Raw genomic sequence first — 115,343 nt, forward strand, 5'->3', positions numbered from 1 at the left:
GCGTGGGCGAAGCGGAGCCAGTGCCTGGCCGAGGGGAAGCCCAGCAGTACTTGGGCGACCGCCAGGCACAGCAGTTCGGCATCTGTCAGTTTCGGGGGCCGCCCGATCCGGCGACGAGAGGTCACATGGTCGTCGATGAACACGTACAGTGCCGCCAGAAGGGCGTCCAGGTTTGTCGTCACACACGAGCCAACGGGCGCCCTTCGCCATGGTCGCGGCCAGCACAAACATCGGACTCATTCATCTAGGGGCCATCAGGGGCGCATCAGGGCCCCACCAGGGGGGTCTTTCGGGCCATCGTCGGGGCGGCAGCGCACGGGCCCCGGCGGTCGCCCGCCGGGGCCCGTGGTGGTGCGTGATGCCGCCAGGTGACTACAGCTTGCCGATCACGTGGTCGATGCAGGTCGTCAGGGCCTCGACATCCGCGGGGTCGATCGCCGGGAACATCGCGATCCGCAGCTGGTTGCGGCCGAGCTTGCGGTACGGCTCGGTGTCGACGATGCCGTTGGCGCGCAGGGCCTTGGCGACGGCCGCGGCGTCGATGTCGTCATCGAAGTCGATGGTGCCGATGACCTGCGAGCGCTTGGCCGGGTCGGTGACGAACGGGGTGGCGTACTTGGAGTCCTCGGCCCAGCCGTAGAGGGCGCTCGAGGAGGCGGCGGTGCGGCGGACCGCCCAGTCCAGGCCGCCCTGGCCGTTGATCCACTCCAGCTGCTCGTTGAGCAGGAAGAGGGTGGACAGCGCCGGGGTGTTGTACGTCTGGTTCTTGAGGGAGTTGTCGATCGCCGTGGGCAGCGAGAAGAACTCGGGGATGTGGCGGCCGGACGCGTGGATGGCGCGGGCGCGCTCCAGGGCGGCGGGGGAGAAGGCCGCCAGCCACAGGCCGCCGTCGGAGGCGAACGACTTCTGCGGGGCGAAGTAGTAGACGTCGGTCTCGGCGATGTCCACGGCCAGGCCGCCGGCGCCGGAGGTGGCGTCGACCAGGACCAGCGAGCCCTCGTCGGCGCCCGCGACCCGCTTGATGGGGGCGGCGACACCGGTCGAGGTCTCGTTGTGGGTGAAGCCGTAGACGTCCACGCCCGCCTCCGCGGCCGGGTCCGGGTGGTCGCCCGGGTCGGCGGAGAGGACGGTGGGCTCGTCCAGCCACGGCGCCAGCTTGGCGGCCTTGGCGAACTTCGAGGAGAACTCGCCGAAGCTGAGGTGCTGGGACTTGCGCTCGATCAGGCCGTGCGTCGCGATGTCCCAGAACGCGGTGGAGCCGCCGTTGCCGAGCACGACCTCGTAGCCCTCGGGGAGCTGGAAGAGGTCGCGTACGCCGTCGCGCACCTTGCCGACCAGGTTCTTGACCGGAGCCTGGCGGTGGGACGTGCCGAGAAGGGAGCTACCGGTGGCGGCCAGGGCGCCGAGCGCCTCCGTACGCACCTTGGAGGGGCCCGCGCCGAAGCGTCCGTCGGCGGGCTTGATGTCAGCGGGGATCTGGATATCAGCCACGGGGGAAGCCTAATCCGTCGTGCTGCGGGGTTCGGCGGCACGTCCAGCGGATGAGATGCCCGGTGCTCGTACGGTGGACGGTTCCGGAGCGCTATACGGACGGGGCGTCTGCCGCGTAGACGGCGGTGAGGGCGGCAGCGGCCTCGGCCATCACCCGGCGGGCCTCGGGCGGGCCGAGCACTTCGAGGGAGTCGCCGAACTGGAGCAGTTGACGGACGGCGCCGAGGACGGGGTAGGCCAGCTCGATGACGGCCCAGCCGGTCCCGGTGTCGTCCGTTTCCTTTTCCTTGCTCTTCCCGGAGTTCTCGCCGGTCCCGGAGTTCTCGACGCTCCTGGAGTTCTCGCCATCACCCGTACGGGGTGGTCCGGTCAGCGCCGGGCCCAGGATCCGTACGGCCAGGTCGAGGCGGTCGCGGCGGATCCGGGCGGTCACCCTGACGTCCGCGGGCCGGTCCTCGACCTGGCGCCGCAGGTGTTGCCAGACCCCGGCGAGGCCGACCCCCGCGCGGCGCCGTACGGGGGCGTCGGTGAGGGTCGCCGAGGCCACCCGGTCGGCGCGGAAGAGCTGTGGCCGGCCGCGCCGGTCCGCGACGAGGTACCAGGTGCCGGCCTTGGCGACCAGCCCGTACGGGTCGACGGTGTACGTCCGCGGCCGGGTCTGGCCACTGTGGCGGTAGCGGATGCGCAGTCGTCGGTCGGTGAAGACGGCGGTGTGGAGTTCGTCCAGGTCGACGGCGGGGCGCGGGCCGCTCATCCACTTGTCGGGGTCGACCAGGATGCGGCTGCCGGCCAGCTCCGCGGCCGGCCGGTGCGGGGCGGGCAGCGCCGCCATCACCTTGCGCAGCGCCGAGCCCAGCGCCTCGTCCAGCCCGAGGGCCGTGTGCGCGCCCTGCGCGGCCAGGATGAACAGGGCGCGCGTCTCGTCGGTGGTCATCCCCGTGACATCCGTACGGAAGCCGAGCAGCAGCGCGATCCCGCCGTGCCGGCCGCGTTCGGCATACACCGGCACCCCGGCCGCCGACAGCGACTCGATATCGCGGTAGACGGTCCGGGTGGAGACCTCCAGCCGCTCGGCGAGCTCAGCGGCCGCCACCCGGCCACGGGTCTGGAGGAGCAGGACGATCGAGAGCAGACGGGACGACTTCACGGCCGCAGTTATATATGACGCCAGGTGTCAAGTTATGGCGGCAGAGTGCCGGACATGGAGATCAACGACCTCGCCCGACCGTCCGCCCCCGCCCTCGACCTCGCCGCCCTCGTGGCGCAGGTCCGGGGCCCCGTCCTCGTCCCCGGCGACGACGGCTACGACGGCTACGACGCCGAGCGGTCCGCTTCCACCCGGGCGGTGCCGTCACGGCCGACGCCGTCACGGCCGACGCCGTTACGCCCGGCCGGACACCCGAGGCCGCTCCCGTCTCCGGCTGACCGCCTGCCGGCCCCCTCTCCGCCTGACGGCCCCTCCCCGCCTGCCGGGCGCGACTCGCCCGACGATCGGGCCCGTCGACCGCCCATGAACCCGCCCCAGTGGGCAGGCTGGAGACATGGCTGATCGTACGGAGACGGAGAAGCGGAACCTGGAGAAGGAGTTGGCGGCCGCGGTGCGGGGGGAGGTCTCGTTCGCCGCGGCCGACCGGGCGCTGATGACGATGGACGCGTCCAATTACCGGCGGGTGCCCAGGGCGGTGGTCGCGCCCCGGGACGCCGAGGATGTCGCGGCGGCGCTGCGGGTCTGCCGGGAGCACGGGGTGCCGGTGGTGCCGCGCGGCGGCGGGACCAGTATCGCCGGGCAGGCGACCGGCGTCGGGGTGGTGCTGGACTTCACCCGGCACATGCGGCGCATCGTCTCGCTCGACCCCGCCGCCCGCACCGCCGTCGTCCAGCCCGGCGTCATCCTGGACGACCTGCGGGCGGCGGCCGGCGCGCACGGACTGACCTTCGGCCCCGACCCCTCCACCCACAGCCGCTGCACCCTCGGCGGCATGATCGGCAACAACTCCTGCGGCTCGCACTCGGTGGCCTGGGGCACCACCGCCGACAGCGTCCGCGAACTGGAGCTGCTGACGTACGGCGGCGAGCAGGTGCGGGCCGGCCGCGGCACGGGTCCCACCGGCGCCCCGACCGGACTGCCGCCGCGTCTGCGGGACGGCGTCAAGGCCCTGGTCGACCGGGAGTTGGCGCTGTTGCGCACCGGCTACCCCGACCTCCCGCGCCGGATCTCCGGCTATGCCCTGGACGCGCTGCTGCCGGAAGCGGGCACCGACCTCGCCCGCGCCCTCACCGGCAGCGAGGGCACCCTCGGCGTGCTGACCGAGGCGACCGTACGGCTGGTGGAGACCCCGGCCGCGCGGGCCCTGGCCGTCCTCGGCTACCCCGACGAGAGCGCCGCCGCCGAGGCCGCCCACACCCTGCTCCCGCACAAGCCGATGACCGTCGAGGGGATGGCCGCCGACCTCGTGGGCAACGCGGCCGGCCTGCCCAAGGGCGGCGCCTGGCTGTTCGTGGAGATGGGCGGCGCGAGTCCCGGCGAGGCGGCGGCACGGGCCGAGGCGCTGTGCCGGGCGGCGGCCGCGGACGGCGTCACCGACCACACCCTCGTCACCGACCCGGCCGGCCAGCGTGCCCTGTGGCGGATCCGCGAGGACGCCTCCGGCACCGCCACCCGGCTCACCGATGGCAGTGAGGCCTGGCCCGGCTGGGAGGACTGCGCCGTCCCGCCCGCCCGGCTCGGCCCGTATCTGCGCGACTTCCGCGCCCTGTTGGCCCAGCACGGCCTGCGCGGCACCCCCTACGGCCACTTCGGCGACGGCTGCATCCACATCCGTATCGACTTCGACCTGCTGACCGCCCCGGGCATCCGTCGCTTCCGGGAGTTCTCCTACGACCTGGGCGAACTGGTGGTGGCGCACGGCGGCTCGCTCTCCGGCGAACACGGCGACGGCCAGGCCCGCGCCGAACTGCTCCCGAAGATGTACGGCCCGGAACTCGTCGGCCTCTTCGAACGCTTCAAGTCGCTGTGGGACCCGGCCGCGGGACTCAACCCGGGCATGCTCGTACGCCCCGCCCGGCTCGACGAGAACCTTCGCTTCGAGCTGCTGCCCAAGCGCCCGGTCCCGGTCGAGTTCGGCTACCCGCACGACAACGGGGACTTCTCCGCGGCCGTACGGCGCTGCGTCGGCGTCGCCAAGTGCCGTAACGCCGCCACCGGTCCCGGCTCGACGGACGTGATGTGCCCGTCCTTCCGGGCCACCGGGGAGGAGCAGCACTCCACCCGCGGCCGGGCCCGGCTGCTGCACGAGATGCTGGCGGGCGAAGTGATCACGGACGGCTGGCAGTCGCCGGAGGTACGCGACGCCCTCGACCTGTGCCTGTCCTGCAAGGGCTGCCGCAGCGACTGCCCCGTAGGGGTCGACATGGCCACCTACAAGGCGGAGTTCCTGCACCACCACTACGAGGGCCGGCTGCGCCCCGCCGCCCACTACTCCATGGGCCGCCTCCCCCGGTGGCTGCGCGCCGCGGCCCCCGCCGCCCCCGCCCTCAACGCTCTCGCCCGTACACCGCTGGCCGCCGTCGCCAAACGCCTCGGCGGAATCGCCCCCGAGCGCCCGATCCCCCCACTGGCCACCGAGACCTTCACCCGCTGGTGGTGGCGCCGGCGCGGGACGGTAGGTGGCGGGGCGCCTTCCGGGGCGGGCCACGGGGCAGGGGCGGGGGCGGGGGCGCCTCCCGGCCGTACGGTCATCCTCTGGCCCGACACCTTCACCAACCACCTCTCCCCGGAGGTCGGCCGCTCCGCCGTACGCGTCCTGGAGGCCGCCGGACTGCGTCCCCTCCTGCCACCGACCGCGCCCCTGCGCCCGGCCGGAGCCCTTCCGCTGCCGCGCCGCCACCGCCCCCTGTGCTGCGGCCTGACCTACGTCTCCACCGGCCAGCTCGACCAGGCCCGTGCGGAGATGCGCCGCACGGTCGAGATCCTGAGCCCCCTCCTGCGTGACGGCCGCCCCCTGGTCGTCCTCGAACCCAGCTGCGCCGCCGCCCTCCGCACGGACCTCCCGGAACTGCTGCCCGACGACCCCCGGGCCGCCCGACTGGCCCGCTCCGTACGGACCTTCGCGCAGGCCCTGGAGGAGCTGGCCCCCGACTGGCAGCCCCCGCGCATCGACCGCCCCGTAGCCGGCCAGACCCACTGCCACCAGCACGCCGTCCTGGGCGACGCCGCCGACCGCCGCCTGCGGGAGCGCGTGGGCCTCACCGGCCAGTTGACCGGCGGCTGCTGCGGCCTGGCCGGCAACTTCGGTTTCGAGAGCGGCCATTACGACGTCTCGGTGGCCTGCGCCGAGGACCAACTCCTGCCCGCGGTAAGGGAAGCCCCCGAAGGGACGGAAGTCCTTGCGGACGGGTTCTCCTGCCGCACCCAGCTCGACCAGCTGGGCGACCGCCCGGGCCGGCATCTGGCGGAGGTGCTGGCGGAGGCTTTGGAGGAGGCGACGGCGGGGGAAGCGACGTTGGGGGAGGAGGGCACCTGAGGTGACGGTGAGATGACGGGGCCGGGGGCGCCGTCCGGCAAGCAGCGAAACGGAGCGGCCGGCCGCCGGACGGCCCGGGGCACGGGGCGGCTGCTCGGCGACGCCGCCGGGGGGCGACACGAAGCGGCTGCTCGGCGACGCCGCGGGGGGCGACACGGAGCGGCCGCTCGACGACGTCGCGGAGGACGACACGGAGCGGCTGCTCGACGACGTCGCGCGGGGCACGGAGCGGAACGGTTCTCCCCTGTTGAGCCGTTCCGCTCCGTCCCCCGGCGAGGCGGGCGGTCCGCCGCAACGGGTGGCCGGTTTCGTCAAACGGCGCCGTGATGGCGGGTGTTCCCGGTGCCCCGACGGCCGCGTCAGCTCAGCGCCGGTCCCTCGATTCGCAACTTCTCGATCCTGCGGCACCACGGCCGTCCGGCGGAACCCTGATCCTGATGAGGGTTCACGGCCGATTGATAACGTCCTTGCATGACGGAGCACGGTCAGGGCGCGGACGACCCGGGGGCCCCCGGGCGCGCCGGCACTCCGTGGACGGCCTCCCGGCAGGCCCCGAGTGTCCAGCAGCTGGAGTCGTTCCTGATCCTGGCGGAGGAGCTGCACTTCGGCCGGGCAGCGGCCCGGCTGCTTGTCACGCAACCCGCCCTGAGCCGCCAACTTCGGTCGCTCGAAGAGCGGTTGGACGTCGTCCTGCTGCAGCGATCCCGGCGCCGCGTCGAGATCACCCCGGCGGGAGAGGCACTGCTGCCGAAGGCACGCGCCGTGGTGGAGGCGATGGCCGGGCTCTGCCGGGCCGCCGGCTCCCACGCCCGGCAGATCGAGGGCCGGCTGGTGATCGGTTCGATCGGCGCCGAGGCCGCGATGCCCTATACCCGGGCCATCCTCGACGAGCTGCACACCTGTCATCCCCGGCTGCGTACCAGCGTCCGCGGCCTCGATCTCGCGACCCACTTCGACGCACTGGAGCGCGGCGAGGTCGATGTGCTGTTTCTGCGCCCGCCGGTGCCGCCCGGTATCGAGACGCTGCTCCTGGCCACCGAACCCCGGGTGGCGTGCCTCCCGGCCGACGACCCCCTGGCCGGCCGGGACGAGGTGACGCTGGCCGAACTGTCCGGGCGTCCCGTCGTGGACGTTCCGCCCCAATGCCCGCGGGTGTGGTGGCGGTTCTGGGCGGTCGACCCACGCCCGGACGGCTCTCCGGTGCGGTACGGGCCGGTGGTTCCCGATATGGAGGCGCTGCTGCTCGCCGTCTCCCAGGGCCAGGCCATGGCCTTCCTCCCCGCCGCCGCCCGCCGCTTCTTCCCCCGGCCCGGCATCAGTTACGTCGCGGTGCCGGACCTGCCCCCGGGCACCGCGGCCCTGGCCTGGGCGGCAAGGAACCGCACCCTGCCCACGGTGGCCGCCATCCGCCGGGCCGCCGCCACGGGACTGCGGAACGCGCCGGCGGTCCGGTGATCGGCCCCACGCGCCGGTGGTCCGGTGACCAGCCCCGAACCGGGGAGCGGCAGGTGCCCGCGCTACCGGGCAGCGAACGCCGACCGCATCCGCCGGCCGTTCACGATCACGACCACACCGAGCAAGAGCACTCCGCACACGCTCTGTTCGGCCTTCAGCCACACCGGGAAGGCGCCGGGCAGCGCGACGATGACCGCGATGGCCACCAGCATGATGCCGGACGCCAGCCGCAGCCGTAGATAGGACCGGCCGTGGCCACGGCTCGTCCGTACCGCGAACGAGAGCATGAGCAGGGAAGTCGCGACGACGATGGACACGCGCACCCACACGGCGTCGGTCACCAGGTCGGGGCGGTGGCGCAACAGGATGACGGTGAGCAGTGTGAGTCCGCTGAGCACGGCGTAGCCGCCGACGAGCAGCTTGGCGCCGCGCAACGCCCGCCGGAGATGCGGAGGGCGCGCGTCTGTGCCGGTCGGTTCGACGGCGTGCGGGTTGCTCGGGGTATTCATGCTGATCCCTTTCTGACCCTTCTGGTCCATGCCGAGCGGTGCCGCTCGTGCCGTGCGGACGGCCGGTTCCATGGTGGTCCCCGCCCGCCGCCGCTCCCTCGTTCCCGCGGACGAGACGCGGCCCCGGCCGTTGTCAGGGGTCTCCCGGGGCCGCCCCGTAGTGGCAATCCCCGACGAGGGGCTGGGGAGTAAGCGCGTCGCACGGCGAGGTGAACCCCGATGACGCTTGCGCAGTCCGGACGCGATCTCGATGAGGCCCTGGTCATCGGTCGATTCACCAAGCCCACGGTGCGGCGCAGGCGGCGGTTGCTGCCCGCGGCAGCGAACTCCGAGGGTGAATGCGGGAACCGTCGCTCGGCGAAACGATTATGGGAGAATCGGATATATGGCGCAAATGTTAAAAGCCTTTGAGGGAAGGGTACTTCGCACTGTGTAGATCGCCGGTCCGGTCTCGGCCGGCCGCCTGCCCGCTGCCGGCCCATGCGGTGGAGCAGACACCTCCGCTGCGGGACAAGAGCGTCCCGCCTACCTCAGGGAGTGTCATGTTCACCCTCGAACCGCGTTCGCCCATGTCAGTTCCGACAGGTGGCTCCGGGCTGATGGCAGCGTTCGTGCCAGGGGCCGTCATTCCGGTGGGCGACACGCCCCAGGGAATCGCCCTCACGCCCGACGGTGCCCGTGCCTACGTGGCCAACCGTGACTCGAACACAGTGAGTGTGATCGACACGGTCACCAACACCGTCACCGACACCATCCCCACGAACGCCGGGCCGACGTTCGTGGCGATCACTCCGGACGGAACGCGCGCTTACGTGACCTTCGGCGGTGCCGCTCTCGTCAGCGTCATCGACACCGCGACCAACTCCGTCACCACAGACATCGCGGTAAGCGATCCCACGACTGTCGCGGCGATCACCCCCGACGGCACCCGCGTCTATGTGACCGTTGGCGCCTCCACCGTGAATGTGATCGCCACCGCCACCAACACCGTCACCGACACCATCACCGTGGGTGACGCGCCAACCGGCGTGGTCATCACCCCGGACGGAACCCGCGCCTACGTGGCCAACCAGATCCCGGGCACCGTCAGCGTGATCGACACCGCCACCAACACCGTCACCGACACCATCAGCGTGGGCAGCTTCCCCATCCTGCTGGGCGTCACCCCGGACGGAACCCGGGTCTACGTCACGGTCGTCAGCAACTCCACTCTCAGCGTGATCGACACCGCCACCGATACCGTCACGGCCACGATCGGTGTCAGCGCCCAGCCGCGCGTGCCGACGGTCAGCCCGGACGGCTCCCACGTGTACGTGGCGAACTCCGAACCGGACACGGTGAGCGTGATCGACACCGCCACCAACACCGTCGTGGAGAACATCGGCGTGGGAGACGGCCCCACCGACGTCGCGTTCTTTCCCGACGGGACGCACGCGTACGTGACCAACACGCTCGCCGGAACCGTCGAGGTTCTGGCAACGACCGTGATTCCCGACCACGGATCCACGGGCGGCGGGACCTCCGTGACCCTCACCGGCCACAACCTGGCCAACGCCACCGCCGTGCACTTCGGCACCGCCCTGGCCGCCATCACCGCCAACACCGCGACCTCGATGACTGTCACGGCCCCGGCCGGATCCGGCGCCGTTCCCGTGACGGTCACCACCGCCGGCGGCACCGGAACACTGGGAACCTTCTACTACACGCCACCCCCCACCCTCACCGGCATCAGCCCCGCCGCGGGCCCGGTTGCAGGAAGCGACCAGGAGATCGTCATCACCGGCCGCAACCTCGCCGGAGCCATCGACGTGTTCTTCGGCGCATCCCGAGCCGTCATCCAGTCCGTCTCCGACACCCAGGTCACCGTCAGGGCGACCGCCGCTCCGGCGCCGGGCGGCGTCGCCGTCACGGTGATCACCCCCGGCGGGACCGCCGACGGCCTTTCCTACACCTACCTCGACCCGTCCACCGTCACCAGCGTCAGCCCCAACACCGGGCCCACTACAGGTGGCACCGAAGTGACCATCACCGGCACCGGCCTGGCCGGCACCGAGCAGGTCACCTTCAACGGAACCCCGGTCGCCTTCGCGGTCATCTCCGACACCACCCTGACCGCCACCAGCCCGCCCAGCGGCACCGAGGGCACCGTCGACGTCACCGTCACAGGTCCCGGCGGCACCCCCGCCGGAACGTTCACCTACGTCGCGGGGCCCGGCATCTGACCTCACCCGTCCCTACGCTCCCCGGCCGCCTCTCCACCGCCCGCGGCGCGGGGCCGGGAGCTGTGGCCGTCGGAGGACTCCCACACGTTCAGGCCGTCCTCGATCTCCCGCTGGAGGTCCCGCAGCCGCAGGTAGCGGGCCACGAAGATGGCCTTCTTCGCGCGGCCGACCTCCCGCATCGCCACGTAGGTGGGCGCAAGGCGTTGCGGGGAAACGGCGCAGGAGCGCCTCGGCGGACGCCCTCCGCGACGGGATCGCCGTCCGCGCGAACGGCCCCGACGCGCCACCCTGATGCAGCCGAGGGGCGGTCCCGCTTCTCTTACGGAAGGCCGTCGCCCGGCGTCAGGCTGCCCCGAAACCCATCGGCTGTTTCGGGTCGGCGTGCACGGGGCGCCCCCGGAGCACCGTCAACGAGTGCCAGAAGGAGGACCGGCCTGGCCGACCACTCCACCCACGCCCCGGCGCGGTTGAGCGCAAGCCCGCACGGCTCGCCCCGCTGGAGTGCGGCCATGGCCCCCACCTGCCCGGGCGTCCCAACTCTCCCAGCACCCGCCGCCGTTCCTCCTCGGGAAGGCCGGCAGCGACGCTCCTGGCATCCCCGCCCATCATCCGGACCGGGCTCAGGGGGCTGTGCGCGACGCGAGCCGTCCAGGATTCCAGGCGATCCGCCTGCACGGAGCGATACACCCACCGCTCACACCAGAAGCCGGGCGTGAGGAGGGCCGATCCGGCCTTGCGCGTCATGCCGCCTCCCGAACGTGAGGGCGACGGACCGAGGGCCGCGATGCGAGCGGGGGCGGGGCGGCCGGACGCGCCGTCAGTGCATAGGCGCAGCACCCTTCCGCATCAACCGCCCTGACGACGACGGGGATTCCGGCAGCGAGCCGCCTTGTGCCGGTTCACAGCGCGATCACGATCTTGCCGTGTACGTGCCTCTCCGCCTGCAGCGTCACGGCTTCGCGGATCTGCTCGGCCGGGAAGGCCGCCGCGATCGGCACCGTGATCTCGCCGGATCGGATCGCGTCGGTGATCCGTTGAAGGGCGCCCGGGGTCGCATCGAGGGCGCCCGCCGTGCGCACGCCGGGCGGCGGGGCGGGGCCGTCGGCGACGACGGTGATCCGCTCGGGTGCCACGCCGAGTTCGAGTGCGGTCTCGGCCGCCTCCCTTCCGAACAGGTCGGTTGCGGCGGTGATCCCCTCGGGCGCCAGGGCCCGCACCCGGTCGGCCAGGCCAGGGCCGTACGCCACGGGTTCGGCGCCGAGCCCGCGCAGGAATCCGAAGGTGCCCTCGGAGGCGGTGCCGAGCACCCGGGCGCCCGCAAGCTTCGCCAGTTGGGTGGCGAAGACGCCCACGCCGCCCGCCGCCCCGCCGATCAGGACGGTGTCCCCGGCGTGGAGCCCGATCGCGGCGAGCGCGGCGGAGGCCGTCAGGCCGGCCACCGGAAGCGTGCCCGCCACCTCGTCGGCGATGCCCTCAGGTGTGTGCCACAGCGCTGCCGTGGGTGTCTTGACCAGCACGAAATCGGCGACGGACCGGCCGATCGCAGCCCCGTACACCCGGTCGCCGGCCGCGAATCCGGTGGCGTTGGCGCCCACCTCGTCCACCACTCCGGCGAAGTCGCTGCCGAACCCGGCCGGCAACGTGATGCCGAACCGCGCCGCCATGTCGGGCTTCGTGGTGATTTGCCAGTCCATCGGATTCAGTCCAGCGGCCGTGACCCGGACGCGGACCTCGTCCGGTGCGGCGTGCGGCTCGGGTATCTCCTGCAGTTCGAGCACTTCGGGACCGCCGAATCGCCGGTAAAGGACGGCTCTGCTCATCGTGGTTTCTCCTGGCCAGTGATGGGACTTGGTCTCATGGACCGTACACCAGTGATGGGACGAAGTCCCGTAGACTGCTCCCATGGCTCGCTGGCAACCCGACGCACCAGGACGACTCGCGACCGCTGCCCTCGACCTCTTCGAGGAGCGCGGCTACGAGAACACGACCGTGATCGACATCGCGGAGCGCGCGGGGCTCACCAAGAGCACGTTCTTCCGGCACTTCCCGGACAAGCGCGAGGTGCTCTTCGGCGGGGGCACGGTGGCCGGCCTGCTCGTCGAAGGGATCGCCGCTGCACCGCCGGCGGCCGGGCCGCTCGACACGGTGGCGCACGCCCTGGATGCGCTCGGCCGGACGTTCTTCACCGTCGACCGCCGCGAGTTCAGCAGCCGGCGCCAGGCCGTGCTGAAGGCCCATACGGAACTGCGTGAACGCGAAGCCCTGAAGAGGATCGACCTCACCGCCTCGATGATCGACGCCCTCAACCGCCGCGGCGTCCCGAGCCTGACCGCGCGCGTGGCCGCCGAACTGGGCACGCTCATCTGGGAGATCGCCTACGACCAGTGGATCGACACCCGCAACAGCGAGGACTTCGGCCAGCTGGCACGGCAAGCGCTCGCCGAAGTACGTGCGGCCGGAGGCGTGTGCTGACGGCGCTTCGGGCGGTGCCGCGGGAGCTTGATGAATCGCGTGCAGTCCGCATCGGGTGCGCGCGGATTACGCCTGCCGGGGGCGGTAGTCGGGGCGGTAGTCGGCGGTAGCCGACGGGAGTGGGGAGTCGGGGTTGGTTCGGGAGACGGCAGAGGGCGGCGCCGTCGGCCGCGTCAGCCGCCCGGGCCTCGCCAGATATTGCTGAAGGCCTCGTCGTCGATGGCTCGTCGTTGGCGCTCGAATTCCAGCTCGTTCACGGCGTCGGCGACGGTGGCGAGGACTGTCTCCACCGCTTCGTCGGCCACGTCCGCAGGCTCTTCCGGCCGCTCGTCGCGGAGCCTGAGGGCCGTCGCAAGGGCCGCGAGGACGGGTTCGCCCGCGGTCCAGCGGGCCGCCGCCGCGCGGCGAGCGGGCGAGTCGGCCAGCGTCAGTTCGCCGCCGGACCGGAAGGGGATCCAGCGGTTGCGGGGCTGCCGGGTGAGCTGTCCTTCCGTCTCGAAGGCGGTCAGGTAGGCCGTGGACAGACCGCGGCCTCTGCGCCACAGCCAGTCGTCGACGGACTCGTACGGCGGTTGTTGGTCGAGTGACGACGCGGCCTCGTCCATGAGGCGGTCGGCCACGGCCGGCCGGTAGCCCGGCACGATGCGGTCGCCGTCCAGGCTGACGGCCTGCGCCTCCAGGAGGTCGATCAGCTCGGCGCCTGCGAGCGCGAGCGACAGATTGCCGCGCTCCACCGTGCGACTGGATTCCACGTCCATGGTGACGAACAACAGGTCCCGCGGTGTGGTCATGAAGGGCTCCACGTCAGGGCATCAGGAGCATGGTGGGGCTTCCGCCCGCCGGTGAGCGTTCCTCCTGCTCCTACGAGCTTATGGAGCGAAGGCGGTGGTTGCATCCCACGAGGATCCGGGATGCGGGCCGCAGCGGCCAGGTGTCATCTCAGCCCGTGCGCGGCGCGGCTTTGTCCGCCGCCCTCCCGATGACCTCGTGGGCCAGTCTGACCAGGTCGGGAATGCGCGGGTGCCCGGGGCCGTCGCGCCAGGCGATGACCACCGGGACGGGCGGGGCGTCGGTCAGGGGGACGTAGGCCATGGACGGGTGGGGGTGCATGTCGGCGGTGGCGGAGGTGGTGACGCCCACGGCGCGGCCGCCGGTGATGGCGGCCAGCCAGTCGTCGGTGTTGCCGATGGTGATCGTGGAGGCGGGGCGGGCCGATGCGGGCCACAGGTCGAGGGTGGTGGTGCCGGAGACGGTGTTGAGGGCGATGGTGCGGTCCGTCAGCTCGGTGAGGGAGAGGGCGGTGCGGTGGGCCAGCGGGTCGTCTGCGGGGAGGCCGGCGACCCTGGGCTCGGTGGTGAGCTGGTCGGTGATCAGGCCCGGGGCGCGGACCTCGCCGCGCAGCAGGGCCGCGTCCACGTCGCCGCGGGCGAGACCGGCCGTGCGGTCGTCGATCCGGAGGAGTTCGAGCGGGGTCTGCGGATGTTCCTCGTGCCAGCGGCGCAGCAGTGCGGTGGTGTCCGTACCGGCGGCCGACCAGGCGTGGCCCAGGCGCAGCGGCCAGGCGGTGTGGGGCGCGTGGCCCAGTGCCCGGTCGAAGGCGGTCACCGCGATCGCGGCCTGGTCGCGGAAGGAGAGGCCGTCGGGGGTGAGCGCGAGGTGGTGGGTGGTGCGGTCGACGAGGCGGAGGCCCACCTCCTGCTCCAGCTGGCGCAGGGTGCGGGAGACGGCCGGCTGGGTCAGGTGCAGGCGCTCGGCGGCGCGGGTGATGCTCAGGGTGTCGGCAATGGCGAGAAAGCAGCGGAAATGACGCAGCTCGATGCTCATGCGTGGGGAGCATAACAACAGGGGAAACGGCATTTCACGGACCGGAAGAGGGCCCCGTAGCGTGGTGGCGTGAATGCATCGCCCGAGAGCCCCGATGGCCGTATCCCCGCCGCTCCCGTCCACACCGTCTCCACCGGTGACGACGGGGGGATTCCGCACCCCGTGCCGCCCTCGCCCGAGGTGCTGACGGCGGAGGCCCAGGCCGGGGCCGCCGGGGCGTCGGGTGCGCGCGGGCGGCTCGTGTCGGTGGCGCTGGTCATGGGCGGGATCGTCTCGCTGCAGTTCGGCTCGTCGGTGGCGGTGCTGCTCTTCCCGCGGGCCGGTGCGCTGGGCGTGGTCACCCTGCGGCTGGTCGTCGCCTCGCTGGTGCTGCTGGTCGTCTGCCGTCCCAAGGTGCGCGGCCACTCACGGGGCGACTGGGCCACGGTGCTCGCCTTCGGCGTCGCACTGGCCGGTATGAACTCGCTCTTCTACCAGGCGATCGACCGCATCCCGCTGGGGGCCGCGGTCACCCTGGAGTTCCTGGGGCCGCTGATCCTTTCGGTGGCGACCTCGCGCAGGCTGCTCAGCCTGGTGTGGGCGGCGCTGGCTCTCGGTGGTGTGGTGCTGCTGGGGCGCGAGGGTTTCGACGGGCTCAACCTCACCGGCGCGGCGTTCGCGCTCGCGGCCGGTGGCCTGTGGGCCGCCTACATCCTGCTGTCCGCCAATACGGGACAGCGCTTCCCGCAGGCGGACGGGCTGGCGCTGGCGATGACCGTCGCGGCGCTGCTCAGCCTGCCGTTCGGCATCGTCAGCGCGGGCGCCGCCCTGCTCAATCCGGTCACGGTGGGGCTGGGCGCCGCCGTCGCCCTCATGTCCTCCGTCATGCCCTACACCCTTGAACTGCTCGCCCTGCGCAAGCTCCCGGCCTCCGGGTTCGCCGTGATGATGAGCCTGGAGCCGGCCGCCGCGGCCACCGCCGGGTTCCTCGTCCTGCACCAGGCACTGGGCTGGGCCGAGGTGCTGGCGATCGGGCTGGTCGTGGTCGCGAGTGTGGGGGCGGTGCGGAGCGCGGGGGCGGGTGCGCACTGAGGGCGGGGCGGTTCCGCACTGGGCGCGGGGGGGACCGCCGTCGAACGTCCCTTCCCGATCGACATCGACCCCGGTGTCCTCGCCCACCGTCGCTCCTGAGCCGTAGTCGGCGCTCGCCGACGGTGGGAGGGCGGACCACTGGAATGCCCGCCGCCTGAGGGTGACCGGGCTCGTGGACGTCCGCCGTTCGCTGTCAGCCCGGCTGACCCCGGGCTGACAGCGAACGGCTGGGGCGCCTGCACACGAGCGCCCGGCGAACGCTGCCCCGAGGCGGCGCAATCGGCTTCTCGCCCCCTACGTGTCTCAGGCCATGGCCCGAAGCATCGGCGGTCATGTCTCGAAGGCATCGACGGTCATGTCTCGAAGGCATCGGCGGAAGAGAAAATCATGCAGGCGTGCTTGATTGTTTCTGGCGGCGCTGCCACGCTCGGAGCGCACCGCACCCGCACCACACCGCACCCGCACCACACCGACGGGCCGTCGCCCTGTGCCGCGGCCGTCGTCGCATGCCAACACGCCCTGCTGTTACGGCAGTCGCGTCGATGAGGGGAGTGCCGCGTGTCCGATCCCGGCGCCGTACTGGCCGATCTCAGGGCGGAGAGCGAGGAGTTGGACGCGCTGGTCGCCGGGCTGCCGGCGGAGCGCTGGGCGGCCCCGACGCCCGCCGCGGGGTGGAGCGTCGCCCATCAGATCGCCCATCTCGCCTGGACCGACCGGCAGGCCCTGCTGTCGGCCACCGACCCGGAGGGGTTCGCACGGGCCGCGCAGGACGCGCTGGCCTCGCCGCTGACCTTCGTCGACGAGGCTGCCGAGGCGGGGGCGAAGGTGCCGCCCGCGGAGTTGCTGGCCGGCTGGCGCGACGGCCGCGAAGAGCTGCTGCGGGCGCTCGCCGCCCGCCCGACGGGCGAGAAGCTGCCCTGGTACGGCCCGCCGATGAGCGTCGCCTCGATGGCCACCGCCCGGCTGATGGAGACCTGGGCGCACGGTCAGGACGTGGCCGATGCGCTGGGTGCCACCCGCCGGCCCACCGCCCGGCTGCGGCATATCGCCCGGATCGGGGTGCGCACCCGGAACTTCGCCTATGCGACACATCAACTCACTCCGCCCGAAGAGGAGTTCCGGGTCGAGCTGCGGGCTCCGGACGGCACGGTGTGGGAGTACGGCCCTGCGGATGCCGGGCAGCGGGTGACCGGGGACGCACTGGAGTTCTGTCGGCTGGTGACCCAGCGGGCCCACCGTGCCGACCTGCCGTCCCTGCGGGCCGAAGGGGCGGACGCGGAACGATGGCTGGGGATCGCCCAGGCCTTCGCGGGACCGCCGGGGAAGGGCCGGGAGCCGTCCGTAAAGGGCGGCCAACAGCCGCCCGGGAAGGGCGAGCAACACCCGTCCGGGAAGGGCGGCGCCGCATGAGCGACGGCCGTCCCGTGCCCCACGCGGACCCCGCGCAGCACGCGTCGCAGCACCCGGGGCAGCATCCGGGGCAGCATCCGGGGCAGCACCCCGCGCCCCTACGCCCGATCGGCGCCGACCCCGCCACCCTCCGCATCGGCAACGCCTCCGGTTTCTACGGCGACCGCTTCGATGCGCTGCGCGAGATGCTGACCGGCGGCCCCCTGGACGTCCTGACCGGCGACTATCTCGCCGAGCTGACCATGCTGATCCTCGGCCGGGACCGCTTGAGGGACCCCACGCGCGGCTACGCCAAGACCTTCCTGCGGCAGTTGGAGGACGGGCTCGGGCTGGCCGTCGAGCGCGGGGTGCGGATCGTCGCCAACGCGGGCGGGCTGAATCCGGCCGGACTCGCCGATGCCGTACGGGAGTTGGCGGGCAAGGTGGGGGTGTCCGTCAGCGTGGCGCATGTGGAGGGCGATGATCTGCTGGCGCGCGGGGGGTGGGGCGAAGGCGTGCTGACCGCCAACGCCTACCTGGGCGGCGGGGGGATCGCGGCGTGCCTGCGGGCCGGTGCGGATGTGGTGGTGACCGGGCGGGTCACCGATGCCGCGCTGGTCAGCGGCGCGGCCCAGGCGCACTTCGGCTGGCGGCCCGGGGATCTGGACCAGCTGGCCGGGGCGGTGGTCGCCGGGCACGTCCTCGAATGCGGGGCCCAGGCCACCGGCGGCAACTACTCCTTCTTCGGCGCCCATGACCTGCTGCGCCCCGGCTTCCCGCTGGCCGAGATCGCCGCCGACGGCAGCTCGGTGATCACCAAGCACCCGGGGACCGGCGGCGCGGTCACCACCGGCACGGTCACCGCCCAACTGCTGTACGAGACGGCCGGTGCCCGCTATGCCGGGCCCGATGTGACGGCGCGGCTGGACACCGTGCGGCTGGCGGAGGAGGGGCCGGACCGGGTCCGGATCAGCGGGGTGCGCGGCGAGGCGCCGCCGCCGACCCTCAAGACCGGGCTGACCCGCCTCGGCGGCTGGCGCAACGAGGTCACCTTCGTCCTGACCGGGCTGGACGTCACGGCCAAGGCCGTGCTGGTCCGCCGGCAGATGGAGGCGGCCTTCGACGCGGCGGGCAACCGGCCGGCCGAGGTGCGCTGGACGCTGGCCCGCACCGACCACGAGGACGCGGAGGTCCAGGAGGAGGCGAGCGCACTGCTGCGGCTGGTGGTGCGGGACACCGACCAGGACGCGGTGGGACGGGTGGTCAGCGGCGCCGCGGTCGAGCTGGCGCTGGCCAGCTACCCCGGCTTCCACGTCACCGCGCCGCCCGGTAAGGGCACCCCGTACGGGGTCTTCGAGGCGGTGGCGGTGGACGCGGCCGGGGTGGGGCACGTGGCCGTACTGGCGGACGGCACCCGGGTCGACATCCCACCGGCCTCCGCAACGCGGGAGGTGGAGAGACCGCCCGACGCCCGGCTCCCCGAGCCGCTGCCCGCCGGGGCCACCCGGCGTGCGCCCCTCGGCCTGGTCGCCGGTGCCCGCAGCGGCGACAAGGGCGGCTCGGCGAACGTCGGGGTGTGGGCCCGCACCGACCGGGCCTGGCGGTGGCTGGCCCATGAGCTGACCGTCGAGCAGTTCCGGCACCTGCTGCCGGAGACCGCCGAGCTGCCGGTCGACCGGCACGTACTGCCGAATCTGCGCGCGCTCAACTTCGTCGTCGACGGGCTGCTCGGCGAGGGCGTCGCGGCCCAGGCCCGGTTCGACCCGCAGGCCAAGGCCGTGGGGGAGTGGCTGCGCGCGCGGCACATGGACATACCGGAGGTGTTGTGGTGACCGTGCTCGCAACCGGGCTCGACACGGCGGGTGCCGAGTACGCGGAGCGCCGGGAGGCGATGCTCGCGAAGCTCGCCGAAGTCGAGGCCGAACACGTCAGGGCGACCGCGGGCGGCGGGGAGAAGTACGTCGCCCGGCACCGGAAGCGCGGCAAGCTGCTCGCCCGGGAGCGGATCGAGCTGCTGCTCGACCCCGATACGCCGTTCCTGGAGCTGTCGCCGCTCGCGGCCTGGGGCAGCGACTACCCCGTCGGTGCCTCGGTGGTCACCGGCATCGGCACCGTCGAGGGCGTGGAGTGCCTGATCACCGCCAACGACCCGACGGTGCGCGGCGGCGCCAGCAACCCCTGGTCGCTGAAGAAGGCGCTGCGGGCCAATGAGATCGCCTTCGCCAACCGGCTGCCGGTGATCTCGCTGGTCGAATCCGGCGGCGCCGACCTGCCCAGCCAGAAGGAGATCTTCATCCCGGGCGGGGCGCTGTTCCGTGACCTCACCCGGCTGTCGGCGGCCGGCATCCCGACCGTCGCCGTCGTCTTCGGCAACTCGACCGCCGGCGGCGCCTACGTCCCCGGCATGTCCGACCACGTCATCATGGTCAAGGAACGCGCCAAGGTGTTCCTGGGCGGCCCGCCGCTGGTGAAGATGGCGACCGGCGAGGAGAGCGACGACGAGTCGCTGGGCGGCGCCGAGATGCACGCCCGCACCTCCGGGCTCGCGGACTACTTCGCGGTGGACGAGCCGGACGCGCTGCGCCAGGCCCGGCGGGTGGTTGCCCGCCTCAACTGGCGCAAACCGCAGCCCGATCCGGGACCCGTGGCGGCACCCGCGTACGACGAGGAAGAGCTGCTGGGCATCGTCCCCGACGACCTGAAGGCGCCCTTCGACCCCCGCGAGGTCATCGCCCGGATCGTGGACGGCTCGGACTTCGACGAGTTCAAACCGCTCTACGGGCCGAGCCTGGCGACCGGCTGGGCCGAGCTGCACGGCTACCCGGTCGGCATCCTCGCCAACGCCCAGGGCGTGCTCTTCAGCGCGGAGTCCCAGAAGGCCGCCCAGTTCATCCAACTGGCCAACCAGCGCGACATCCCCCTCCTCTTCCTCCACAACACCACCGGCTACATGGTCGGCAAGGAGTACGAGCAGGGCGGCATCATCAAACACGGCGCGATGATGATCAACGCGGTGTCGAACTCCAAGGTCCCGCACCTCTCCGTCCTCATGGGTGCCTCGTACGGCGCCGGGCACTACGGCATGTGCGGCCGCGCCTTCGACCCCCGGTTCCTGTTCGCCTGGCCGAGCGCCAAGTCCGCCGTCATGGGGCCGCAGCAGCTGGCCGGGGTGCTCTCGATCGTCGCCCGCGCCTCGGCCGCGGCCAAGGGGCAGCCCTACGACGACGAGGCGGACGCCGGGCTGCGCGCCATGGTCGAGCAGCAGATCGAGTCGGAGTCGCTGCCGATGTTCCTGTCGGGGCGGCTCTACGACGACGGTGTCATCGACCCGCGCGACACCCGGACCGTCCTCGGCCTGTGTCTGTCCGCCCTCCACAACGCGCCGGTCGAGGGCGCGCGGGGCGGCTTCGGCGTCTTCCGGATGTGAGGCAGAAGTGATCCGTTCCCTCCTTGTCGCCAACCGCGGCGAAATAGCCCGGCGGGTCTTTCGCACCTGCCGTGAGCTGGGCGTCTCCACCGTCGCCGTGCACTCGGACGCGGATGCGGACGCCCCGCACGTCCGCGAGGCGGACACCGCCGTACGGCTGCCGGGCGACGCTCCGGCCGACACCTATCTGCGGGGCGATCTGCTCGTGCGGGCCGCGCGGTCCGCGGGCGCCGACGCGGTCCACCCCGGCTACGGCTTCCTCTCCGAGAACCCCGCCTTCGCCGCCGCGGTGGCCGATGCGGGCCTGGCCTGGATCGGGCCGCCACCTGCCGCCATCGAGGCCATGGCGTCCAAGACGCGGGCCAAGGAGCTGATGGCCGGGGCCGGGGTGCCCCTGCTCGCCCCCGTCGACCCCGCGGCGGCCACCGCGGCCGATCTGCCGCTGCTGGTGAAGGCGGCGGCGGGCGGCGGCGGCCGCGGTATGCGCGTGGTCACCGAACTGTCCGCCCTGGAAGGTGAGTTGGAGGCGGCCGCGGCCGAAGCGGCATCCGCGTTCGGCGACGGGGAGGTGTTCGTCGAGCCGTATGTGGTCGGCGGGCGCCACGTCGAGGTGCAGATCCTCGCGGACGCGCACGGGACGGTCTGGACGCTCGGCACCCGCGACTGCTCCCTCCAGCGCCGCCACCAGAAGGTCATCGAGGAGGCCCCGGCCCCCGCACTCTCCGACGAACTGCGCACCACGCTCCATCAAGCGGCGGAACAGGCCGCCCGCGCCATCGGCTACCGGGGCGCGGGCACCGTGGAGTTCCTGGTCTCCGCGGACGGACGCGCGTACTTCCTGGAGATGAACACCCGCCTCCAGGTCGAACACCCGGTCACCGAGGCGGTCCACGGCCTCGACCTCGTCGCCCTCCAGCTGCGCATCGCCGAGGGCCGCCCCCTGGACGCCGCACCGCCGCGCCCGCACGGACACGCCGTGGAGGCGCGGCTGTACGCGGAGGACCCGGCGGCCGGCTGGCAGCCGCAGACCGGCACCCTGCACCGCCTGGAGCTGCCCGACGGCGTCCGCCTGGACTCCGGGGTGACCGGCGGCGACACCATCGGCGTCCACTACGACCCGATGCTCGCCAAGGTCATCGCCTGGGCGCCCAGCCGGGACGAGGCCGTGCGGAAACTCGCGGGCGCCCTGGAGCGGGCCCGTATCCACGGCCCGGTCACCAACCGCGACCTGCTCGTACGCTCCCTGCGCCACCCGGAGTTCACCGACCCCGCGGCGCTCGACACCGGCTTCTACGACCGCAACCTGCCCGAGCTGACCAAGGCCGCCGATGCCGGGGCGGGCCTCTTCGCGCTCGCCGCGGCCCTCGCCGACGCCCACGGCCGCTCCCGCTTCGGGGGCTTCCGCAACGTCCCCTCCGGACCGCAGACCAAGACCTACGCCTGCGCGGGCAGCGGCAGCGGCAGCGGCAGCGGCTCTGGCACAGGCACCGGCACCGGCCCTCGCACAGGCACCGGCACCGGCACCGCGTACGAGATCCGCTACCGGCTCGGCCGCAACGGGCTGTCGGCCGAGGACTTCCCCGGCGTCCGGCTGCTCGCCCTGGGGCCGGACGAGGTGGTGCTCGAAGTCGACGGTCTGCGACGGCCGTTCACGGTCGCCCGCTACGGCGACCGGGTCCACGTCGACGCGCCTCCCGCTCCCGGCGGGGGCGCCACCGCGCCCGCCTCCTACGCCTTCACCGCGCTGCCCCGCTTCCCCGACCCCACGGCCCGTACGGAGCCCGGCTCGCTGCTGGCGCCGATGCCCGGCACGGTCGTACGGATCGCGGAAGGCCTCACCGAGGGCGACCGGGTCGAGGCGGGCCGGCCCCTTCTCTGGCTGGAGGCGATGAAGATGGAACACAAGATCACCGCCCCGGCCGCCGGCACCCTCACCGCCCTGCCCGTCCGCACCGGACAACAGGTCGAGGTGGGGGCACTGCTGGCCGTCGTGGCCGAGACGGCCGAGACGAAGGAGGGGGCTGAGGCGGCCGAGACTCACCCACCGCACCTCATCTCACCCACCGCACACAAGGAGCCGTCATGAGCAGTGCCATGAGCAACCCTGTGATCGAGACCGAGGAACACCGCGCCCTGCGCGACGCCGTCGCCGCGCTCGGCAAGCGCTACGGCCGCGACTACGTCACCCGGGTCGTGGCCGAGGGCACGCACACCGACGAACTGTGGGCGGAGGCCGCCAAGCTGGGCTACCTCGGCGTCAACCTCCCCGAGGAGTACGGCGGGGGAGGCGGCGGCATCGTCGAACTCTCCCTCGTCCTGGAGGAACTGGGCGCGGCCGGCTGCCCGCTCCTGATGATGGTCGTCTCGCCCGCCATCTGCGGCACGGTCCTCGCCCGGTTCGGCACCGATGAACAGAAGCGGGCCTGGCTGCCGGGCCTCGCCGACGGCTCCCGCAAGATGGCCTTCGGCATCACCGAGCCGGACGCCGGGTCCAACTCGCACCGCATCACGACCACCGCCCGCAAGGACGGCAGCGACTGGGTCCTCAACGGCCGCAAGGTCTTCATCTCGGGCGTCGACATCGCCGATGCGACCCTGATCGTCGGCCGCACCGAGGACGCCCGCACCGGCCGCCTCAAGCCCTGCCTGTTCATCGTCCCGCGCGAGACCCCCGGCTTCGACCGCAGCCCGATCGCCATGGAACTCGCCGCCCCGGAGAAGCAGTTCGAACTGACCCTGGACGAGGTCCGGCTGCCCGCCGAGGCACTGGTCGGCGACGAGGACGCCGGGCTCCTCCAGCTCTTCGCGGGGCTCAACCCGGAGCGGATCATGACCGCCGCGTTCGCCCTGGGAATGGGCGGCTACGCCCTCGGCCGGGCCCTCGATTACGCCCGCACCCGCCAGGTGTGGAAGGAGCCCATCGGCGCCCACCAGGCCGTGGCCCATCCCCTCGCCCAGGCCCATATCGAGCTGGAACTCGCCCGGTTGATGATGCAGAAGGCGGCGCACCTCTACGACGCGGGCGACGACATGGGCGCGGGCGAGGCGGCCAACATGGCCAAGTACGCGGCAGCCGAGGCCGCGGTCCACGCCGTCGACCAGGCCGTCCACACCCTCGGCGGCAACGGCCTCACCCAGGAGTACGGCCTCGCCTCCCTGATCACCGCCGCCCGCGTGGCGCGGATCGCCCCGGTCAGCCGCGAAATGATCCTCAACTTCGTCTCGCACCAGTCACTGGGACTGCCCAAGTCGTACTGAACGGGCCATGCCCGTGCCCGTGCCGGTGCGTCCGGGCCGGCGTCCTCAGGCGCCGCGCTCGGCCCCGCCCGGCCATACGACATCGACGGGCAGCCCGGCATCGCGAGCCTGCTCAACGGTGTCGGCCGTGCCGCCCTTCCCCGTGGAGGGCACGCCGTCCCACACCGCCACAAGCCGGTCGGCCCGCTTGATCAGCTCGCCGTTGGCCGCCTCGTACGCTTCCCGGTTCGCCGCGTCGTACGGCATGGTCACCACCTCAGCAGCGGCGGCCAACCGGTCAAAGGCCGGGGCGTGATCGGGCTTGACCTTCGCCTGCCGGTAGTCCTGCGACGGCAGGACGACGATCAGACGCCCGCCGGCCTCGACGACCGCCTCGGCAAACAGGGTGTCGGAGCCCCGTGCCAGGCAGGTGACCCCCGTCAACGCGCCCGCCCGGTGCTCGCGCAGCAGGTTCCGCAGTGCCTCCTGCACCAGCGGCACGGTGCTCTCCGTAAGGTCCATGTGGCCGGTAACGGCGATGGTGGTCATTCTCTCCGTGTCTCCCTACGTTGCCAGCAGCCCGCGGATGAGGTCCCGGGCCTCGCGGAGCGGTCCGGGGGTGTCCCTGCCGACCGTATACGGGGAATCGGGCACGGGGGCCGTCTCCGTTTCGAGCACGGGAAGGCCCCGGCCGGCCCGAGGGTGGGGCGACCGGGGTCGGTCTAGGGTCGTCTACCGGCGCGCGGATGCGGCACCCACGAGGGCCCGCCCATTAGCGATCGAACGCGAGAGGAACACCTCGACGGCATCCCGGCTGGCGCCAGGTGGGATCGGGTCGAGGCAGAGTGTCACGCACGCGTGCCCGCCGCGGGCGACCAGCTCGCGCCACCGTGCCGATGGCTTGGGCACTGCGAGTACGAACATCGGGTGGCCGTAATCAAGGGCCGTGATGCGTCCGCCGATCAGCAGGCGATCACCGATGTCCGGTACGAGTTCGGTCAGGGGTGACAGCTCCATCGCATCGGCCATGCCCAAGAGGCTGTCCTCAATGGTCTCGCGCGTCTCCAACAGAGGCCGCGGGGGCGGGTGGCCAATCAGCAGCCACGGAATGGCGTCCTCGACTTTTCGCACGCGCTCGATCCACGTCGACACGACAACGCGGGTGATGAACCCAGGCCCCGGTATGGCACGAAGGGGGCGCGGGGCGGTGGTCAACTTGCCACCTCCGCCCCGCCCACACGATTTTGCCGAAGGGCCGGTCGTCGACATCCCACCGCTTTGCAAGGGCGTCCAGGATGAACAGGCCACGGCCGCGGGCCCGAATGGCGGACTCGGGCTTGTACTGCGGGCGCTTGCGACGCGGGTCGTGCACCTCGATCCGCACCAGATCGGCCGCGGGCACGATGACGACGAGTACGGAGTCGCCCGGTTCGGTCCCGTAGCGGTATGCGTTTGTCACCATCTCGGAGGTGACGAGCCGCACGTCCTCGACTGTCGACTCAGCGATGGTCGGGGCGTATTGCGCCAGGGCCTCGGAGACAAAGCGGCGGGCCGCCGCGGGTGCTTCGGGGCTACTGGGGATCATCGCCTGTCGCGGCACCCCGGACGGCGGGTGACAGCACGCTTCCTGTAATGCATAAGGCCGCATGGTCGCCATGCAAACTCCCTACAGGCAGTGCCAAGCAGCGCAGCGTTTCGTGACGCCAGCGGTTGGCACGGTCACTTTTCGTTGCACCAGCGTGCTCTCTCTTGCATTGGATTTGCAACCCTCTCAAGAGTGAAATGAGAATTTGCACATCGCCGTGAGATAGCCCTTCATGCAGGGGGTTTGCCAGGTGACATGGTTGGAGCCCAGGCGGCAGACTGTCGGCCGTGACTCAGGAACGGAGGGGTACGTGAGCGCACCAACGGTCCGCCGGCGCAGGCTCGGCACCAAGCTGCGCGCGTTGCGGGATGCCCTCGACCTCAAGCTCGAAGAGGTGGCGGAGAAGTCAGCCGGCCGCATCAACGTTCCCAAGCTGTCTCGTATCGAGACTGCCCGGAGTGCGGCCAAGCCGGCCGACGTTGAGATGCTGCTCAATCTGTACGGCGCGGACGATGAGGAGTTGCGTGCCGCTCTGCTCGCCCTCACGCGCGAGGGCGCGCGGCGCGGGTGGTGGCACAGCTATCGCGGCGTACTGTCGCCGGTCTATGAGGACTTGATCAGCCTTGAGGCTGAGGCGACGAACATCCATACATGGCAGATGGGCGCCATTCCGGGGCTGTTGCAGACGGGCGAATACGCTCGGGAGATCATTACGGCAACGGCGATGTCGGCTGCTGTCGAGAGCAGAATCGATGCTCTGGTCGAGGTGCGTCTCGCACGTCAAAGTGTGCTGACTCGTGAACAGCCGCTTGACCTGTGGGCAATCATCGCTGAGGGCGCACTACGTACGCGGTGCGTCGGCGAGGGCGTGATGCGTGATCAGCTATCCCGGCTGTGCGCCCTGAGCAGGCGACCCAACATCAACATCCAGATTCTGCCGACGGACGCCCCACTCCACGTTGGGCAATTGGGGTCGTTCACGGTTCTCGGGTTCGAGGGACATCCAGACCTCGATGTCGTCCACACGGAAAGTCTGACCTCTGCCCTCTACGTGGAGCAACGGGAACAGGTGGGCGCCTATCAGGACGCGGTCGAGCGACTGCGCGCAGCAGCGTTGCCGGTCGAGGCGTCCGTCGATCGCATCGCAGAGATAAGGGATCAAGTATGAGCCACATTGACGACGCCTCGACGCTTGCTGGCGACTGGTGGAAGTCGTCGCGGTCCGACACCGGTGCACAGTGCGTCGAGTTCGGCATCATCGACGGTGAGTCGGTCGCGGTGCGGGACAGCAAGATCCCGAACGGGCCGGCGCTGCTGCTGAGCCGCGCTCAGGTGGCCGGCTTTGTCGAGGCGGTCAGTGAGGGCCGGTTCGACCAGTAGCCGAACAGCAGTGAGGGAACGGCCCGCCCCGGGGCATTCGGGGTGGGCCGTTCGCCGTACTGGTGCCGTTGAGCCTACGGGGGAAGGCGTGGCCGTCGGGAACGTGACTGGGCGGGCGCTTGGTGCACGCCGCGAATTATGCAAGCACGCTTGATTGTTCTTGGTGTCGCTGTCACTCTCTGAAGGCCGCTAGTCCAGCGTTGCGAGGGGCAGAACTCATGGTCATAGCAGTCCCTTTGGCGAGACTCACCCACCATTACGGGGTGGCCGTCCTGGTGAATCCCGCCCGGGTAGCGCGGAGCGCCCCCGTCAGCCGCGAGATGACCTTCAACTTCGTCTCGCACCAGTCACTGGGACTGCCCAAGTTGTACTGAGCGCGCCATGCTGCTGTCCGTGCCCGTGCGGCACTCGCAGACCGACTGACCGGCGACCGGTACCCGTACCGCCGGTGCCGCCCCGCACCGCCCCGCCACGCCCGCACCGCCCCGCCGTACCCACCTCGAAGGGAAAGGCCCCGGCATGGTGTCCCACGCATCCCGCGCGTTCCACGCAGCCCATGTGTTCCGCAGTGAGTACGCCGACGTCGCCCCCGTAGAACTGCCGATCCACGAGGCGGTCCTCGGGCGGGTGGCGGAGTACGGCGACCGGCCCGCCCTGATCGACGGCCTCGACGGCACCACCCTCGGCTATGACCGGCTGGACCACCTCACCCGCCGGCTCGCGGCCGCCCTCGCCGCGGCCGGGGTCCGCAAGGGCGAGGTGCTGGCCCTGCACAGCCCGAACAGCGTGCTCTTCCCCGTCGTCTTCTACGCCGCCTCGCGCTGCGGGGCGGCGGTCACCACCGTCCATCCACTCGCCACCGAGGGCGAGTTCGCCAAGCAGCTCGGCGACTCCGGGGCCCGCTGGATCGTGACCGTAGCGGCGCTGCTGGACACCGCCCGCGCCGCGGCGCAGCAGGCCGGCGGCATCGCCGAGATCCTCGTCTGCGACCGGGCCGAGGGCCACCGCTCCGTACAGGACCTCGTCGCCGGTACCGACCCGGAACCGTCCGTCGCCCTCGACCCGGCCGACGACCTGGCCGTCCTGCCCTACTCCTCCGGCACCACCGGCACCCCCAAGGGCGTGATGCTCACCCACCGCAGCATCGCCACCAACCTCGCCCAGCTCACCCCGCTGGTCTCCAGCGGCCCGGACGACCGGGTGCTGGCGGTGCTGCCCTTCTTCCATATTTACGGGTTGACCGCCCTGATGAACGCACCCCTGCGCAACGGCGCCACCGTCGTGGTGCTGCCCCGCTTCGACCTGCGGCAGTTCCTCTCCGCGATCGAGAAGCACCGCATCACCGCCGTCTATGTCGCGCCCCCGATCGTCCTCGCCCTCGCCAAACACCCGCTGGTCGCCGACTACGACCTCTCCTCCCTGCGCTACCTCGTCTCCGCCGCCGCGCCCCTGGACGCCGAGCTGGCGGCGGCCTGCTCCCGGCGGCTCGGCCTGCCGCCGGTCCTGCAGGCGTACGGCATGACCGAGTTGTCCCCGGGCACGCACTGCGTCCCCCTCGACGCGACGGACCCGCCGCCCGGCGCCGTCGGCAAGCTGATCCCCAACACCGAGATGCGCCTGGTGTCCCTGGCGACCGGCGAGGACGTGCCGCCGGGGGAGAGCGGCGAGATCCTGATCCGCGGCCCGCAGGTCATGAAGGGCTATCTGGGCCGGCCCGCCGAGACCGACGCGATGATCGACCCCGACGGCTGGCTGCACACCGGCGACGTCGGGCGGACGGACGACGACGGCTGGCTGTATGTCGTCGACCGCGTCAAGGAGTTGATCAAATACAAGGGCTACCAGGTCGCCCCCGCCGATCTCGAAGCGCTCCTGCTCGGGCATGACGCCATCGCCGACGCGGCGGTCATCGGTGTCGTGGACGCGAACGGCAACGAGGTGCCCAAGGCGTTCGTGGTCCGGCAGCGGGGGGCCAGCCTGAGCGAGGACGAGGTCATCGCGTACGTTGCCGACCAGGTCGCCCCGTACAAGAAAGTGCGCCGCGTGGAATTCCTGGAGAGCGTGCCGCGCGCCACCACCGGAAAGATCCTGCGGCGCGAACTGCGCGCCAGGGAAAGGAGCTCGACCCCCCGATGACCGACGCACCCGCCACGACCCTGGTCCCGCGCTCCCACGAGCACGGCATCACCACTCTCACCCTGGACTCACCGCACAACCGCAACGCCCTCTCCACCCGCCTGGTCGCCGAACTCGGCCAGGCCCTCGCCGACGCCGCCGCCGACGACGCCACCCGCGCCGTCGTGCTCACGCACACCGGCGGCACCTTCTGCGCCGGTGCGGACCTCTCCGAGGCCACCGCGGGCTCGGCGAAGGACGGGCCGCTCGGCCTGGCCCGGCTGCTGCGCAGCATCGTGGCGCTGCCCAAGCCGGTCGTCGCCCGGGTCACCGGACACGTCCGGGCCGGCGGCCTCGGCCTGCTCGGTGCCTGCGACATCTCCGTGGCAGGACCGGACACCACCTTCGCGTTCACCGAGGCCCGCCTCGGCCTCGCCCCCGCCGTCATCTCCCTGCCGCTGCTGCCGCGGCTGGACCCGCGCGCCGCGGCCCGCTACTACCTGACCGGCGAGAAGTTCGGCGCGGCGGAGGCGGCCAGGATCGGCCTGGTCACCCTCGCGGCCGACGATGCCGACACCGGCCTCGCCCCCGTTCTGGACGGGCTGCGCAAGGGCTCACCACAGGGCCTGGCCGAGTCGAAGAAGCTGGTCACCGCGGAGGTGCTGGCCGCCTTCGACCGCGACACCGAAGCGCTCGCCGAACAGTCCGCGCGGCTCTTCGGCTCCGCCGAGGCCCGCGAGGGCATGACCGCCTTCCTGGAACGACGGGCCCCCGCATGGGCGCGGTGACCCCCGCCCGCGGCCCCAAACAGCCCCAGCAGGAACGCAGCCGCGCCACCCGCCTCAAACTGCTGGAGGCCGCCGTCTCCTGCCTGGCCGAGCGTGGCTGGAGCGGCAGCACGGTCTCCGTGGTCGCCGAGCGCGCAGGCGTCTCACGGGGCGCCGCCCAGCACCACTTCCGCACTCGCGAAGACCTGTTCACGGCGGCTGTGGAACACGTCGCCGAGAAGCGGCAGGGCGCGGTCAAGGCCGTCGCCCGCAATCTGCCGCCGGCCGGCTCCGTGGCCCGCACCTGGATCATCGTCGAGGAGCTGGTCGGCCTCTACACGGGCCCGCTGTTCCGCGCCGCGCTGCACCTGTGGGTGGCCGCCTCCGACGAGGAGCCGCTCCGTGACCGGGTCACCGCCCTGGAGGCCAAGGTCGGCCGGGAGGCGCACCGCACGGCCGTGGCCCTGCTGGACGCCGACGAGGCCGTGCCCGGCGTACGGGAAACCGTCCAGGGCCTGCTCGACATGGCCCGCGGCCTGGGACTCGCGAATCTCCTGACGGATGACACGGTTCGCCGGGACCGGGTGGTCGAGCAATGGGCCAAGATCATCGATGGCCTCTTGGCCGGGTAGACGGCTTCCCACGTCTTCGGCCGGCCCGCCGTGGCGGTTGCCCGCCGTGAGTCGCCCGCTGTGCGGTGCGCCCACCGTTGCGCCCCCACTGCCTGAAGGGCGTGGGAGGTACCCCCGGCGGCGAACGGGGCCGCTGAGCTCAGCGGCCCCGCCCGCCGCAACCAAGAGAAACCTCACGGCGGGAGAGCCGAAAACGTGCCGGGGCAAAGCGCAGCGAAACGCGTCACCGAGGGGCGATGTCCCCAAACCCCGCGATCTCCTGCGGCCCCCGCGCCGGCGGGCCCACATACCGGGCCGACGGCCGGACCAGTCGGCCCGTGCGCTTCTGCTCCAGGATGTGCGCGCTCCAGCCGGCCGTACGGGCACAGGTGAACATCGAGGTGAACATGTGCGCCGGGACCTCGGCGAAGTCCAGGACGATGGCCGCCCAGAACTCGACGTTGGTGGCCAGCACCCGGTCGGGACGGCGGTTGCGCAGCTCTTCCAGCGCGGCCTTCTCCAGCGCCTCGGCGACCTCGAAGCGCGGGGCGTTCAGGTCCCGGGCGGTCCGCCGCAGCACCCGCGCCCGCGGGTCCTCGGCACGGTAGACGCGGTGGCCGAAGCCCATCAGCCGCTCGCCCGCGTCCAGCGCCCGCCGGACGTAGGCGGAGGCGTCGCCGGACCGCTCGATCTCCTCGATCATGCCGAGGACGCGGGACGGCGCGCCGCCGTGCAGCGGGCCGGACATCGCGCCGACCGCGCCGGACAGCGCGGCCGCCACATCCGCGCCCGTGGAGGCGATGGACCGGGCGGTGAAGGTGGAGGAGTTCATGCCGTGCTCGGCGGCCGAGGTCCAGTAGGCGTCGACGGCCTTGACGTGCTGGGGGTCGGGCTCCCCGCGCCAGCGCTTCATGAAGCGCTCCACGATGGTCTCCGCCGTGTCGATCTCCTTCTGCGGCACCATCGGCAGGCCGGCCCCGCGCGCCGACTGGGCCACGTACGACAGGGCCATCACCGCGGCGCGGGCAAGGTTGTCACGGGCCGTCGCCTCGTCGATGTCCAGCAGCGGCTTCAGGCCCCACACGGGCGCGAGCATGGTGAGCGCCGACTGCACATCGACCCGGATGTCACCGGAGTGCACGGGGATCGGAAACGGCTCGGCGGGCGGCAGCCCCGGGTTGAAGGCCCCGTCGACCAGCAGCCCCCAGACGTTTCCGAAGGACACCTTCCCGACGAGATCTTCGATGTCGACCCCGCGATAGCGGAGCGAGCCGCCTTCCTTATCCGGTTCGGCGATCTCCGTCTCGAACGCGATGATTCCCTCGAGTCCGGGTACGAAGTCGGACATCAGGCAGCTCCTCAAAATGGGGACGGCAAGCGGTCCGTGACCGGCTGCCGTGCGGTCGAGTCCTCGGTGTGCGGTGCGCGACCGGTGCGGTTACGCGGCTGCGCCGGGCAGCTCGCGGTCCGTACCGGTCACGCAGGTGATGCCCCGCCAGGGCGTCGGTCACGCGGCGGTCTTGCCCGCGGTGGGTCGGACCGCGGGCGGGCAGGTGCGGTGTGGTGCGTCCCTTCAGGCCGGACGGACACGATAGCTCTCCCCGTCCGGCGGCCACAGTGGGGCGCCCCCTCATTCTGGGGGTCTCTCAGCTGCCGGGAGGGGTGAGACTCGGCACAACGGTCGATCCGCCGACGGGAGGGTTACGCCAGGTCGACGAGGGGCAGACTTCCGCCCCTTCCGGCTGACCGCGCCGGATCCGATGTTGCAAGATGAGGCCGTGCACCCAGCCGAAGCGCCTCATGCCGAGACCCCCGATCCCTCCTCCATGCGTGCGCACTACCGCGCCGAGGGACTCGTCGAGTCCGACCTCGCCGCCAGCCCCTACAACCAGTTCGCACGCTGGTTCAAGGACGCGACGGTGGCCGGTCTGCACGAGCCGAACGCGATGGTCGTCTCCACGGCGGACGCCGGCGGCCGGCCGAGTTCGCGGACCGTGCTCCTCAAGGCATTCGACGACCGCGGCTTTGTGTTCTTCACGAACTACAACAGCCGGAAGGGGCGCGAACTGGCCGGAAATCCAGCCATTTCGCTGCTGTTCCCGTGGCACCCGCTCGCCCGCCAGGTCGTGGTGACCGGCACCGCGGAACGCATCGGCCGGGACGAGACCGCCGCCTACTTCCGCACCCGCCCGCACGGCTCCCAGCTCGGCGCCTGGGCCAGCGACCAGTCCGCGCCCGTCGCCTCGCGCGCGGAACTGGAGCAGGCCTACGAGGAATTGGCGGCCCGCTACCCGGAGGGCGAGCAGGTGCCGGCGCCCCCGCACTGGGGCGGCTACCGGATCGCCGCAGAGACGGTCGAATTCTGGCAGGGCCGGCTCAACCGGCTGCACGACCGGCTGCGGTACGTGCGCGAGCACGAGTCCTGGCGGGTGGAGCGCCTGGCCCCCTGACGGCGGGGTCCGGGGGACAGAGCGCGGAGAGCGTGGGAACGCAGACGACCCGCGGGCTGTTTCCTCCGCGCTCGGTGGCGCAGAGGGCCGGTCGGACGAACCGGCAGCCCGCGGGTCGGGTGACTGCTTGGGATTGGCCGGCTGCGCATCTGCAGTATGCGCTGGTCCGGCGCTGCACTTCGGGTGAAGCGACGGGCCGCTAGCCCGCAGCCACCTCACGCGTCCGGTGCGAAATCATCTGCCGAACCACCTCCCTTCTCGTGTGCTCCACACATTAGGAAGCCGGCCGGCCGCACACAAGGGAATTTCCCGTTAGCAACGATTTCCGCAAACCGGCTGTGGGGTGTGTCACGTTCCAGTTGAATGTTCCCAGGTGGAGCACGTGCGGCCGGGTTTCGTGAGGGGTGCCAGTGACTGCTTCGTCAGCTTCTTCTGCGTCGTCGGCGGCGCGCTGGTCCGCCGACGAGGCCGATGACTCGGGTCTGCTCGCCGCGCTGCTGGACGGGATGGACGCCGCCCTGGTCGCCTTCGCCGCGGACGGCACGGTCACCCACTGGAACCACGAAGCCGAACGCATCCTGGGGTGGACCACCACCGAAGCCGTCGGGCGTAACGGGCTGGCCGGCTGGGCGGTCCGCAAGGAGGACGCCGACGGGATCGACGCCGCACTCACGGCCGCCATGCGCTCCCCGGGCCGCCAGGTGCAGGAATTCGCCCTGCTGACCAAGGACGGCCACCGCGTGCTCGTCCGTACCCAGGCCTCCGCGGTCCGCGGGCCCGACGGCCGGGTCGCGGGGGTGTACTGCGCCTTCAGCGAGGTGCACACCCAGATGGACCTGGAGCGGTCCATCGCGCTCAGCGAGGCGCTGTTCGAGGACGCGTCATGGGGCGTGGTGCTGATCGACGCCGATCTGCGGCCCGCCGTCGTCAACGCACACGCCGCCCGTGCCCTGGGGGTGGGGCGCACCGCCCTGCTGGGGCGCCCCCTGGGCGAGCTGCTGGCACAGGGCGTCGAGGAGCTGGAGTGCGCCCTGCAGCACGTCCTCGCCGAGGGCGCGCCGCCGGCCGTCGCCGAGCAGTGGGTGACGCTGCGCTCCGAGGAGGCCGAGCTGCCGCGCCGGTGCTGGCGCAGCGGCTTCGTCCGGCTGGCCTCCCCGCTGGCGGAGGAGCCGGTGCCGCTGGGGGTGGCCTGGCTCTTCCAGGACGTCACGGCCGCCAAGCGCGCCGAGCAGGACAGTTCCCTGCTGCGCTTCCGCGCCCATCAGCTCCACCGGGCCGGCCGGGCGGCAGCGGAGTGCCCAGACCCGGCCGAGGCCGCCGCGGTCCACCTCGACTTCGCCCTGGCGGGCTTCGCCGACCACGGCCTGGTCGACCTCGCCGCGACGCCCGCGCCCCAGCCGTACGGGGCGGTCACCGAAGGCGGTCCGTACGAGGACGCCTCCCCATACGAGGACCCCTCCCCGTACGAGGACGCCTCCGCCTCCGCGCCCGATGCCGCGCCCGAGGAGGAGTCCGACGAGGAGTCCGCAGCCGCGTCCGCAGCGGAGGCAGAGGCGTCCGGTGCGGACGGCGCCGGGCTGACGGCAGATTCCCTGGCGGCCACCGGCAGTCCGAACACCGGCAGTCCGGTAGCCGGCCGTGCGGTGGTCGGCAGTGCCGTGGCCGCCCGCGCGGACGCCGGCCGGCGTCCGCGGTGGTCCGCGCCCCGGCTGGTGCGGACGCTGGCTTCCCCGGCGGGCTCGCCCGGTCCCTCGGAGCGGCTGCCGGCGACCGGGATCCCCACGCCGTACGTGCCGGGGCATCCGGCGCTCCAGGCGTACGAGCGGGGCGGCTCGGTGCGTACCAGCGCCGGTCCCGCCTCGGCCGAGGGCTGGGCGGCCGCCCGCAACTGGCCGGACGGCACCGTGCACGGGCTGTGTGTGGTGCTGCGCAGCCGGGGCCGCACGCTCGGTGTCGCGACCTTTCTGCGGGCACCCGCGCGCCGCCCCTTCGACCGGGCGGACGCGGACTACGCGGAGGAGGTCGCGGCCCGGATCGCCGCGGCCCTCGACCTCGCGGGCGCGGCCTCGCTCTGAGGCGGGCCACTGTTCCGGGCCGGGCCGGGCGGGTCGGACCGGCCAGTGGTTGCTCCGGGCTCGGCATTCGCTCCGGGCCCCGCGGTTGTTCCGGGGCGGGCTGCCGCTACTGCCGGTAGAAGGGCCGGCCCCCTACTGCCGGTAGAAGATCCGGTCCGCGTACTCGCTCATCACCCGGGCGTTCCAGTCGTGCCCGCCGTCGACGTTCCCCGAGCGCAGCAGCGGAGGGTCGATGCCGCGCTCGGCGAGGGTGCCCGCGGCCGTCGCCACCATGGCCTGCATGATCGCGCTGGTGACGACGGTGGAGGCGGGGGCGAACGGCGCGTCGATGCCCGGCAGTGCCAACTCCGCGTCGCCGACCGGGATCCGGCTGTCCAGTACCAGGTCGCAGTGGTCCTTGAGGAAGCTGCCGGAGGCGTGCCGGGACGTGGTCGTCTCCGCGTACGCCACCGACGTCACGCCGATGACCTTGATGCCGAGAGCGCGGGCGTTCCTCGCCATCTCGACGGGCAGCGCGTTGCGGCCGGAGAGCGAGATGATCACCAGCACGTCGCCCGCCTCCAGCGGACTGGTGTCCAGGACGGCCCCGGCCAGCCCGTCGACCCGCTCCAGGGCGCTGCCGAGCGTCGCGGGCCGTACGTCCACGCCGACGACACCCGGAACGGACAGCAGATTCATGATCGCCAGGCCGCCCGCGCGGTAGACCGTGTCCTGCGCGGGGAGCGAGGAGTGCCCGGCGCCGAAGGAGAAGACCCGGCCGCCCGCCGCGACGGCGTCCGCGATCAGCTGCCCGGCCGCGGTGATCCGGTCGCCCTCGCCGTCGCGGACCTGCCGCAGCAGGTCGATCGCGGCGTCGAAGTACTTTCCGGCCAGCCGGTCGCTCCGGTCGCTCTCAGCCATGGACGCGGGCCCCTCTCGTCGGGCCGCGCCGTATGGCGCGGCGCACGGCGCATCTCGTCGTATCTGATCAGTGGCGCGGATCACGTTGCGGTCCGGACCGGTGCCCTGTCAATACGGCCGTGGGGGGCCGGTCCGGAGACGAGGAGGCACCGTTGTCGGCGGGATGCGTCAGAATTGAGTTCAGGGCCACCGCACCACACATCGAGGGGCACGCATGTCCGGACTGATCGACACCACGGAGATGTATCTCCGCACCATCCTCGAACTCGAAGAGGAGGGTGTGGTCCCCATGCGCGCCCGCATCGCGGAGCGGCTTGAGCAGAGCGGCCCGACGGTGAGCCAGACGGTCGCGCGCATGGAGCGGGACGGGCTGCTGACGGTCGCGGGCGACCGGCATCTGGAGCTGACGGAGGAGGGCCGCAGGCTGGCGACGCGGGTGATGCGCAAGCACCGCCTCGCCGAGTGCCTGCTCGTCGACGTCATCGGGCTCGAATGGGAGCAGGTGCACGCCGAGGCGTGCCGCTGGGAGCACGTGATGAGCGAGGCGGTCGAGCGCCGCGTCGTGGAGTTGCTGCGGCATCCGACGGAGTCGCCGTACGGCAACCCCATCCCGGGGCTGGAAGAGCTCGGCGAGAAGGCCGGGGGCGACCCGTTCCTGGACGCCGGGATGGTGAGCCTGATGGATCTGGACGCCGGGGCCGACGGCAAGACGGCCGTGGTGCGCCGGATCGGCGAGCCGATCCAGGCCGACGCCCAGCTGATGTACACCCTCCGGCGGGCCGGTGTGCAGCCGGGCGCGGTGGTGAGCGTGACGGAGTCGTCGGGCGGGGTGCTGGTCGGGAGCAGCGGCGAGGCCGCCGAGCTGGACTCCGAGATCGCCGCCCATGTGTTTGTCGCCAAGCGCTGAAAGCAGTTTCAGCCTCTTTCTTTTCGGCGCCTGCGGCCGAAGCCTTCCCGCGAGCCCGCTGAACTGCGCCGATGCGCCGCTCAGCGGGCTCGGCAAGTTCTTTCCGGTTGAACGGACTTGTGCGAATCCGTGCGATACGGCCGGTCTCGTGTCACGCTGACGCATGGCCATGCATCGGCCTGTCCTGGCCGGGGAGGGGGCTCGGATGCATCCACGTATGACGGAGACAGTCAGGGCCCCGGCGCTGCGAGCAGCCGGGGCCCTGCCTCCCCATGTCCCCCACCCAAGACCCGGAGCCCCGAGCTCCCAGGGTCTTCCCCCACGGGCCCCCTTCCCGGTAGGGCCCGCCTCCCGGCAGATGTCTCCCCGTGGCGGGCGCGGCCAATCCTTGAGTGAGGTCACTCGAACGAGGGGTATTGCGCGCCGAAACGGCGCGTTCGAATAGGGGTTCGATAGTGTGGAGCTGCTCAAGGGACGATTGGGGGTGCCAAGGCACATGGTGCAGCGCATCGATGTCACAGGGGCCGGCGGTGTAGGCCTCGCCGCCTGGGAATTCACCGACCCGCCCAAGATCGGCGGCGGGCTGGAGGAGAGCGAGCAACGGCCTGCCGTACTCCTGCTCCATGGCCTGATGGGCCGCGCCTCGCACTGGGCGGCCACCGCGCGGCGTCTGAGCGCGCGCCACCGTCCCGTTGCGCTGGATCAGCGGGGTCACGGCCGCAGCGAGAAGCCCGCCGAGGGGCCGTACGACCGCGAGGCGTACGTCGATGACGCCCTCGCGGCCATCGAACAGCTCGGCCTCGCCCCGGTCGCCCTTGTCGGACACGCCATGGGGGCCCTGACGGCGTGGCAGTTAGCGGCCCGAAGACCGGATCTGGTCAGTGCGCTGGTCATCTGCGATATGCGGGCCTCGGCGCTCGGGGCGGCCTCGCAGCACGAGTGGACCGAATGGTTCCGGTCCTGGCCGTTGCCGTTCGCCACCCTCGCGGATGTCCGCAGGTGGTTCGGCGAGGACGACCCGACCCTGGAGCGGCCCAGACCTGCCCGCGGCGAGTTCTTCGCCGAGGTGATGGCCGAGCGCGCCGACGGCTGGCGCCCGGTCTTCTCCCGCCGCCAGATGCTCACCGCCCGTGAGACCTGGGTGCATGACGCTCATTGGGAAGAGCTCGCCCAGGTCCCGTGCCCGACCCTCGTCGTCCGCGGCCTCGATGCCGAACTGGGCCGTGCCGAGGCCATGGAGATGGTCCGGGTGCTGCCGCGCGGCGCCTACGCCGAAATCCCCGACGCCGGCCATCTGCTCCCCTGGGAACAACCCGACGCCTGGTGCGCCGCCATCGAGCCCTTTCTCCGTACGGCCACGATGCCCGGCTGAGAAGGCAGACGGCCCGCGCGGCAAGGCACTGCAGCATCGCGGCGCGGGCCATGCGCTCGGCGCGGGCCATGCGCTCGGCGTGGGGGCGTGGAGGTGGGGGCGCGCCGGACCGGGCCGCCCCCGTCCGGCGCGCCCCCGTCCGGCGCGTGTTCTCAGGCCTTGCTGACCGCCACCAGAATCTCCGGCAGCCGCCGCGCCACCCGGGGCGCCGCCACCCGGAGTCCCAGCTCCGCGATGCCCACGCCGTAGACCGCGCCGACCGGCAGCAGCACCCACAGCAGCGTGTGCAGACCGGCGACGTGCAGCCAGATGGTCAGGCCCAGCAGCGGCGCGCACAGCACGGCACCCACCAGCACCCCGCCGAAGAGGCTGAACCAGGCGATCGCGCCCTGTCCCGGCGCGACGTTCTTGTTGCCCTCCGAGGGGATCGAGTACGGGAAGACCGCCGACGACAGCGCCCCGGTCGCCATGAGCGCGCCCAGCACGGCCAGCGAGAGCCCGTACACCTCCACGAAGTCCGACCACGGCCCGATGACGGCGGCGGTGCCGGCGACGACCAGCGTGACGTACGGGACGGCGACCAGCGCCAGCGCGCAGGCACGCGCCCGCAGTTCCCGGTAGGCGTCCCGCGGGGTGGCGATCGTCGAGGCGACCATCCAGAACGCCGAGGTGTCCTGCCCGAACTGGTTGTACATCTGCGACCCGAGCAGCGCCGACGCCGAGAACGACGTATAGATGCTGCCGTTGCCCTGCGCGGCCGAGACGGCCGGCAACAGCAGGCCGACGCCGAGCGCGGTCGCCCACGCCATCTTCGACTTGGGGTCGCGCCAGGCGTAGCGCAGCGTACGGAGCATGACCGCGCCGGTCCGCCCGTCCGGCAGCAGCCGCCCGAGCCCTCGCTCCCTCGTGCCGGCCCGGCGTGCGCTGTCCTTCTCCACTGCCTGGAGGGTCGAGGAGTCCGGGGCCGTCATCAGGGTGGTCAGGGTGCGCTGCCACCACCACAGCAGCAGGACCAGGGCCAGTGCCGCCAGCGCCAGGCCGGCCAGCGCCCGCCCGTACGCCCCGTCTCCGGCGTCCTCGACGGCGCTGACCGCCGAGGACGGCGGCACCCAGCGCAGCACCTCGCCCACCGGCTCCAAGACGGACAGGCCGTCCGGCCGGCCCAGCTTCTGGGCGGCGATGTTGATGGCCTGGGCGCCGAGGGCGATGAACAGGCCGCCCAGTACGGCGAGATCACGGCCACGGCGGCTGGTCAGCAGCCGCACCGACGCGGTGGCGACCGCCCGTGCCAGCGACACGCACACCAGCACCACCAGGACGACGGCCACCACGCCCACGGCCGCGGCGGCCGGGCCGTCGGCGACCGCGATCACCGAGCCGGTCGCCAGCGCGAGGGTGACGACCGGGCCGATGCCGACGAGCGAGGCCACCAGCAGCGACACGATCAGGGGCCGCGGCCGCAGCGGCAGCATCACCAGCCGGGTCGGATCCAGCGTCTCGTCGCCCGTGGGGAAGAACAGCGGCATCACCGCCCAGCCCAGGGTGAGGATTCCGGTGAGCAGAACGACCAGCGCGCCGACATGCGCGGTGCCGCGCAGCGCGATCAGCCCCAGCACGACGCCGGCGGTGAACAGCAGACCGACGATGACCGACGCGATATACGCCAGCGCGCGCCCGGTGGACTGCCGCAGCCCGTTGCGCAGCAGCGACAGCTTCAGCCGGACGAAGACGCCGGTCAGGGAGGGGGAGGGGGCGGCGCCCTGTCCCGCGGTCGCCACGGCGGATTCGGTGCTCATCGGGCGCCGCCACCGCCCAGCCAGTCGAGGTCGGCGCCCGGACCGCGATCCCGTGCGCCGACGAGTTCGAGGAACGCGTCCTGCAGCGAGGGCGCCGCGCCCCGGACCTCCGCGAGCGGACCGTCCGCACGGATCCGCCCTGCGGCGATCACCGCGACCCAGTCGCACAGCGACTCGACCAGCTCCATCACATGGCTGGAGAAGATCACGGTCGCCCCGGAGGCGGTATAGCGCTCCAGCACACCGCGGATGGTCTGCGCCGACACCGGGTCGACGCCCTCGAAGGGCTCGTCGAGGAAGAGGATTTCGGGGTTGTGCAGCAGCGCCGCCGCCAGCCCGATCTTCTTGCGCATACCGGTGGAGTAGTCCACCACCAGCTTGCGCTGGGCGCCCGCCAGATCGAGCACATCCAGCAGCTGCCCGGCCCGCTTGTCGACCTCGTCGCCCGGCAGACCACGCAACCGGCCTATATAGCCGAGGAGTTCACGCCCCGAGAGCCGTTCGAAGAGCCGCAGACCCTCGGGCAGCACCCCGATCCGGGACTTGACGGACACCGGGTCCTGCCAGACGTCGTGCCCGCCGATCTCGACCAGCCCGGCGTCCGGTCGCAGCAGGCCCGTCACCATGGAGAGCGTGGTGGTCTTGCCCGCGCCGTTGGGGCCGACAAGACCGATGAAGCGCCCGGCCGGCAGCGTCAGATCGATGCCGTTGACGGCGATCTGCTCGCCGAACTTCTTCCACAGTCCCTGGATGCGCACGGCGGGCGGGCCGGCCACGGCGCCCCCCGGGGCCCCGGCCGCCCCGCCCTCAGAAGCGGCCGAGGGGTGCTCCGGCGGTGCCGACCCGGCCTGCCGATCGAGGTGCGGATCGACGCGCCGATCGACGTGCGGATCAAGGTGCTGATCGAGATGCTGCTCGATGTCTTCCGGCTCGTTCGCCACCGGCCCTGCCCTTCGACGTCCCCGCAGAGGCCGTCCTGGCCCCCGTCAGGGACCCCACGATACGACCGGGTACGGGAGGCCGCCGGGCGATGGGCGTCCCGGGGTCAGTGGACGCGGCCGGTCCGGATCAGCGGACCCGTCCGGTCCGGATCAGCGCCCCCGGGCCGCGACCGCCTCCCGTGCGCAGGCGTACGCGAGCGGGCTGATCAGCTCCTCGGCATCCGGCAGCCAGCGGTTGGTGGCGGTGGGGCGGCGCGCCCACTGCACCGAGCCGTGCGCGCCCACCCGGGTCGGCGGCGCGGCGATGTACTCGCCCTCGCCGCGGCAGATCAGGTCGAGCGCGGCCGGCGCCCAGCCCAGGCTCCGTACCAGCGCCGGGACCTTCACCGAGGCGCCGGGAAGGACGAGGAAGAGCATCCGCCGGCCGGGGGTGCGGGTCACCGGTCCCAGCGGCAGCGCCATCCGTTCCATCCGGGCCAGCGCCAGACAGCCCGCGGTCTCGGGGACGTCCAGCGCCTCGAACGCCCGGCCCGTCGGCAACAGGATCGACGCCCGTGGCTGCTTGCTCCACATCCGGCGGACGGCGGTGGCGCTGCCGGTGGCCTGTCCGGCCCAGCCGGGGGCGGTCGGGTGCGCGCCGGGCGCCGCGCAGTCACCGGCGTCGCACGAGCAGCGCAGTGTGTCGCCGTCGTGTTCCAGCCATGCGCCGGGGAACACGTCCCAATGCCGTTCCTCGGCGTAACGCACCGCAGTTTCGAGCAGCTCCTCGCCGCGCTGCCTGCCGCGCTGCCCGGGGATCTGCGAGGTACCTGTGACTCCTATGGTCTCTTCCACGCTGAGGACAACTTCCGGTGTCACCAAGGGTTACGGCCGGACGGTGGACCCCCCGGCGCATCGTTCTCGCACCTGGGGCGCATGGGTGCACCGGTGGGGGCGCATATGCGGGCGGGGTCCGGGGAGCGGGTAGCCACCTGCCTGACGGGCGGAGAGGCCGCCCGGCGGCAGGCCGAAGTGCACCCGGGGGAGCCCGGCTCGGCGGCGCCGCGATCTGTGCACGGCACCGCGCACCCTCCCTACTCGTGAACGAGCGCTGCGCACCGGGGATGCTCCGGACAGGGCCTGAAACGCTCACAACTGAGCATCCGCTGCAAAGTGCGTATCACTCCGATCTCTCCTATCGGGCATATCCCGGATCTCTCGGATATCCGGCATATTCCCGGGGAATCGATCACGAGGAACGGCGTTCGCCGGTGAACGCACAGCGGTACACAGGGGGTACATGCATGGCCGCCAGGCCACTCGTCGCACGACAGCCCAACGAACGGCTGCAGACGCTGATCCAGGAAGCCGCCTGTTCCAACGCGGGGCTCGCCCGCCGCGTCAACATGTGCGGTGCGGAGCACGGTCTCGACCTCCGCTACGACAAGACCTCCGTGGCCAGATGGCTGCGCGGGCAGCAGCCGCGGGGCCGCGCTCCGGCCGTCATCGCGGAGGCGCTGGGGCGCAAACTGGGGCGCACGGTCACCATCGACGAGATCGGGATGGCCGACGGCAAGAACCTCGCCTCCGGAGTGGGGCTGCAGTTCTCGCCGACCGTCCTCGGGGCCATCGAGCAGGTCTGCGAGCTGTGGCGCAGTGACGTCGGGCGGCGCGACTTCCTCAGCGGTTCCACGGTCGCGGCCTCCGCCCTGGTCGAGCCCAGCCGCGACTGGCTGATCACCGGGGCGGACAGCCAGGTCGCCCGGAACGCCGGTGCCCGGGTCGGGATCTCGGACGTCGAGGCGGTACGCGCCATGACCACGGCGCTCAGCGAACTCGACCACCGCTTCGGCGCCGGGCATGTCAGGCCGGTCGTCGTGCACTACCTCAACAGCGTGGTCTCGGGGCTGCTGGCCGGTTCGTACCGCGAGTCCGTCGGGCGGGAACTCTTCGCCGCCGTCGCGCGGCTGACCGAACTCGGCGGCTATATGGCCGTCGACACCGGCCAGCCCGGCCTCGCCCAGCGCTACTACATCCAGGCGCTGCGGCTGGCCCAGGCGGCCGGCGACCGCGGCTACGGCGGCTACGTCCTGGCCGCGAGCATGAGCCATCTCGCCGCCTCGCTGGGCAATCCCCGGGAGATCGCCCAGCTCGCACGCGCCGCCCAGGAGGGTGCCAGGGGCCATGTCACCCCGCGGGCTGAGGCGATGTTCTGCGCGGCGGAGGCGCGCGGACATGCCCTGATGGGCGACGGACGGGCCTTCCAGGTGGTGGCCGGACGGGCGGTCGCCGCGATGGAGCGTGCCGACGCGTCGGCCGAGGCAGGCGACGACCCGGTCTGGATCTCGCACTTCGACCAGGCGTATCTGGCCGATGAACTCGCCCACTGCCACCGTGACTTGGGGCAGCCGGGGCCCGCCGGGCAGCGGGCGCAGGAGGCGCTGGACGGGCACCCGGAAGGCCGGGCGCGGCGGCGGGCCATCGGTCTGCTGCTGCTGGCCGGTGCCCAGGCGCAGCAGCGGGAGGTGGAGCAGGCCTGCCATACGGGCACCCAGGCGCTGGAGTTGCTGAGCGGGCTGCGTTCGGACCGCGGCGCGGAGTATCTGGAGGACTTCCAGCTGCGTTTGGAGCCCTTCCGGGACGAACCGGTGGTGCGGGAGTTCAGCGGCCGGCTGGAGCTGCGGGCCACGGCGGCGTGAGCGGCGCCGCGGGAAGCGTGCGCCACGCCTCACCGCGGGAGCGGCTGCGGCACGGCGATGGGGCGGCCGCTTCGTCGTAAGGCGTCGCCGTGCCTGTCGTTGTGCGGCGTCGTTGTACGGCTTTGCCCCGTCGTTGTGCGGCTTTGTTGTGCGGCGTCGGGTATGTCGTATGCCGTCGGGCGGGCCGCGCACCGGGCCCGCCCGGTGCGTTCCGGGGGCGGATCGGGGGCGGATCGGGGTGGTGACCAGGCGACGTGGTCGAACGTTGCTGCGACCCGGTAGCGTGCAGCCGACGATTCCGTAGGTCTGCACGTTGGTAGGAGTCACGGTGACGCAGAGCGGACAGGGTCACGACCCGCAGAATTCTGCGGCCGGTCCCGCGCGAGAGGGCATTGTGCTGCCCGCCAACGGTGAGCCGTGGGTGCCCGACCAGCAGGCCGCACCGCCGGCCGGGCAGCCGTGGGGCCAGCCCTGGGGACCCGGCCCGCAGACCGCGACCGCCCCGCAGCAGGGGTACGGCGAGGCGCCCGGCCGGTACGGCGAGGCGTCCGCCCAGTACGGCGAGGCGTCCGCCCAGTACGGCGAGGTGTCCGCCCCGCAGCAGGCGCAGACGTACGGCCAGGGGTACCAGCAGCCTCAGCCGCAGGCGCATGCCCAGGGCCAGGGGCAGCAGGGATACGGCCAGGGTCCGCAGGGATACGCCCCGGAGCAGGGGCAGCACCCCCAGGCCTCCCAGGCGCCCGCCCCGCAGCAGCCGCAGCAGCCGCAGCCGTCGCAGGGGGGCCAGGGCTTCCCGGCGGCGTCCCAGGGCCGGCCTCCGGTACCGCCGCTCCCGCCCTCGATGCCACAGCAGGCGCCCCAGCCGCCTCAGCAGGCCCAACAGCCTCAGCAGGCCCAACAGCCTCAGCAGACCCAGCAGCAGCCTCAGCAGCAGTACGGGCAGCCGCCGCAGGGCCCGTCCGGAGAGCTGGTGCGGGCGACCCCGCAGACCGGTGCGCCGTTGCCGCCCGCCGCGAACGACGCGGAGGCCACCGCGCTCATCCCGCCCTTCGGCAAGCAGTCCGGATTCGACGGGCAGTCCGGCGGCCCGGGTGCCGCGCCGCTGCCGCCCGAGGCGGGCGCACGGCCCGAGACGCCCGACGAATCCACCACGATGCTGCGCGCCATCAAGCCGAACGGGGTCAGGCCCCAGGCCCAGCCGATGCCGCAGCCGATGCCCGGTGCCCAGGCCGCGGGCGACGCCGAGGCCACCCAGCTCATCCCGCCGGTCGGCGCCGCCGCACCGCCCCCGCCGGTCGGCGCCGCCGCACCGCCCCCGCCGCCCGGCGCGCCGTACGGCGTCCGCCCCGGTGCGCCCGGCGACCGTGCCACCCCCGCCGAGTTCGACGGCCTGTTCCGCGACGGTCCTGGCACACCCGGCCAGACCGGTGCCCCGGACTCCACCGCGCAGCTGCCGCGCTTCGAGGACCCGGGCCGGCCGCCGTACGGCCGGCAGGGCCAGGGGCACCAAGGCCAGGGCCAGGGACAGCCGGGCCAGGGGTACCCGGGCCAGCAGTTCCCGCCCGGTGGCGGCTACGACCAGCAGGCCTCGCAGGACGGAGACGGCGGCGGCCGCCGCAAGCTCGCCCCTGCCGTGATCGTCGGCATCGTCATCGTGGCGCTCGCGGGGGCCGGCCTCGGCCTCGGCTGGGCGCTGAGCGGGGGAAGCGACGAGCCCGCCGCGAAGAAGCAGGACGCCGGAGCCGGTACGACGAAGGCGGCCAAGGACTCGGAGCAGCCGAAGCCGTCCGCCGATCCGGCCGAGGCGCAGGCCAAGGGCCTGGACGCGCTGCTGGGCGACAGCAACAACAGCCGTTCCTCGGTGATCGGCGCCGTCAACAGCATCAAGTCCTGCAGCAACCTCGGCGGCGCGGCCAAGGACCTGCGCGCCGCGGCCGGCCAGCGCAACGACCTGGTGAAGCGGCTGCAGCAGCTGCCCGTCGACAAGATCCCCCACCACGCCCAGCTGACCGCCATGCTGACCAAGGCCTGGCAGTCCTCGGCGGCCGCGGACAACCATTACGCGGCCTGGGCCGGCCAGGTCGGCAGCAAGAAGGGCTGCCACAAGGGCAAGGCCCGGCTCAGCGGGCAGACCGCCCAGGGCAATGTGGCCAGCGGCCAGGCGACCACGGCCAAGAAGCAGGCGGCACAGATCTGGAACCCGCTCGCCAAGAAGTACGGCCTGACGGAGCGCCGCCCCGAACAGCTCTGAGCGGCGGGAGGGGCAGCGGCAGGGCCGGCGGCGGCGGTATCAGCTGTCCGTGCGACGCCGCTCCAGGGTCTTGGTGACATTCACGAAGCCGTCCTGGGCGGCGATCAACTCGCCGTCCCTGACGACCTGGTAGGTCACCATCCCGTTCACGATGCGCGGGAAGTCCTGGACGGCGAGCATGTCGTCGTCCCGCCAGCGCAGCTTCGGGGTGAGTCCGCCGGTGTCGATGGCGTGGTCACCGCGGTCCAGCGTCGTCTGCAGGGCGTGCGGGGTGATGTCGTCCACGCCCGCGTCGTCGAGCTGCCCGATCAGGGCGCGCAGGACGGTGTAGGCGATCCAGGTCGTCTGGACGCCCTGGTCGGCGGGGTCGATGCGGTTGTCGTCGAAGGCGAAGTCGTTGATGACCTTGCGCATCGGCTGCCAGCGCGGATCGTGCGCGACCGGGTACCAGCCGGTGATGTCCGCGTCCTCCAGCGGCCCGGCGCTGCCGCCCGTACGGTTCAGCAGCGACTGGCCGACGCTGCCCAGGACGGAGGCGACCCGCACCTGGGGACGGCCCTCCTGCAGCCGCCGGAACGAGTCGAAGAACGCGTCCGTGTGGTCGCCGAGCGAGGCGGCCACACAGGATCCCGGCACCTTGCCGCCGGCCGCCGAGGTGCCGTGGACGGCCGGGTCGGCACCCACGCCGTCCAGTGCGCGGTTCACCTCGGACGAGTAGTCGGTACCGTCCTCGGGCGCCTTGATGTCCTTGGCCGGGTGCCGGTGGCCGCTCTGCAGGCCGGAGTTGAGCAGGGACGGCATCTGGTCGCCCTGGATGGTGTCAGGCCGGACCAGCGCGACGCGCGAGCAGTCGTGGGCCAGCTGGCGGCCGTTGCCGGCGAGCAGGGAGGCCTGGCCGCCGTTGATCGGGTACGACAGCGGGCTCTCGAACTCCTCGTCCGAGGCCCCGTAGCCGCCGATGAAGGGGATCCCCTTGACCTCCAGCGGCGACATGAACGACCGGCCGAACTGGCTGTACGAGCCGACGACGGCGACCGCGCCCTCGCTCACCGCGCGCTGGGCACAATGCGCCGCGGTCACCGAGTCGTTCTGCTCGTTGCAGGTCAGCACCTTCAGGTGGTGGCCCCGGATACCGCCGTGGGAGTTGACCCAGCGGGCGTAGGCCTGGGCCATGGCCGGCATACCCGGCATATTGGTCGCCTTGGTGCCCTCGGGAGCCCAGGTCATCACCGTGATCGGCGCCTTGTCCCCGGAATCCCCCGCCGCCCCGGCGGGCGAGCCGCAGCCCGAGAGCAGTGACGCGAGGACCGCCGTACACGCCGCCGCCGAAGCGGTGGCGGCCGCGGGAACCGAGGAGAAGGGGCGGGGGAAGGGGCGTCGCCGTCCGGTCATGGCACAGCAGCCTTCCGTCTTGCCCGGAACGGGCTGGTGACGACGAGGCAATGGTCGGTGACGTAGAGGTGAACTCCGGGGGGCCGCTTGAGATCGTTGGTGAAGAACGTACGATCGATTGCTGTGCAAGGTTCGGAGAAGTCTTCCCGTCGCGGCCGCCGCTCGACCACCATGGGCGGTATGCCACTCAACGACATGCCGTGGTGGCGCTGGCGCAGCAATGTGCGTTCCGCGCTGCACATGCTCTCCGACCCCGCCTTCCAGCAGGAGGCCTGGCTGGCCGGCGTGCCCGGGTACGGAGATGTCACCGACGCCGTCTACCGCCTCGTCGAGGACACCTGGCTGGACAACTGGTCCGCCGAGAAGTACGTCGGCACGATCTTCCGGGACTCCCGGGAGGCGCAGCTCGTCGATGCCGCCGTGCTCCGGGTGCTGCGGATCATGCACCAGGTCGGCGCGGACGCTCCGGTGACCGCGTACCTGGAGCACCAGGGCTGGCCGGAGGCCGTGCACGCGGCCCGGGAGGCCCATGTGCAGCTGGCGACGGCGGACGGCGAGGACCCCGACGCCGCTCCGCGCTCGCTGGAGGTGCTGGCCATCATGACCGGTCAGGCCGACGCCCCGGCCTGACCTGCCCGGCAGGTGTGCGACCCTATGAGGTCATGAGCGAGTCGCAGCCCACCCAGCCCGGTCAGCACGATCGGAACGATCAGTACGTCCTCACCCTGTCCTGCCCGGACAAGCAGGGGATCGTGCACGCCGTGTCCAGCTACCTCTTCATCACCGGCTGCAACATCGAGGACAGCCAGCAGTTCGGCGACCACGACACCGGGCTGTTCTTCATGCGGGTCCACTTCAGCGCGGACTCCTCGGTGAGCGTCGACAAGCTGCGGGCCAGCTTCGCGGCGGTGGGCGACTCGTTCGGCATGGACTGGCAGATCCACCGGGCCGACGAGAAGATGCGGATCGTCCTGATGGTGTCCAAGTTCGGGCACTGCCTCAACGACCTGCTCTTCCGCTCCCGGATCGGCGCACTGCCGGTCGAGATCGCGGCCGTGGTCTCCAACCACACGGACTTCGCCGAGCTGGTCGGCTCGTACGACATCCCCTTCCATCACATCCCGGTCACCCGCGACACCAAGGCCCAGGCCGAGGCGCAGCTGCTGGAGCTGGTGGAGGCCGAGAACGTCGAGCTGGTGGTGCTCGCCCGCTATATGCAGGTGCTCTCCGACGACCTGTGCAAGGCGCTGTCCGGCCGGATCATCAACATCCACCACTCCTTCCTCCCGAGCTTCAAGGGCGCCAAGCCGTACCACCAGGCGCACGCCCGCGGGGTGAAGCTCATCGGTGCCACCGCGCACTACGTCACCGCCGACCTCGACGAGGGCCCGATCATCGAGCAGGAGGTCGAGCGCGTCGGCCATGACGTCACGCCGGACCAGCTCGTGGCGATCGGCCGGGACGTGGAGTGCCAGGCGCTGGCGCGGGCCGTGAAGTGGCACAGCGAGCGCCGGGTCCTGCTCAACGGCAGCCGGACGGTCGTCTTCGCGTAGGCGCGCCGTCCCGCCGCCGCGGAGTGCTTTCCGCGTCGGAATACCTTCCGCCGCGGAACACCTTCTGCCGCGGAACACCTCCGACGCGGAGGGCGCTCCATCGCGGAATGCCTCCGACGCGGAAGGCACTCCGCCGCGGAATGCCTCCGCCGCGGAATACCCTCCGCACCTCTCACGTTGTGGCCCCGAGGGGGCACTCGGACCCCCTACGGGACACGTTCGACGCCCCCCTACTGGCAGGGCCCGCCCCTAGAGGCGGGACAGCGACGCGGTCGCGAAGAGCACATCGCGGATCGCGTCCCGCTCGCCGTTCTGTCCGGCCGCGGCCTCCTCGGGAGAGATATGGCCCGCGGCCAGCTGGCAGAACTCGGCACTGTCCAGGGCGATATGGGCGACGGTGCGGTCCGGGGTGCCGAGCGCGGCCGGTGAGTCCAGCGCTATGTACCAGTGCCCGCCGCCGTTGCCCTCGACCTCCAGATGGAGCGTGCGGCCCGGGGCGCCCGCCTCGACCAGCCGCTGCGGCGGCGCGGCCAGCCCGGCCCGACGGCGGTCGGCCAGCGCGCCGGGCAGCAGCCGGGCGGCGAGGTCGACCATCAGGTGGAGGTGTGCCGACGCCGGGGGCTCGTACGGATAGTCCACCGCCTCCGCGATGTCCCCGGCATGCACCCAGCACTCGAAGGCGCGGTCCAGGAACGCGTCGCGCAGCGCGAGCCGGAAATCCCCGTACGGCACGGCGAGCTCGGCCACCTTGTCGCCGGCGAACGACACCTGCCGTATCAGCGCATAGCTCTGGTCACGCCACGGTGCGCGCAGGGCGAGCGGGCTGTGCTCCTCGGCCGGCGTCCGCCAGAACGTTTCCGTACGGATAAGAGGGTTCGGGGCGCCCGGCGGGGCGGTCGTGCCGAGCGGGTCGGGCAGTCCGAGAGCCGTCGCGACCAGGCCGTCGACCGCCATCAGATGCCCCATGACGCCGGCGACGGTGGACTCCCGTTTGACCGGGCGCTCCCCCTCGAACCAGCGCAGCCGCACCGGAGTGCGCCACTCCGCCTCGCCCATGTCGCGCAGCAGCGCGTCCAGTTTGGCGGTCTCCGCGTCGTACGGCGACGCCCACTCGGGCACCGGGATACGGGCCGGGCGGCGGCCCAGGCAGCCCTCCAGCACACGGGAGCGCAGCAGCGGATCGAGGTCGAGGCTGTCGGCGGGATGCAGCAGCCCGACGGCATCGCGCAGCCGCAGCGCTTCGTCCGCACAGGAGGCGCAGTTGGTCAGATGCGCCTCGACCGCGGCCGTCTCGTCTGCGGAGCAGGCCGACAGCGCCCAGGCGCCGAGCAGCGACTTGAGGATCCGGTGCGGCGGGCCGGCCGCCGGCGTGGGGAGGGGGACGGCAGCGGGCAGCTCGGTCACGGGCTCGGCTTCCGGTTCGCGGGGGCCGCCGCCGGTGTCCGACGCCGGGTCGCGGACGGGTACCGGCGGGTCGGCCGGGAGCGGGCCGTGGTCCTCGGCCGCGGTGCGCGGTGCGGGTATCCGCGGCCGTTCGCCGGGGCTGCCGGGCAGCTCGCGGCCGTCCCATTCGTCCGGGCCGTTCACCGCGACCGTCCGTTTCCCGGGCCGCCGGGCGGTGCGGAGGTCCCCGGGCCGGTGTGCTGGGAGTGCGGCGGGCGCGCTCCGCGGGGAGTGCGCGGCGCCTGCGGCCCATGGGATGAGGCGGGTGCGGAGCGCTGGGCGGGTGGCAGGGCCTGGTGGTTGTGGGCGGTGGACAGCAGTTGCAGGCCCAGGCGGAGCCGGCGCCGGGCCTCGTCCTCGGTGACGCCGAGGTCGGCGGCGGTCTGGCGGTAGTCGCGGCGCTGGAAGTACGCCAGCTCCAGGGCGGCCCGCAGCGGCGCGGGCATGGACGTGACGATGAAGTCGGCGCGGGCCGCGGTGGAGGCCTCGCGGATCTTCTGCTCTATTTCGGCGGGCGCGGGGGCGTCGGGTCCGCAGTCGCGCGCCGAGGCCGCCTCGGCCTGGCGCAGCCGCTGGACGGCCTGATGGCGGGTGACGCCGGCGACCCAGGAGCGCAGCGGGCCCTGCTTGGGGTCATAGGAATCCGGGTGCTCCCAGACGTAGCCGAACACTTCGCGGGTCACGCGGTCGGCGGCGTCCTCGTCGTCCAGGACGCGGTAGGCGAGGCTGTGCACCAGAGAGGCGAAGCGGTCGTAGAGCTCACCCAGCGCGGCCGCCTCGCCGTGGGCGAGCCGCTGCTGCATCCGCCTGTCCCACCGCGGTGGGGCGTCGTGTCCCATCGGATCCCCATCCCTGCCCGGCGCCTCCGGGCTCACACCTCAGCCGTCACTCCTGCACCCGCATGCCCGGACCTGTGTGCACCGTCACAGGGCCCGCCGTGCCCTCGAATGTAATGCGCGGGTCTGACAACGCACGCTCCTTTGCGGCAAACCGAGCCCTGAGGGGTACGGGGATGGTAAAGCCCTGACGGACCGGTGCCCTCGCTTTGTGGCGATAATGCCCGATCGCAGTGGATCGATGCGGATCGTTCGTGCCCGTATGGGGCCATGCGTTATCCGTGTGTGACCGGATCTCGGCGAAGAGCTGCACCCTTCGGGGCATAGCCTTAGGCGTACTGCCTGTTGCGCCAAGGATTCGGAAGAGTTTCAGGGGAGAGGGGCCGGGCAGTCGAGCGGGGAAGGATGAGTTCCGGATGCGGTCCGTATTCATCCGGTACGAAAGCGAGCGAAAGGCTTCGAGCGCGTGTCGTTGAAGGTGGCAGAGGACGAAAAGGGCCCTTGGGCCGTACTCCAGGTGTCCGGTGAGATGGACCTGGTCACCTCACCGGCGGTGCGCCAGCATGTGCACGACGCGGTGGCGGACGGGCGGAGATCTGTGGTGCTCGATCTCTCCGAGGTGCGGTTCTGCGATTCCAGTGGTGTCGGCGTACTGATCGCCGCCCGCCGGCTGATGCGCTCCTGCCAGGGGCGGCTGCGGCTGATCCTCCCCGCCCAGGGCGCGGTGGACGGCTCGCACGTCAACCGGGTGCTGGCCGCACTGGGCGTGCGCCGGCTCTTCGAGGTCTACCCGGACCTGCGCACCGCCGTCGACGAAGCCGCCGCACCGCTCTCCGCCTGACGTCTCCGCCTGACGTCTCCGCCTGACGTCTCCGCCTGACGTCTCCGCCTGACGCGCCCCGGGCTGAGGTCCTGGGCTGACGCCTTCGGCACCGGAACCGGCCCGCTACCCGGCCGCTGCTCCAGCCCCGTGGCTCGCCCCACCTCACCCCGCTTCACCCTGCTCCGTACGGGAATTCCGCCCGTACGACGAAGCCGCCGTCGGAGGTGCGCCGCGCCTCCAGCGTTCCGCCGAGGCTCTGCGCGCGCTCGCGCAGCCCCACCAGGCCGTGTCCGCCTCCGGGAAGCGCGGGGACCGTCGCCGTCGCGTCCGGCGGCCCGTTGCGTATCTCCACCCGCAGCCCGCGCGCCGTACGGCCCCCGTCGGCCGTCTCCGTCCCGTACGCCGTCCCTGCCCCGTCGGCCGCGTCCGTCCCGTACGCCGCCTCGGCCCCCTCCATCCCGTACGCCACCTCTGCTCCGTCCGTCGCCGGGCCCCGGACCGTGTCCACCGGATCCACCCGCACCCGCACCCGCGCCCCCGGAGCATGCTTGCGGATGTTGGTCAGCGCCTCCTGGACCGTGCGGAAGGCCGCGCGCTCCACCGTCTTCGCGCCGCTCGCCCCGCCGGCACCGGACACCACCCCCCGCTCGTACGTCACATCCAGCGCGCTCATCTCGATCAGCCGCGGCAGTTCCTCCAGGTCCGGCTGGGGAGCCAGGTCCCGCGCCTCCGCCGCCTCACCGCCGTCCGCCCGCAGCACGCCCACCATGTGCCGCAGCTCCTCCAGCGTCCGTACGGACAGCTCCCGGATCGTCCTGGCACCCGCGCGCGCCTCCGCGTCCTCGGTGCTCACCTGCACCGCCCCCGCCTGCAGGCTGATCAGGCTGACCTGATGGGCCACCACGTCATGCATCTCACGGGCGAGCCGGGCACGTTCGGTGGTCTTGACCCGGTCGGCGAGCAGCCGGTCCTCACGGCGCAGGCTGCGGGTCAGATCCTCGACGCGGGAGGCCAGCTCCTGGCGGGTGCGCACCAGCAGCCCCAGGGCGATGGGCGCGGCCGAGGTGACGCTGGCGTCGATCAGCACCAGGGTGTTCTCCCGGTACGCGGTGAGTTCGAAGTCGGAGATCGGATACGGGAAGAAGTGCGCGGCGATCAGCAGCAGCGCACAGCCGCCGAGCAGCGCCCGGCCGGGGCGGCGGGCGGCCAGGGTGTAGAGCGCGATCATCGGCGCGAACCAGATGTAGCCGATGTAGAGCCCGGGAAGGGTGAAGAGGAAGACCAGCAGCGGGAAGCGACGGCGCATCAGCAGGGCGGCCGCCGCCGCCATCGAGACGCCCACTTCCAGGTCGAGTCCGATCCCGTTGACCAGCATCGCGTCGGCGATCGCCAGCAGAACGGGGACCGCCGGCGGAGCGGCCTTGCGCAGCCGTCGCCCCACCGGTCCGCGGGTCAGTGCCCGCCCCATGCCGGTGCCAGGCGCCGGGGCGCCCCGGCCGGACGTCCCACGGCTGCCGGGCGCCCGCGGGCCGGACGCCACCGAACCGCTACTCCTACCGGTCCCTCTGCCGGTCCCTCTGCCGCTCCCGCCCCCGCTTCTCACCACGCCCCCCGAGGGGCGCCCGTCACCAGACCGGCCCGGTCGGCGACGATGGCAGCCTGGATGCGGTTGATCCCGCCCAATTTCCCGAGCAGGGCGCGCACATGGTCCTTGACCGTACTGGGGGCGAGCCCCATCCGGTCGGCTATCTGGGCGTTGGCCAGGCCCTCGCCGAGCAGGGCCAGCACCTCGGACTCCCGCGGGGTCAGCCCGCTCACCGCCCGGTTCGCGGCGACCTGGTCCTCGGCGGTCAGATAGCCCCCGATCACCGCACGGGTGACCCCGGGATCGAGCACACTGCCGCCCGCCGCCAGCGTCCGCACTGCCCGTACGAGTTGTTCCGGATCGGAGTCCTTGAGCAGAAACCCGGCCGCGCCTGCACGCAGCGCCGCCGTCAGATACTCCTGGGCGTCGAAGGTGGTCAGCATCGCCACCACGGGCGGCTTCGGAGCGGCGCGCAGCCGGCGCAGGACGGTCAGCCCGTCCACGTCCGGCATCCGGATGTCCAGCAACACGACATCGGCTGCGCACCGCAGCACGGTCTCCACGGCCTCGGCGCCGCCGCAGTCCGCGACCATCTCGATGTCCGGGGCGGTCCCCAGGATCATCCGCAGTCCGGATCTGACCAGCCGCTCGTCGTCCACCACAGCGACACGGATCACCGGCCGCCCCTTTCTCCTTCGCGCCCATGCGAGCTCGCGAACCGCCCGTCGTCGCGCGATTCCGCTTCCCCGCCCTCCGGGACCGCCCTGTGGCGGCCCCGCACCCCCGCCGAGCGGCGGGGGTGAGCCCGCGACCTCTGGAGGATGCCGCGGGGAGGACCCCGCGGGCAGAGTTGTTCACATGCTGCACCACTGAAGAGGCCACAGGCCCAGGACGCGTTGCAGTTCACATCGGCGGCCGTCGCGACCCCCACACGCGGCGGCCGCTTCGCGCGTGCGGGGGCGTTCCGGAGGGGGATCTCCCCCGCACGCCCGGCAAGCGGCCTGGCGCCTCCTCAAAACCCCAGGTCAGACGGGCTATCGTCATCGGCTGACCGCGCACCGCGGCTCTGCGTGACCCGCAAGGCGTCCCGTAGCGCGGCAGTGAGCTGAGCCGACAAAAACCGCAACTGCCGCGCATCCACCGCCGGGTCATCGATCAGCGTCCGCGCGTGGTCCAGCAGCCCCGCCCCCATCCTGAGTTGCAGCGCCTCGAGCTGATCGGCGCGCCGGGAGAGCGGGCTGTCATCCCGGTCCGTGAGGAGATAGCAGGGTTTGCCGTCCTGACCGGTCCAGGGGAGCAGCCGGGGGGCGGTGCGGAGGGGGGTGCGGACGGGGGAGCGTGGGTCACGTCGACCTGCCTTTCGTGGGGTGGCATGGCCCCGGCCGCCAGGGGCGGCGGGGCCCGTCGTGCTCGACTCTCGCGCCGACCGTCGTTCTCGCCCATCCCAACTCCCTATAGGACCGCCCTACATTGGAAACATGGGTGACTTTGATGCCGGCCTGTGGTCGCACCCTCGGCTCGCGACGGCCCTCTTCGACGAAGACTGGGGCGCCGTCTTCCGTACGTACCGGCGGCTTGCCGGTATCAGTCAGATGAGACTCGGCGAGCTGGTCGGGCTGGTCCAGCCGGATGTCTCGGAGATTGAGCGCGGCCGTCGCCGGGTCACCTCCGCGGAGGTGCGGCAGCGCATCGTTGCGGGGCTCGGCATCCCCCGGGAGCGGCTTTCGGTCGCGGCGCCGGGCCTGGAGGCGCTGCCGGTACCAGGGCTTACGTTCTCCGGAACCGCCCCTGACGAGGACTTGCTCTCACGCGTCACCAATGCCGTGGACGGCTCCCACCGTGTCGACACCGCGACCCTGGACTGGCTCGACCGTCTCCTGGCCGAACACCGAAGGGCCGAGGACTTCATCGGCTCCCGTCCGCTGGTCGCGGTGATGAGCCAGCAGCTCCGCACCGTGGTGGACCTCTATGGGGGTGCGCGGGGACCGTTGGCGGAGCGGGTGGTCCGACTCGCCGCCGAGCACGCCCAGTTCCTCGCATGGATGGCCCAGGATCAGGGGCAGTCGGCCGCCGCACTGGCGTGGTACGACCGCTCCCACGAGTGGGCCCTGGAGGCAGGGGACTGCGACATGGCCGCCACCACGCTCAGCATGAAGGCGCATATGGCCTGGTCCGGAGGCCGGGGGAGTCGGTGCGTACGGCTCGCCGAGGCCGCCCGCTGGTCGGCACCGCATACGTCACTGGGTGTGCAGGGTATGGCCGCCCAGATGGAGGCCCGGGGGCATGCGCTCAGCCATGCTCCGGACGACGCCCACCGTCTGCCGGACGACGCCCAGGGCCTGATCAGCCGCGCCGCCCAGCGCCCTGAGGACGAGCCGCCGTGGATGTACTTCTACGACGAGACCTGGTTCACCCTCCAGCGCGGCATGGCCGCGATGCACCTCGGCGACTGGCCGGGAGCCACGCGTCACATCACCGCGGGCCTCGATGCCCTGCCGACCGGTTACCGCCGCGACCGGTCCTGGTACCTGTCCTGCCTGGCCCATGCCCATGCGGCAGCGGACGAGGCCGAACAGGCCCTGACCGCGGCCCTGCTGACCGTCCCCGACGCGGCCGACATCGGACGCCCCCACGCGTGGAACGAGCTGCACACCACGGCGTCCGTACTGCTGCGCCGACGAGCCCCGGAGGGGCGACGGCTCGCGGATGCACTCAGGGAGCACGACTGACGCTCACCGCGTCGGCCCCGAGCCGACCGAAGAGGCGCAAGCCCGGCGGCGAACACGGTCATTTCTGCCCGATTCCGGGCAGAATATCTGGACGTTCCGGCGGGTTCGCTCTAGTGTGATCGCTCATGATCAAGGACATCCGTATGCGTCCGCTCCCCACCGGCGCCGAGGCCGTGGTCTTCGACTGCGACGGCTTGCTGGTCGACACCGAGGCCTGCGCGACCGTGGCGGAAACGGCCATCTTCGCGGCGCACGGCCACCCCTTCGGGCCGGAACAGAAAGCCCTGGTCATCGGCCGCACCGTGGAGGCCGCCGGAGAGGCCATGGCGCAGTACTTCGGGCGCCCTGACGCCGGTGCCGAACTCGCCGCCGAACTCCTCCAAAGGGTCCGCAAGGAGCTTTCCCGAGGCGCCGCGGCCCTGCCCGGGGCGAGAGACCTGGTTCGTGCCTGCCGGGCGGCCGTCCCCGTCGCCGTGGCCAGCAACAGCCCCCGGGAACTGCTGGACGCCGCGCTGCGGTCGGCCGGCCTCGCCGACTGCTTCACCCACTCGTTCGCCGCCGACGAGGTGCGTTCCCCCAAGCCCGCACCGGAGCTCTACCTCACGGCATGCGCGGCACTCGGTGCGGCCCCGGAGCGTTCCGTCGCCTTCGAGGACTCGGCCACCGGCATCGCCTCGGCGCGCGCTGCCGGGCTCTACGTCGCGGTCGTACCGTCCCTTCCGGGGGCCGGCCTCGACCACGACTGGCTGGGTGACAGCCTGGCCGACCCCGCATTGCGGGACTGGGCCAGGGGGCTGGGTCAGGAAGCCGGGGCGTGACACCGCCGGCCGGCTGACCCGTCCTCTTCGAGCTCGCGCACGACACCCCTGCGGGCCCCTGCATGGCGCGCACGAGCCCTGCGGTCCCCTGCATGGCGCGCACAACACCCCTGCACGGCGCGCCCGCTCAGCCCCCGCGGACCGCGCACGGCGCCCCGCCCCCGCCCCCTACAGGCCCCCGCCCCGTCCCACCGCCGCCGCCCGCAACCCCTCCGTCCGCATGCCGCCGTACGGGCCGAAGCCGCGGCCGGTGGCCAGGACGACCACCGAGGTCATGGCAGCCAGGGCGTAGGCGGTCGTGGCGAGCGACAGGGCGCCCTGGGGGGTTTCGAAGGAGCGGTTGAAGAAGTCCGTCACGGTCAGCAGGACGACCGTCCGCACGGTGATGTACAGCTCCAGCGCGGCGAACACCAGGAGCGCGCCGCGCACTTCCCGTCGTCCTCGTAAGGCCAGCACCCCGAGGACGAGGAGGGCGAGTACCGATCCGACGGTGGTGAACGGGATGGGCGCCGCCAGATCGAGGGTGCCGAGCACCGAGCCGTCGACCGCGTCATGCAGGTAGTGGCCCATGTCCCCCTCGGGGGTCGCCAGATCGCCGACGAGCCAGCCGAGGCGTGCCAGGCACATCAGCAGGAACAGCACCCCGCAGATCCGGGACGGGCGGCGGCGCCAGGTTTCCGGGCCGTCCGCCGCCGGGGTCGACGGGTGCCCGCCGCGGCGGCGCTCGGTGGCCGGGAGCATCGTGCACAGCACGACCAGTGCCACCACCAGCCCCAGCCCCCGGGTGGCGAGTACCCAGCCGCCCAGCGGGTCGTTGCCGTACAGGTCGCGGTAGGCGGCGTCGAAGAGGCCCACGCCCTCCCGCAGGGAGACGGCGAGCAGCACCCAGCCGGACAGCAGCGCCGCGGAGCGCGCCACCCGTCGCCGGGCCAGTGCCAGCCCGGCGATCACCAGGAACCCGACGGTGAAGGCCCATTCGTACGGGCCGAGGATCTGGGTCGTGGGGGAGGCGCCCGGGTCGAACAGGCCCTCCAGGAAGTCCCAGACGTTGCCGTCCCCTTGGGCGATGCCGTAGGCCGTCCAGGCGAGCAGCACACCGGAGTAGAGGGCGAGGAACAGGGCGGTCGTACGGTAGGCGCCGCCGTGCTCCGGGGCGGCCCGGCCCGGATCGGGGCCCGGACGGACATCCACCGTTCCACCGTCCTGCATCACCATGACCGACCCCCGATCCGCTTCTCGTGGCCACCGCACCGGTTGTTCCCGTACGACAGCCTCACTGTGTCAAGGACGGTGGAAGAGCAGGTGGAGGTTCCACCCCGTGTGTCGTGCGGACCGGGGTTCCCGGGGGTCCGCCGGACAACTGCCTCCACGGGGGCAGGCCGGCAACTGCCTCCACGGGGCAGGGCGGCAACTGCCTCCGTGGGGACGGGGATCAGGGCGGGCCGGGGCGGCGTCGGGTCCCGGGCGACCTTGGCCGGTCCCCGAGGTGACGCCCTTCCCGTGGGGGGCCGGTGCGGGAAGATGGGCTCATGGGGATCTTCGGGGGCGAGGGCCGGCTGATCGGTGGCCGGTACCGCCTGGCAGTACGGCTGGGCCGCGGCGGTATGGGGACGGTCTGGCGCGCCACCGACGAGCTGCTGGCCCGCCAAGTCGCGGTGAAGGAACTGCACTTGGACGAGGGCGTGGAGGAGGGCGCGGGCCAGGGCGCGAGCGGGCCGGAGCCGCGGGTGCAGCGCGAGCGGGCGATGCGGGAGGCGCGGACGGTCGCCGGGATCAAGCACCCGAATGTGATCGTCGTGCATGACGTCGTCGAGCAGGACGGCCGGCCGTGGATCGTGATGGAGCTGGTGGAGGGCTTGTCGCTGGCCGACCGGCTGCAGAGCGGCGGGCCGGTCGCGCCGCGTGAGGCGGCCCGGATCGGTGTCGCGCTGCTGGGCGCGCTGCGGGCCGCGCACACCCGCGGGGTGCTGCACCGCGACATCAAGCCCGCCAACGTCCTGATGGAGTCGGGCACCGGCCGGGTCGTGCTCACGGACTTCGGCATCGCCCAGGTCCCCGGTGTCACCACGCTGACCGACACCGGCGGCTTCGTCGGTTCACCCGAATACACCGCGCCGGAACGGATGTCAGGCAGCGGCACGGGGCCCGAGGCCGATCTCTGGTCGCTCGGGGTGCTGCTGTGCGCCGCGCTCAGCGGTGCCTCGCCGTTCCACCGCGACTCGTTGGGCGGTGTGCTGCATGCCGTGGTGTACGAGGACATCGAATTCCCGGAGGCCGCACGGGCGTTGCGCGCCGTCGTCGAGGGGCTGCTGGAGCGCGATCCGGAGCGCCGGCTGGGGGTCGCCGAGACGGAGCGGCTGTTACGGGGCTATCTGCGGTCGGGCCGCTCTCCGGAGCGCGGGGCGGGCGACCAGGGGGCCGGTCGTGCTCACGGTCATGGCCGCGGGAGTGGTCACGGAGGTGGTCATGATCGCGGCCACGGCCACGGCCACGGTCACGGCCGCGACTACGGTCATGGCGGCGCGGGTGAGGGGGGTGGCGGGGCCGTGGGCCGCGCCGCCGAGGCCGTGGCGGGCGCGAGCGGGCCGCCGGGGCCGGCCGGGCCCTGCTCCGGAGGGCCTCGCGCCCCGCATCACCCCGGGCCCGACGCCCACGCCTCCCCGTACGACGGACCCGGCGACGGCCTGCCGAGTGAACACCCGCCCAGCGAGGCTCCGTTGGCCGCGGGTACGCCGTCCGCTGCCCCGTCCGGCCCCGGCCGTGCGCCCACCGGAGACGAAAGCGGGAGCGGAGGCGGCGACGGCGGCGGAGGCGGTGGTGAAGAAGGCGGAGGCGGCGATGAAGCCGGTGGTGAAGACGGCCGCGGAGGCGCCGGGCAGCCGGGCGGGTGCCCGGGCGGGCGCGGGGGCGGCCGGGCCCCGGGTGCGCCGATCCGTGCCGCGCTCGACGACCGGGCGCTGGCGGCGGCCGCCCGGCCGCACACCGGCCGGCTCCGCACCGTCCTGCTGGTGGCGCTCGCGGTGGTGGTGATCGGCGGCGCGGGTGCGGGCCTCGCCGTCCTGCTGATGCACCCGGACGGGAGCGACGGCGCAACCGGCGGCGCAACCGGCGGCGCAACCGGCGGCCGGTCCCCGCAGGCCTCGGACGCGAGGCCGGGACCGGGGCCCGCGCGGACTCCCGGCCTCGGTCCCGGCCCAGGCGGCGCACAGCCCACCGTCACGGTCACCTCGTCGCCCGCCCCGGGGGCCACCGGCACGATCCCCGCCGGCTACCGGCTCGTCCACGACCCGGCCGGCTTTGTGCTCGCCGTACCGGCCGGCTTCACCCGCTCGTACGAGACGGGCCGCGTCTACTACTCCTCGCAGGGGAGACGGTTGCGGATCGGCATCCAGCTGCGGAAGCGGGTGCCGGAAGGGCCGCTGGGGGCGATGCGGACGGCCGACGCGGAGGGTCCCGCGCACTACCGCGGCTACCGTCAGGGGCGGGTCACCGAGACCACCCACCACGGGTTCAGGGCCGGGCGCTGGGAGTTCGTCCGGGACGGCGGTGCGCAGGACGGCGGCCCCCGCTGCACCTACGACCTCAGCTGGGACGAGGGCGGCCGGATGATCGACGTGTGGATCTCCTTCCCGGTCGGCGCGCGCACCGAGGCCGCGCGGCACTTCGACACCGCGCTCGACGCGTTCCGGCCGAACGGGGCGTGACCGGGGCGTGACCGGGGCCGTGATCGTGTGACCCGGGGCCCCGGTCGTCCCAGACCAGCCCCCTTACGGCCAGCGGGCACTGGCGTGATGGTGCGTACGGCGTGAAAACTCATTACTCCCGGGTACACAAAGCGTCCGGGGAGGAATACGCTCGCCGACATGACGGACTCGCAGGACACCGGAACAGCCTCCCCCGAGGCCCCCGCCGCGGCCCCGGAGGCCACCGCCCCCGAGGCGCCCGCCAAGACTCCCGCGGTCGCCAAGACTCCCGCGGTCGACGAGACTCCCGCGCCCGACGAGGCCCCTGCCGCCCCCGCCGACGGCAACCCGGTCGCCGCCACCCCGGCGGGTGCCCGTACCGCGGCGGATGTGGTCACCCCTGAACTCGCCGCCCGGCTCACCCGTGGCGTCGTCGGCGCGGGCCGCACCGCCAACCACACCCCGTTCACCGGCGAGAAGCTGGCCGACCTGCCCGAGTCCACCCCCGAGGACGTCGCCACCGCCTTCGAGCGGGCCCGCGCCGCCCAGGAACGCTGGGCCAAGGTCCCGGTCAAGCAGCGCGCCGCGGTCCTGCTCCGCTTCCACGATCTGGTGCTGCGCCGCCAGGCCGAAGTGCTCGACCTGATCCAGCTGGAGACCGGCAAGGCGCGGCTGCACGCCCATGAGGAGGTGCAGGCGGTCACCGTCACCGCCCGCCACTACGGCCGCAAGGCCCACGCCTACCTCAAGCCCAAGGCCCGCACCGGCGTCGTACCGACCCTCACCAAGGTCACCGAACTCCGCCAGCCCCGGGGCGTCGTGGGGCAGATAGCCCCCTGGAACTACCCCTTCGAACTGTCCGTGGGCGACGCCCTGCCGGCCTTCGTCGCGGGCAACGCCGTCGTCATGAAGCCCGACACGGAGACCGCGCTCACCGCGCTGTGGGCCCGGGAACAGCTCATCGAGGCCGGGCTGCCGGAGGACGTCTGGCAGGTCGTACTCGGCGAGGGACCGGTCGTCGGCCCCGCCGTCGTCGAGCACGCCGACTACGTCTCCTTCACCGGCTCGACCCGTACGGGCCGCGAGGTCGCCCAGGGCGCCGCCGCCCGGCTGGTCGGCGTCTCGCTCGAACTCGGCGGCAAGAACGCCATGCTGGTGCTGCGGGACGCCGACGTGGAGAAGGCCGCTGCCGGTGCCGTCCGCGGCTGCTTCGCCTCCGCCGGCCAGCTGTGCATCTCCATCGAGCGGCTGTACGTCCACGAGTCCATCGCCGATGACTTCCTCCAGCGGTTCGCCGCCCGTACGAAGGCGATGCGGCTGGGCAACTCCCTCGCCTACGGCGCCGACATGGGCTCCCTGGTCGGCGAGCGCCAGCTGGAGACCGTCACCCGCCATGTCGAGGAAGCCGTCGCCAAGGGCGCCCGGCTGGTCGCCGGCGGCCGCCCCCGCCCCGATATCGGCCCGCTGTTCTATGAGCCGACCATCCTCGACGGCGTTCAGGCCCCGATGGCGGTCTGCGACGAGGAGACCTTCGGCCCGGTCGTCTCCATCTACCGCTTCAGCGACGAGGACGAGGCGGTGGCGCTCGCCAACGCCACCCCGTACGGCCTGAATTCCAGCGTCTGGACCAAGGACGGCCGCCGTGGGCGCGCGGTCGGCGCCCGGCTGCGCACGGGCACGGTCAACGTCAATGAGTCCTACGCCGCCGGGTACGCCAGCGTGCAGGCGCCGATGGGCGGCATGGGGGACTCGGGCCTGGGCCGCAGGCACGGCTCCGAGGGCATCCTCAAGTACACCGAGGCGCAGACCGTTGCCCATCAGCGCCTGATGCCGCTGGCGCCGTCCTTCGGCATGACCGACGAGAAGTACGCACAGTTCATGACCCGCAGCCTGCGGGCGATGAAGGCGTTCCGACTCCGCTAACACCCCCTCAGCAGGGAGAACCAGCCAGTGCCCCAGGAGAACTCTGCCCGAAATCAGAACGCGAACGGCGGCCGGGACGCCCAGGACAGCCCTGAAACCCAGGACAGCCCTGAGACCCATGACGCCACCGGAACCCGTACCGACGCCCCGGACACCCGTGCCGACGGCTCCGGCGGCTCCGACGGTCACGGCCCTGACGACGACCACGGCTATGACTACGACGTGCTCGTCGTCGGTTCGGGCTTCGGCGGCTCGGTCTCCGCACTCCGGCTGACCGAGAAGGGCTACCGCGTCGGCGTTCTGGAGGCCGGCCGCCGCTTCACCCGGCAGACCCTGCCGAAGAACTCCTGGGACATCCGCAACTACCTGTGGGCCCCGGCGCTCGGCTGCTATGGCATCCAGCGGGTGCATCTGCTCGGCAACGTCATGGTGCTCGCCGGCGCCGGGGTCGGCGGCGGCTCGCTGAACTACGCCAACACCCTCTACGTCCCGCCCGAGCAGTTCTTCGAGGACCAGCAGTGGGGCCATATCACCGACTGGCACGCGGAGTTGGCGCCGTACTACGACCAGGCCAAACGCATGCTCGGGGTACGTCTCAACCCGACGATGACGCCCTCCGACGTCCACCTCAAGGAGACCGCCGAGAAGATGGGCGTCGGCGACTCCTTCCACCTCGCGCCGGTGGGTGTCTTCTTCGGGGACGGGCGGGACGCCGTCAGCGGGGAGGAGACGGACGGGACGTCGAAGACCACGCCGGGCACGGAGGTCCCCGACCCGTACTTCGGCGGCAAGGGCCCCTCCCGCAAGGCGTGCACGGAGTGCGGGGAGTGCATGACCGGGTGCCGGCACGGCGCCAAGAACACCCTCAACGAGAACTACCTCCACCTCGCCGAGCAGGCGGGCGCCGTCATCCACCCCATGACCTCGGTCGTCACCGTCACCGAGGACTCCCGTGGCGGCTATGCCGTCGCCACCCTGCCCACCGACAACAAGCGCACCGGCCGGGGCCGCACCTTCACCGCCCGCCGGGTCGTCCTCGCGGCCGGTACGTACGGCACCCAGACCCTGCTGCACAAGATGAAGGACAGCGGACTGCTCCCCGGCCTCTCCGGCCGGCTCGGCGAGCTGACGCGGACGAACTCCGAGGCGCTGGTGGGCGCGCAGACCGACGACCGCCGCTACCGCAAACGGCACGGCACCAAGGCCGACTTCACCCGCGGTGTCGCGATCACCTCGTCGATCCACCCCGACGCCCACACCCACATCGAGCCGGTCCGTTACGGCAAGGGCTCCAATGCGATGGGCGCCATGTCCATCCTCCAGGTGCCCCTCGCCGGCCGCGGCTCGCGCGCCGCCCGGTGGGCCGCGAACTGCGCCCGGCACCCGATGCTGCTGCTGCGGTCGCTCTCCAACCGTCGCTGGTCCGAGCGCACCATCATCGGCCTGGTGATGCAGTCCCTGGACAACTCCCTGACCACCTACCGCAAACCGAACGGCCTCGGAAAGGGCCTGCTCACCGCCCGCCAGGGCCATGGCGCACCGAACCCCCAGCAGATCCCCGAGGCGACCGAGGCCGCCACCCTGCTGGCACAGGAGATCAACGGTTTCGCCGGCAGCAATGTCGGCGAGCTGATGGGCACACCGCTGACCGCGCACTTCCTGGGCGGCTGCCCGATCGGCGAGGACGCGGACCACGGCGTCATCGACCCGTACCACCGCCTCTACGGCCACCCGGGGATCTCCGTCGTCGACGGCTCCGCGGTCTCCGCCAACCTCGGCGTCAACCCGTCCCTGACCATCACCGCACAGGCCGAGCGCGCGATGTCGCTGTGGCCCAACAAGGGCGAGCCGGACCCGCGCCCCGCCCCGGGCCGGGCCTACCGGCGGCTGGCGCCCGTCGAACCGGCCCGCCCCGCGGTCCCTCCCCAGGCCTTCGGCGCGCTGAACCTGCCGTTCCTGGCCGTCCCGCCGGTGCCGCCGAAGAAGTCCCTGACGTAGGGGCCCCGGCGGAAGGCATCCGGAGGGCGTACAGAAGGCATACGGCCATGGCCGAAAAAGGGTGTCCTCTCGCCAAGAAGGCTGCCGTGATGCCGATCACTTCCGTCACGGCAGTCTCACAGGAGACTCACCACAGCCTCACGGCCGTCTCCTGGGCGTCACGAAGGCAGGGCACAGGGCCGGCCCGGCGACGGCCGTGCGCCGGGCGCACTCCCCCCACAGCGAAGGGCCCCGGATACCGTCCGCGAGGGGGGGTGCGGACGGCCACGGGGCCCTTTGCTTTCGGTGCCGGCGTCAGGGCAGCGCCGGCACCGACGGGCGGCGCTGGGGGGGGGGTAGCGCCGCTGGCTTATGGGTGGTGCGCGATGGTGCGAATGCCGCGGTGGTCGGACCAATGGCAGTGCAAAAGTCCATACCGGATACGGCAGGTCGTTCGTCAAGCATCGTCCTGGATGCGCCTCACCTGGCGCAACCTTTTCGACCGGATGCGGTCGGTCCCGGGCGTCCCCAGGACCGACCACCCCATCGGATGTGACCGGGCTGCTGTCCCCTGCTGACCGGTCACGGCTCCGGAGCGAGGTCCCACGACGCGGGCCGCGGCTGGCGGCCGGCGTCTCATCGCTCCGGGTTTCCGCCCGTGAGGCGGCGTCTACGCGTAGTCCTGCAGGCCGCGCCTGGCTGGCGTGGCACCGGGAACAACGAAGCCTCGCGGCGGCCGGTCACGCGCCGTACGGGTGAGTCGGCAACCGAACGCAGATCCGGCAGCTGCGCCGGGGCGCGCGTGTGCTTCGTCACGCGCCCCGGCCGGCCCCGAAACCGACCACATAGCGTCCAGAACCAGCCACGACCCCCACTGAGCCCCGATGCCGGACCGCCGGAATACCGGCCCGGAGCCGAGCCGGCCACCCCCCGGCAGCAGGCCGGGCCCCGCCTCCCGGCCCCAGCCTCCCGGGCCCCGTCTCCCGGCCCCGCCTTCCGTCCCCCTCAGATCTGCCCCCGGGACAGCTCCAGCAGGGTCATCGCCAGTGCGGTGCCCGGCCTGCCGAGCTGGTCGCGGTAGTGGGCAAGGATCTCCATCTCGCGGGAGAGGTTCACCCGCCGTCCGCCGGAGGAGAGGCGTTCGCGCTGGATGACGGCCGAGACGGCCATCCGTTCCTGGACGAGGCCGATGATCCGGCCGTCGAGATCATCGATCCGCTGCCGTGCGTCATGGATGATCCCGGCCGCCTCCGGCGTGTGGGCGCCGGTGCCGGTGCCGGTGTCGGTGCCGGGGGCGGGAGAGGGGGCGGTGGTGGTCCGAGGGCTCATGTCCGTATCTCCTGGGGTGAGTGGCCCCGGAGCCGATGATCGGTCCTGACAGACGCAGACGCCCCGGACCATTTCGGCCCGGGGCGCCTGGGAAGTTGCTTGTCAGTGGATCAAGCAGCACGACCATGGCAGCCGGACGGGCCGGTGCCATAGGTAAAGACGAAGGTCAGCTGCTTGGACATGGAGCCAAGTATGAGCCCGTTAGAATCGAAAGTCCAACCCCTGCTCCACACCGCCGGAAGGCCGCCGAAGTGCCATCAGCGCCCCCTGCCGCTGCCCCGGACGTCGTCCTCGTAGTCGACTTCGGCGCACAGTACGCCCAGCTCATCGCCCGACGGGTCCGTGAGGCCCGGGTCTACAGCGAGATCGTGCCGTCCACCATGCCGGTGGCGGAGATGCTCGCGAAGAACCCGAAGGCGATCATCCTCTCCGGCGGTCCCTCGTCGGTCTACGCCGAAGACGCCCCCAGCCTGGACCGCTCGCTGTTCGAGGCCGGTGTCCCGGTCTTCGGCATGTGCTACGGATTCCAGCTCATGGCGATCGCCCTCGGCGGCACCGTCGACAACACCGGCGCCCGGGAGTACGGCCGTACCCCGCTGTCCGTCGCCCGCCCCGGATCCACCCTCTTCGAGGGCACCCCCACCGAGCAGTCGGTGTGGATGTCCCACGGCGACGCCTGCTCGGCCGCGCCCGAGGGCTTCACGGTCACCGCGTCCACGGACGTGGTGCCGGTCGCCGCCTTCGAGAACGACGAGAAGAAGCTCTACGGCGTCCAGTACCACCCCGAGGTCATGCACTCCACGCACGGCCAGCAGGTCCTGGAGCACTTCCTCTACCGCGGTGCGGGCATCGAGCCGAGCTGGACCACCACCAGCGTGGTCGAGGAGCAGGTCGCCGCGATCCGCGCCCAGGTCGGCACCAAGCGCGCCATCTGCGCGCTGTCCGGCGGCGTGGACTCCTCGGTGGCCGCGGCCATCGTGCAGAAGGCCATCGGCGACCAGCTGACCTGCGTCTACGTCGACCACGGCCTCCAGCGCAAGGGCGAGTCCGAGCAGGTCGAGAAGGACTTCGTGGCCGCCACCGGCGTCCAGCTGAAGGTCGTCGACGCCGAGGAGCGCTTCCTGACCGCGCTGGCCGGGGTCAGCGACCCCGAGCAGAAGCGGAAGATCATCGGGCGCGAGTTCATCCGCGTCTTCGAGCAGGCCCAGGCCGAGCTGGTCGCCGAGGCCGGCGCCGAGGGCGAGGAAGTCGCCTTCCTGGTCCAGGGCACGCTCTACCCGGACATCGTCGAGTCCGGCGGCGGCACGGGGACCGCCAACATCAAGTCCCACCACAACGTGGGCGGGCTCCCCGACGACATCGAGTTCCAGCTCGTCGAGCCGCTGCGCCAGCTGTTCAAGGACGAGGTCCGGATGGTCGGCTCGGAGCTCGGCCTGCCGGACGAGATCGTCCACCGCCAGCCGTTCCCCGGCCCCGGCCTGGGCATCCGCATCGTCGGCGAGGTCACCAAGGAGCGCCTGGACCTGCTGCGCGAGGCCGACGCCATCGCCCGCGAGGAGCTGACCGCGGCCGGTCTGGACCGCGAGATCTGGCAGTGCCCGGTGGTCCTGCTCGCCGACGTCCGCTCGGTCGGCGTCCAGGGCGACGGCCGGACGTACGGCCACCCGATCGTGCTGCGCCCGGTGTCCTCCGAGGACGCGATGACCGCGGACTGGACGCGGATGCCGTACGACGTGCTGGCGCGGATCTCGACCCGCATCACCAACGAGGTCGCCGAGGTCAACCGCGTCGTCCTCGATGTCACCAGCAAGCCCCCGGGCACCATCGAGTGGGAGTGATCCCGCCCGTCGGGTGATCCCGCCCGTCGTGGGCAGGGGTTCCGCCGACCGCCTGATGATGCCGCCGCTCGGACCGACCGAGCGGCGGCATCGTCGTGTCGGCAGCCCGCAGAATTCTGCGGGCCGGGCCATTCCCACCGGCCCCGGCCCTGGTTACCTGCGGTAGTGGAAGGTAGCTTCCGCATCGAGCATCAAGCGCCGTACGTGCCAGGAGGAGAGCCGCGATGCCCGAGCCGACCCCGATACCCACCGACCAGCTGCAGTTCGCGATGCCGCCGACGCACCAGACCGTCGAGGACGAACGGCGCCACCGCAAAGAGCGCCTGGTCGTGGCGCTGCGCCTGTTCGGGCACTACGGCTTCGAGGAGGGTGTCGCGGGCCATATCACCGTGCGCGACCCGGAGTTCCCCCACTGCTTCTGGGTCAATCCCTTCGGCATGTCCTTCCGGCACCTCACGGTCAGTGATCTGCTGCTGGTGAACGCGGAGGGGAAGGTCGTCCAGGGCCGCCACCACGTCAACCAGGCGGCGTTCGCCATCCACGCCCAGGTCCACCGGGCCCGGCCCGACGTCGTCGCGGCCGCCCACAGCCACTCCACGTACGGCCGGGCGCTGTCCGCGCTGGGGGAGCTGCTGGACCCGATCACCCAGGACGTCTGTGCGTTCTACGAGGACCATGCGCTCTTCGACGACTACACGGGCGTGGTGGTGGACGAGGCGGAAGGCCGGCGGATCGCGGCTGCCCTCGGGCCGCACAAGGCGGTGATCCTGCGTAACCACGGTCTGTTGACGGTCGGCGACTCGGTGGACGCGGCGGCGTGGTGGTTCGTCACGATGGAACGCTCCTGCCAGGTCCAGCTGACCGCGAAGGCCGCCGGCAAACCGGTCCTGATCGACCACCACAATGCCGTCCGCACCCGTGAACAGCTGGGGAACGACCTGGTGGCCTGGATCAACTACCAGCCGCTGTATCAGCAGATCGTGCGCAGCGAGCCGGATCTCTTCGGGTAGGGCGGGTCCGGCGGCAGGTCCGGCGGCAGGTCCGGTGGTGGGTCTGGTGGCCGGCCTGGTGGTGGGTTCGGTGGTGGTTCCGGTGGCTTGCCTGGTGGCGGGTTCGGTGACGGTGACGGGGCCGGGCCCGGTGGCAGGCTCTTCCGGATCGCCGCCCGGCCGGGCCCTGCGGGACGGGCCGCCCGTCCCGCAGGGCCCGGGGCCGTCTCACGGATGCGGGAACAGATCGAAGAACGGTGCGGCAGCGGCGAGGCCCCTGCTGAAGGGCGCGTCGAAGTCCCAGACGAGGAACAGCAGGAAGGCGATCAACGCGCTGAAGAGCCCGGCCATCAGCAACTCCCGCCCCGAGCGCCGGATCTGCAGGGTGAACATGACGCCGATCGAAATGGCGCCGCCGATGATCAGCCCGAACCACACCACGCCCGGCAGCGTGGAACCGGCCGCGTCCGCACGGGCGGAGCGGGCGCCGTCGGCCACCGCGACCTGGTCGACGAGGGGCTGGTAGGACTGCCCTTCGAAGTCGTTGCGCGGGTGGTAGTCGGTGACATCGGCCCGGACCTTCGTCAGCAGGTCGGTGCCGCGCCCGGTCAGTTCCCCCCGCTCGGCCATGGCCGGCCATTCCTTGTGCACGACGTAGGACACATAGGTGCCGACGTCCGAGCGGATGCGGTCCCGGACCGGCGCGGGGTAGGCCCGGGCCCGCGCGCTGACCTCGTGCAGCGCCTGTGCCTCGGTCCGTACGGTGTCCTCGGCCGCGCTCCTGGCCTCCCAGACCCCGGCGATGGCCAGGCCCAGCACGATCGCGTACACCACCCCCACCATCATCGTCAGATACTCGATCACATCGGGTGTTTCGGTCGGGTCGTCGTCCTCGCTGATCCGGCGTTCCTTGAGGACGGTGATGGTCAGGACGACGCCACAGGCGGCGACCATGGCGAGGGTCAGCACCAGCCATTGCGACATGGAGACCTCCTACGAGGAACGGCGCCCGGCGGAACCGGACGAGGAGCTCGAACGGGGACGGAGGGCGGCTCCGGCCAGTACGGCCGGGGCGGTGATCAACAGGGTCGTGGTGACAATGGAGCGCCCGGCGCGCGGCTTGTGGGACACCGGCGCATAACTGCGGGGCAGGGCGGGCGGAGGTGACGCCGGGCGGCTGACGACCGGCTTGGGCTTGGGCTTGGGCTTGGGCTTGGGTTCCGGTTCGGGCGGCGGGGCCGCGGGGCGGGCGCGGGGTGGGGGTGGCGGAGGCGGCGGGGGTGGTGGTGTCGGCCGGGGTCTGGGCGCGGGCGGCCGTGGGGGCGCGGGTTTCGGGCCCGGTGGACGGGGCGCCGGCTTGTGGGAGGCCGGGGGCGGGGGTTTGGTTTCGGTGCAGGGGAAGTGCCAGTGGCGGGGCATGGGGAAGCCGGTCGGTACGTCCACGGGGGGCGCGGTACCGGCATAGGCGCAGTTGTCGCCGGCCGGTGGCCGGTGGTAGCGGTCATGGGCGGTTGCCGTCGGCGCGCCGGCGAGCAACGCGGCGGCACCGGTCAGGAGCAGGAGAGCGGCGGCGGCCAGGAGTACGGCTCCCAGGCGCCGGATGCCGCGGAGCGCGCCGCGTCTGCCGAGTGCGCCGCGTCTGTCGGGTACGTGGGGTCTGCTGAGCCTGTGGGGTGCGTGGGGTGCGTGGGGTCCGTTCGGTTCCGTCGGGCTGTCCCGGGGGCGTGGTCTGTCTCTGTCCAGGTCAATGCGGCGGTGCGATCCATGAGGTCCGTGTATTTGGCACACGGCGAGAGCTTGCGCAGCGCGTGGACCGCTCAGCCATCGCCGTGCCCCGGTTCGCCCGAATAGGGGACGCGCCGGGCTTTCGCGGTCGGCCGCCGGTCAGGTGTGCGTAAGGGGGGCCAAGTCCGCGGACTCCGGTACGGATCTACCGGGCGCGCGACGGCACGGGGACCCACTCCGCGTACGTCAACGCGCCGATGCGCCCGCCACCCGTCACCAACTGGACGTTTGATATCCACCCCGGCCACCTGGGGCACAATTCGCCTTTGCAGACAACAAGTTGGCGGCGAGCGGCGGCGGGCGGTAACGGACGTGTCGGTTGAGGCGGCGGGCAGGATGGCCGGAACGGGCGAGCCGGGGGACGGCGCGGAGCGTGCCACCGGTGGCGAGTGCCAGTGCGGGCGGTGCCCGCACGGCGCCCGTACGGGGCACCGGCAGGCGGTTGCCGCGTTCATCGCGCTGCGCGAGGACTTCGCCGCCGGGCACGGGGTGCCGGCCGGGCTCACCCGCTCCGCCGGCGCCGCCCGCCAGTGGGTCTCCGATGAACTGACGCTGTCCGCACGGGAGGTGGCCAAGCGGGGCGCCGCCGAAGGGGCCGCCTGGCTGGCGTCCGTACGGTGGCGCACCCTGCTCGTCGTCTGGGGCGCGGTGATCGCACTGCTGCTCGGGCAGGCGCTGACCGCCATCGGCGGCGGCTGGACGGCGTCCCGTACGGCGGGACTGCTCGCGGCCGTCGTCCTCGCGCTGGGGCTGACGGCGGCGGCCTGGTGGCACCGCGCGCACGGCGGGGCGCTGGCGCCGCTGATCGGCGAGGACGGGCGGCTGTCCACCTCCCGGACGGTGGCGGCGGGCTGGGCGGCCGCGGTGCTGTTCGCCGTGCTGACGGCGGCCGTGCGGCTGGCGGCGGCCGCCGGGCCGGGGGAGCGGCGCGCACTGCTCCAGGGCCTGGAACTCGTCCGGTCGGGTGCCCTGCTGACGACGCTCGCCGTCGGGTGCGGGGTGGCCGTGGTGGCGTACGGGCTGGTGGCCGCGCGGGTGCGGTCGGGGCGGCTGCAGAAGGTCCCCGCCCAGCGGCCGCGGGCCGCCGACCTGCTGGCGGACGACGCGGGCCGGGGCAGCCTCCTGGATGTGCAGTACGTCCTGGTGAATGTGGCCGTGCTGGCGTTCGCCCTGGTGCGGCTGGCCGGGGAGCCGGGGCACCTGCCGCAGCTCCCCTGGGGGCTGGTGGTGCTCCTCGCCCTCTCCGGGGCGACCTATCTGTGGGGGAAGGCGGTGGCGGGCGGGCGTCCGGTGATCCTCTCCGTCGTCCGCTCCCGTGAGCTGGGTGATCTTGCCGCACCGGTCCGTACCGGCGACGACATCGAGATCCGCGGCGCCGGCTTCGTCCCGCCGGGCGCCGGGACACCCGACCGGCTCGCCCGGACCGTCGTACGGATCGGCGATGTCCACGTCCCCGTTCCCCTGGTTCCGGTGGCCGGCGGCTTCGCCAATCCGACGGACGGGGTGCTGACCGTGCCGGTACCGGTCGACGTCGAGCCGGGCCGGGTGACGGTCCGGGTGATCACGGCGGCGGGTGTGGAGTCGAATGGTTACCCGGTCGACGTGCTGGACTGAGGCCCACGGGAGGCGCGGCCGGGGCGTCGTGGGGGCGTGGCGGGGCCGGGGCGTGGCGGGGTCGGGGAATGCGGCGGGCCGGGGGAGCGCGAAACGGCCCCCGAGGGTGGCTGGGGCGGTGCGGCACCGCCCGGCCGCCGTTGCGTGATGGTTTTGTGTGCCGCGACCGCGCGAAGTGCATCGGTCCGTTGAACCTCTCGCGTACGTGCGTACGTATCTCCCCAGGAGGCGTGGGCGGGGGCACAATCGTCTGCGCCCGGAGGCAACGGAGAGGCGGACGTCATGGTTCACGCGAATCGCACGATCGGTGCCGAATTGGGGGGAGTGGCCGTTGAGGGCTCCGGCGTCGCCGGGCTGCGGGGGCGGCTGGCGCGCCATGCGCTGCTGCCGTTGCGGCTGTTTCTGGGCGCGACCTTCCTCTATGCGGGCATCGACAAGCTGCTGGACCGGTCGTTCCTGGCGGCCGGCGGCGCGGGGTCGATCGGTGAGACGCTGCGCCAGGTCCATGACGCGGCGGCGCTGCCGCAGCTCGTGGACCTTGCGCAGCAGAGCCCGGTCGGCTTCGGCTACGCCATCGCGGCGGGCGAACTCGCGGTGGGCCTCGGGACCCTCGTGGGCCTGCTGGGGCGGCTGGCGGCGCTGGGTGGTGCGCTGATCTCGCTGTCCCTGTGGCTCACCGTGAGCTGGGCGACCACTCCGTACTACTACGGCAACGACCTCGCCTACCTGATGGCCTGGGTCCCGCTCGTACTGGCCGGCACCCCGCGGTTCTCCCTGGACGCGGCCTGGACCCACCGCCGCAAGCGGCATGGGACGCAGTTGTTCGGCTAGCGAAACGCGATTGTCCGGCTGACGAGAGGAAGCTGTCCGGTCGGGACGAAGCTGTCGGGGTCGGGACGAGGCTGTCCGGCTGAGACGCCGTCGTCCGGCCGGGACACCGTCGTCCGGCCGGGACACCGTTGTGCGGCCGGGACGCCGTTGTGCGGCCGGGACGCCGTTGTGCGGTCGGAGAGTTGACGCGACCTGGTAGGGCGCCGCCGGGCGGGCGGTCGTTCCATGGCGGCGCGGGGCGGGCGGGGGCGGCGTCACGGGGGTCAGGTGTGCGGCAGGGGTGGCGGGTCGGTGTGCGGGGCGTCGCGGCGGGTCGTGGCCCGGACGGCGGCGGTGATGCCGGAGAGGACCAGGCCGGCGGGCAGGGCGAGGAAGAGCCAGAGGCCGGGGGCCCGCCAGAGGCCGAGGGCGTCGAGACCGTAGCCCACGCCGATGGCGAGGGCGGTGAGGCCCGCGATCAGCCGAGCCGGTTCGAAGCGATGGCGTTTCACTCGGGGGCTCCCTCGGGGGTGGGGGCGGTCAAAGGTGCGGGGACCGATGGCGCGGAGGCCGACGGGGTGCGCGCCGACGCTGCCGAGAGGGTGGGCCTGGACGGCGGGGGTGCCCACGGTGCGGGTGCCGACGGGGTGGCGGCCGAAGGAGGAGAGGCCGGTGTCGCGCGCTCGATGGCGACCTGGCCCGCGCCGAGTTCGAGGTCGAGATCCAGCGAGCCGCGCGGCTTCTCACCCTTCTTGAGGCCGTCGGCGGGCAGCGTGATGGTCCGCCGGTCGACTCGCGCCGAGAAGTCCACGTCGTGCGGCGATTCACCGGGCAACTGGATGTCGCCGAAACCGAGGGAGATATGGAGGCGGGTGGTGACGCCTTGCGGCAGTGTCACCTGGAGGCGGCCGAAGCCCACCCGCGCGCTGGTGTGGAGCGTACGGCCGTCCTTGAGGGGCAGGGCGCCGAGGTCCAGCCTCCCATCCCCCGAACCGACCTCGTAGTGCGGCCGGACAGAGCCGAGCGTGGCGGGGGTCCAGGTGCGCTCCTGCCAGTCGGTGGTGAAATTGTCGGGCAGCGCCGTCGCGGCCGTCAGCAGCACGGCCGTGCACACCACCATGAAGACCGTGCCGCCGCCCGTCCGCCCGCACCAGGCGCTGAGGACGAGTCCCAGGCCGAAGACGACCAACGCACCTGCCAGCCCTGCCTGGAGGGCGGGCGCGAAGCCGCTCCGGTGGGAGACGGCGAGGGCCGTGGCGCCTCCGGCGAGCAGCGCGAGCAGGAACGTCCAGCCGCCGACCGGGCGGCCGCTGGGGCGGGTTCGGCGCAGCACGGGGGCGGGCGGTGCCCCGTACGGTGGCGGGCCGGGCGGGCTGCCGGCGTCGGGCCAGGGGCGGGGCCGGTCAGCAGCCGTCGCGCCCGCGCGGTGCTCGGGGCGGTAGGTGATGTCCAGCGGGAGCGGGGTGTTCTCCGGCCCCCACAGATAGCCCGGGCCGCCCGCCTCCTTGGAGCGCTGGTTGCGCCACCAGGACGGACTGGTCGGCACCGGGGGGGCCATGGTCTCGGGCGGGGCGTCGGCGACGGCCTGGGCGGTGGCGGCGTCCACCGACTCCGGGCCCTTGGCCTCCACTTCCCGGCGCCGCCGGGACCAATAGGCGGAACCTGCCGCCGCCAGCGTCAGCATGATGGCGAATGACATCATGCTGCCCTTGGCGAGGGTCGTCAGGAACAGTCCGCAGCCCACCAGCGCGAAGAGCAGGGCCGTCAGCGCGGAGCCCTCGACCCGGCCGGAGAGCAGCTTGCGGCCCTCGTTCTCGTCCTGCCCGTCGAGGGGGATGAGCAGCCAGGCGAAGCCGTAGACGATGAGGCCGAGCCCGCCGACCGAGAGCACGGCGAGCACGATCCGGAAGATCACCGGGTCGAGGTCCCACTGCCGGCCGAGCCCGCCGCACACCCCGCCGATCACCTTGTGCCGGCGGCTGCGGCGCAGCGGGGCCTGCGGCGGGGTGGGGCCGACGGGGTCGGAGGGCGCCGACTCGTCGACGGGGGCTGCATCGTTCATGGACCCATGGTGACAAGCGCGGCGCGCTCCGGGCATCAGTGGAAACCCTGGCAGGTCCCTGAGATTCCCCGACGGGACCCCGATATGCCCCCGGGGGGTCCCGAAACCCCTCGTGGGTTCGCATATGCCCCGCCGTCTCGGTACCGGACCGGAACACGCGTACGGACGGGCGGTGGGGCGAGGGCCTTCCACCCGCGTGGGCGACTATCGTTGCCCCTTGAATACGTACGGGTTTCCGGAGGGGCGTGCGGTGACGGAGGCGGCGTCGGTGGACGAGGGGCGACTGGTCGCCGGGCGATATCGCCTGGTTGAGCGGATAGGCCAGGGCGGTATGGGCACCGTCTGGCGGGCCCGCGACGAGGTCCTTGGGCGTCAGGTCGCGGTCAAGCGTCTGCATGTGGCGCCGCATCTGGAAGCGGACGAACTGGCGAGGCGCTATGAGCGCACCACTCGCGAGGCGCAGGCGGCTGCCCGCATCAACCACCCCAATGTGGTGGGGGTGCACGACGTCGTGGACGACGCCGGGATGCCGTGCATCGTCATGGAGTACGTCCCCTCGTTGACGCTCGGCGATGTCATCAAGGAAGCCGCCCGGCAGGAGAGTTCGGTCACCCCGCGCGAGGCCGCCCGTATCGGACGCGGCATGGTGGCGGCGCTGCGCGCCGCACACTCCGCCGGTGTGCTGCACCGTGACGTCAAGCCGGGCAACGTGCTGCTCGGTGAGGACGGCCGGGTCGTGCTCACCGACTTCGGCATCGCGGTCGCCAGTGGTACGTCCACGCTCACCAAGACGGGTGAGCTGGTGGGCTCCATCGACTACTTGGCGCCCGAGCGGGTCAGAAGCGGCCGCCCCGGGCCCGCCTCCGACCTCTGGGCGCTGGGCGCGACGCTCTATCAAGCGGTTGAGGGGAGACCGCCGTTCCGGAAGGACACCGCGGTCGAGACGGCGTACGCCATCGCCATGGATCCGCTCGAGGCGCCGCGCAGCGCAGGGTCGCTGAGTCCGCTGATCGAGGCGCTGCTCGCCAAGGAGCCGGCCGACCGCCCGACGGCCGAGGTCGTCGAGCAGGCACTGCGGGCCGTCGAGGCCGAGGCGGAGACGGCGCTGCACGGCTGGCCGACGCTGGCACTGGGCACGGTCGGACGCGATGCGGCGGAACCGGCCGCGCCGGGCGGGCAGTCGGAGGCACCGACGCGTCTGGTGCCGCACACGGGCACAACGGGAGACACCTCGGGCGGCACCGGGACGGGCACCGGAACCGGCACCGGGACGCGCGCGGGCACGGCCATGGGCATGCGCTCGGACACGGGCTCGGGTACCGGCACCGGCACGTCGGGTACGGACCTCGGCGGCAGCGCCGTCACCGGCCCCATGGCTCTCCAGGACGGGGCCGGCGGCGGGCGGGCCGACGGGGACCGTACGGAAGCGCTGTCCGGCGGCAAGGCTCCCCGTAAGCGGCGTGCCGCCCGGGCCGTGGTCTGGAGCGTCGTCGGGGTGCTGTTCGCCGGAGGCAGTGCGGGCGCGGCCTGGTACCTGATGCACCAGGACGACTCCGGTACGGCCCAAAGCGCCTCTGACAAGGGCGCACCGGCTCTTCCCAAGGACCCGGAGCCCAGCATCGGACCGCCTCCGCCCCTCCCCGACGGCTACCAGCAGGGGAAGGAGCCCGCGCTCGGCGTGACCTTCCCGGTGCCCAGGGGGTGGAAGCGCCAGACCATTGACGGCGGCCGGCAGATCATTTACTCCTCGGACGCCGAGCGCGCCCAGCTGACCGTGAGCGTTCTGGACTTCTCCTCGCCCGATCAGGTGCAGCACTTCAAGGACGTCGAGGTCTTCTTCAAGAAGAAGTACAGCATCTACAAGCAGCTGCGGATGCAGCCCACCACCTTCCAGGGCGATCCCGCCGCGATCTGGGAGTGCACCTTCGGAGGCCGGGCCCGCACCTTCCGGGCGGCCGACCTCGGGTTCGGCCGCGAGGGCGGCAAGGAGTACGCGATCTATGTCTCCGCGCCGGAGGCCGACTGGACCACGTACGAGAAGGTCTTCTCGGTGGTGAAGGACGGCTTTCGCAGGACCGACGTCAAGAGCTGAGGCAGCAGGCGGGGCGGCGCCGCAGCAGCGGCGGGCGGGAGCGGCGGCGGAGCGGTGAGGGCGCGGAACCTCAGGGACGGGTTCAGGGTCGTCCCTGATGCCCCGCGCCCCGGCGCCGTGTGACGATCGGGGGCATGACCACCGCTCCGCCCCGCGCCGAATCGGGCTACGCCCCGGCACCGGACCCCGATGAACCGCCCGTGCGCAAGCTGTACCGCAGCGCCGACGGCCGGTTGCTCGGTGGTGTCGCGCGCGGTCTGGCGGGGCATCTCGGACTCCCGGTCTCCTGGGTGCGGATCGTGTTCGTGGCCCTGTTCCTGGCCGACGGCATGGGCGCCGTGCTGTACGCCGCGTTCTGGTTCTTCGTCCCGCTGGGCGTCGGTGGTGTGGACCACCGGCACCCCGCCGCGGCGGTCGGCGGGAAGCGGGCGCTGCGGCGGCACAAGCCCGACAAGGGCCAGGTCTTCGCGCTGATCGCGCTGCTCATCGGCAGCGCGATCGTCGCCTCCAGATTCCAGCTGGGCCAGGCCAAGGGCTATGTCTGGCCGGTGCTGCTGATCGGCGCCGGTGTCGCCCTGGTGTGGCGGCAGGCGGACAACTCCCGCCGGGCGCAGTGGCTTGAGCTCGGCCGCCGCAAGGGCGTGCTGCCGGTGCTGCGCGGCGCGGCGGGCGTGCTGCTGGTCGGCGTCGGGGTGACCGGCATCGTCGTGTTGCAGGGTTCGGTGCGCCATCTCGGCTCGGTGCTGCAGGCTTCGCTCGCCGTCGTCGTCGGCATCGCGCTGCTGGCGGGCCCCTACCTCGTGCGGATCACCCAGGACCTCTCCGAGGAGCGGCTGATGCGCATCCGCGCCCAGGAGCGCGCCGAAGTGGCCGCCCACGTCCATGACTCCGTCCTGCACACCCTCACCCTGATCCAGCGCAACGCCGAGGAGCCCCGGGAGGTGGCGCGGCTGGCCCGCGCCCAGGAGCGGGAGCTGCGCGCCTGGCTCTACAAGCCCGAGGGCCGCGGCAAGGAGGAGGACGAGGAGCCGGCCACCCTGGCGGAGGCGGTGCGCGCGTCCGCCGCCGAGGTGGAGGACGATCACGGTGTCCCCATCGAAGTCGTGATCGTTGGCGACTGCCCGCTGGACGACACGCTCGGCGCCCAGATACAGGCCGCACGCGAGGCGATGGTCAACGCCGCCAAGTACGGTGGCGAGGGCGGTGCGGTGCAGGTGTTCGCCGAGGTCGAGGGCCGTACGGTCTTCGTCTCGGTGCGCGACCGCGGCCCCGGATTCGACCTGGACGCGGTCCCCGAGGACCGGATGGGCGTACGCGAGTCCATCATCGGCCGTATGGAGCGCAACGGCGGCACGGCCCGGCTGCGTTCCGCCCCCGAGGGCGGCACGGTCGTCGAGCTGGAGATGGAGCGCCCGGCGACGGAGGGCGGCACCTGACCGGCCGGGCGGGCGGCAGCCGGTGGCGGCACCTGACCGGCCGGGCGGGCGGCAGCCGGTGGCGGCACCTGACCGGCCGGGCGAACGGCGGCCGGTGGCGGCAGCGCGGGACGGAGCAGGGGACGGAGCACGGGATGATGGCCGGGCAGACATCGAGGGACGGGCGGAAGAGATGAGCAGCGAGGGCGCACAGCAGGGCGAGACCGGCGGCGGGGCGGCCGAGGGCCGGACCGTACGGGTGGTGCTGGTCGACGACCACCGGATGTTCCGTACGGGCGTCCAGGCCGAGATCGGCGAAACCGGGCGCACCGGCGTCGAGGTGGTCGGCGAGGCGGCCGACGTCGACCAGGCGGTCACGGTCATCACGGCCACCCGCCCCGAGGTCGTCCTCCTGGACGTCCATCTCCCCGGGGGCGGCGGTGTCGAAGTGCTGCGCCGCAGCGCCGCGATGATGGCCGACGCGGAGCGCCCGGTCCGCTTCCTCGCGCTCTCCGTCTCCGATGCGGCCGAGGACGTCATCGGCGTCATCCGCGGCGGCGCCCGCGGCTATGTCACCAAGACCATCACCGGCACGGACCTGGTCAACGCGGTCTTCCGGGTCTCCGACGGCGACGCGGTGTTCTCCCCGCGGCTGGCCGGCTTCGTCCTGGACGCCTTCGCCTCCACGGATGCCCCGCCGGTCGACGAGGACCTGGACCGTCTCACCCAGCGCGAGCGCGAGGTCCTGCGGCTGATCGCCCGCGGCTATGCGTACAAGGAGATCGCCAAGCAGCTCTTCATCTCCGTGAAGACCGTGGAATCCCATGTCTCCGCGGTGCTGCGCAAGCTCCAGCTCTCCAACCGCCATGAGCTGACCCGCTGGGCGGCGGCCCGGCGGCTGGTCTGACCTGCACCACCGCCGCGCGCCCGGTAACGGGCCGCCGGCGGGCGGGGTCGTAAAGAACGGCCAAAGAAGGGCAACCAGGACCACGCGGATCACCATCTAACGGCGCGGAGAGGCTCACTGCCGAAGGCGGGGCCGGAACCGTCCCCACGTCCTTCGCGTAGTTGTCCTGGAAACGAGATCCCGATGAGCCTGACGGGCACGCCCTTCTTCCTCACCTCGATCCTGCTGTTGATCGTCGCCTTCGTGCTGCCGTTCGCCCTGTGGGGCCGAATAGCCGGGCCGCCCCTGCTGCGCAGCCTCGGCCGGCTGCTGATGCTGCTGTTCGCCCAGATCACGGCCATCACCGTGGTCTTCGTCATGGTCAACAACGCCAACAATCTCTACGACACCTGGGGCGATCTGCTCGGCACCGGCAGCCATATCCAGGAGGCCCGGAACCTCGGCCCCGACGGCATGGGCGGCCGGCAGATCAAGAACGAGCCCAAGCAGCTCCAGCAGTTCCGCCCCGCCGACGACCCCAAGGTGGGCCCGGGCGTGCAGATGACCGACCTCAAGGGCCGGATCTCGGGCGTGCAGGGCGAGGTGTACGTATGGCTGCCGCCGCAGTACAACGACCCGGCCTACCGGAACAAGAAGTTCCCCGTGGTCGAGCTGCTGCCCGGCTACCCGGGCTCGGCGAAGACCTGGCTGGGCTCCCTGCGGGTGGCCGATCAGCTCCGGCCGATGATGCAGAACGGCCAGGTCAAGCCGGTCATCCTGGTGTCACCGCGGACCGACGTCTTCCCCGGCGCCGACACCGGCTGCGTCAACATCCCCGGGAAGGTCAACGCCGACAGCTGGCTGACCGTCGATGTCCGCAAGATGATCGTGGACAACTTCCGGGCCGGCAGTACGGCGGACTCCTGGGCCCTGGCCGGCTACTCGGCGGGCGCGCACTGCGCCGCCAAGCTCGCCCTGTCCCACCCGGACCGCTACCGCGCCGCGGTCGCCATGTCCGGCTACAACGACCCGGCGCTCGAACGCGATTCGCTGGCCGGCAAGGACCCCAAGCTGCGCATCGAGTCCAACCCGATGCACATCCTGAAGTCCGCCAACGCGGCGGGGAAGCCGCCGCGTACGGCCCTGTATGTGTCGGGCGCGGCAGGCGACGGTTACCAAGCCGGTCTCGGTCTGCGGCAGTTCGCGAGGTTCCCGACGACGGTGAACGTCCACCAGATCTCGTCGGGTGCCGGCGGCCACACCATGAAGGTATGGGAGCGCCAGGTGCCGCAGGTCTTCCGCTGGCTGGGGACCCAGCTCAGGGCGTGAGCGCGGCGCGCCCGGCCACGAACGGCCCTACGCCGGCCGGGTCGCCGCCGCGAACGGCATCTGGTCGATCGGCGCGATCCGCACCGGCGCCCCGGGGTGCGGCGCATGGATCATCTTCCCGTCCCCGATGTAGAGCCCCACATGGCTGATGCCGGAGTAGAAGAACACCAGGTCACCGGGGGCGAGTCGGGACCTGTCGATACGCGGTCCGGAGCTGATCTGGGTGTAGGTCGTACGGGGCAGCGACACCCCGCCCGACTTCCAGGCGGCCTGGGTCAGCCCCGAGCAGTCGAAGCCGGACGGGCCCGTCGCACCCCAGATGTACGGCTTGCCGAGGGCGGCGTAGGCGAAGGCGACGGCCCGCGCGGCCCGGGGGTCGGGGGCCTGCGCCGCGGCCTGCGCCGCGGCCGCGGCGGCTCCCGGGCCGGCCGGGACCTTGCCGGGGAGACCGTCCCCGTGCCCCGTCCCGCGGTCGGCGCGGCCCTGGCCGGCGCCCCCGTGCGCGGCGCCGCGGCCCGCCATCCGCTGCCGTTGCTCCGCGGTGAGCCGGCTGAGCAACTGCTCGGCGGCGCCCAGCTTGTGGACGACCGTGACCCGGTGCTTCTTCAGCGCCGCCTCGGTGTCCGCCAGCCGCTCCGCGGTGTCCTCGGCCCGCCGCTGGATCTGCCGTACGCTGCCGAGCCGGCGCGCGTAACCGGCCACCGCGGTCGCCTGGTGGCTGCCCGTCCGCTCCAGGACCGCGGCGCCGTCCAGATAGCGCTGCGGGTCCGCGGACAGCAGCAGCCGTACGGTCGGGTCGACGCCGCCGGAGCGGTACTGGCTCGCGGCCACGGCGCCCAGCTCGCTGCGGGCGTCGTTCAGTTCCGCGGTTCGGCGGGCGGCCTCGTCCTGCAGCCTGCTCAGCTCCTCGCGGGCGGTGCCGGCGGCTTCCTTCGCGCCGTTGTAGCTCTGCGTGGCCACCTCTGCCTCCTGGTACAGCGCGTTGACCCGGTCCTTGACCCGGTCGGGGGTGAGCCGGTGGGCGGCCTGGCCGGCGCCGTCGGCAACGGCGGCGACGGGGGCACCCTCCGCCGCCGGAGCGAAACCCGTGGCGGTGGCGGCGCCGGCCAGGGCCAGGGTGGCGGCCGTGCGGGCGGTGCGTGCGCTGCGTGCGCCGCCGGTGAGCGCGGCGAGCGGATGCTGCCGCGGCTTGCGGTGCGAGGCCACGGTGGCCGTCACTTCCTTCCCTTGGTGCCCGTGGGCCCGGCGGCGGTCCGTCACGAGGGAACGGACCGCCGCCGCACCTCACGGCGGGGCGGCCGACAGGACGCCGGTGGGAGGCCGGCGAGGGCGGGGAGTCGACCGCCTGGAGGAGGACGCTAAGCCTGGGTGTTGCGGTGATGAGTCCGCTTGCCCGGGATTGCTCGCTTTCGACCGGGGTCGGTGCGCGGGTGACCATGGCGCCACGGCCACTCGGCCGGGACCGGGCCCGGCCTGACCGAAGCGGCGATTGTGGGCGCCCTGCCTGAAGGGCCGTGCTATGCGGCGGCTACGATCCAGCACTATGGACGTAGTAATCAATCTCTTCGTCGGCCTGCACATCATCGGCATCGCCTCCCTGCTGGGCGGCTTTCTGACCCAGATGAAGGCGATGGGCGCGGGCACCGCCCGCTTCGTGCCGGCGATGCTGCACGGCGCGCTGACGATGCTGGTCACCGGCATCGTGCTGGTCGGCCTCAACCAGGCCGAGGATCACAGCCTCAACACCATCAAGCTCGGCATCAAGATGGCCGTTCTGGTGGTCATCCTGGCGCTGGTCTACGTCAAGCGGGACGACGAGAAGATCGCCCCGCCGCTCTTCGGCGCGGTCGGTGCGCTGACGGTGGCCAACATCTTCATCGCCGTGCTCTGGACCTGAGCGGAACGGCGGACGCCCCGCGAGCCGGGCGCGGGGCGCAGGCCGGGGCGGCGTACGCCCCGCCGGCAGGGCTCCGGGCGCCGACGCACGGGCTCCTCAACGGCACACCGCGCGGTCGTCGCACTCCTCATCCGGAGGCGACGGCCGCGCGGTGGCGTGTGGGGGGTGGCCGTGGGGGGTGGCCGTGGGGGGTGGTCTGACGGGGGAGCGGGGGCCGGGCCTCAGCCCGGGCGGACGCTCCCGTAGATCGGCATGTAGTAGATCGACTCCTCCCGGACGTTGGCGCCCGGGTGCGGGGCGTGGATCATCTTGCCGCCGCCTATGTACATGCCGACATGGCTGATGTCGTCATAGAAGAAGACCAGGTCACCGGGCTTGAGGTCCTTGGTGGCGACCCGCTGGCCGGCCTTGACCTGGTCCCAGGTGGTCCGCGGCAGGCTGACGCCGGCCGCCTTCCACGCCGCCTGGGTCAGTCCCGAGCAGTCGTACGAGCTGGGTCCGGTCGCGCCCCACACATACGGCTTGCCCATCTGGGAGCGGGCGAAGGCGAGCGCCTTCTCGGCCTGGACGGAGGACGAACCCCCGGTCGAGCCACCGTTGTCGGAGCCGCCACCGGTCTGACCGCCGGACGGGCCGCCCCCGTCGTGCTGCTGCCGGCGCTCGCGCTCCTGCTGCTTGCGGGCCTCCTCCTCGGCCTTGCGCTTGGCCGCCGCCTCCTTCTGGCGCTCCAGCTCCGCCAGCCGCGCCTTCTCCTGGGCGGTCAGCTTGGACAGCAGCTGCCGGGCCTCGGTCAGCTTCTGCTGGACGGACTGCTTGGACTCCTTGAGCGAGGCCTGCGACGTCTGCAGCCGTTCCAGGTCGCGGGTCGCCGCCGCCCGCTGCCGGGCGGCCGCGGCCTGCTGCTCCTGGTAGTCGGAGACGGCCTCCTTCTGCCGCCCGGTCAGGCGCTCCATGAGGTGGCTGCGGTCGAAGAACTGCTGCGGGTCCTTGGCGAGCATCAGCTGCGCCGTCGGGTTCATGCCGCCGCTGCGGTACTGCGCCGCGGCGAAGGCGCCCAGCCGGCGCCGGGCGTCGTTCATCTTCTCGGCCCGCTCGGCGGCGGCGTCGAGCAGGCCGTCGACGCGGTCCCGCTGGTCGTCGGCGTGCTCCTTGACGGCGTTGTACTTCTGGGTGGCCACCTCGGCCTGGTGATAGAGCCCGTCGACCTTCTGCTTGACCTCTTCGATGCTGGGCTTGGGCGCCCGGGGGGCCGCGTCGGCGGACTGCGAGAGCAGCGTGGCCGAGGCGAGGGCGGCGGTGGTGAGCCCGACCGCCGTACGCCTTCCTCCGGGCGAGGTGAGAATGCTGGTGCGCGGCTTGCGATGCGACGCCAAGGCCGGCGACTCCTTCCGTGGACCGCCTACCGGGTTAGCTGTCGGGTTCGGGCGGTGTCGCTGACGGAAGGCTTGCCCTACGGTCCGGATGCCCGCTGGCGACGGCTGTCCGGATCGATTCACCCCGGTGGTGCTGGTGGGTCCCCGGCTCCGGTTGCCCGAAGGCAGGGCCGGACTCGGCGTGGGCGGCCCGTGCGGACGCTGTCGTCCACGGGGAGGCGGGCTGCCTGAGCGAGGACGTTAGCCAACTCGTGTGGCTCCTGTGAAGGCTGATGTTCGATATGCCCGAAACCTTTTTGTGACCTGAACGCGATGCGAGGGTTGTCATGGCAGATGTCGGATTCGGGTAGAGGAGCCGCCGACCGGTTTGCGCCGGCCCCGGACGCCCTGACCTGCCGCGGTGCCACGGCCCGCGGTGAAAGCGGGCCGCAATCGGCTACTGGGCCGCGGGCTGTCAGTGCGGCGGCCTAGACTCGGTGGGCGATGAGCAGCCTCTTTGACGACAGCTTCCTGGCGGACCTCGGCCACAAGGGCGAGGAGGAGCACCCTCCGCCCCCCGAGGACGAGCACGGCCCGGCCCCGGAGGAGATCCCTGCCGACCTCTTCGGCGGGAGGTTCGACGCGCCCCCGCCCAGAGAGGCGTACTACCGCGACGGTGCGGCCCGTCCCGTCCTCGACCCGGCGACGCTGCTGGAAGGGCTCAACGACGAGCAGAAGGCCGCCGTGGTGCACACGGGCGGCCCGCTGCTGATCGTCGCCGGTGCCGGCTCCGGCAAGACCCGGGTGCTCACCCACCGCATCGCTCATCTGCTCGCCGAGCGCCATGTCCACCCCGGCCAGATCCTCGCGATCACGTTCACGAACAAGGCCGCCGGCGAGATGAAGGAGCGCGTCGAGGAGCTGGTCGGCCCGCGCGCCAACGCCATGTGGGTCTCCACCTTCCACAGCGCCTGCGTGCGCATCCTGCGCCGCGAGTCCAAGAAGCTGGGCTTCACCTCCTCCTTCTCCATCTACGACGCCGCCGACTCCAAGCGCCTGATGGCCCTGGTCTGCCGCGATCTGGACCTGGACCCCAAGCGCTACCCGCCCAAGTCCTTCAGCGCGAAGATCTCCAACCTCAAGAACGAGCTCATCGACGAGGAGACCTTCGCCGGGACCGCCGCCGACGGCTTTGAGAAGACTCTCGCCGAGGCGTACGCGATGTACCAGGCCCGGCTGCGCGAGGCCAACGCCCTGGACTTCGACGACATCATCATGACGACGGTCAATCTGCTCCAGGCCTTCCCGGACGTCTCCGAGCACTACCGCCGCCGCTTCCGCCACGTCCTCGTCGACGAGTACCAGGACACCAACCACGCCCAGTACACCCTCGTCCGTGAGCTGGTCGGCCCCGCCGAGACCGCCGCCGAGCTGTGCGTCGTCGGTGACGCCGACCAGTCGATCTACGCCTTCCGCGGTGCCACGATCCGCAACATCCTCCAGTTCGAGGAGGACTACCCGGACGCGACCACGATCCTGCTGGAGCAGAACTACCGCTCCTCGCAGACGATCCTGTCCGCCGCCAACGCCGTCATCGAGCGCAACGAGAACCGCCGCCCCAAGAACCTCTGGACGGACGCCGGGGCCGGTCCCAAGATCACCGGCTATGTCGCCGACACCGAGCACGACGAGGCGCAGTTCGTCGCCGACGAGATCGACCGGCTGACCGACGCCGGTGACGCCAAGGCCGGCGACGTCGCGGTCTTCTACCGCACCAACGCCCAGTCCCGGGTCTTCGAAGAGATCTTCATCCGGGTCGGGCTGCCCTACAAGGTCGTCGGCGGGGTGCGCTTCTACGAGCGCAAGGAGGTCCGCGATGTCCTCGCCTATCTGCGAGTGCTCAGCAACCCCGAGGACACCGTCCCGCTCCGCCGCATCCTGAACGTCCCCAAGCGCGGCATCGGCGATCGCGCCGAGGCGATGATCGACGCCCTGTCGACGCGCGAGAAGATCACCTTCCCGCAGGCGCTGCGCCGGGTCGACGAGGCGTACGGCATGGCGGCCCGCTCCGCCAACGCCGTCAAGCGCTTCAACGTCCTCATGGAGGAGCTGCGCACCATCGTCGAGTCCGGTGCCGGTCCCGCCACCATCCTGGAGGCCGTCCTGGAGCGCACGGGCTACCTCGCCGAACTCCAGGCCTCCACCGACCCCCAGGACGAGACCCGGATCGAAAACCTCCAGGAACTCGCCGCCGTGGCCCTGGAGTTCGAGCAGGACCGTGGCGAGGACAATCCGGGCACGCTCTCCGACTTCCTGGAGCAGGTCGCGCTGGTCGCCGACTCCGACCAGATCCCGGACGAGGACGAGGAGGGCAGCGGCGTGATCACCCTCATGACGCTGCACACCGCCAAGGGCCTGGAGTTCCCGACCGTCTTCCTGACCGGCCTGGAGGACGGCGTCTTCCCGCACATGCGCTCGCTGGGCCAGACCAAGGAGCTGGAGGAGGAACGCCGGCTGGCCTATGTCGGCATCACCCGCGCCCGCCAGCGGCTCTACGTCACCCGCTCGACGATGCGCAGCGCCTGGGGCCAGCCCTCGTACAACCCGCCCTCCCGGTTCCTGGAGGAGATCCCGGCCGACCACGTGGAGTGGAAGCGCACGGGCCCGGCGACGCCGTCCGCGTCCATGGGCGGCATGTCGGCGGGCGGCGGAGGCTTCGGCTCCACGCTCTCGTCGGCGCGCGCCAAGGGCCCCAGCGGCTTCGCGACCCGCCGCGCCGGCGACCGTCCGGTGGTCTCCCTGACCATCGGCGACCGGGTCACCCACGACAGCTTCGGGCTCGGCACGGTCGTCGGCGTCAAGGGCAGCGGCGACAACGCCGAGGCGACGATCGACTTCGGCGGCGAGAAGCCGAAGCGGCTGCTGCTGCGGTACGCGCCGGTGGAGAAGCTGTAGCGGGGACCGCGCGGGCCGGGTGACGCCGGGTGACGGGAATCGTCACCCGGTGGAACGGCTCGACCCGGCGGCACGGCTCGACCCGGCGGCACGGCTGGACACGGTGGAACGCCGGTCGGTGCGGGTGGAGGCCGTGCTTCAGTTCGGGTTGAGGCCGTGATCGCGCAGCCACGGCTGCGGGTCGACCGCTCCGCCGCCGCCGGGGCGCACCTCGAAGTGCAGATGCGGTCCCGTGGAGTTGCCGGAGTTACCCGAATAGGCAATCTGGTCACCGGCCTTGACCGACCCGGACCGGATCTTGGTGCTGCTCAGATGGCAGTACCACGTCTCGGTGCCGTCGGGCGCGGTCACGATCGCCATGTTCCCGTAGGCGGAGTTCCACTGGGTGCGGATGGTGCCGTCGGTGGCGGACATGACGGGCGTGCCGTAGCTGACCGGGAAGTCGATGCCGGTGTGCACGGACATCCAGTTCACCCCGGCCTGGCCGAAGGTGGCGCTCAGCCCGTGCTGGGTGACCGGCAGGACGAACTTGGGGCGGGCGGCCTCCTTGCGGGCCGCCTCCTCCGCCTTGCGCTTGCGCTCCAGCTTCTGGCGCTCCTTGAGGTCGATCCGCTCCTGGGTGCGGCTCGCCCGGTCGCGGAAGTCGTCGGCGCTGGCGCTGAGTCCGGCGAGCTGGGTGTCGAGCTTGTTGTTGGCCGCGGACGGTTTGACGGCGCCCGCGTCAGGCGCGGCCTGAGCGGTCGCCTCGCTCTTGTCGTCCCCGGTGAATCCGGTGACGGACGCGGCGGCCACGGCGCACACGCCCATGGCGGCGACCGAGGGGACGGCGACGGTCAGCAGTGCCGACCGCTTCACCGGGCGCTTCCGGCCGCGGCCACGGACGGCCTTCCCGGTGCCCGGTCCGGGGACCCGCCGTGCGGTAGGGGGCGCAGCGGTGACCGGCATGGCCTGCGTCATGGCCTCCGCCACGGAAGCGGCATTGCCGGTGTCGGTGGCGCCGTCGGAGCGAGGGTCCCCGCCGGGGGAGCCGCCGTCGGCCCCGGGCCGGCCGGCCTCGAAAACGTCGGTCTCGAAGCCGTCGGCGTTGAACTGCTGGGTATCGAGCCGGCTCACGTCGAGCTGACCGACGTCGAGCTGGGTGAAGTCGAGCTGACCGGTGTCGCCCTGGCCGGCATCGCCCTGACCGGTGGCGGGCCGACCGGTGTCGAAGTGCGGGGTTTCGCCCCACGCGGTGGTGTCCCATTGGACGGTGTCGTTCGGGGGCGGGCCGGCCTGGGCCGGGATGCCGGCGATCAGGTTCCGGTCCGTGGTGGGCCAGACCGCCGTGGCCTCGTAGCTCGCGGTCTCCTGGAGGGCGGTCTCCTGGAGGGCGGTCTCCCGGAGGGCGGTCTCCCGGAGGGCGGTGGCCTGCCGGCCGACGGCCTCGAAGCCGCCGGTGGACTCGAAGTCGCCAGGTGTCTCGTATGCGCCGGTGGCGTAACTCCCGGTGTCATACGTGCCGGTGGGGAAGCTCCCGGTGTCGTACCCGCCGTGCCCGTAGGCGGTGGCTTCGTATGCGGCGTGCCCGTACGCGGTGGCCGACGTGTCGTAGGCGGGAGACGCGTACGCGGCCGGGTCCTGCGCCGGGGACTCGTACGAGGTGTGTGCGTAAGGGTCGTAGCCCGCGGCGGCCGAGTGCGGGTCGGTGACGGCGTAGGAACCGGTCTCGTAGACGCCGGTCTCGTAGGAACCGGTCTCGTAGGAACCGGTGTCCCACTGCGGCGAGGCGTAGCTGCCGGTGTCGTAGCTGCCGGTGTCATAGGCGCCGGTGGCGTAGCCGTCGCCCGCCGCGTACGCACCTGTGTCGTATGCACCCGTGTCGTACGCACCGGTGTGGAAGGTGCCCGTGCCGTAGGCACTCATGCCATAGGCGCCCGCGCTGTGGGTACCGGTGTCGTACGTCCCGGTGCCGTAGTCGGCGGTGTCGTAAGTGCCGGTGTCGTACATACCGGTCTCGTACGAACCGGGAAGCGAGCCGAAGAGCGGGTCGCCGTCGCCGTATTCGGCGTTGCCCGACGGGGGGAGCTGCTGCCCGTAGGAGTCGTAAGCGGGATAGTGCGCATACGAGGCGTCGGAAGCGGATCCGGTCGGGAGCTGAGCCCCCGATGGGTGACGGTCGTTCACCAACTTCTCTTTCGCCTCGGCAGCAGGAGAATTAGCGGCGACTGTACCCGGCGGTACGCGGCGGCGACAATCTTCAACAGGTTTTGGGCTCGGCGAGACCGGGCATTTGGCCGCCTTTCGGCAGTCCCCATGCGAGCTCTTGGCGCCCCGTTCGACTCTTGTTCGACAACACGTCAAGATCAGGTAGGCGTTGTGGCGCCGTTTCGGCGTCGCGCGGGACGGGAGCCGAGCCGTCCTCACCCGCCGGGGTCAGGCCACCGAAATGACGTCCGCGGCTCCTTCCGCGGTCTGTGCCGAGGTCAGCGCCTCGCGTATGCCGGCGGCGACGGTGCCGCTGACCGGTAGCGCGAGATGTCCGACACCGGCGACATGCACGTTGTCCGCATGCAAATCCGGATGATTGATTCTGGCCGTCGTGGCGGGGACCATCACCCGGTCTTCCTCGCTCCAGAAAGCGACAAAGTGCGTCCGGCAATGCGGCGCCGGAAGCGACAACTCCGTAATCACCTCGGAATCGGGGCGCATTTGGCGGACGATCGGGTGCGCCGACATCAGGGGGGCGATGACGGTCCCGGAGTGCGGGGTGCCGAGCGTGATCAGCGTACGGACGCGGGTGTCGCCGCCGAGCCGCTGCACGTAATAGCGGGCGATGAGCCCGCCCAGGCTGTGGCCCACGAGGTCCACCCGGCGATGCCCGGTCCGCGCGCACACCTCCTCCACATGGCGGCTCAGCAGCTCGGCCGCCTTGCGGAGATCACAGGTCAGCGGCGAGTAGTTGAGCGCTTCGACATGACGCCAGCCGTGCCGGTGCAGCGAGCGGCGCAGCAGCAGGAAGACGGAGCGGTTGTCGATGAAGCCGTGGAGCAGGAGCACCGGCGGATGGGCCCGGCCCTCGGTCGGCAGCATCGACGGCGCGCCGGGGGCGGGCTGCACGGTCTCCGGTGCCGGGTGTTCCTCCGGGGCCCCCGCGGCGGAGTGCGGTGCGGGTGGTGGCACGGGGCGTTCCCGGGAAATGCCGGTCGGATAGAGGAGGAGGTGGCCTGCGAGGACCGCCAGCTCCACGGCCGTGCTGCGCAGGAGCAGGGGAGAGGCGGGGGTGGGGAGCCGGCGTGCGCGCCGGAAGGGTGCGGCGAAAAGGCGCGCGAAGAGCAGGGGTGCAGAGGCCAGGGGTGCGGAGAGAAGGGGTGCGCAGAGAAAGGGTGCGGAGAGAAGGGGTGCGCAGAGAAAGGGAGCGGAGAGAAGGGGTGCGGAGCGAAAGGGTGCGGACAGAAGGGGTGCGGAGAGAAAGGGCAGGGCCTGCATGGCCGACCTCCCGAACGGCACGCGGGAGGCGGCTTCGACCCCCGTATGCCCTCGTGGGAAGCCATGAGCAGCGACGGCGGGCATGCGGCGTACCCGCCCTGATGCGCGCCCGGCGGCGCGGTGGCCCGGCTGCGACTCCCCGAGCGCCCGTCCCGCGCGTACGGATCCGCCCGGCCGGGGCGGTACGACACGCGGAACACGGCGCGTAGCGAACGTGTCCCAGGTGTGATTTCCCCCTCCCCGGATGTCACGAAACGGCTGGGTACGGGATGCTGGCGATAACGTTCGTTCACGCTCGTGGCCGCCGGATCGCGGTCGCGCGATCGATTGTCGGCTCGGCGGCACCACAGTGCCGTGCATGGCTTGGAGGCAGTGATGAGTGTGGCTCGGCATGACGGAGCGCAAGCGGGGAGCCAGGGCACGGCGGGCAGGTCGGGTCCGATCCGTGTGGTCGTGGCCAAGCCGGGCCTGGACGGGCACGACCGGGGCGCCAAGGTCATCGCGCGGGCGCTGCGCGACGCCGGTATGGAGGTGATCTACACCGGGCTGCACCAGACCCCGGAGCAGATCGTCGACACCGCGATCCAGGAGGACGCCGACGCAATCGGACTGTCCATCCTCTCCGGCGCGCACAACACCCTCTTCGCGAAGGTCATCGCCCTCCTGGAGGAGCGCGACGCGGCGGACATCAAGGTCTTTGGCGGCGGCATCATCCCCGAGGACGACATCGCCCCGCTCAAGGCGCAGGGCGTCGCGGAGATCTTCACGCCGGGCGCGACGACCGCTTCGATCGTGGAGTGGGTCAACGCGAATGTGCGCTCGCTGGCGGTCTGAGCCATAGGGCAGGGCTGAGCCATAGGGCAGGTCTGCGCCACGGGACAGCCGGGCGGCGCGGGTGGCCGGGTCGGCCCGGCCGGCCGGGGCGCGGGCGGTTCCGGCGCGGAGGGGCAAGCGGAGGGTCATGGGGCGAGGGGCTGTCTCGTGGTCCGGACCGGGCCGTGGGCGGGGGTGGCGGTAGAGGGGCGGGTGTCGGGGTCGATGTCGGTGCCTGTGCCGCTGTCGCCCGTGCCCTCGTGGCCGGTTGGTGCCGGGGCGAGTTCGGCCTGCATGGTGGCGCGCAGGCGCAGGGTGCCGACCAGGCGCTGGAAGGCCTCGGACCAGTAGCCGCCGGAGCCCGGTGAGGCACCCTCCGGCTCGTCCGTGACGGCGGTGAGCATGGCGAGGCGGTCTGCCGCCGCCGGGTCCAGGCAGCGCTCGGCCAGGCCCATCACCCCGCTGAAGCTCCACGGGTAGCTGCCCGCGTCCCGGGCGATGTCCAGGGCATCCACGACGGCCCCGCCGAGCGGTTCGGCCCAGGGGACCGCGCACACGCCGAGCATCCGGAAGGACTCCGACAGTCCGTGGGCCGCGATGAACTCCGCGACCCACCGGGCGCGTTCGGCATCGGGCAGTACGGTCAGCAGCTTGGTCAGGTCACGCGACGAGCCGGCCGGCGCGACCTCGGCCGCCTGGGACGGAGCGCCCGGCGCACCCAGCAGCGCCCGCGCCCAGTCGGTGTTCCGCTGGCGCACCGCGGCGCGGCACCAGGCGTCGTGCAGCTCCGTCCGCCAGTCGTCGCCCACCGGCAGCGCGACGATCGCCGCCGCGTCGCGGCCCCCGAAACGGGCGTGCCATCCACCCAGCGGGGCTGCCTCCACCAACTGGACCAGCCACCAGGACCGTTCACCCCGCCCGGAGGGCGGCTTGGGTGCCACGCCGTCCCGCTGCATCCCCGCATCGCACTCGTGCGGCGCCTCCACGGCGATCGCCGGTGCACCGGCCGTACGGTCCAGGCCGACACAGGTGTGCGCGCGCTGCGCCATCCGGGCCGCGAGGGCGGATCCGGGCAGTGTGGAAAGCAGTTCGGCGGCCGTGGCGCGGACGTTCCGGCTGCGGTCGGACAGCGCCTGTTCCAGGAAGGGCTCATCAGCCGTCGAGAGCCCGTCACGCAGCGAGTCGAGGAACATCAGACGATCCTCGGCCCGCTCCGTGGGCCAGGTCGTGGACAGCAGTGCCAGGCCGGCCCCCGGGTCCTGACGGCGCAGCGCGGTCAGCAGCGCGACCCGCTCCGCGAACAGGCCCTCCTCCCACCGGCGTCGTACGCCGTCGGGGGCGTCGGGGCCGTCGGAACCGCCGGGGCCGTCGTCGCCGGAGAGCTCGGCCGGGCCGCCGATCCCCCGGAGCGCGAACTTCCACTCCGCGTTGAGTCCCGCCAGCCACAGGGCGCGCGGCCCCGCCAGCGCCAGCGCGGCGGGCCGCAGGTCCGTACGGGCGCGGGCCGCGTCGAGCAGTGCGGGCAGCAGCGCCTCCGGGGCCCGGTAGCCGTACTCACCCGCGGCGGCCAGCCACTGGGGGAGCAGTTCGGTGAGGTCGGGGGCCGTGCCGCGGCGGCTGCCGCCGCTGCCACCGCGGTCGGCGAGCAGCAGGGCCAGTCGGCGGCGCGCGGCGGGCGGCAGCGGGGGCCGTGGGTCGGCCGGGGCCGGGGCGGGGCGTTCGCCGGCCGGGGCGGGGCGCAGCGCGGCGCGGCGGCGCACCGTGCTCACCGCGGCCGCGTCCAGCAGTGCGGCCGCGGCGCCCTGCCCGGACCGCACCGCCACCGGCGGCGTCCGCCGCTCGGTCCCGAGGAGCGCGGCGCTCACGAGATCGGCCCACGGGGCTGGGGCGGTCGGGGTGGGGGCGGGGGGAGGAGGAGTGGCGGATGTGGGCGCGGGTGCGGGTGCGGGAGTGGGTGAAGCGGGTGAGGTGGGTGAAGCAAGTGAAGCAGGTGAAGTGGGACTGGTGGTGGTCGTCATGCCCTTCCTCCGGGGTCGGTGGTGGACGGTGGGTGCGGCCGGCGGGTGGCGGGGGTGAGGGGGCTGGTCGGCGGTGCGGCGGGGGCCCGGGTCACAGGGACACCGGGGCCGGGTCCCAGGCGGTCAGCGGCAGGAAGCCGCGGTGGCCGCATTCGCCGAAGACCGTGATCGGCGCGCCGCCCGATATGGCGGCCAGCTGCCACAGGCCCGTCTGTCCCGGACCGTGCGGGTCCAGCGGCAGCGCCGACTCCCCGTCCGCGTCGGCCAGTTGCCAGCTGGTCCCGTCGCGGCCGGGGATCGGTGTGACCTCGGCGAGCACCACCGGCCAGGAATCCAGCCACGGGTCGTCGCGCAGAGCGTCGCCGTACGCGGCCAGGGCGGCGTCGATACCGCAGCCGGAGGGCACGGGACCCGGGACCGCGGGGGCGTGCCGCTCGCCCAGGGCGGCGCGCAGCGGGCGGGCGCCGGGGTAGTAGGCGAGGTCCGCATCGAGCACCAGACCGGGGGGCAGGGCCAGATCCAGCGGGCGGTGGGCACCGCCGCCGAAGGAGAGATGCAGCGCCATCCGGCCGGTCCGCTCGCCCCGGAGGAAGATTCTGCGGGTGATCAACGTGCCGTCATCGGTGTCCTGTTGGGCGAGCACCAGCCAGCGGTCCCGGACCGTCGCCGCCTCGGGGCCGCTCAGCAGGTCCGCCGCTTCCGTGGTCAGCCCCACGCGGGAGCGGACCGTCGCCGCGAGCGGGGCCGGCAGCCGCTCGATACCGAGGAACCCCTGGTCGAGGAGGTGCAGCAGGGCGCACTCCTCCAGCAGCCGGGCCGGCCAGTTGGGGCCGGACGCCACGGCCGCACTCAGCTCGCGCACCCGCGAGGCGAGTCCGGGCGCCTGGGCGTCGACCATGCGGGCGGCCGTCCCGCCCCAGGAGCCCCCTCCGCCACCGCCCGGCCGGGAGGTCTCCCCGTCGGCGCGGCCGGCCGAGGCCAGTCCGGACTGCAGCAGATCCTCCAGGCGCTGCTCCAGCTCCGTCGCACCGGCACCGATCCGCTGCATCCGGCGCTCCGCCCGCCGCTTGGCGGCCTCCGGGTCGGCAGGCGCCCGCGAGGGAGCGCCGCCGCCCGGGGCCGGGCCCGCGGACCGCTCGGCGCGCTCCCGGCGTCCGGCCAGCCACTCGCCCGCCCACGGTGCCGGTTCCCCCGCCGCCACCTCCCGGCCGCCGCCCGCCCAGAGCAGCAGCAGCCCCAGCGCGTGCTTGCACGGAAATTTGCGGCTCGGGCAACTGCACTTGAAGGCGGGGCCGTTGAGATCCACGACCGTTTGATACGGCTTCTTGCCGCTGCCCTTGCACTGGCCCCACACCGCGCTCGCGTCCGCGCCCGTTTCCGACCACGGCCCCGGCGCCGCGAGCCTGCCGCCCGCCCTGCGTGAGGCCTCGTCAGGCGCCAGCGCGAGCACCTGATCCGTCGTCCAGCGTTCCCCCTGCGGATTCATGTCTTCGACGCTACGACGCCCCACTGACAATCGCCGTAGATCACGATGAACTCGCAGGCCAGGGCGGGTTTTCGGGGGATTGTCAGTGGCGTGGTGCAGGCTTGATTCCGCAAGCGGCCGCAGGGATTTCGCCGTCCCGGCCGCAGACGTCGCGACGAGGGGGGACCATGTCCGAGAACAGCTTCAAGACGACGGACGACGAGACCGATGCGAACGGTGGGACGGCGCCACAGGGCGCGGGCGGCGAAGCGCTGCGACCGCACGCCGAGGAAAGTTTCGCGGCGGAGCTGAAGGCCCTCGCGGCGGCCGACGACCGGCCGCGCCCGGAGCGCTGGCGGCTCTCGCCGTGGGCGGTCGCGACCTATCTCCTCGGCGGCACCCTCGCGGACGGCACGGTCATCACCCCCAAGTACGTCGGCCCGCGCCGGATCGTCGAGGTCGCCGTGACGACCCTGGCGACGGATCGCGCACTGCTCCTGCTGGGCGTGCCCGGCACCGCGAAGACCTGGGTGTCCGAGCATCTGGCGGCGGCCGTCAGCGGCGACTCCACCCTGCTGGTCCAGGGCACGGCCGGCACCCCCGAAGAGGCGATCCGCTACGGCTGGAACTACGCCCGGCTGCTCGCCGATGGCCCCAGCCGCGAGGCGCTGGTGCCCAGCCCGGTGATGCGCGCGATGGCACAGGGCATGACCGCACGGGTCGAGGAACTGACCCGTATCCCCGCCGACGTCCAGGACACGCTCATCACGGTCCTGTCGGAAAAGACCCTGCCCATCCCGGAGCTGGGGCAGGAGGTGCAGGCGGTCCGCGGCTTCAACCTGATCGCCACCGCCAACGACCGCGACCGCGGCGTCAATGAACTCTCCAGCGCACTGCGCCGCCGCTTCAACACCGTCGTACTGCCGCTGCCCGCGACCCCCGGCGAAGAGGTGGACATCGTCTCGCGCCGCGTCGAGCAGATCGGGCGCTCGCTGGACCTCCCGGCCGGTCCTGAGGGGCTGGACGAGATCCGCCGGGTCGTCACGGTCTTCCGCGAGCTGCGGGCCGGCCTCACCTCCGACGGCCGCACGAAGCTCAAGTCGCCGTCCGGCACCCTCTCCACGGCCGAGGCCATCTCGGTGGTGACGAACGGGCTGGCGCTGGCCACCCACTTCGGGGACGGTGTGCTGCGCGCAGGGGACGTGGCCGCGGGCATCCTGGGGGCCGTGGTCCGCGATCCGGCGGCGGACCGGGTCGTATGGCAGGAGTACCTGGAGACCGTGGTGCGCGAGCGCGACGGCTGGAAGGACTTCTACCGCGCCTGCCGTGAGGTGAGCGCATGACCGGGCCGGTGCTGCTCGGGGTGCGGCATCACGGCCCCGGCTCGGCGCGGGCGGTGCGTGCCGCCCTCGACCAGTGCATGCCGGACGCGGTCCTGATCGAGGGGCCACCGGAGGCGGACGCACTGGTGCCGCTGGCCGCCCAGGAGGGGATGCGTCCGCCCGTCGCGCTGCTCGCCCATGCAACGGACGATCCCGGCCGCGCGGCGTTCTGGCCGCTGGCCGAGTTCTCCCCGGAGTGGGTGGCGATGCGCTGGGCACTGGAGCGCGGCATCCCCGTCCGCTTCATCGACCTGCCCGCGGCGCACTCCCTGGCGATGGGGGACGGCGAGGGGCCGGTGTCCGGTGAGGAGCCGGTGGCCGGTGAGAGGCCGGACGACGGGCTTACGACCGGTGCGCCTCCGGCCGGCAGGCTTTCGGCCGACGGGTCTCCGGCCGACGGGTCTCCCGTCGCCGGACAGGAGCAGGAGGAGGTACCCGCCGAGGCAGCAGAGGTGCGGGTCGATCCGATCCGGGTGCTGGCAGAGACGGCCGGGTACGACGATCCCGAGCGCTGGTGGGAGGACGTGGTCGAACACCGCGGGGGCGCGGAAGGAGCGGGGGCCGGAGGGGGCGCCGGTGCGGATGCGCTGGCTCCGTTCGCGGCGCTGGCCGAGGCGATGGGGGCGCTGCGCGAGGCGTACGGGGACGGCGGCCATGACCGTGATCCGGTGCGCGAGGCCCATATGCGGCTACGACTGCGCGCCGCCCGAAAGGAGTTCGGGGACGGTATCGCCGTGGTGTGCGGTGCCTGGCACGTACCGGCGCTGGCGCGGCGCACCACCATGGCCGCCGACCGGCAGGTGCTCAAGGGCCTGCCGAAGGTGAAGGCGGCGGTGACCTGGGTGCCCTGGACGCACCAACGCCTCTCCCGCCACAGCGGCTACGGCGCCGGTATCGCCTCACCGGGCTGGTACGGCCACCTCTTCGGCGCCCCCGACCGCCCCGTGGAACGCTGGCTGACCAAGGTCGCCGGGCTGCTCCGCGAAGAGGACTACGCGGTCTCGTCGGCCCATGTCATCGAAGCGGTGCGGCTCGCCGAGGGGCTGGCCACGGTACGCGGCCGCCCGCTGGCCGGGCTGACGGAACTGAACGACGCGGTCCGGGCCGTGATGGGGGAGGGCTCCGACGCGCCGTCCTCGCTGATCCACGACCGGCTGGTGGTGGGGGAGGTGCTGGGCGAGGTTCCCCAGGACGCCCCCGCGGTGCCGCTGCAACGGGACCTCACCCGCAGCCAGCGGACGCTGCGGCTCAAACCGGAGGCCTCGGAACGGGAACTGGCGCTGGACCTGCGCAAGGAGACCGACGCCGGCCGCAGCCGCCTGCTGCACCGGCTCCGGCTGCTCGGCATCCCGTGGGGCGAGCCCGAGCGCTCCCGCGGCAGCACCGGCACGTTCCGGGAGACCTGGCGGTTGCGCTGGGAGCCCGAACTGTCGGTGCGGGTCGCGGAGGCCGGCATCTGGGGCACGACCGTGCTCTCGGCCGCCACGGCCAAGGCCGCGGCCGAGGCGGCCGGGGCGGCCACGCTCGCCGAGGTCACGGCGCTCGCCGAGCGCTGCCTGCTGGCCGGACTCCCCGACGCCCTCCCGGTGGTGATGCGGGCGCTGTCGGACCGTGCGGCGCTCGACGCGGACGTGGGCCATCTCGCCCAGGCACTGCCCGCCCTCGTACGGTCCGTGCGCTACGGCGATGTGCGCGGCACGGACGCCGCGGCGTTGCGCGAGGTGGCGACGGGCCTGGCCGAGCGGGTCTTCGTCGGCCTGCCACCCGCCTGCCTGGGCCTGGATGCCGACGGCGCCGCCGACCTGCGCCGCCATCTCGACGCCACCCACCAGGCCGTCGGCCTCCTCGGCCAGCCACAGACCGGGCAGCAGGTCGGGCAGCAGGTCGGGCAGCAGACCGGACCGGAGAGCGGGCCGGAGACCGGATCGGAGACCGGATCGGAGAGCGGACCGGAGACCGGCCCACAGCCCGGCCCACAGTCCCGACCGCAGTCCGAACCGCAGCATCTGCGGAAGCGGTGGGCCGGGGTGCTGCGGGCGATGAGTGAACGGGACGCGGTACCGGGCCTGATCCGCGGGCGGGCGGCCAGACTGCTGCTCGATGAGGGGGAGTTGGGCGACAGGGGAGCGGAACGGCTGATGGGGCTCGCCCTCTCGCCGGGCACCCCGCCCACCGACGCGGCCGGCTGGATCGAGGGATTCGTCGGCGGCGGGGACGGCGGCATGCTGCTGGTCCATGACGAACGGCTGCTCGCGCTGGTCGACGGCTGGCTGACCGGTGTGCCGGACGCCGCGTTCACGGACGTCCTGCCACTGCTGCGCCGGACCTTCGCCGAGTACGAGGCCGGTGTGCGGCGCACCCTCGGCGAACTCGTCCGCCGCGGCCCCACCGCCCCGTCCCGGCACCCGGCAGGCGGGACGCCGGACGCCGCGGCGCCCGGCTTCGGCCCCGGCCTGGACCGCGACCGCGCCGCGGCCGTCCTCCCCACCCTGCGCCTGCTGCTGGGGATCGCAGCGCCCGGCTTCGGCGACGAGCCCGGCGAGCGGCCGGCCGACGATCCACCGGACACCACCCGACCGGCCGACGACCTCACGGGGGCACGGACATGACCCACCCGACACCGGACCCGACGACGACGGATACGACCACCGCCCCGGCGAGCGCAACGAGCATGACCGCGGCCCCGGCGAGCGCAACGAACACGACTGCCGCCCCGGCGAGCGCAACGAGCACGACCGCGACCCCGGCGAGCGCAACGAGCACGGCCGCCGCCCCCACGGCAGCCCCGGACCCCGCGCACGCCGCCGGCCTTGCTCCCGCTCCCACGGGCGCCCCTACCGCCACCCCCGAGGCCGAACGGCTGCGCCGCTGGCGGCTGGTGCTCGGTGGTGGCGGTGCGGACGGTACGGGGTGTGAACTCCGGGGACGGGACGCGGCGATGGACGGGGCGCTGGCCTCGCTCTACGGCCGAGAAAAGGGCAGTGGCGGCACCGCGCCCGGCGGCAGGCGCTCGGCGGGGCTCGGGGCTTCGGCGCCCGGGGTGGCGCGCTGGCTCGGCGACATCCGTACGTACTTCCCGTCCTCCGTGGTGCAGGTGATGCAGCGGGACGCCATCGACCGGCTGGGGCTGTCCGCGCTGCTGCTGGAGCCGGAGATGCTGGAGGCGGTCGAGGCGGATGTGCATCTGGTGGGCACGCTGCTCTCGCTCAACAAGGTCATGCCGGAGACCACCAAGGAGACCGCCCGCGCCGTCGTCCGCAAGGTCGTCGAGCGGTTGGAGAAGAAGCTGGCGCAGCGCACCCGGGCGACCCTCACCGGCGCACTGGACCGCTCCGCCCGCATCAGCCGGCCGCGTCATCGCGATATCGACTGGGACCGCACGATCCGGGCGAACCTCAAGAGCTACCTCCCGGAGTACCGCACGGTCGTCCCCGAGCGGCTGATCGGCTACGGCCGCGCGGCGCAGTCGGTGAAGAAGGACGTGGTGCTCTGCATCGACCAGTCCGGTTCGATGGCCGCCTCGGTCGTCTACGCCTCGGTGTTCGGCGCGGTGCTCGCCTCCATGCGGGCCCTCGACACCCGGCTCGTCGTCTTCGACACCTCGGTCGTCGATCTGACGGACCAACTGGACGATCCGGTGGACGTCCTCTTCGGCACCCAGCTCGGCGGCGGCACGGACATCAACCGTGCACTCGCCTACTGCCAGTCCCGCATCACCCGCCCCACCGAAACCGTAGTCGTCCTCATCAGCGACCTCTACGAGGGCGGCATCCGGGACGAGATGCTGAAGCGGGTCGCCGCGATGAAGGCGTCCGGCGTGCAGTTCGTGACCTTGCTGGCGCTCTCCGACGAGGGGGCGCCCGCCTACGACCGGGACCACGCGGCGGCCCTCGCGGCCCTGGGCGCACCGGCGTTCGCCTGCACCCCGGACCTGTTTCCCGAGGTGATGGCGGCCGCGATCGAGAAACGGCCGCTGCCCATACCGGACATGGCGGAACAACGGTGACAGGACCCCCGGGGGGACTTGCGTGGCACCTGGCACCTCGTGCAAGGATCAGGCCATCGCTCGATCGCCCGCGACGCGCGTGACGCCGAGGCCGCATGCCCCGGCTGTCCCCGTCCGTAGGGGAAGGTCCCTCCTTGTCTGCTGTGCTCGCCCTGCCTGCCGCCGTGCGCCTTCCGCGCACCGTGGCCGCGCGGCGTGCGCTGCTGGCCGGGCTCTTCCTGGTGGGCTTCGTCGCCCTCGGCTTCGCCTTCGGTCCCGGCGCCCATGCCGACGACCGCACGGGTAGCGCGCACCTGACCGGGGTGGCAACCCCGGCCAGGGCCGCGGCCGAGGCGTCCACCCCGGACCGGGCCGCCACCCGGGACGGGGCGGCGAACGGGCTGTCCGGCTCCAAGACCGCGCTCCAGCGGCAGGGCAAGGCGTCCGGCGCGAAGCTCGCCGAGCACACCCACGCCGCGTCCGGCGCGGTGGCCGAGGCCGTACGCCCCGCCGCCGAGCAGGCCGCGCCGGTCACCGACCGGATCACCGAGCCGGTGAACCGTGTCGTACGGGAGGTCGGGGACTCGGCAGGCGCCGCGCTTCCCGTGCACCTCCCCTCCGGCGCGCACACCGGAGGCTCCGGAGACGGCGCGGCACATCAGCACGGCCGTACGCCGGGCGACGCTCAGCCGACCGGTCCGCGGACCGCTGACCGAGCTGCCGGCCCGTCCGCCGCACGGTCGTCGGACGTCGCCGACTGCCTGCACAAGCCGGCCGCCGAGCACCCCTCGGCCGCCGCGCACGAGCAGCACGCCCCGGGCCGCAACGGCCTTCCGGGACAGTGCCCGCAAGCTCCGGTGGCGCCTGCCTCGCACACCGCCGGTGACGGCCACGGCCCCCGTGGCGGGGACCAGCACGCCGCCGCCCCGGCGGACCCCCTGCGCTTCCGGCTCCTGCCCGGTGGCGTCCGCACGGCCGATGGCGCTCCGACGCGTCGGCGTGCCGAAGAAATCCTCGAATTCCCGGGCTAGGGCAGACCGCTCCGCGTCTGTAACTGACCTGCCGCGCGGGGGCGGGACAGGTCTGCCCTTTCACCCCTCCTGAATTCGAAGGACTTCACCTCCATGCGCTCGAACATTCGCCGTTCCATCGTCGTTGCCACCGCCGCCACCGGTCTGTGGGCCCTGGGCTCCGTCGCCGCCAACGCCGCCGAGCTGCCCGTCGGCTCGGACCTGCCGGCCGCCGGCACGGTGACCGGCACCGCGAAGCAGCTGCCCACCGGTGACGTGTCCGGCCCCGTGACGAAGACGGCCAAGACCGTCACCACGACCGCCAAGACCGCCACCACGACCGCCCAGCAGACGGCGGGCAAGGCCACCGGTGCCCTCGGCGGCGATGTGACCACCCAGGACCTGCCCACCGGCAAGCTGCCGCAGGCCGGCGACCTGACCGGTGCGGTGGACGGCGTGCGGAAGCAGGCCCTCGGCGCCGGCCTGCCGAAGGCCGGTGAGGTGCGCAAGGCCGCCGACCTGAAGAAGGCCAAGAAGGCCGCCAAGGCTGTCAAGAAGGCCGCGAAGGCGGCCGACCTGGGCAAGGCCGGCCGCCTGACGAAGGGCATGCTGCCCTCCGTTCCGTCGCTGCCCGCCACCCCGGGCGTCCCGTCCGCCCACCTGCCCGGCGGTCTGCCCCAGGGCCTGCCCGGCACCCCGGCGCTGCCCAAGGCCCCCGCGCTGCCCAAGGCTCCGGGCTCGGTCGACAACCTGCTGGCCGGTCTCGCCGGTGCGGGCGTCCGTCCCGAGCAGCTGACGAAGCCGGTCCAGGGCGGTCTGGCCACCGCCCGTCCGGTCGTCGGCAAGGCGGCCTCCGACGTGCTGCCGCCCGTCGCCCGCCGGGTCGTCGTCAAGGTCGTCCCGGTCGCGCAGGGCGCGGTCGGCGGCGCCGGTCACCTCGCCGGTGACGCGGCCGGCCAGGCCACCCCGTTCGTGATCACGGTCGGCGGCCAGGCGCGGCTGTTCGCGCAGGGCGCTGCCGCCGACGCGGTGCCCTTCGCCCAGGGCGTGGCCGGCAACGCGGTCCCGTTCGCGCAGGGTGTGGCCGCTGACGCCGTGCCGTTCGTGCAGGGCAAGGCGACCGACACCGTGGCGTTCGCCCGGGGCGCGGCCGCTGACGCCACCCCGTTCGCCCAGGGTCTGGCCGCCGTTGTCGCGACCGACGCGCAGGGCACGGCCGGCCAGGCCGTCTCCGGTGTGCGGGGCCTGACCCCGGTGAAGTCGGTGCCCGCCGTTCCGGCTGTGCCCGCCGTGCCGGCTGTCCCGGCTGTGCCCGCCAACGTGGCCGACGCCGTTGCTGTGCCGGCTGTCCCGGCTGTGCCCGCCAACGTGGCCGACGCCGTTGCCGCCCCGGCCCTCCCGGCCGTGCCCGCCAACCTGGCCGACCTGACCAACGCCGCCAACATCCCGGCGCTGCCGGCCCTCCCGGCCCTCCCGGTCCAGGCGGTCTGAGGCCTCAGGCCGACACCACCGGACCTCGGCCGCGGCGGCGGCCGAAGCCGGAACACCCATGAACAGCCGGGCGGACCTCTGTGGGGGAGGGCCGCCCGGCCTTGGTGTTTCACCGCACCACCGCACCACCGCACCACCGCACCACCGCACCACCGCACCACCGCACCATCGCATCGCCGCATCGCCGCATCGCCGCATCGCCGCATCGCCGCATCGCAGGAGATGCCGGCCACCACGACCTCCGCCGCATCGCCGCACCGCTCTCGCCCGCCGCGCGCCAACGGATCTGCAGGAGACCGGTGTTGGGCTCCGCGACGGGCTACGTCGTGCGAGGCAGTGTGCGGGGCTACGTGCGAGGCGATGTGCGGGGCTACGCGCGGGGCACCCGCAACCGTTCCCAGCTGACCTTCCCAGGCGCCCCGTCCGCGTCCTTGCCGTGGAAGCCGAGCTTGCGCTGCCAGGCCGCGTACGACTTCCGGTCCGCCTCGGTCCACTCCGGACCGGGGCCGATTTCGTAGTGGCCGCAGTCCTCGGCCACCAGTCGTTCCCCCATTGCCGTGATCACCGGGCTGCGGGTCCCGGACCGGAAGAAGTCGTGGCCCGGGAACGGCTCGTACGCCGGCTGCTGCGGCTCCGGTGAGCCCTCCGCCGCCTTCGCCAGCCGCTTCTTGATCCGGCCCCGCAGGTCGTTCATCCCGACGCCGGCGCCCCGCGGATCGACCTTCCCCGGCTGCCATTCGAGGTGCCCGATCACCGAACGTTCGCTCCAGCCGTGCGCCCGGCAGATCGCCGCGGCGGCTTTCTCCATGGCGACCTGCTGCTCCTTGGGCCAAGGATCCTTGCCGTCGCCGAGGTTGATGCACTCGAAGCCGTAGAAGTAACGGTTGCCGTCGGTGTCCGCGGCGTCGTCCGGCGGCAGTTGCGCATCCTCGTTGATCACCGCGCGCAGGACGTCGGCGTCACCGAGCCCGGCGTGGTTGGCGCGGCCGTTGCCGACGAGATGGACCTCGCCCGCTTTGTCGATCACGCCGTGGCACAGCGGCCCCGGCAGGTCGGAACGCCCGTCGTAACACAGGTCCACCGAGCTGTCGGTGCCCTGGGTGGCGGTGTGATGCATCATCACGCCGTGCATCGGGCCCCATGGACCCTTGGAGTTCCGGTTGTGCTCGCGCCAGTCGCGGACCTCGTGGACCACCAGGCCCTCGTCGCGCAGCGCCGCGATCAGCTTGCTCGCGGTCAGGGGAGTGGCCATCGGCCCGTACCTCCTACGTCGACCGCGGCTTCGGCCGCCGCGGTGGTCTGTGCCCTGCTCGGCACCGGACCCGCCGCGCCGTACGTCGCTTCCGGTGCCGGGTGCGCGGGGCGCCGGGAAATCGAGAAAGAGGGAGCGGGGCCAAGCCTGAAGTGTGTGACTCCTGATTCGTAGGTATCCGTTGTATCCGTAAGTGCTTCAAAGCAGTGTCTGCACTGGGAAGTTGAAGGGTCAAGAGGCCTTTCCGGACCCGCCTGCGGCGACCTGCGGTGACCTGGCCACCTGGCCACCTGGCGACCGGGAAGTCTTGAGGTCTCAAGGCCTGGAGGTCTGATGAGCGCGAGTGACGGCTCCTTCTCCCACAGATTCCCGTGTCAGCAAAACCGGAATCGCCGGAGGCGGGGCGCATGGAGGCGTACCGGGAGGAGGCCGCGGGCGATGCGCGACGTGAGCGCGCACGCCGAGTGACAACGGGCCCGGCGTCCGGCGGGGCCGACCGCCCCGCGGATCAAGATCGTCTGGGCGGTCGGAAAAGGCCCACGGCAAACCACCCCACCGCAATCCAGCTCACGACAAACCGGCCGACGACATGCAGAAATCCCGAGAAGGCGTAACTTGGCCAAAAGATCTGTGATGGTAATCACCGCTGGAGTGTGATCTGCGATTTAGGGCCGCACGTCCTCCGGCGATAACCTGCGGGACGGACATGCCGCGTATCCGGTCACCGTGTACGCCTCCCTCAGTGACAGCGCCGTCACGTTGCCCTTCGCGGCACGCCCATCGCAGACGAACGAACCGCGATCACTACGGCGATTCTGAGAAGACAAGGGACGGACGCGCGTGGACCTGTTCGAGTACCAGGCGAGGGACCTCTTCGCCAAGCACGGTGTACCGGTGCTGGCCGGTGAAGTCATCGACACGCCTGAGGCGGCGCGCGAGGCGACCCAGCGGCTGGGCGGCAAGTCGGTCGTCAAGGCGCAGGTGAAGGTCGGTGGCCGCGGCAAGGCCGGCGGCGTGAAGCTGGCCACCAGTGAGGACGACGCGGTCGAGAAGGCCGGTCAGATCCTGGGCATGGACATCAAGGGCCACACGGTCCACAAGGTGATGATCGCCGAGACCGCTCCGGAGATCGCCGAGGAGTACTACGTCTCGTACCTCCTCGACCGCACCAACCGCACCTTCCTGGCCATGGCCTCCGTCGCCGGCGGCATGGACATCGAGGAGGTCGCGGCGACCCGGCCCGACGAGCTCGCGAAGGTCCCGGTCGACGCCAACGAGGGCGTCACGATCGAGAAGGCCCGCGAGATCGTCGCCCAGGCGAAGTTCCCGGCCGAGGTTGCCGAGAAGGTCGCCGACGTCATGGTGACCCTGTGGAAGACCTTCGTCGCCGAGGACGCGCTCCTCGTCGAGGTCAACCCGCTGGCCAAGGTCGCGAGCGGCGACGTCATCGCCCTCGACGGCAAGGTGTCCCTGGACGAGAACGCCGAGTTCCGCCAGCCGGAGCACGAGGCCCTGGAGGACAAGGACGCGGCCAACCCGCTCGAGGCCGCGGCCAAGGCCAAGGGTCTGAACTACGTCAAGCTCGACGGCCAGGTCGGCATCATCGGCAACGGCGCGGGTCTCGTCATGAGCACCCTGGACGTCGTCGCCTACGCCGGCGAGAAGCACAGCAACGTCAAGCCCGCCAACTTCCTCGACATCGGTGGCGGCGCCTCCGCCGAGGTCATGGCGAACGGCCTGGAGATCATCCTCGGCGACCCGGACGTCAAGTCCGTCTTCGTCAACGTCTTCGGTGGCATCACCGCCTGTGACGAGGTCGCCAACGGCATCGTCCAGGCCCTGGAGCTGCTCAAGTCCAAGGGCGAGGACGTCAACAAGCCCCTGGTCGTGCGCCTCGACGGCAACAACGCGGAGCTCGGTCGCGAGATCCTGTCGAAGGCCAACCACCCGCTGGTGCAGCGCGTGGACACCATGGACGGCGCGGCCGACAAGGCCGCCGAGCTGGCTGCTAAGTAAAGGACGAGGACACAACAACCATGGCTATCTTCCTGACCAAGGAAAGCAAGGTCATCGTCCAGGGCATGACCGGTGCCACTGGCATGAAGCACACCAAGCTGATGCTCGGTGACGGCACCAACATCGTCGGCGGTGTGAACCCGCGCAAGGCCGGCACCAGCGTCGACTTCGACGGCACCGACGTGCCCGTCTTCGGCTCGGTCGCCGAGGCGATGGAGAAGACCGGCGCCGACGTGTCCGTGCTCTTCGTGCCGCCGGCCTTCGCCAAGGCCGCCGTCGTCGAGGCGATCGACGCCGAGATCCCGCTGGCCGTCGTGATCACCGAGGGCATCGCGGTGCACGACTCCGCCGCCTTCTGGGCGTACGCGAAGGCCAAGGGCAACAAGACCCGGATCATCGGCCCGAACTGCCCCGGCCTGATCACCCCCGGCCAGTCCAACGCCGGCATCATCCCGGGCGACATCACCAAGCCCGGCCGCATCGGTCTGGTGTCGAAGTCCGGCACGCTGACCTACCAGATGATGTACGAGCTCCGTGACATCGGCTTCTCCTCGGCCGTCGGCATCGGTGGCGACCCGGTCATCGGCACCACGCACATCGACGCCCTCCAGGCGTTCGAGGCGGACCCCGACACCGACCTGATCGTGATGATCGGTGAGATCGGCGGCGACGCCGAGGAGCGTGCGGCCGACTTCATCAAGGCCAACGTCTCCAAGCCGGTCGTCGGCTACGTCGCGGGCTTCACCGCGCCCGAGGGCAAGACCATGGGCCACGCCGGCGCCATCGTCTCCGGCTCCTCCGGCACCGCCCAGGCGAAGAAGGAGGCCCTGGAGGCCGCCGGCGTCAAGGTCGGCAAGACCCCGTCGGAGACCGCGCGGCTGGCCCGCGAGATCCTCGGCGGCTGACCGCCTCCCGGCGTCGTTGCCGGAAGGGACGTACGTCGTCCTTGACGGCCGCCATCGATACCGCCGGACCCTCGCCCTCGTGGCGCCCCGCTCCCGCGGTGGAAGAATCTTCCGCCGCGGGGGCGCTCGGCGACCGGGGCAGGGTCCGGCGGTGTGCGTTCGGGGCGGGGCGGGACGGAGCGGGGCGGGGCAGGTGCGAACCGGAGCGTGGCCCGGCCCTCAGCGGACCCTTGGCCGGCCCCTCACCCCACCCCCCTTGCGGACATCCCCCTTGCGGACATCCCCCTTGCGGACATCCCTCTGGCGGAAACCCCGCCCTAGCGGACCTCCGGCGCCAAGCGAGCCTCGCGGAGCCGCTTCCGTACCGCGGCATTGCCCTGCTTCCTCACGTCCGCGCCACGGTGCCCGGTGGGCGAGGCGTCATGGTGCCCGGTGGGTGACGAGCCATGGTGCCCGGTGGGTGACGAGCCGCGGTGCCCCGCGGGTGAGACGACGGCGTGTGGCGCGGTCGCCAGGGGCTTGTCCGGCGGCGGCGTGTAGTGGTCCGGCGTCACGAGCATCATCACCACCGCCGCCAGCGCGAACCCTCCGGCCAGCCCGAACGCCGCCCGCGTGGTCCGCAGATCGCTGCGCTCGGCGTCGCTCCGTACGTGCTCCGCGGCCGTTGGCGTGACCTGCTGCGCGGCCGTCAGCGCGGTGAGCCGGGCCCGCAGGATCTCGCCCTGCCGCACCGGCGGGTGGCCGTCGAGCCCCAGCTCCGGCAGCCGCTCGGCGACCCGTTCCCGCGCATGTGTCAGCCGCCCGGCCGCGGCCGGGGTACTCGCTTCGAGCTCTGCCGCCATGTCGTAGAGCCCCAGCCCGAGCCCGTCGTGCAGCAGCAGCGCCCGCCGGTAGGGGGCGGGCAGCCGCAGTACTGCCGTCAGCAGCGCACGGTCCGCGGGCTCGCCGGTCTCGTGGAACTGCCTCGGTTTCCGGGCGGTCCGCAGTCCGGGACACAGCCGGTGCCACGGCGTCAGCGCGTACTCGTACGCGGCCGCCCGCACCCACCCCGCCGGATCCGGGTCCACCGCGACCTGCGGCCAGTGCTGCCAGGCGCGCCGGAACCCCTGCTGCACGGCCCGCCGCGCCAGCCACGGCCGCCCGGTGAGGAGATAGGTCTGCCGCATCAGCGCTGCCGCGTGCCGGGTGTGGAGGTCGTCGAAGGCGGCGGCGGCCTGCTCGGGCCGGGGCAGCGGGCGCCGGATCACCCGGCGCTGGTTCGTCTCGGGCTGGTTCGTCTCGGGCCGGTTCGTCTCGGGCCGGGGCAGCCCGCCCCGGGGCAGCCCGTCCGTGGGCATCTCGCGCTCGGTCATCGGGTCGTCTCGCGCTGGGTCATACAGAGCAGTGTGGAAAACCGGCATTACCGGATGCAGCGCGACACGTCGGGCATTTCGCCAGTGCGGGGAGGAAACGCCTCTTGTTGGCAGCATGGCCGCGTGAGCCAGTTGACCGAGCGTGGCCCCACCTTGTCCTCGCACGGCCGAGCCGCCGCGCAGCGCTCGTCCGCGATCGGCGCGGCGTTCCTCGGCGGCGTGACGGCCGCCGGCCTCGGCCTCGGCGCGCTGGCGGTCGCCGTACTGCTGCTCTGGGTCGCCTCCCCCGAGCCCGACAGCGGCCCGTCCCGGGCCCTGCACCTCGCCGCCGACCTGTGGCTGATGGCGCACGGCGGCGCCCTCGTGCGCACCACGGGCCACGCCGTCACCCCGGTCGCCGTGACCCCGCTGCTGCTCGCCGTCCTCCCGGTCTGGCTGCTCCACCGCGCCGCCCGCCACACCCTGGCGACCGCGTCCGACGCGCGTACCGGCCCCGGCGTGGTCCCCGGCACGGGCCCCGGCAACGCTGCGGACGCCACCCTGGCGGTGGTGCCGCGCACCCTGCTCGGCGCGCTGCTCACCGGCTATCTGCTGATCGCGGCCGGGGTGCTGGTCTACGCCTCCGCCGGGCAGCTGAGCGCCGAGCCGCTGAGCGTGCTGGCGTCCGTACCGGCCACCGCGCTCGCCACGCTCGCCGGAACGGGCTGGTTCCTGCTCCGGCATCCCGGCGCCGACCTGCTGCCCGCCTGGGCGCTGCGGGCCGGGGCCGCGGTGCCGGGCGGTCTGCGAAGCCTGCTCGGCGGCCCCCGGTTCGCCGTCGCGGCGCGCGCCGCAGGTGCCGCCCTCGGCGCCCTGCTGGTGTCCGGCGCCCTGCTCACCCTGCTCTCCCTCGGCCTGCACGCGGGCCGGGTGCGCGACGACCTGCTCCATCTGGCGCCCGACTGGGCGAGCCACGCCACGGTGCTGCTGCTGTGCCTCGTCCTGCTCCCGAACGCGGCCGTCTGGGGGGCCGCATACGCCCTGGGGCCGGGCTTCACGGTCGGCGCGGGCAGTACGGTCGGTCCGCTGGGCGCCTCGCCGCCTTCGGCGCTGCCCCGGCTGCCGCTGCTCGGCGGGCTGCCGGAGGCCGGCCCGGGAACCCCGCTGACCTGGGCGGTGGTCGTGGTGCCCCTGGTCGCGGGGGTGCTGCTGGCCCGCTCGGTCGCCCGCTCGGTGACCCGCCCCGCGCCGGCGCCCGGCGCTCCCGGACACCTCTGGTCGTGGTGGACGACGGCAGGTGCGGCAGCCCTGGGGGCCGGTCTCTGCGGCGCCGTCGCGGCTGTGCTCGCGGGCCTTTCCGGTGGCGCGCTGGGCACCGGAGCGCTCGCCGCATTCGGCCCGAGCTGGTGGCGTACGGGCCTCGCGGCAGCGGGCTGGACCGCCCTGACCGGCGTCCCGGGCGCGATCGCGCTACGGGCCTGGTGGCTGCGGGCGGGCCGGCGGGGTCAGGACGAGGAGACCTGCCCCGGCGCCGAGGTGGCGGGTACCGGCCCCGCCGCGGCCGACGGCAAGCACACCGTCCCCGGCCCCGGCTCCGGTGTCGCTGATCCCGTCCCCGATGACCGCACGGCCACGGATCCGGCGACTTCCACCCCGGCGACTTCCACGGATCCGGCGCCTCCCACGGCTCCGGCGCCTCCCACGGAGCCGACGGCGACCGCGGAACTGACCGCCGTGGAACCGACTGCCGTCAGGGAACCGGAACCGACTGCCATGGAGGTGGCGGCCGCGGCACAGGCTGCCACGAAGCCGGCCGCCGCCCCCGTCATCCCGAACGGCTGACCGGCCGCCCCCCGACGCCGCCCCCGCCTACTGCTGCGCGCTCAGCAGCGGCCGCAGCTCCGGCGGCAGCAGCTTCTGGCAGGACTTGCCCGCCGACTGGGTCAAGGCGTCGTTCACGCAGGTGAAGTAGTCGCGGTAGACGATCTGCACGGTGAAGGTCGCGGCCACCATCACCAGCGCCAGCGAGGCGATCACCAGGCCCGAGACCGCCGCGGTGACCTGCGGCCGGGTGCTGCCCGGCGAGGACGGGGCACCGGGCTGTGCGCCCGGGGCGGGCTGGGCGGCGGGGGCGGGGCGGCCCTCCATGGCGGCGGTGGTGGCCGCGGCGTCGGCCTTCGCCGGGTTCGGCTTGGCGCGCAGCGAGCTGACGCCCCAGTACAGCGCCAGCGCGCCCAGCAGGAGGGCCACCTCCGGCAGGCCGAACAGCACGCAGAAGAACGACCACAGCCCGCCGAGCAGGGCGAAGCGCGCCCGGCGCTGGGCCGGGTCGGTGGGGTCCCAGCGCAGCCCGCCGGGGTTGCCGGGGCCACCGGGGCCGTTGCCCTGCTGGCCGTTGCGGCTGCCCGGCCGGGTGCCGAAGCCGCCGCTCTGCCGGCCCGGCTGCCGGGGGCTCCACTGGCTGCCCCAGCCCGGCGCCGACTCGTCCTGCGACGGCCGGTCCTCATCGCCGTTGCCGTTGCCGTTGCCGTCCGCGCCGTTCGGGCCGTGCGGGCCGGGGTGGCGCGGACGCCACTCCTGGTCGGGTGCGTCGGCCGGCGGCGGGGCGAAGGGGTTGTTGTCCTGGTCGGAGTCCGGGGAATGCGGGGCGGCGGGCTCCGGGGACGAGGACGACGGCTTGCCCTCACGCGGCAGCAGCACCACCCCGGGGGCCGTGGTGGGCTGGGGGAACCACCCAGCGGTAGCCGGGGGAGGGAGCAGGAGGGCCGCGCGGCGGCGTCGGTCCGTCATCTGGAGTGCGTCTTCCCCTTGTCTCGTCTTGCCTCGTCCGTACGCGGGCCGTCACGACGGGCGCCCCGGTTACCACGAACTGCATGCAGTCTTAGGCCTGACGCTACCTCCCGTGCCCGCCCCCGTCCCGTGGGGGCCGCGCGGTGTGCCGGTATCGTTGCTGACGGTCGGCGCCTTCGTAGGGTTCCCCGGATCTGCGGTACCCGCAGTCTTGTACGACCACACAAAGCACGCGAGATCGGAAAAGAGCCCCGCCGTGGCTTCCTCCCCACCCCCCGCCCCGTCCGCCGAGCCCGGCCGCCCGGCCCGCATCGTCGTCCTCGTCTCCGGTTCCGGAACGAACCTGCAGGCGCTGCTGGACGGCATCGCCGACCTGGGTCCGGCGGAGTACGGTGCCGAGATCGTGGCCGTCGGCGCCGACCGGGGCGCCATCGCGGGCCTGGAGCGCGCCGCGGCCGCCGGGCTCCCCACCTTCGTCTGCCGGGTCAAGGACTACGGCAGCCGCCAGGACTGGGACGCCGCGCTCACCGAGGCGACCGCCGCGTACGAGCCCGACCTGGTGGTCTCGGCCGGTTTCATGAAGATCCTGGGCAAGGAGTTCCTCGCCCGCTTCGGCGGCCGCACCGTCAATACCCACCCGGCGCTGCTGCCGAGCTTTCCCGGTGCCCATGGCGTGCGCGATGCGCTCGCGTACGGCGCGAAGGTCACCGGATGCACCGTCCACTTCGTCGACGACGGTGTCGACACCGGCCCGATCATTGCCCAGGGCGTGGTCGAGGTCCGGGACGAGGACGACGAATCCGCGCTGCATGAGCGCATCAAGGAAGTCGAGCGATCGCTGCTCGTCGAGGTCGTGGGGCGTCTGGCCCGGCACGGCTACCGCATTGAGGGACGAAAGGTACGTATCTCGTGACCGCCACCGAAGGTACGCAGCGGCCCATCCGCCGCGCGCTGGTCAGCGTCTATGACAAGTCCGGGCTGGAGGAGCTGGCCCAGGGGCTGCACGCGGCGGGCGTCCAGCTCGTCTCGACCGGGTCGACGGCCGCGAAGATCGCCGCGGCCGGGGTGCCGGTCACCAAGGTCGAGGAGCTGACGGGCTTCCCCGAGTGCCTGGACGGCCGGGTCAAGACCCTGCACCCCAAGGTGCACGCCGGCATCCTGGCCGACCTCCGCCTGGAGGACCACCGCCGCCAGCTGGCCGATCTCGGCGTCGAGCCGTTCGACCTGGTGATCGTGAACCTCTACCCGTTCCGGGAGACCGTCGCCTCCGGCGCCACCCCCGACGAGTGCGTGGAGCAGATCGACATCGGCGGCCCCTCGATGGTCCGCGCCGCCGCCAAGAACCACCCGTCGGTGGCCGTGGTCGTCAACCCCGCCCGCTACGGCGCCGTCCTGGAGGCCGTCGCCGGCGGCGGCTTCGCGCTGGACGCGCGCAAGCGGCTGGCGGCCGAGGCCTTCCAGCACACCGCGGCCTACGACGTGGCCGTCGCCTCCTGGTTCGCGGACGCCCGCGGCGGAGCCGCAGATGAATCCAGTGCGGCCGCGGACGACTCCGCCTTCCCCGAGTTCCTGGGCGCCACCTACGCCCGCAAGAACGTCCTGCGCTACGGCGAGAACCCGCACCAGGGCGCCGCGCTGTACGTGGACGGCAGCGGCGGTCTCGCGGAGGCCGAGCAGCTGCACGGCAAGGAGATGTCGTACAACAACTACACGGACACCGACGCCGCGCGCCGGGCCGCGTACGACCACGCCGAGCCCTGTGTGGCGATCATCAAGCACGCCAACCCGTGCGGTATCGCGGTCGCCACGGACGTCGCCGAGGCGCACCGCAACGCGCACGCCTGTGACCCGCTCTCCGCCTTCGGCGGCGTCATCGCCGTCAACCGCCCGGTCTCCGTGGCGATGGCCGAGCAGGTCGCCGAGATCTTCACCGAGGTCATCGTGGCCCCCGGCTACGAGGACGGCGCGGTCGAGATCCTGGCCCGCAAGAAGAACATCCGGGTGCTGCGCTGCCCTGACGCGCCGTCAAATCCCGTCGAGGTCAAGCCCGTTGACGGCGGCGCCCTGCTCCAGGAGACCGACCGGCTGCAGGCCGAGGGTGACGACCCGGCCCGCTGGACGCTGGCCAGTGGGGCCGCACTGTCCGCCGAGGAGCTGGCCGAGCTGGCCTTCGCCTGGCGGGCCTGCCGTGCCGTGAAGTCCAACGCCATCCTGCTCGCCAAGGACAGCGCCACGGTCGGTGTCGGCATGGGCCAGGTCAACCGCGTGGACTCCGCGAAGCTCGCGGTGCAGCGTGCGGGTGAGGAGCGGGCGCGCGGCTCCTACGCCGCCTCCGACGCCTTCTTCCCGTTCCCCGACGGCTTCGAGGTGCTGGCCGAGGCCGGCGTCAAGGCCGTGGTCCAGCCGGGCGGTTCGGTCCGCGATGAACTCGTCGTCGAGGCCGCCGCGAAGGCCGGCGTGACGATGTACTTCACCGGGACCCGGCACTTCTTCCACTGAGACTGAGGCTGAGCCTGAGTCCGAGGCCGAGCCGCCGGATCCAGCGCGAAGGGCCGCACCCCAGCCGGGGTGCGGCCCTTCGCGCTGGATCCGTGCGGTCACCGAAGCGGTAGAGCGGTAACCGACGACGTCAGTAACTCAGTAACGCGGCCTGTTGAACCAGTACTTGCTCTCGTCCTTGGATATGAAAGCGATCACCATGATGCCCAGGATGGTGTGGACCAGGCCGAGCGGGAAGGTGCACAGGCTCAGGATGAGGGTGCCGACACCGAAGACGATGCTGCCGACCCGGACCCCGTTGCCCCCGTTGGCGAACTGCAGGGCCAGCGTGATCGCGAGCACGGTGAACACCACGATGAGCACGATCACCGCGATCAGCAGGCCCTTGCCGAGGTTGATCGCCGAAACCTCGTCCGCGGCGGAGTACGGCGAGACATGGTGCGAGGCCTTGCTGACGCCGCCCAGCCCCATCACGGCGATGATCAGGCCGATGAGGTTGACACCGGCGAGCACGAACAGGAGCACCCGGGTGGTCTTGACCCCGCTGGGCATCGCCACCGGGTACTGCTGCTGCATACCGGGCATCTGGCCGCCGCCCGGGTACGGGCCGTACGGGGACGGCTGCTGCGGCTGCTGTTGCGGGTAGCCGTAATGGGGTTGTTGACCCTGCTGCGGACCGTAAGGGTTCTGTGGGGGATAACTCACGAGCGTGTCCTTCATGCGACGTGAACGGAGCCGCGAAGGCCCCGGTCGCGCAGGGGCGAGGGGGCCTTCGCGGAGTGGTGCACCTCGGGCCGGGGTGGCACCCCCAACCGCTTACTGGGTCTTGACGACCACTGAGCCCACGGCCTTGTCGGCGAAGGTCTGGGCCTTGTCGTCCCACAGCGGCCACAGCCAGCCGACGTAGCAGGCGATGCTGTCGAGGAAGTGCGCCAGGCGGCGGACGAAAGCCATGCCGAAGCCGAGCGGCTGACCGGTGTCCTCGCGGACCAGCCGGATGTTCATGGCCTTCTTGCCCAGCGTCTGGCCCTTGTTGCCTTCCTGGATGAGCATGAAGATGCCGCCCGCCATGGCCGCCAGGGCGGCGATGCCGATCAGGATGACGGCGATGGCCGGTGTGCTGGAGGACACGGCCGCGTCCCGGCACGCGTAGTCGTCGTAGGCACAGCTGCTGGCGCTGCTCGCGGAGGAGACGGTCATGCCGATCCCGATCGCGTACAGGATGCCGGGCACCAGGCCCACGACCAGGCCGTCGATGAGCATGGCGCACAGCCGCGCACCCCAGGTCGCGTACCCCGTCGGCATGCCCATGGGCTGGCCGTAGGGGGTGGCCGCCTGCTGCGGGTAGCCGTAGGCCTGCTGCTGCGGGACCTGCTGCTGGGGGTAGCCGTACGGCTGCTGCTGCGGGGCCTGCTGGGGGTATCCGTAGCCGGGCTGTCCCTGCGGCGGGACCGGGGGCTGCTGCCCGTACGGACCCTGCGGCGCCTGCGGCTGCTGCCCGTACGGGCCCTGCGGCGGCTGCGGCTGGCCGTAGGGGTTGTTCGGGTCGCCGAAACTCATCTGCTGTTTTCCTCCGTTGGGTGACTGGGGCACGACGCGGCGTGACTCGGAGGAAAAACAGGTTTCACTGGCCACCCCCCGACAAAGCCTGCGGCACTGTGCGTCAATCCTTCTAGTTGCGCATTCACTCTGTCCAGTCAAGACCCGTGGCTGTTGTGCAAGTGCAATGATCAATTCCGGCCACGGGCGCCCCGCATGCCCTGATTGGAACGCCGCCGCCCTCATCCGCGAAGATGGGGGGTATGACTGCCCAGATCCTGGATGGCAAGGCCACCGCAGCCGCCATCAAGTCCGAGCTCACCACCCGCGTCGAAGCGCTGAAGGCCAAGGGCGTACAGCCCGGTCTTGGCACCCTCCTGGTGGGCGACGACCCCGGCAGCCGCTGGTACGTGGGCGGCAAGCACCGTGACTGCGCCCAGGTCGGCATCGCCTCGATCCAGCGGGAACTGCCGGAAACCGCCACCCAGGACGAGATCGAGGCGGTCGTCCGGGAGCTGAACGAGGACCCGGCCTGCACCGGCTACATCGTCCAACTCCCGCTCCCCAAGGGCATCGACGCGAACCGTGTCCTGGAACTGATGGATCCGGCCAAGGACGCCGACGGACTGCACCCGATGAGCCTGGGCCGCCTGGTGCTCGGCATCGAGGGGCCACTGCCGTGCACCCCGTACGGCATCGTCCAGCTGCTGCGGCGCCACGACGTCGAGATCAAGGGCGCCCATGTGGTGGTCGTCGGCCGCGGTATCACCATCGGCCGCCCGATGCCGCTGGTGCTCACCCGCAAGTCCGAGAACGCCA

At 72.5% G+C, this 115,343-nt stretch carries 86 protein-coding genes, 3 pseudogenes and 1 riboswitch (1 of these 90 running past the window's edge); of the genes and pseudogenes, 52 read left to right on the plus strand and 37 right to left on the minus strand.

Annotated features, from left to right (window positions below):
- From ACGFR7_RS03940 to ACGFR7_RS03950, 3 genes and pseudogenes are all read right to left on the minus strand, one after another.
- Window positions 1-182: pseudogene (locus ACGFR7_RS03940) on the minus strand (IS982 family transposase); the annotation flags it as partial.
- A gap of 190 nt (window positions 183-372) precedes the next feature.
- Entirely contained in the window at window positions 373-1,491 is a 1,119-nt protein-coding gene (serC, locus tag ACGFR7_RS03945) for a phosphoserine transaminase (RefSeq protein WP_393312675.1), read from the minus strand.
- 91 nt (window positions 1,492-1,582) lie between these two features.
- On the minus strand, window positions 1,583-2,638 hold the full coding sequence (locus ACGFR7_RS03950; RefSeq protein WP_393312677.1) for a helix-turn-helix transcriptional regulator: 1,056 nt from the start codon (window positions 2,636-2,638) through the stop codon (window positions 1,583-1,585).
- Between the two features lie 394 nt (window positions 2,639-3,032).
- On the opposite strand from ACGFR7_RS03950, the gene ACGFR7_RS03955 reads away from it, so the two are divergent.
- On the plus strand, window positions 3,033-6,014 hold the full coding sequence (locus tag ACGFR7_RS03955; protein WP_393312679.1) for an FAD-binding and (Fe-S)-binding domain-containing protein: 2,982 nt from the start codon (window positions 3,033-3,035) through the stop codon (window positions 6,012-6,014).
- Window positions 6,015-6,485: 471 nt separating this feature from the next.
- Window positions 6,486-7,469 (plus strand): LysR family transcriptional regulator, encoded by a 984-nt coding sequence (locus ACGFR7_RS03960; RefSeq protein ID WP_393312681.1) that lies wholly within the window; start codon window positions 6,486-6,488, stop codon window positions 7,467-7,469.
- A gap of 62 nt (window positions 7,470-7,531) precedes the next feature.
- On the opposite strand, the gene ACGFR7_RS03965 is transcribed toward ACGFR7_RS03960, so the two are convergent.
- Window positions 7,532-7,978, minus strand: coding sequence for a hypothetical protein (locus ACGFR7_RS03965; RefSeq protein WP_393312683.1), 447 nt, complete (start codon window positions 7,976-7,978; stop codon window positions 7,532-7,534).
- Between the two features lie 599 nt (window positions 7,979-8,577).
- Here ACGFR7_RS03965 and ACGFR7_RS03970 point away from each other — a divergent pair.
- Window positions 8,578-10,200, plus strand: a complete 1,623-nt coding sequence (locus tag ACGFR7_RS03970) for an IPT/TIG domain-containing protein (RefSeq protein WP_393312685.1) — start codon at window positions 8,578-8,580, stop codon at window positions 10,198-10,200.
- Between the two features lie 2 nt (window positions 10,201-10,202).
- Here ACGFR7_RS03970 and ACGFR7_RS03975 read toward each other — a convergent pair whose 3' ends face one another.
- Window positions 10,203-10,487 carry a Tn3 family transposase gene (locus ACGFR7_RS03975; RefSeq protein WP_393312687.1) on the minus strand — a complete coding sequence of 95 codons (285 nt, stop codon included), beginning with the start codon at window positions 10,485-10,487 and terminating at the stop codon, window positions 10,203-10,205.
- A gap of 612 nt (window positions 10,488-11,099) precedes the next feature.
- Window positions 11,100-12,020, minus strand: a complete 921-nt coding sequence (locus ACGFR7_RS03980; protein WP_393312689.1) for an NADP-dependent oxidoreductase — start codon at window positions 12,018-12,020, stop codon at window positions 11,100-11,102.
- 82 nt (window positions 12,021-12,102) lie between these two features.
- Between ACGFR7_RS03980 and ACGFR7_RS03985 the strand changes: the two genes are divergently transcribed.
- On the plus strand, window positions 12,103-12,672 hold the full coding sequence (locus tag ACGFR7_RS03985; RefSeq protein ID WP_393312691.1) for a helix-turn-helix domain-containing protein: 570 nt from the start codon (window positions 12,103-12,105) through the stop codon (window positions 12,670-12,672).
- A gap of 173 nt (window positions 12,673-12,845) precedes the next feature.
- Here ACGFR7_RS03985 and ACGFR7_RS03990 read toward each other — a convergent pair whose 3' ends face one another.
- Both ACGFR7_RS03990 and ACGFR7_RS03995 read right to left on the minus strand, forming a co-directional pair.
- Window positions 12,846-13,463 carry a GPP34 family phosphoprotein gene (locus ACGFR7_RS03990; protein ID WP_393312693.1) on the minus strand — a complete coding sequence of 206 codons (618 nt, stop codon included), beginning with the start codon at window positions 13,461-13,463 and terminating at the stop codon, window positions 12,846-12,848.
- A gap of 148 nt (window positions 13,464-13,611) precedes the next feature.
- Complete coding sequence (locus tag ACGFR7_RS03995) at window positions 13,612-14,496, minus strand: LysR family transcriptional regulator (RefSeq protein ID WP_393312695.1); 885 nt, start codon at window positions 14,494-14,496, stop codon at window positions 13,612-13,614.
- A 180-nt stretch (window positions 14,497-14,676) separates the two neighbouring features.
- Between ACGFR7_RS03995 and ACGFR7_RS04000 the strand changes: the two genes are divergently transcribed.
- The 6 genes from ACGFR7_RS04000 (at window position 14,677) to ACGFR7_RS04025 (ending at window position 23,641) form a co-directional block, all read left to right on the plus strand.
- The gene (locus ACGFR7_RS04000; RefSeq protein WP_393314133.1) at window positions 14,677-15,567 is read left to right on the plus strand and encodes a DMT family transporter; all 891 of its coding nucleotides are present in this window, start codon (window positions 14,677-14,679) and stop codon (window positions 15,565-15,567) included.
- A gap of 558 nt (window positions 15,568-16,125) precedes the next feature.
- Window positions 16,126-16,977 (plus strand): TIGR03084 family metal-binding protein, encoded by an 852-nt coding sequence (locus ACGFR7_RS04005; RefSeq protein ID WP_393312697.1) that lies wholly within the window; start codon window positions 16,126-16,128, stop codon window positions 16,975-16,977.
- Entirely contained in the window at window positions 16,974-18,788 is a 1,815-nt protein-coding gene (locus ACGFR7_RS04010) for an acyclic terpene utilization AtuA family protein (RefSeq protein WP_393312699.1), read from the plus strand. The genes ACGFR7_RS04005 and ACGFR7_RS04010 overlap by 4 nt, the downstream gene beginning before the upstream one ends.
- Window positions 18,785-20,383 (plus strand): acyl-CoA carboxylase subunit beta, encoded by a 1,599-nt coding sequence (locus ACGFR7_RS04015; RefSeq protein WP_393312701.1) that lies wholly within the window; start codon window positions 18,785-18,787, stop codon window positions 20,381-20,383. The genes ACGFR7_RS04010 and ACGFR7_RS04015 overlap by 4 nt, the downstream gene beginning before the upstream one ends.
- Window positions 20,384-20,390: 7 nt before the next feature.
- Window positions 20,391-22,469: a biotin carboxylase N-terminal domain-containing protein gene (locus ACGFR7_RS04020; RefSeq protein WP_393312703.1), complete on the plus strand. Its 2,079-nt coding sequence runs from the start codon at window positions 20,391-20,393 to the stop codon at window positions 22,467-22,469.
- 8 nt (window positions 22,470-22,477) lie between these two features.
- The gene (locus tag ACGFR7_RS04025) at window positions 22,478-23,641 is read left to right on the plus strand and encodes an acyl-CoA dehydrogenase family protein (protein ID WP_393314136.1); all 1,164 of its coding nucleotides are present in this window, start codon (window positions 22,478-22,480) and stop codon (window positions 23,639-23,641) included.
- A gap of 45 nt (window positions 23,642-23,686) precedes the next feature.
- On the opposite strand, the gene ACGFR7_RS04030 is transcribed toward ACGFR7_RS04025, so the two are convergent.
- From ACGFR7_RS04030 to ACGFR7_RS04040, 3 genes are all read right to left on the minus strand, one after another.
- Entirely contained in the window at window positions 23,687-24,169 is a 483-nt protein-coding gene (locus ACGFR7_RS04030) for a hypothetical protein (protein ID WP_393312705.1), read from the minus strand.
- A 183-nt stretch (window positions 24,170-24,352) separates the two neighbouring features.
- Complete coding sequence (locus tag ACGFR7_RS04035) at window positions 24,353-24,649, minus strand: hypothetical protein (protein ID WP_393312707.1); 297 nt, start codon at window positions 24,647-24,649, stop codon at window positions 24,353-24,355.
- 16 nt (window positions 24,650-24,665) lie between these two features.
- Entirely contained in the window at window positions 24,666-25,277 is a 612-nt protein-coding gene (locus tag ACGFR7_RS04040) for an ATP-binding protein (protein ID WP_393312709.1), read from the minus strand.
- Window positions 25,278-25,515: 238 nt separating this feature from the next.
- Between ACGFR7_RS04040 and ACGFR7_RS04045 the strand changes: the two genes are divergently transcribed.
- From ACGFR7_RS04045 to ACGFR7_RS04070, 6 genes and pseudogenes are all read left to right on the plus strand, one after another.
- Window positions 25,516-26,373 (plus strand): helix-turn-helix domain-containing protein, encoded by an 858-nt coding sequence (locus ACGFR7_RS04045; protein ID WP_393312711.1) that lies wholly within the window; start codon window positions 25,516-25,518, stop codon window positions 26,371-26,373.
- Window positions 26,370-26,585, plus strand: a complete 216-nt coding sequence (locus ACGFR7_RS04050; protein ID WP_393312713.1) for a DUF397 domain-containing protein — start codon at window positions 26,370-26,372, stop codon at window positions 26,583-26,585. Before ACGFR7_RS04045 ends, ACGFR7_RS04050 begins: the two co-directional genes overlap by 4 nt.
- Window positions 26,586-26,830: 245 nt before the next feature.
- Window positions 26,831-26,959, plus strand: a pseudogene (locus ACGFR7_RS04055) (acyl-CoA dehydrogenase); the annotation flags it as partial.
- Between the two features lie 145 nt (window positions 26,960-27,104).
- Window positions 27,105-28,721 carry a 4-coumarate--CoA ligase family protein gene (locus ACGFR7_RS04060; RefSeq protein ID WP_393312715.1) on the plus strand — a complete coding sequence of 539 codons (1,617 nt, stop codon included), beginning with the start codon at window positions 27,105-27,107 and terminating at the stop codon, window positions 28,719-28,721.
- A complete protein-coding gene (locus ACGFR7_RS04065) occupies window positions 28,718-29,488 on the plus strand; it encodes an enoyl-CoA hydratase family protein (RefSeq protein ID WP_393312717.1) in 771 nt (256 codons plus the stop codon). The genes ACGFR7_RS04060 and ACGFR7_RS04065 overlap by 4 nt, the downstream gene beginning before the upstream one ends.
- Complete coding sequence (locus tag ACGFR7_RS04070) at window positions 29,476-30,099, plus strand: TetR/AcrR family transcriptional regulator (protein WP_393312719.1); 624 nt, start codon at window positions 29,476-29,478, stop codon at window positions 30,097-30,099. Before ACGFR7_RS04065 ends, ACGFR7_RS04070 begins: the two co-directional genes overlap by 13 nt.
- A 223-nt stretch (window positions 30,100-30,322) precedes the next feature.
- Here the strand turns inward: ACGFR7_RS04070 and ACGFR7_RS04075 are convergent, their stop codons facing one another.
- Window positions 30,323-31,426, minus strand: coding sequence for a citrate synthase 2 (locus tag ACGFR7_RS04075; protein WP_393312721.1), 1,104 nt, complete (start codon window positions 31,424-31,426; stop codon window positions 30,323-30,325).
- 412 nt (window positions 31,427-31,838) lie between these two features.
- Here ACGFR7_RS04075 and pdxH point away from each other — a divergent pair, with 412 nt between their 5' ends.
- Entirely contained in the window at window positions 31,839-32,528 is a 690-nt protein-coding gene (gene pdxH / locus ACGFR7_RS04080) for a pyridoxamine 5'-phosphate oxidase (RefSeq protein ID WP_393312723.1), read from the plus strand.
- Window positions 32,529-32,938: 410 nt separating this feature from the next.
- The gene (locus tag ACGFR7_RS04085) at window positions 32,939-34,603 is read left to right on the plus strand and encodes a PAS domain-containing protein (protein WP_393312725.1); all 1,665 of its coding nucleotides are present in this window, start codon (window positions 32,939-32,941) and stop codon (window positions 34,601-34,603) included.
- 132 nt (window positions 34,604-34,735) lie between these two features.
- Here the strand turns inward: ACGFR7_RS04085 and ACGFR7_RS04090 are convergent, their stop codons facing one another.
- Window positions 34,736-35,503: an SIS domain-containing protein gene (locus tag ACGFR7_RS04090; protein ID WP_393312727.1), complete on the minus strand. Its 768-nt coding sequence runs from the start codon at window positions 35,501-35,503 to the stop codon at window positions 34,736-34,738.
- A 214-nt stretch (window positions 35,504-35,717) separates the two neighbouring features.
- On the opposite strand from ACGFR7_RS04090, the gene ACGFR7_RS04095 reads away from it, so the two are divergent.
- Both ACGFR7_RS04095 and ACGFR7_RS04100 read left to right on the plus strand, forming a co-directional pair.
- Window positions 35,718-36,410, plus strand: coding sequence for a metal-dependent transcriptional regulator (locus ACGFR7_RS04095; protein WP_311624700.1), 693 nt, complete (start codon window positions 35,718-35,720; stop codon window positions 36,408-36,410).
- A gap of 496 nt (window positions 36,411-36,906) precedes the next feature.
- Window positions 36,907-37,782, plus strand: a complete 876-nt coding sequence (locus ACGFR7_RS04100; RefSeq protein WP_393312729.1) for an alpha/beta fold hydrolase — start codon at window positions 36,907-36,909, stop codon at window positions 37,780-37,782.
- Between the two features lie 152 nt (window positions 37,783-37,934).
- Here the strand turns inward: ACGFR7_RS04100 and ACGFR7_RS04105 are convergent, their stop codons facing one another.
- From ACGFR7_RS04105 to ACGFR7_RS04115, 3 genes are all read right to left on the minus strand, one after another.
- The gene (locus ACGFR7_RS04105; protein WP_393312731.1) at window positions 37,935-39,578 is read right to left on the minus strand and encodes a transporter; all 1,644 of its coding nucleotides are present in this window, start codon (window positions 39,576-39,578) and stop codon (window positions 37,935-37,937) included.
- Complete coding sequence (locus tag ACGFR7_RS04110) at window positions 39,575-40,354, minus strand: ABC transporter ATP-binding protein (protein ID WP_393314139.1); 780 nt, start codon at window positions 40,352-40,354, stop codon at window positions 39,575-39,577. The genes ACGFR7_RS04105 and ACGFR7_RS04110 overlap by 4 nt, the downstream gene beginning before the upstream one ends.
- A 315-nt stretch (window positions 40,355-40,669) precedes the next feature.
- Complete coding sequence (locus ACGFR7_RS04115) at window positions 40,670-41,353, minus strand: bifunctional DNA primase/polymerase (RefSeq protein ID WP_393312733.1); 684 nt, start codon at window positions 41,351-41,353, stop codon at window positions 40,670-40,672.
- A 449-nt stretch (window positions 41,354-41,802) separates the two neighbouring features.
- Here ACGFR7_RS04115 and ACGFR7_RS04120 point away from each other — a divergent pair, with 449 nt between their 5' ends.
- Both ACGFR7_RS04120 and ACGFR7_RS04125 read left to right on the plus strand, forming a co-directional pair.
- Window positions 41,803-43,197, plus strand: a complete 1,395-nt coding sequence (locus ACGFR7_RS04120; protein WP_393312735.1) for a transcriptional regulator — start codon at window positions 41,803-41,805, stop codon at window positions 43,195-43,197.
- 328 nt (window positions 43,198-43,525) lie between these two features.
- Entirely contained in the window at window positions 43,526-45,448 is a 1,923-nt protein-coding gene (locus tag ACGFR7_RS04125; protein ID WP_393312737.1) for a hypothetical protein, read from the plus strand.
- A 39-nt stretch (window positions 45,449-45,487) separates the two neighbouring features.
- Here ACGFR7_RS04125 and ACGFR7_RS04130 read toward each other — a convergent pair whose 3' ends face one another.
- Window positions 45,488-46,840, minus strand: coding sequence for an ABC transporter substrate-binding protein (locus ACGFR7_RS04130; protein WP_393312739.1), 1,353 nt, complete (start codon window positions 46,838-46,840; stop codon window positions 45,488-45,490).
- A 117-nt stretch (window positions 46,841-46,957) separates the two neighbouring features.
- Between ACGFR7_RS04130 and ACGFR7_RS04135 the strand changes: the two genes are divergently transcribed.
- Both ACGFR7_RS04135 and purU read left to right on the plus strand, forming a co-directional pair.
- Window positions 46,958-47,470 carry a hypothetical protein gene (locus tag ACGFR7_RS04135; protein WP_393314141.1) on the plus strand — a complete coding sequence of 171 codons (513 nt, stop codon included), beginning with the start codon at window positions 46,958-46,960 and terminating at the stop codon, window positions 47,468-47,470.
- A gap of 32 nt (window positions 47,471-47,502) precedes the next feature.
- Window positions 47,503-48,393 carry a formyltetrahydrofolate deformylase gene (gene purU, locus ACGFR7_RS04140; RefSeq protein WP_129294640.1) on the plus strand — a complete coding sequence of 297 codons (891 nt, stop codon included), beginning with the start codon at window positions 47,503-47,505 and terminating at the stop codon, window positions 48,391-48,393.
- Window positions 48,394-48,642: 249 nt separating this feature from the next.
- Here the strand turns inward: purU and ACGFR7_RS04145 are convergent, their stop codons facing one another.
- A complete protein-coding gene (locus ACGFR7_RS04145) occupies window positions 48,643-49,980 on the minus strand; it encodes a zf-HC2 domain-containing protein (RefSeq protein ID WP_393312741.1) in 1,338 nt (445 codons plus the stop codon).
- On the minus strand, window positions 49,977-50,675 hold the full coding sequence (locus tag ACGFR7_RS04150; RefSeq protein WP_393312743.1) for an RNA polymerase sigma factor: 699 nt from the start codon (window positions 50,673-50,675) through the stop codon (window positions 49,977-49,979). Before ACGFR7_RS04150 ends, ACGFR7_RS04145 begins: the two co-directional genes overlap by 4 nt.
- 463 nt (window positions 50,676-51,138) lie before the next feature.
- On the opposite strand from ACGFR7_RS04150, the gene ACGFR7_RS04155 reads away from it, so the two are divergent.
- Window positions 51,139-51,513 (plus strand): STAS domain-containing protein, encoded by a 375-nt coding sequence (locus tag ACGFR7_RS04155; protein ID WP_159471014.1) that lies wholly within the window; start codon window positions 51,139-51,141, stop codon window positions 51,511-51,513.
- A gap of 154 nt (window positions 51,514-51,667) precedes the next feature.
- On the opposite strand, the gene ACGFR7_RS04160 is transcribed toward ACGFR7_RS04155, so the two are convergent.
- Both ACGFR7_RS04160 and ACGFR7_RS04165 read right to left on the minus strand, forming a co-directional pair.
- Window positions 51,668-52,963 (minus strand): sensor histidine kinase, encoded by a 1,296-nt coding sequence (locus ACGFR7_RS04160; RefSeq protein WP_393312745.1) that lies wholly within the window; start codon window positions 52,961-52,963, stop codon window positions 51,668-51,670.
- Window positions 52,964-53,094: 131 nt separating this feature from the next.
- Window positions 53,095-53,757: a response regulator gene (locus ACGFR7_RS04165; RefSeq protein WP_393312747.1), complete on the minus strand. Its 663-nt coding sequence runs from the start codon at window positions 53,755-53,757 to the stop codon at window positions 53,095-53,097.
- A gap of 801 nt (window positions 53,758-54,558) precedes the next feature.
- On the opposite strand from ACGFR7_RS04165, the gene ACGFR7_RS04170 reads away from it, so the two are divergent.
- On the plus strand, window positions 54,559-55,809 hold the full coding sequence (locus tag ACGFR7_RS04170; RefSeq protein ID WP_393312749.1) for a helix-turn-helix domain-containing protein: 1,251 nt from the start codon (window positions 54,559-54,561) through the stop codon (window positions 55,807-55,809).
- A gap of 125 nt (window positions 55,810-55,934) precedes the next feature.
- Window positions 55,935-56,627, plus strand: a complete 693-nt coding sequence (locus ACGFR7_RS04175; protein ID WP_393312751.1) for an HAD family hydrolase — start codon at window positions 55,935-55,937, stop codon at window positions 56,625-56,627.
- A 168-nt stretch (window positions 56,628-56,795) separates the two neighbouring features.
- Here the strand turns inward: ACGFR7_RS04175 and ACGFR7_RS04180 are convergent, their stop codons facing one another.
- Entirely contained in the window at window positions 56,796-57,842 is a 1,047-nt protein-coding gene (locus ACGFR7_RS04180; protein ID WP_393312753.1) for a hypothetical protein, read from the minus strand.
- A 314-nt stretch (window positions 57,843-58,156) separates the two neighbouring features.
- Between ACGFR7_RS04180 and ACGFR7_RS04185 the strand changes: the two genes are divergently transcribed.
- From ACGFR7_RS04185 to ACGFR7_RS04195, 3 genes are all read left to right on the plus strand, one after another.
- Complete coding sequence (locus ACGFR7_RS04185; protein ID WP_393312755.1) at window positions 58,157-60,331, plus strand: serine/threonine-protein kinase; 2,175 nt, start codon at window positions 58,157-58,159, stop codon at window positions 60,329-60,331.
- A 159-nt stretch (window positions 60,332-60,490) separates the two neighbouring features.
- Entirely contained in the window at window positions 60,491-62,233 is a 1,743-nt protein-coding gene (locus tag ACGFR7_RS04190; RefSeq protein WP_393312757.1) for a succinic semialdehyde dehydrogenase, read from the plus strand.
- A 222-nt stretch (window positions 62,234-62,455) separates the two neighbouring features.
- Window positions 62,456-64,231: a GMC oxidoreductase gene (locus ACGFR7_RS04195; RefSeq protein WP_393314144.1), complete on the plus strand. Its 1,776-nt coding sequence runs from the start codon at window positions 62,456-62,458 to the stop codon at window positions 64,229-64,231.
- Window positions 64,232-65,215: 984 nt separating this feature from the next.
- Here ACGFR7_RS04195 and ACGFR7_RS04200 read toward each other — a convergent pair.
- Window positions 65,216-65,539 (minus strand): chorismate mutase, encoded by a 324-nt coding sequence (locus ACGFR7_RS04200; protein WP_393312759.1) that lies wholly within the window; start codon window positions 65,537-65,539, stop codon window positions 65,216-65,218.
- Window positions 65,540-65,790: 251 nt separating this feature from the next.
- On the opposite strand from ACGFR7_RS04200, the gene guaA reads away from it, so the two are divergent.
- Together guaA and ACGFR7_RS04210 are read left to right on the plus strand one after the other, a co-directional pair.
- Window positions 65,791-67,377, plus strand: a complete 1,587-nt coding sequence (guaA, locus tag ACGFR7_RS04205; protein ID WP_393312761.1) for a glutamine-hydrolyzing GMP synthase — start codon at window positions 65,791-65,793, stop codon at window positions 67,375-67,377.
- A gap of 218 nt (window positions 67,378-67,595) precedes the next feature.
- Window positions 67,596-68,387 (plus strand): annotated as a pseudogene (locus tag ACGFR7_RS04210) (class II aldolase/adducin family protein); the annotation flags it as partial.
- 207 nt (window positions 68,388-68,594) lie between these two features.
- On the opposite strand, the gene ACGFR7_RS04215 reads toward ACGFR7_RS04210, so the two are convergent.
- Window positions 68,595-69,350 (minus strand): hypothetical protein, encoded by a 756-nt coding sequence (locus ACGFR7_RS04215; RefSeq protein ID WP_393312763.1) that lies wholly within the window; start codon window positions 69,348-69,350, stop codon window positions 68,595-68,597.
- A 1,137-nt stretch (window positions 69,351-70,487) separates the two neighbouring features.
- Between ACGFR7_RS04215 and ACGFR7_RS04220 the strand changes: the two genes are divergently transcribed.
- Window positions 70,488-71,765 carry a hypothetical protein gene (locus ACGFR7_RS04220; RefSeq protein WP_393312765.1) on the plus strand — a complete coding sequence of 426 codons (1,278 nt, stop codon included), beginning with the start codon at window positions 70,488-70,490 and terminating at the stop codon, window positions 71,763-71,765.
- Window positions 71,766-72,047: 282 nt separating this feature from the next.
- Entirely contained in the window at window positions 72,048-72,596 is a 549-nt protein-coding gene (locus ACGFR7_RS04225; RefSeq protein ID WP_393312767.1) for a TQO small subunit DoxD, read from the plus strand.
- A 263-nt stretch (window positions 72,597-72,859) separates the two neighbouring features.
- On the opposite strand, the gene ACGFR7_RS04230 is transcribed toward ACGFR7_RS04225, so the two are convergent.
- Together ACGFR7_RS04230 and ACGFR7_RS04235 are read right to left on the minus strand one after the other, a co-directional pair.
- Window positions 72,860-73,087, minus strand: coding sequence for a hypothetical protein (locus ACGFR7_RS04230; protein ID WP_393312769.1), 228 nt, complete (start codon window positions 73,085-73,087; stop codon window positions 72,860-72,862).
- Entirely contained in the window at window positions 73,084-74,637 is a 1,554-nt protein-coding gene (locus tag ACGFR7_RS04235) for a PspC domain-containing protein (RefSeq protein WP_393312771.1), read from the minus strand. Before ACGFR7_RS04235 ends, ACGFR7_RS04230 begins: the two co-directional genes overlap by 4 nt.
- Before the next feature lie 331 nt (window positions 74,638-74,968).
- On the opposite strand from ACGFR7_RS04235, the gene ACGFR7_RS04240 reads away from it, so the two are divergent.
- From ACGFR7_RS04240 to ACGFR7_RS04255, 4 genes are all read left to right on the plus strand, one after another.
- The gene (locus ACGFR7_RS04240) at window positions 74,969-76,729 is read left to right on the plus strand and encodes a protein kinase (protein ID WP_393314147.1); all 1,761 of its coding nucleotides are present in this window, start codon (window positions 74,969-74,971) and stop codon (window positions 76,727-76,729) included.
- Window positions 76,730-76,863: 134 nt separating this feature from the next.
- Window positions 76,864-78,165, plus strand: coding sequence for a PspC domain-containing protein (locus tag ACGFR7_RS04245; RefSeq protein WP_393312773.1), 1,302 nt, complete (start codon window positions 76,864-76,866; stop codon window positions 78,163-78,165).
- A 172-nt stretch (window positions 78,166-78,337) separates the two neighbouring features.
- A complete protein-coding gene (locus tag ACGFR7_RS04250) occupies window positions 78,338-79,051 on the plus strand; it encodes a LuxR C-terminal-related transcriptional regulator (RefSeq protein ID WP_393312775.1) in 714 nt (237 codons plus the stop codon).
- A gap of 183 nt (window positions 79,052-79,234) precedes the next feature.
- Window positions 79,235-80,359, plus strand: a complete 1,125-nt coding sequence (locus ACGFR7_RS04255; protein ID WP_393312777.1) for an alpha/beta hydrolase — start codon at window positions 79,235-79,237, stop codon at window positions 80,357-80,359.
- A 27-nt stretch (window positions 80,360-80,386) separates the two neighbouring features.
- Here ACGFR7_RS04255 and ACGFR7_RS04260 read toward each other — a convergent pair whose 3' ends face one another.
- Window positions 80,387-81,577 carry an NlpC/P60 family protein gene (locus ACGFR7_RS04260; protein WP_393312779.1) on the minus strand — a complete coding sequence of 397 codons (1,191 nt, stop codon included), beginning with the start codon at window positions 81,575-81,577 and terminating at the stop codon, window positions 80,387-80,389.
- Between the two features lie 325 nt (window positions 81,578-81,902).
- Here ACGFR7_RS04260 and ACGFR7_RS04265 point away from each other — a divergent pair, with 325 nt between their 5' ends.
- Window positions 81,903-82,256 (plus strand): hypothetical protein, encoded by a 354-nt coding sequence (locus ACGFR7_RS04265; RefSeq protein WP_393312781.1) that lies wholly within the window; start codon window positions 81,903-81,905, stop codon window positions 82,254-82,256.
- 221 nt (window positions 82,257-82,477) lie between these two features.
- On the opposite strand, the gene ACGFR7_RS04270 is transcribed toward ACGFR7_RS04265, so the two are convergent.
- Window positions 82,478-83,629 (minus strand): NlpC/P60 family protein, encoded by a 1,152-nt coding sequence (locus tag ACGFR7_RS04270; protein ID WP_393312783.1) that lies wholly within the window; start codon window positions 83,627-83,629, stop codon window positions 82,478-82,480.
- Between the two features lie 7 nt (window positions 83,630-83,636).
- Window positions 83,637-83,821: riboswitch (cyclic di-AMP (ydaO/yuaA leader) on the minus strand.
- A 291-nt stretch (window positions 83,822-84,112) separates the two neighbouring features.
- On the opposite strand from ACGFR7_RS04270, the gene pcrA reads away from it, so the two are divergent.
- On the plus strand, window positions 84,113-86,563 hold the full coding sequence (gene pcrA, locus ACGFR7_RS04275; RefSeq protein ID WP_393312785.1) for a DNA helicase PcrA: 2,451 nt from the start codon (window positions 84,113-84,115) through the stop codon (window positions 86,561-86,563).
- A 138-nt stretch (window positions 86,564-86,701) separates the two neighbouring features.
- Here the strand turns inward: pcrA and ACGFR7_RS04280 are convergent, their stop codons facing one another.
- Window positions 86,702-88,726, minus strand: a complete 2,025-nt coding sequence (locus ACGFR7_RS04280) for a peptidoglycan DD-metalloendopeptidase family protein (protein ID WP_393312787.1) — start codon at window positions 88,724-88,726, stop codon at window positions 86,702-86,704.
- 249 nt (window positions 88,727-88,975) lie between these two features.
- Window positions 88,976-89,782, minus strand: coding sequence for an esterase/lipase family protein (locus tag ACGFR7_RS04285; protein ID WP_393314150.1), 807 nt, complete (start codon window positions 89,780-89,782; stop codon window positions 88,976-88,978).
- A gap of 621 nt (window positions 89,783-90,403) precedes the next feature.
- On the opposite strand from ACGFR7_RS04285, the gene ACGFR7_RS04290 reads away from it, so the two are divergent.
- Window positions 90,404-90,862 carry a cobalamin B12-binding domain-containing protein gene (locus ACGFR7_RS04290; RefSeq protein WP_129294611.1) on the plus strand — a complete coding sequence of 153 codons (459 nt, stop codon included), beginning with the start codon at window positions 90,404-90,406 and terminating at the stop codon, window positions 90,860-90,862.
- A 125-nt stretch (window positions 90,863-90,987) separates the two neighbouring features.
- Here the strand turns inward: ACGFR7_RS04290 and ACGFR7_RS04295 are convergent, their stop codons facing one another.
- Both ACGFR7_RS04295 and ACGFR7_RS04300 read right to left on the minus strand, forming a co-directional pair.
- Window positions 90,988-92,859 carry a DUF5691 domain-containing protein gene (locus ACGFR7_RS04295; protein WP_393312789.1) on the minus strand — a complete coding sequence of 624 codons (1,872 nt, stop codon included), beginning with the start codon at window positions 92,857-92,859 and terminating at the stop codon, window positions 90,988-90,990.
- A gap of 91 nt (window positions 92,860-92,950) precedes the next feature.
- Complete coding sequence (locus ACGFR7_RS04300) at window positions 92,951-94,345, minus strand: SWIM zinc finger family protein (RefSeq protein WP_393312791.1); 1,395 nt, start codon at window positions 94,343-94,345, stop codon at window positions 92,951-92,953.
- Window positions 94,346-94,512: 167 nt separating this feature from the next.
- Between ACGFR7_RS04300 and ACGFR7_RS04305 the strand changes: the two genes are divergently transcribed.
- The 5 genes from ACGFR7_RS04305 to ACGFR7_RS04325 all read left to right on the plus strand — a co-directional run bounded on the left by ACGFR7_RS04305 (window position 94,513) and on the right by ACGFR7_RS04325 (window position 102,192).
- On the plus strand, window positions 94,513-95,667 hold the full coding sequence (locus ACGFR7_RS04305; protein ID WP_393312793.1) for an AAA family ATPase: 1,155 nt from the start codon (window positions 94,513-94,515) through the stop codon (window positions 95,665-95,667).
- The gene (locus ACGFR7_RS04310; protein WP_393312795.1) at window positions 95,664-98,315 is read left to right on the plus strand and encodes a DUF5682 family protein; all 2,652 of its coding nucleotides are present in this window, start codon (window positions 95,664-95,666) and stop codon (window positions 98,313-98,315) included. The genes ACGFR7_RS04305 and ACGFR7_RS04310 overlap by 4 nt, the downstream gene beginning before the upstream one ends.
- Window positions 98,312-99,712 (plus strand): VWA domain-containing protein, encoded by a 1,401-nt coding sequence (locus ACGFR7_RS04315; protein WP_393312797.1) that lies wholly within the window; start codon window positions 98,312-98,314, stop codon window positions 99,710-99,712. Before ACGFR7_RS04310 ends, ACGFR7_RS04315 begins: the two co-directional genes overlap by 4 nt.
- Before the next feature lie 134 nt (window positions 99,713-99,846).
- Complete coding sequence (locus tag ACGFR7_RS04320; RefSeq protein WP_393312799.1) at window positions 99,847-100,722, plus strand: hypothetical protein; 876 nt, start codon at window positions 99,847-99,849, stop codon at window positions 100,720-100,722.
- 93 nt (window positions 100,723-100,815) lie between these two features.
- Window positions 100,816-102,192 carry a hypothetical protein gene (locus ACGFR7_RS04325; RefSeq protein WP_393312801.1) on the plus strand — a complete coding sequence of 459 codons (1,377 nt, stop codon included), beginning with the start codon at window positions 100,816-100,818 and terminating at the stop codon, window positions 102,190-102,192.
- Between the two features lie 370 nt (window positions 102,193-102,562).
- On the opposite strand, the gene ACGFR7_RS04330 is transcribed toward ACGFR7_RS04325, so the two are convergent.
- Window positions 102,563-103,444 (minus strand): peptidoglycan-binding protein, encoded by an 882-nt coding sequence (locus tag ACGFR7_RS04330; RefSeq protein ID WP_393312803.1) that lies wholly within the window; start codon window positions 103,442-103,444, stop codon window positions 102,563-102,565.
- A gap of 840 nt (window positions 103,445-104,284) precedes the next feature.
- On the opposite strand from ACGFR7_RS04330, the gene sucC reads away from it, so the two are divergent.
- Both sucC and sucD read left to right on the plus strand, forming a co-directional pair.
- On the plus strand, window positions 104,285-105,460 hold the full coding sequence (gene sucC, locus ACGFR7_RS04335) for an ADP-forming succinate--CoA ligase subunit beta (RefSeq protein WP_152104697.1): 1,176 nt from the start codon (window positions 104,285-104,287) through the stop codon (window positions 105,458-105,460).
- 20 nt (window positions 105,461-105,480) lie between these two features.
- Window positions 105,481-106,365, plus strand: coding sequence for a succinate--CoA ligase subunit alpha (gene sucD / locus ACGFR7_RS04340; protein ID WP_030082896.1), 885 nt, complete (start codon window positions 105,481-105,483; stop codon window positions 106,363-106,365).
- A gap of 317 nt (window positions 106,366-106,682) precedes the next feature.
- On the opposite strand, the gene ACGFR7_RS04345 is transcribed toward sucD, so the two are convergent.
- On the minus strand, window positions 106,683-107,717 hold the full coding sequence (locus tag ACGFR7_RS04345; protein ID WP_393312806.1) for an RNA polymerase sigma factor: 1,035 nt from the start codon (window positions 107,715-107,717) through the stop codon (window positions 106,683-106,685).
- A 123-nt stretch (window positions 107,718-107,840) separates the two neighbouring features.
- Here ACGFR7_RS04345 and ACGFR7_RS04350 point away from each other — a divergent pair, with 123 nt between their 5' ends.
- Window positions 107,841-109,538 (plus strand): DUF6350 family protein, encoded by a 1,698-nt coding sequence (locus ACGFR7_RS04350; RefSeq protein WP_393312808.1) that lies wholly within the window; start codon window positions 107,841-107,843, stop codon window positions 109,536-109,538.
- 27 nt (window positions 109,539-109,565) lie between these two features.
- Here the strand turns inward: ACGFR7_RS04350 and ACGFR7_RS04355 are convergent, their stop codons facing one another.
- Window positions 109,566-110,486, minus strand: a complete 921-nt coding sequence (locus ACGFR7_RS04355) for a hypothetical protein (protein ID WP_393312810.1) — start codon at window positions 110,484-110,486, stop codon at window positions 109,566-109,568.
- 256 nt (window positions 110,487-110,742) lie between these two features.
- On the opposite strand from ACGFR7_RS04355, the gene purN reads away from it, so the two are divergent.
- Both purN and purH read left to right on the plus strand, forming a co-directional pair.
- On the plus strand, window positions 110,743-111,399 hold the full coding sequence (gene purN / locus ACGFR7_RS04360) for a phosphoribosylglycinamide formyltransferase (RefSeq protein ID WP_393312811.1): 657 nt from the start codon (window positions 110,743-110,745) through the stop codon (window positions 111,397-111,399).
- Window positions 111,396-112,985: a bifunctional phosphoribosylaminoimidazolecarboxamide formyltransferase/IMP cyclohydrolase gene (gene purH / locus ACGFR7_RS04365; protein WP_393312812.1), complete on the plus strand. Its 1,590-nt coding sequence runs from the start codon at window positions 111,396-111,398 to the stop codon at window positions 112,983-112,985. The genes purN and purH overlap by 4 nt, the downstream gene beginning before the upstream one ends.
- A 138-nt stretch (window positions 112,986-113,123) precedes the next feature.
- Here purH and ACGFR7_RS04370 read toward each other — a convergent pair whose 3' ends face one another.
- Both ACGFR7_RS04370 and ACGFR7_RS04375 read right to left on the minus strand, forming a co-directional pair.
- Window positions 113,124-113,690, minus strand: a complete 567-nt coding sequence (locus ACGFR7_RS04370) for a hypothetical protein (RefSeq protein WP_393312813.1) — start codon at window positions 113,688-113,690, stop codon at window positions 113,124-113,126.
- Between the two features lie 111 nt (window positions 113,691-113,801).
- A complete protein-coding gene (locus tag ACGFR7_RS04375; RefSeq protein WP_393312814.1) occupies window positions 113,802-114,545 on the minus strand; it encodes an RDD family protein in 744 nt (247 codons plus the stop codon).
- Window positions 114,546-114,787: 242 nt separating this feature from the next.
- Here ACGFR7_RS04375 and ACGFR7_RS04380 point away from each other — a divergent pair, with 242 nt between their 5' ends.
- Window positions 114,788-115,343 carry the 5' portion of a bifunctional methylenetetrahydrofolate dehydrogenase/methenyltetrahydrofolate cyclohydrolase gene (locus ACGFR7_RS04380; RefSeq protein ID WP_393312816.1) on the plus strand. It continues 299 nt past the right edge of the window, so 556 of the gene's 855 nt are visible here — the first part of the coding sequence; its start codon is at window positions 114,788-114,790; its stop codon lies beyond the right edge, outside the window.

Source organism: Streptomyces sp. NPDC048516, from assembly GCF_043199875.1.
Lineage (GTDB): Bacteria > Actinomycetota > Actinomycetes > Streptomycetales > Streptomycetaceae > Streptomyces.

Coding starts and splice junctions, on each gene's coding strand:
- ACGFR7_RS04105 (WP_393312731.1), bottom strand. CDS start 39,578: ATGAGCACCGAATCCGCCGTGGCGACCGCGGGACAGGGCGCCGCCCCC.
- ACGFR7_RS04030 (WP_393312705.1), bottom strand. CDS start 24,169: ATGACCACCATCGCCGTTACCGGCCACATGGACCTTACGGAGAGCACC.
- ACGFR7_RS04325 (WP_393312801.1), top strand. CDS start 100,816: ATGCGCTCGAACATTCGCCGTTCCATCGTCGTTGCCACCGCCGCCACC.
- ACGFR7_RS03970 (WP_393312685.1), top strand. CDS start 8,578: ATGGCAGCGTTCGTGCCAGGGGCCGTCATTCCGGTGGGCGACACGCCC.
- ACGFR7_RS04120 (WP_393312735.1), top strand. CDS start 41,803: ATGGCCGCCAGGCCACTCGTCGCACGACAGCCCAACGAACGGCTGCAG.
- ACGFR7_RS03995 (WP_393312695.1), bottom strand. CDS start 14,496: ATGAGCATCGAGCTGCGTCATTTCCGCTGCTTTCTCGCCATTGCCGAC.
- ACGFR7_RS03980 (WP_393312689.1), bottom strand. CDS start 12,020: ATGAGCAGAGCCGTCCTTTACCGGCGATTCGGCGGTCCCGAAGTGCTC.
- ACGFR7_RS04290 (WP_129294611.1), top strand. CDS start 90,404: ATGAGTGTGGCTCGGCATGACGGAGCGCAAGCGGGGAGCCAGGGCACG.
- ACGFR7_RS04250 (WP_393312775.1), top strand. CDS start 78,338: ATGAGCAGCGAGGGCGCACAGCAGGGCGAGACCGGCGGCGGGGCGGCC.
- ACGFR7_RS04070 (WP_393312719.1), top strand. CDS start 29,476: ATGGGCGCGGTGACCCCCGCCCGCGGCCCCAAACAGCCCCAGCAGGAA.
- ACGFR7_RS04220 (WP_393312765.1), top strand. CDS start 70,488: ATGGCCGGAACGGGCGAGCCGGGGGACGGCGCGGAGCGTGCCACCGGT.
- ACGFR7_RS03990 (WP_393312693.1), bottom strand. CDS start 13,463: ATGACCACACCGCGGGACCTGTTGTTCGTCACCATGGACGTGGAATCC.
- ACGFR7_RS04130 (WP_393312739.1), bottom strand. CDS start 46,840: ATGACCGGACGGCGACGCCCCTTCCCCCGCCCCTTCTCCTCGGTTCCC.
- sucD (WP_030082896.1), top strand. CDS start 105,481: ATGGCTATCTTCCTGACCAAGGAAAGCAAGGTCATCGTCCAGGGCATG.
- ACGFR7_RS04160 (WP_393312745.1), bottom strand. CDS start 52,963: ATGGGGCGGGCACTGACCCGCGGACCGGTGGGGCGACGGCTGCGCAAG.
- pcrA (WP_393312785.1), top strand. CDS start 84,113: ATGAGCAGCCTCTTTGACGACAGCTTCCTGGCGGACCTCGGCCACAAG.
- ACGFR7_RS04010 (WP_393312699.1), top strand. CDS start 16,974: ATGAGCGACGGCCGTCCCGTGCCCCACGCGGACCCCGCGCAGCACGCG.
- ACGFR7_RS04025 (WP_393314136.1), top strand. CDS start 22,478: ATGAGCAACCCTGTGATCGAGACCGAGGAACACCGCGCCCTGCGCGAC.
- ACGFR7_RS04050 (WP_393312713.1), top strand. CDS start 26,370: ATGAGCCACATTGACGACGCCTCGACGCTTGCTGGCGACTGGTGGAAG.
- ACGFR7_RS04035 (WP_393312707.1), bottom strand. CDS start 24,649: ATGGCCGATGCGATGGAGCTGTCACCCCTGACCGAACTCGTACCGGAC.
- ACGFR7_RS04305 (WP_393312793.1), top strand. CDS start 94,513: ATGTCCGAGAACAGCTTCAAGACGACGGACGACGAGACCGATGCGAAC.
- ACGFR7_RS04330 (WP_393312803.1), bottom strand. CDS start 103,444: ATGGCCACTCCCCTGACCGCGAGCAAGCTGATCGCGGCGCTGCGCGAC.
- ACGFR7_RS04170 (WP_393312749.1), top strand. CDS start 54,559: ATGGGTGACTTTGATGCCGGCCTGTGGTCGCACCCTCGGCTCGCGACG.
- ACGFR7_RS03955 (WP_393312679.1), top strand. CDS start 3,033: ATGGCTGATCGTACGGAGACGGAGAAGCGGAACCTGGAGAAGGAGTTG.
- ACGFR7_RS04150 (WP_393312743.1), bottom strand. CDS start 50,675: ATGGGACACGACGCCCCACCGCGGTGGGACAGGCGGATGCAGCAGCGG.
- ACGFR7_RS04375 (WP_393312814.1), bottom strand. CDS start 114,545: ATGAGTTTCGGCGACCCGAACAACCCCTACGGCCAGCCGCAGCCGCCG.
- ACGFR7_RS04060 (WP_393312715.1), top strand. CDS start 27,105: ATGGTGTCCCACGCATCCCGCGCGTTCCACGCAGCCCATGTGTTCCGC.
- ACGFR7_RS04295 (WP_393312789.1), bottom strand. CDS start 92,859: ATGACGACCACCACCAGTCCCACTTCACCTGCTTCACTTGCTTCACCC.
- ACGFR7_RS04190 (WP_393312757.1), top strand. CDS start 60,491: ATGACGGACTCGCAGGACACCGGAACAGCCTCCCCCGAGGCCCCCGCC.
- ACGFR7_RS04300 (WP_393312791.1), bottom strand. CDS start 94,345: ATGAATCCGCAGGGGGAACGCTGGACGACGGATCAGGTGCTCGCGCTG.
- ACGFR7_RS03965 (WP_393312683.1), bottom strand. CDS start 7,978: ATGAATACCCCGAGCAACCCGCACGCCGTCGAACCGACCGGCACAGAC.
- ACGFR7_RS04355 (WP_393312810.1), bottom strand. CDS start 110,486: ATGACGGACCGACGCCGCCGCGCGGCCCTCCTGCTCCCTCCCCCGGCT.
- ACGFR7_RS04065 (WP_393312717.1), top strand. CDS start 28,718: ATGACCGACGCACCCGCCACGACCCTGGTCCCGCGCTCCCACGAGCAC.
- pdxH (WP_393312723.1), top strand. CDS start 31,839: ATGTTGCAAGATGAGGCCGTGCACCCAGCCGAAGCGCCTCATGCCGAG.
- ACGFR7_RS04040 (WP_393312709.1), bottom strand. CDS start 25,277: ATGGCGACCATGCGGCCTTATGCATTACAGGAAGCGTGCTGTCACCCG.
- ACGFR7_RS04310 (WP_393312795.1), top strand. CDS start 95,664: ATGACCGGGCCGGTGCTGCTCGGGGTGCGGCATCACGGCCCCGGCTCG.
- ACGFR7_RS04225 (WP_393312767.1), top strand. CDS start 72,048: ATGGTTCACGCGAATCGCACGATCGGTGCCGAATTGGGGGGAGTGGCC.
- ACGFR7_RS03960 (WP_393312681.1), top strand. CDS start 6,486: ATGACGGAGCACGGTCAGGGCGCGGACGACCCGGGGGCCCCCGGGCGC.
- ACGFR7_RS04095 (WP_311624700.1), top strand. CDS start 35,718: ATGTCCGGACTGATCGACACCACGGAGATGTATCTCCGCACCATCCTC.
- ACGFR7_RS04265 (WP_393312781.1), top strand. CDS start 81,903: ATGGACGTAGTAATCAATCTCTTCGTCGGCCTGCACATCATCGGCATC.
- ACGFR7_RS04315 (WP_393312797.1), top strand. CDS start 98,312: ATGACCCACCCGACACCGGACCCGACGACGACGGATACGACCACCGCC.
- ACGFR7_RS04180 (WP_393312753.1), bottom strand. CDS start 57,842: ATGGTGATGCAGGACGGTGGAACGGTGGATGTCCGTCCGGGCCCCGAT.
- ACGFR7_RS04245 (WP_393312773.1), top strand. CDS start 76,864: ATGACCACCGCTCCGCCCCGCGCCGAATCGGGCTACGCCCCGGCACCG.
- ACGFR7_RS04090 (WP_393312727.1), bottom strand. CDS start 35,503: ATGGCTGAGAGCGACCGGAGCGACCGGCTGGCCGGAAAGTACTTCGAC.
- ACGFR7_RS04255 (WP_393312777.1), top strand. CDS start 79,235: ATGAGCCTGACGGGCACGCCCTTCTTCCTCACCTCGATCCTGCTGTTG.
- ACGFR7_RS04240 (WP_393314147.1), top strand. CDS start 74,969: ATGGGCACCGTCTGGCGGGCCCGCGACGAGGTCCTTGGGCGTCAGGTC.
- ACGFR7_RS04200 (WP_393312759.1), bottom strand. CDS start 65,539: ATGAGCCCTCGGACCACCACCGCCCCCTCTCCCGCCCCCGGCACCGAC.
- ACGFR7_RS04185 (WP_393312755.1), top strand. CDS start 58,157: ATGGGGATCTTCGGGGGCGAGGGCCGGCTGATCGGTGGCCGGTACCGC.
- ACGFR7_RS04235 (WP_393312771.1), bottom strand. CDS start 74,637: ATGAACGATGCAGCCCCCGTCGACGAGTCGGCGCCCTCCGACCCCGTC.
- purU (WP_129294640.1), top strand. CDS start 47,503: ATGAGCGAGTCGCAGCCCACCCAGCCCGGTCAGCACGATCGGAACGAT.
- ACGFR7_RS03985 (WP_393312691.1), top strand. CDS start 12,103: ATGGCTCGCTGGCAACCCGACGCACCAGGACGACTCGCGACCGCTGCC.
- ACGFR7_RS04215 (WP_393312763.1), bottom strand. CDS start 69,350: ATGTCGCAATGGCTGGTGCTGACCCTCGCCATGGTCGCCGCCTGTGGC.
- ACGFR7_RS04345 (WP_393312806.1), bottom strand. CDS start 107,717: ATGACCGAGCGCGAGATGCCCACGGACGGGCTGCCCCGGGGCGGGCTG.
- ACGFR7_RS04075 (WP_393312721.1), bottom strand. CDS start 31,426: ATGTCCGACTTCGTACCCGGACTCGAGGGAATCATCGCGTTCGAGACG.
- ACGFR7_RS04175 (WP_393312751.1), top strand. CDS start 55,935: ATGATCAAGGACATCCGTATGCGTCCGCTCCCCACCGGCGCCGAGGCC.
- ACGFR7_RS04100 (WP_393312729.1), top strand. CDS start 36,907: ATGGTGCAGCGCATCGATGTCACAGGGGCCGGCGGTGTAGGCCTCGCC.